Below are 115343 nucleotides of genomic sequence, written 5' to 3'. Positions count from 1 at the left end.
ATCACGAACCGCGAAGAGGAAATTCGCAAAGCGGTGCTCGTAAAGATCGACAGAGGCGTTACGAAGATCTCGGCGGTCGGAGGCTATACGGACGATGAACGCCCCATCCTGATGTGCGTCGTCGGGCAAACCGAATTCACAAAGCTGAAACAACTGGTGAAACATATTGATGAGTCCGCATTTGTCATTGCAATGGACGCTTCCGAGGTTCTCGGAGAGGGTTTTAAACGCGCGTAATCGAGGTTATAATAGGAATTGATTTCTAAAAGGAGCTGACCTCAGGATGAAAACGAAGCTGTTTACACTGTTTTTGGCTGTTTCTTTTGTACTCGCTGCCTGCGGGGGAAATAATGAAAGCAAAGACAAAAATACAAGCGGACAGACGACTGCAAATGATGGCGAGGAAATTTATCAGCAAAACTGCACAGGCTGCCACGGAAAGGATTTGGCCGGCGGTTCTGCTCCGAGCCTGAAAGAAGTCGGCGGCAAGCTTAAAGAGAGCGAAATTAAAGACATCGTTGTCAACGGCCGCGGCGGCATGCCTGGCGGACTCGTGAAGGAAGATCAGGCTGAAGCTGTAGCAAAATGGCTTTCAAAGAAAAAATAACAGTTTGCCGTGCACGACAAAAGAACCTTGTTCAACTTCGTTCGAACAAGGTTCTTTTTCATGTGTAAAGAGTCTTATTGCCTATTAATAAATGAAAATTGCAGATGATTTTGTCCTGAAAAAGGTCGAAAGTCCACATTTTTTGTCTGATATTGCGTTTTTCCTACAACTTATGTCTGGATTGAAACAAAACTGTAATATCATTTTGTCTAATCTTGACGTATAATGGGTGTTGTTGAAAAAGCGCAAAAATTTTCACGATGTACATAAGGACACAAAGCGACATGCTTTTTCGAAAAGTATGACCGTATAAACATAAAAGATTAGGTGATTACATGATCGAAATGAAAGATGTGTATAAGACTTATTCCAACGGGGTGTCGGCGCTGAACGGAATAAGCATCTCGATACATCCCGGGGAATTTGTTTATGTCGTCGGCCCGAGCGGCGCGGGAAAATCAACTTTTATCAAAATGATCTACCGCGAGGAAAAGCCGTCCAAAGGGAAGGTTGTCATAAGCAATAAAAACCTGGCACAGCTAAAAGAAAAAGAAATACCTTACATCAGAAGAAAAATCGGCGTCGTGTTCCAGGACTTCAAACTGCTGCCGAAGCTGACGGTGTTTGAAAACGTCGCCTTCGCTTTGGAAGTCATCGGCGAGCGTCCCGAAGTGATCAGAAAAAAAGTGCTTGAGGTGCTCGATCTTGTTCAGCTGAAGCATAAAGCGAGACAGTTTCCGGATCAGCTGTCAGGCGGGGAGCAGCAAAGGGTCTCAATCGCAAGATCGATTGTCAACGCGCCTGACGTTGTCATCGCTGACGAACCGACGGGAAACCTTGATCCAGAAACATCCTGGGAAATCATGAAGACGCTTGAAGAAATCAACAACCGCGGAACAACGGTTGTCATGGCGACTCATAACAAAGAAATCGTTAACACCATGAAGAAACGGGTCATCGCAATCGAAGACGGAGTCATTGTGCGTGATGAAGCTAGAGGGGAGTATGGTTCTTATGATTAGAACTCTCGGACGGCATTTGCGCGAGAGCTTAAAATCTCTCGGAAGAAACACGTGGATGACTTTCGCATCCATCAGTGCTGTAACAGTTACACTTATCCTGGTCGGCGTATTTTTGATGATCATGTTCAATTTGCTGCATATGACATCAAACATCGAAAAACAAGTAGAAATCAAAGTTTTAGTCGATTTAACCGCTAAACAGGATCAGAAAGATAAGCTGGAAAAAGAAATTAAACAAATTCCTGAAGTCAGCAGTATCAAATACTCTTCAAAAGATGAAGAGCTTAAAAACTTGAGAGACAGCTTTGGAGACGACGGGAAAGTCTTTTCAATGTTTGATCAGGAGAATCCGTTAAACGATGCGTTTGTCGTTAAAACATCCAACCCTCAAGATACTCCTAAAGTTGCCAAAAAAATAGCGAAACTGGACAATGCCTATAAGGTGAATTATGGACAGGAGAAAGTTGACCGCCTGTTTAAAATCAGCAATATTACGAAAGTAATAGGAGCTGCATTGGTCATCGGGCTGCTGTTTACGGCCATGTTCTTAATCTCGAATACGATTAAAATTACGATTTTTGCAAGACGCAAAGAAATTGAGATTATGAAACTGGTAGGCGCTACAAACTGGTTTATCCGCTGGCCATTCTTCATTGAGGGTCTGCTCTTGGGCATATTCGGTTCTGTGATTCCGATCGCATTACTGCTTGGAACCTATGACTATGTTGTTCAATGGATTGCTCCAAGAGTTCAAGGAACCTTTATCGAGATGCTGCCGTACAATCCGTTTGTGTTCCAGATTTCTCTTATTTTGCTGTTGATCGGCGCACTAATCGGTGTATGGGGAAGCTTGATGTCAATCCGTAAATTCCTGAAAGTATAGCCGGCACTTTTCCTGTCGGCCTGGTTTTCGCGCTGGGACCTGCAAAAAGCCGGCTCCCTTGATTCTGAAAGCAAGGAGGAACAAGGTTGAAAAGAAGATTGATGACGCTGAGCTTAACTGCTTTACTCGGAACATCGGCCGTTTTGATTCCTTTAAAAAGCAACGATGCGTTAGCATACGGGGACTTAGATAAAAAGAAGAGCGACGTTCGGAGCAAGCAGTCGAAAAACGAGACAAAGCGGGAAAAAAAGAAGCAGGAGCTTTCCGAGCTTGAATCAAAGGAGTCAAGCCTGAAAAGCGACATCGAGAAAATAGACCGTCAGATGACCGACACGAATGAAAAGCTGGAAAAGAAAAACGGAGAGATCGACCAGACAAAGGAAAGCATCGAAGAGTTAAAAGCGCAGATCAAAGAACTTAAAGAAAAAATTGAAAAGCGCAATGAAATTTTAAAGGACAGAGCTCGTACAATCCAGGAAAATGGCGGTTCAAACCGATACATAGACGTCCTTCTCGGGGCAAAAAGCTTCGGCGACTTCATCAGCCGGGCGGGAGCCGTTTCAACGATCGTTGAAGCGGACAAGGATTTGATAGAAGAGCAGGAAAAGGACCTTCAGCTTGTTGAGGACAAGGAAACGAAGCTGAACGAGAAGCTGCAAAGCCTCGAAAAAGCGCTGAAAGAGCTGGAAGAATTAAAAAAGGCGCTGGAAGGCCAGCAGAAGGAAAAGTCGAACGTCATGAAACAGGTGAAGCATGATAAAGATCATGTACACGCAGAACTTGGCGCACTTGAAAATGAAGCTGAGGTTTTGAAGCGCCAGGATGAGGCGATTAAAGCCGAAGAAGCTTACAGAAAAAAGCAGGAGGCAGAGGAGAAGCGCAAAGCTGAAGCTGCTAAACAGCAGGATACAGGCGACAGGACAGCCTCCTCGTCCAAACCGTCTGCACCGGGCAGTTCAGGCTTTATCCGTCCCGCTTCAGGCAAGTTTTCTTCCGGATTCGGAAATCGTTCTCTCGGAAATCATTTCGGAGTAGATATTGCCAACCGCGGTTCCGGCGTTCCGATTTATGCGGCTGCCGCCGGTACGGTTTACAATGCCCATTACTCGTCAAGTTATGGAAACGTCGTGTTTATTACCCATAATATCAATGGACAGACATACCAAACGGTTTACGCCCACATGTCTTCCATAAAGGTGCGCACAGGCCAGCGCGTCGAGCAGGGACAAGTCATCGGAACGATGGGTAATACAGGCCAGTCCTACGGCCAGCATTTGCATTTTGAAATTCATAAAGGCCTTTGGAACAACGCGAAGTCGAACGCTGTTGATCCGGCAAACTATATACCGCTTTAAAGGTTTCATGCCGGCCCGGTCACAACTGACCAGGCCGGCTTTTTGTATTGGCTGCAGGCTTTATCAAAAACACCTTGTCAGTTCAAGGCGCGGGGTATAGAATGAAATTATAGTCGACGGTCGACCGTCGACAATTGAAAAAGCGAGGGGATGATCTGATGAAGGCCTTCAGCATTGCGAGCATACCGGGAGACGGCGTTGGAAAGGAAGTGGTTCCTGCTGCACAGCGTGTTTTGAAAACGATTTCGGATATTCACGGCGGGCTGTCGTTTGAGTTTACGGAATTTCCTTATAGCTGCGAGTATTATTTGGAGCACGGGGAAATGATGCCTGACGACGGATTGGAGCGGCTGAAGGGGTTTGACGCTATTTTCTTGGGTGCAGTCGGAAATAGGAGTCTTGTTCCCGACCATATTTCGTTATGGGGGCTGTTAATTAAAATAAGACGCGAGTTTGAACAGGTGATCAACATTAGGCCCGCAAAGTTTTTGAAAGGGATCAGGTCTCCCTTGGCCAATCCAAAGGATTTTGATCTGCTTGTCGTACGGGAGAACAGTGAAGGCGAATACAGCACGATCGGCGGGAAAATCTACCGTGGCGAAGAGGAGATCGCGATTCAAAATAACGTGTTTTCCAGAAAGGGAACGGAGAGGGCGATGCGCTTCGCCTTTGAAATGGCGGCCAAGCGGAAAAAGCATGTTACAAGTGCGACAAAATCGAATGGCATCGTTCATTCTATGCCTTTCTGGGACGAAGTATTCGAGCTTACGGCAAAAGATTACCCGGAAATTACAACGGACTCGCAGCATATCGACGCGCTTGCCGCCTTTTTTGTCACACAGCCTGAGAGGTTTGACGTGATCGTTGCAAGCAATTTGTTCGGCGACATTTTGACTGATATCGGTGCTGCGATCATGGGTAGTGTGGGAATTGCGCCGGCAGCCAACATCAATGTCAACGGCAAATACCCTTCCATGTTTGAACCTGTTCACGGTTCGGCCCCGGATATTATCGGAAAAGGGATCGCCAATCCGATCGGCCAAATCTGGACAGCGAAGATGATGCTCGATCATTTTGGCGAAGAAGAGCTGGGAAATCGGCTGCTCGACGTGATCGAAGATGTCTTGAAAAGCGGCTGGCTGACGCCGGATATCGGCGGGACGTGCACCACGAAAGAAGTGACAGATGAAATCATCAACCGTTTGAAAAACGTATAAAAAACGTAGTGAAAACTGCCGGAATCATTGAGGCAGTTTTTTCGTTTATTGGAAAAACAATTTACATGAACTGAATCTTTTTGACGCATACTACATCAAGCAACAAAACATAGTGCAGCCAGAAGAGGAGGTATAGGATGTATCAGAAAATTGCGCGGATTATCGTTGCCGTCAGTCTGCTGTGCGGTTTATTAGCGGGAGCCGATCTGATGCCAAAAGCCGCAGCGACCGCTAAAGACGGAGGCGCAGCGAGAAACGAGGCGATGGAGAAGATCGAAAAGGCATACGATCTGATCTCAAATGAATACGTGGAGCAGGTGAACAGGGAAAAGCTGCTGGAAGGAGCCATACAGGGCATGCTTTCCACATTAAACGACCCGTACTCGGTTTATATGGATAAACAGACTGCAAAACGTTTTTCCGATTCTCTTGATTCCTCCTTTGAAGGAATCGGAGCAGAAATCGGAATGGAAGACAGAAAGATCATCATCGTCTCTCCTTTCAAACAATCGCCGGCTGAAAAAGCCGGATTAAAGCCGAACGATGAAATTATCAGCATTGACGGCGAATCGATGGCTGGAATCGATCTGAATGATGCCGTATTAAAGATCAGGGGAAGAAAAGGGTCGACGGTTACCCTGAAGGTTCACCGCCCCGGCATGAAGGATCAGCTTACATTTACGATCAAACGCGACGAAATACCGCTCGAGACCGTTTTTGCCTCGGTGAAAAGAGTAAAGGGCAAGCCTGTCGGCTATATTGCGATTTCTTCCTTTTCCGAACATACGGCTAAAGATTTTGCTGCTGAATTGAAAAAGCTCGAGAAAAAGGGAATTGATGGTCTTGTATTAGACGTCAGGGGCAATCCTGGCGGATATTTACAAAGTGTCGAAAACATTTTAAAACATTTTGTGACAAAAGATCAGCCGTATATTCAAATTGCTGAGAGAAACGGCAATAAAAAACAATACTTCTCAAAGCTGAAAGAGAAAAAGCCTTATCCTATAAGCGTCATTACGGATAAAGGAAGTGCATCCGCGTCGGAAATCCTCGCCGGGGCCTTAAAAGAAGCGGGCGGATACCCTGTGGTCGGAGATCCTTCCTTTGGAAAAGGCACCGTTCAGCAGGCCGTTCCGATGGGCGATGGAAGCAATATCAAATTGACGCTGTATAAATGGCTGACGCCAAAAGGAAATTGGATCCATAAAAAAGGCATTCAGCCGACGGTTCCCGTCACACAGCCGGCTTATTTTTCAGCAGGTCCGATTCAGCTTAAAGAACCTCTTAAACCGGATATGAACAACCGCGATATTAAGAGGGCGCAGCTTCTGCTCAAAAGTCTCGGCTTTGATTGCGGGCGATATGACGGATATTACAGCGAAGGCACTAAAAAAGCCGTGATGGCGTTTCAGGCGCAAAACAAACTGAAACGGTCCGGAGCAATTGACCAAAAAACGGCAAATACAATAAATCTCAGGATTGAGGAAAAAAAGCTGGATGAAAAGAATGATCTGCAGCTTCAGGCCGCATTAAACGTGTTGTTCTCAAAAAAGTGAGGAGGAAAGACACCCTCACTTTTTTTTATTCTCAGAAAGTAATTTCTCAATCTTTTTACCTAAAATTTTTGTTTTTTCATAAAAAAAACATTCAGAATGAATAGAAATGACCCGATAAGAAAGTATATGGGAGACTTTATTAGGATGTAAAGATGCAGTGAAAATGTAACTTTTGCAAGTTGTATAAATAATGAAAAGTTCTTAAAATAAGAAAGGAACCTATCATAAATTATAATGCGTGCATTTTTTTTGCGGAGAATGTCAGCGCTAATTTGCGTTCTTCGTCTCTGTTTGGTGGAGTCGTCTGACGCTTGCGCTTTTCTTATATATAAATAATAAATGGGGGTACACGATTGAAAAGGGCAAGTATTGTGAGAGAGAAAAAATACTATGAATTAGTGGAGCAATTAAAAGTTCGATCACAAGACGTTACGTTTTCCGCTACAAAGGCCGTAGGACTGCTTATGCTGTTCAGCAGATACCTCGTCAATTATACATCAGTGGAAAGTGTCGATGACATCACCGAGGATTGCGCAGAACTTTATTTTAATTATTTAATGGACAACCATAAGCGTCTAGGCATTAATTTAACAGATATCAAACGTTCCATGCAGCTGATTGGGGACATCCTGGATGTCGAGGTGAATCACTATTTAAAGGACTTTTCTTTGTCGAATGTGACGCTTTGGATGAGTCAGGAAAAATAAACCCGCGTTTACCATACCCAAGCATTTTATTATTTGTTAGAATAGTAATAAAATGCACCAGCTTGCCTAAAGATGCGCGCATTCGCTGCCGTGAACGCGCGCATGACAGGCGCCGGCGGTTTGCAATATACGAAATGCGCGGCGGCTCGGCCAATAGGCGCTGCCTAAAATGCCGCCCGCCGTCTTTTTCTGCAAAAGCTGGGGTTTCAAAATTATGCCAGCGTAAAAGGCTGCCGGTTAACAGGCGGTTTTAAAATGCTTGGATAGGCGGTGAACGTTTCCTTGTCAGCTGAAGATACTTTAATTGAACTTTTAAAAGGAGCAGGTATGTTCTTTTTGCATCCGCTCTTCTATTTAATGATGATCATGAGTCTTGCCTACGGCTATGCCCGTATCAAACGTGAAAGAAAGACATTTCAGACGCGCATTGAAGATATACATGATGAATTCAAGTTTACATATTCTAAAGGGCTTTTGGCGGGAATCCTCTTGTCCATTGCCACTTTTGGCTTAGGCATCTCGCTTCCGCTCGGAATGCTCATTTTGATAGCGGCTGCGACTGCGATCTTTGCTTTGACATTCAGACAGAGCCTGCTGTCTTCGGCTTATACGCTTGGGGTGAGCATCGTCATCGGCTGCTGTGTCGTTTATTTCTATCCGGAAGCGGCGGATGCCGTTCTTCCGCAGCTGTCCCTTGCAAATTGGTCAGCGGCGGCGGTATTGCTCGGTCTTCTTTTAATAACAGAAGGCATACTGGCATACAAAACGGCTCATGTCCGGACGTCTCCGTCGATCGTAATGAGCAAGAGGGGGCTGCCGATCGGACAGCAAATCGCCGGCCGGACATGGCTTCTGCCATTGTTTATTCTGATTCCGGGCGACGCGATCCAATCCTCTGTTCCCTGGTGGCCCGTTTTGACGTTCAACGGAGACGCCTTTCAGTTATTGTGGATTCCGTATATCATCGGTTTCGGCCAGCGGGTGCAGGGATCGCTTCCAAGCGAAAGCATCAAGATTACGGCGAAGCGCGTCAGCATTCTCGGGGTCATCACATTGCTGATTGCAGCCGGGAGTATATGGTGGCCGCCGCTTGCCGTCGCAGCAGCGGGAGCCGCTATAGCAGGAAGGGCTTTTTTAACATGGAAACAGCGGGTGAACGACAATTCCGCGCCTTTCTATTTTTCAAAAAGGGATCAGGGACTGATGGTCCTCGGCATCATTCCAAACACGCCGGCGGCCGATCTGGGCCTTCAGATTGGCGAGATTATTACGAAGGTCAACGGTGTAGAAGTGAAAAATGTGGCGGAGTTTTATGAAGCTTTGCAAAAAAACCGCGCCTTTTTCAAGCTTGAGGTGGTCGGTTTGAACAATGAAGTTCGTTTTGAGCAAAGGGCTTCATACGAAGGTGAGCATCATGAACTCGGGATTATCTTCGTGAAAGAGGAGGGGCTGCCTTCCGAACATTCCGAGGCTGCAGCATCTGCTGAAACCTTTTAGCATATTCTTTTGAAGAAAGCGTCATCGTCCGGCGCTTTTTCTTTTGTTTAAAGGATTTGTATATCGTGAGAAAAGGAGAATGAGAAAGATGAAGACGGCTTTTCTAACCGGTGTTGCTGTTTGCCTTGTTTCAATCGTGATTTCGTTTGCGGCGGAGGACTGGACATTGGTTTTCAAAATTTCGGGCACGGCCGGCCTCGGCGCGGGTCTTCTTTCCGCTTTATTTTCAGGCGCATTCGTCAGCGGGGACCGCTTCAGGGGAAATCACCACTCGGAAACAGAGGAGCACAGAAGGGCAAATCGCAAGATGACGAACGCCCTTGCGTTTTTCGCGATTCCGAATCTGCTGGCGGCCGGTGTTTCGTTCTTTTTTGCGTTTTAACGGGCTTTGTTTCGAATAGCGCCGCATGAAGGTGGGTATGATAATGAAGTGAGTGTCTTGGTTTGTCCGTTTCTTTGTTCTTTAATATAATCAAATAAGATCAAGAAACGTGAGGAGGGTTTTTGTGTTTACAAAAGCCGTTTTTGCACTAATTTTTCCTTTCTTGCTTGTCTTGTTTTTTACAAGGGTGACGTATAACCATTATGTAGGCATCGCCCTTACAGCCGCTTTATTGTTCGCCTCATATCTGAAAGGCTACACGGAAACCTTTTTTATCGTTGGACTCGATATTGTCTCCCTCGTGGCCGGAGCGCTGTATGCCGCCAAAAAAGCGGCCGAAAAGAAGGAAGAATCATAGAACCCGTTTGGATGATTGCCGTTTGAACCCTGCTTTTGAAGATAAAAGGAGGGGTTTTTTGATAGATGGGAAACGGCGGAAGACGCAGAAAAATACGAAAACCGAACTTTAGTTCGTATTTTTTTGTTGGATGTGTTAAAATAATATAACAGGAAGATTTCGTAAGGAAACGGAGGCTTTTTTGTGAAAGACCGCTTTGAATTAGTCTCAAATTATCAGCCCCAGGGAGATCAGCCGAAGGCGATCGAACAGCTTGTGGGAGGCATACGGGAAGGCAAAAAGCATCAGACGCTTCTGGGTGCGACAGGTACAGGGAAGACGTTCACCATTTCAAATGTGATTCAAGAGGTCAATAAACCGACCCTCGTCATCGCCCACAACAAAACGCTTGCCGGACAGCTGTACAGCGAGTTTAAGGAGTTTTTCCCCAACAACGCAGTCGAGTATTTTGTGAGCTATTACGATTACTATCAGCCTGAGGCGTATGTTCCGCAGACTGATACGTTTATAGAAAAAGACGCCAGCATTAATGATGAAATAGATAAATTAAGGCACTCGGCCACATCGGCGCTTTTCGAACGCAAAGATGTCATCATCGTGGCGAGTGTTTCTTGTATTTACGGTTTGGGTTCGCCTGAGGAATACAGAGAACTCGTGCTCTCGCTGAGAACGGAAATGGAAATCGAGCGAAACGAGCTTCTCAGAAAGCTCGTCGATATCCAGTATGCGCGCAATGACATCGATTTCCAGCGCGGAACGTTCAGGGTGCGCGGGGATGTCGTCGAAATCTTTCCGGCTTCAAGGGATGAGCACTGCATCCGGGTCGAATTTTTCGGCGACGAAATCGAGAGGATCAGGGAAGTTGACGCACTGACGGGCGAAATTTTGGGTGAGCGCGAACATATCGCAATTTTTCCGGCTTCCCACTTCGTCACCCGTGAAGAAAAAATGAAAAAAGCGATTTTGAACATTGAGGCGGAGCTTGAAGAGCGGCTCAAGGTTCTGCGCGGCGAAGGCAAGCTTCTCGAGGCTCAGCGCCTGGAGCAGCGCACAAAATACGATCTGGAAATGATGCGGGAAATGGGCTTCTGCTCGGGGATCGAGAACTATTCGCGGCATTTGACGCTCCGTCCGGCGGGCTCCACCCCGTATACGCTCCTCGATTATTTTCCGGATGACTTTCTGATGGTCATCGATGAGTCGCATGTCACCATTCCGCAGGTCAGGGGAATGTATAACGGCGACCAGGCGAGAAAACAGGTGCTCGTCGACCACGGGTTCCGGCTTCCGTCGGCTTTGGACAACAGGCCGCTGAAGTTTGAGGAGTTTGAAAAACACATTCATAACATCGTGTATGTATCAGCGACACCGGGCCCTTATGAGATTGAGCATACCCCTGAAATGGTCGAGCAGATCATCAGGCCGACCGGGCTGCTTGATCCGATCATCGATGTAAGGCCGATCGAAGGGCAGATCGATGATCTCATCGGCGAAATCAGACAGAGAATCGACCGGAACGAGCGCGTTCTCGTCACAACGCTGACGAAAAAAATGTCAGAGGATTTGACGGATTATCTGAAGGAGATCGGAATAAAGGTTACATACCTGCATTCCGAGATCAAAACGCTTGAACGGATCGAAATCATCCGCGATCTCCGTCTCGGCAAGCATGATGTCCTTGTCGGCATCAACCTGTTAAGGGAAGGTTTGGACATTCCGGAGGTTTCGCTCGTTGCGATACTGGATGCCGATAAAGAAGGCTTCCTCCGCTCTGAGCGCTCCCTGATCCAAACGATCGGCCGGGCGGCAAGGAACGCCGACGGGCGGGTCATTATGTACGCGGATAAAATCACGAATTCCATGGAGATCGCGATCAATGAGACGAAGCGCCGCCGCGAGCAGCAGGAAGCATTTAACCGGAAACACGGCATTACGCCGAAAACGATCAACAAAAAAATCCGCGACGTCATCCGCGCAACCTATGCGGCTGAGGAGCAGGAAGAATATAAAGTAAAAGAGGAACCGAAGCTTTCGAAATTGACGAAGAAAGAGCGGGAAAAAGTGATCGCGCAGATGGAGCACGATATGAAGGAAGCCGCAAAAGCGCTTGACTTCGAACGCGCCGCCGAGCTTCGGGACTTACTTCTAGAGCTAAAATCGGAAGGGTGAATAGAGTATGGCAATGGAACGAATAGAGGTGAAAGGAGCAAGGGCCCATAACCTGAAAAACATCGACGTCTCCATCCCCCGGGATAAGCTTGTCGTTCTGACGGGCCTGTCAGGGTCAGGGAAGTCCTCTCTTGCGTTTGACACGATTTATGCTGAGGGGCAAAGACGCTATGTCGAGTCTCTTTCCGCATATGCCCGCCAGTTTTTAGGGCAGATGGACAAACCGGATGTGGATGCGATCGAGGGCCTGTCACCGGCTATCAGCATCGACCAGAAAACGACGAGCCGCAACCCCCGCTCAACGGTCGGAACGGTAACGGAAATCTATGATTATCTGCGCCTCTTGTATGCCAGAATCGGAAAGCCGGTCTGTCCGGTCCACGGCATCGAAATTACGTCACAGACGATTGAACAGATGACAGACCGGATTTTGGAATATCCGGAGCGCACGAAGATTCAAGTGCTTGCACCGGTCGTATCAGGACGAAAGGGAGCGCACGTCAAAGTCCTCGATCAGATCAGAAAGCAGGGCTATGTGAGAGTCCGGATCGACGGGGAGATGAACGACCTTTCAGAAGATATCGAGCTTGAAAAAAACAAAAAGCATTCGATTGAAGTCGTTGTCGATCGTATCGTCGTCAAAGAAGGTGTGACAGCGCGTCTTTCTGATTCGCTTGAAACAGCGCTCCGCCTCGGCGAAGGACGGGTTATTATCGATGTCATCGGCCAGGAGGAGCTGCTTTTCAGCGAGCACCACGCCTGCCCGCACTGCGGATTTTCGATCGGTGAGCTTGAGCCGAGAATGTTTTCCTTTAACAGTCCGTTCGGCGCCTGCCCAAGCTGCGACGGTCTCGGGGCCAAGCTTGAGGTCGACGTCGATCTCGTCATTCCGAACCATGAGCTGACGCTTAAAGACCACGCGATCGCACCTTGGGAGCCGACGAGTTCGCAATACTATCCAAAGCTTTTGGAAGCGGTGTGCAGCCATTACGGAATCGATATGGACGTGCCGGTTAAAGAGCTGCCGAAGCACCATCTTGACAAAATCCTTTACGGCAGCGACGGCGAGCAGATATATTTCAGATATGAAAATGATTTCGGCCAGATTCGCGAAAATTACATTGAGTTTGAAGGCGTCATCCGCAATGTCGAAAGGCGCTATAAAGAAACGGGTTCCGACTACATCCGTGAACAGATGGAAAAATACATGGCCAATCAGCCTTGTCCTACATGCAAAGGATACCGCCTGAAAAAAGAAGCCCTGGCAGTGCTGATTGACGGCCTTCACATCGGAAAGATCACGGACATGTCCGTGGCAAACGGACTTGAGTTTTTCCGCAGTTTGCAGCTTTCCGAAAAAGATATGCAGATTGCCAATCTGATTTTGCGGGAAATTGAGGAAAGGCTCGGATTTTTAAATAATGTCGGCCTTGATTATTTGACGCTCAGCCGGGCGGCAGGCACGCTTTCCGGCGGAGAAGCGCAGCGGATCCGACTTGCCACGCAGATCGGCTCAAGGCTGACCGGTGTGCTTTATATCCTTGATGAACCGTCAATCGGCCTTCATCAACGGGACAACGACCGCCTGATTGACACGATGAAAAACATGAGGGATATCGGCAACACGCTGATTGTCGTCGAACACGATGAAGATACGATGCTTGCCGCCGACTATTTAATCGATATCGGGCCGGGAGCGGGCGTCCACGGAGGCGAAGTGATTTCAGCGGGAACCCCTGAAGAAGTCATGAATGATGACAAGTCATTGACAGGGCAGTACCTCTCAGGGAAAAAGTTCATTCCTCTGCCTGCTGAACGGAGAAAGCCGGACGGCCGTTTCATCGAAGTGAAAGGGGCAAAGGAAAACAACCTGAAAAACGTTTCCGTGAAGTTTCCGCTTGGCGTGTTCACCGCCGTCACGGGTGTTTCCGGATCGGGCAAAAGTACGCTCGTCAATGAAATTCTCCACAAAACGCTTGCCCAAAAGCTGCATCGTGCAAAGACAAAGCCTGGAGAAGTCAAGGAAATCAAAGGAGTCGAGCATCTTGATAAGGTGATTGACATCGATCAGTCGCCGATCGGCCGGACGCCCCGGTCAAACCCCGCCACATATACAGGCGTGTTTGACGATATACGAGATGTGTTTGCCCAGACGAACGAAGCCAAAGTCAGAGGGTACAAAAAAGGCCGCTTCAGCTTCAACGTGAAAGGCGGACGCTGTGAAGCATGCAAAGGCGACGGCATCATTAAAATTGAAATGCATTTTCTGCCGGATGTGTATGTGCCATGCGAAGTCTGCCACGGCAAACGGTACAACCGGGAGACGCTGCAGGTGACGTACAAAGGAAAAAATATCGCCGATGTGCTTGAAATGACGGTCGAAAATGCAGTTCAGTTTTTTGAAAACATACCGAAGATTAAGCGCAAGCTTCAAACCCTCTATGATGTCGGCCTCGGCTACATCACGCTGGGCCAGCCTGCGACGACGCTTTCCGGCGGAGAGGCGCAGCGCGTCAAGCTGGCATCTGAGCTGCACCGCCGGTCAACAGGAAGATCCCTTTACATTTTGGACGAGCCGACTACCGGTCTGCATGTCGATGATATCGCAAGGCTTTTGACCGTCCTTCAGCGCCTGGTTGATAACGGTGATACCGTGCTTGTCATCGAGCACAATCTCGATGTGATCAAGGCGGCCGATTACTTGATTGATTTAGGGCCTGAAGGAGGGGAAGGCGGCGGAAACATTGTTGCCTCCGGACCGCCTGAAGACGTGATCAAGGTCGAAGCTTCCTATACAGGACGTTATTTAAAGCCGGTGATTGAACGCGACAAAAACAGAATGAAAAAACGGCTTCAGGAAAAAGAAGCCGTCAGACCATAGCAATCGAGGCTGCCGACGCAACGTCGGCAGCTTTTTAGAATATAGAAAAAGCCGCGGCTTGGCGGGAAAACGGTCCGTCAGCCGGGATGACCTACTCTTTTTTCTGCCCGAGGATTTGTTTCACCGCTTCCATCAGACTGTTGGTGATATGTGTGCTGCTGCTGAGCAACACTTTCAGATAGCGGATATCATTCGAAAGCGGAGTCGCGAAGTTAACCGATTCCAAGTGATTAATGATACCTTGGTTGATCCTTTTTTGTTCCTGAATCAGTTCAAAAAGCTTCGGGGTGTATGGCCCATGTTCCTCCGGTCTTTGTTTCATGACGCCGCCTCCTTTTCTTTACTGGGCTTTCCCCATATTGTAAAGGGTTATAAAAAAAGAATCTATTCATAAAATCTAAAAAAATCATTTTGCGAAGATTGACGCATGCCCATCGAATGAAATTGAAACGAAACGGCCAAGATACACGTAGACTTGAGTATAATGACATTGTACATTGGACTTAAGAAGAGGATCTGTTTAGGTCAGGAGAGTGATGTGAGTGACACGAAACAACGCGCTGATTGCTGCAATTTGTTATTTTAGCGTTTTTTTTGCCCCGCTTATTTTGCCTATCGCCGCGTATTTTATAACAGATGATCAAGAAACGAAAAAGCATGCGATGCGCTCGCTTATTTCGCATATCATTCCGTTTATCAGCGTGGTGATATTGGCTGCAGGCGCAATAAGCGGAACGGTTATATTTAATGATGGCGGATTTTTAGCGTTTTTTTCTGTTTTTGGAGGCATCATTTTTTTCGTGGTCATCAGCTTGATAATTGCGATTTGGAACGTGGTCCAAGGGATTAAGATGCTGACGCGGGTTTAAAAAGAAGGAGAACGGGGGATTTTCATGAAAAATGAAAAAGAACGGATTTTACAATTGGTTGAAGAAGGGAAGCTTTCCGCAAAAGAAGCGCTGATCCTGATCGAAAAACTTGAGGAAGACTATAAGGAAAAAGAAAGCAAGATCACGGCATTATCCGAGAATGTCATCGATTCAGACCAATTTTTTAACGAAAAGAAAAAAGATCCGAAGCCTTCGATCGGTTCCAAGCTGTTTGAATGGATCGATACCGCCGTTAAGAAAGTAAAAGAAGTCGATCTTGATTTGAATTTTGGGCAATCATTCGAAGTCCAGCATATTTTTCAGTTTAAAGATACGGATTTTTCAACGCTGGACGTTCAGCTCGCCAACGGCAGCGTCAATCTCGTCCCGTGGACAGACCCTGACGTGCGCGTTGAGTGCCAGGCGAAAGTGTACCGTGCCGAAGATCAGGATGAAGCGAGACGGGCTTTTCTCGAGCATATAGAATGCGGCGTCGAAGGCGAGAGATTTTCGGTCCGTACGGAGAAAAAAACGATGAAGACCAATCTGACCGTCTATATTCCAGACAAGGAATACGGTAAAATCCGTTTCAAGCTGTTTAATGGTCCGATCAGGGGGGAACATTTAAACGTAAAAGAGCTTTCGGCGAAAACGACAAACGGTATTTTGTCGTTTTCCGGGCTGACTGCAGGCAAAGCTGCACTGGAAACAGCCAACGGGCAGATCAAACTGGCAGATCATGAATGCGGCGAGATTGAAGCGGAAACGATTAACGGGTTGATCGATGTGAAAGGATCGTGCGAGGCTCTTGATTTGCAGAGCTTTAACGGCAATATTGCCGCGACAGTCAGGAGTCCGCACTGCCGCTCGGTTTATGTGAAAACAACCACAGGCAGCATCGAATTGAATGTGCCCCGCGACTGCGCCGTGACAGCCGAGCTGAAAAGCAATCTCGGTTCCCTGTCAAACGCCCTGTCCGACGCGGAAATCCTTAAAGAAAAAAATGAAACGATACAGAAGGAAATGCATATTAAAGCCAATCAAAATCATGATCACAGCATGACGGTATTTTTAGAATCAAAAACTGGATCGATTCATCTAAATCATACACAGGAGTGATACAATGAAAAGGCTATTTCGATCCGAAAAAGACAGAAAGATTGCCGGAGTCGTCGGGGGTCTGGCTGAGTATTTTAACATGGACGCCGCACTGCTGCGAATCATCACGGTCTTATTGTTTATTTTTTCGACGGGAATTCCCGTGCTGCTGATTTATATCGTCTGGGTGTTTGTAGTTCCGAATGAAGGAGACGTTAAGTAGATGATAAGATGGATTATAAGCGTTCTTGTCAACGCTTTGCTGCTAATTGTAATTGCCGGTTATTTTGACTCGGTTCACGTTGGAAGCGTCGGCGCCGCCATTATGGCGAGTTTGGTTTTATCGATTTTGAATGTCATTGTGAAGCCGGTGCTGATTATTCTCACGCTGCCTGTCACGGTTGTTACGCTCGGTTTATTTTTATTTGTGATTAATGCCGTTACATTGTATATGACGGCAGCGATTATGGGGGACAGCTTTAACCTGGACGGCTTTGGAACAGCTATATTTGCATCGATTGTCCTGTCGGTTTTCCACCTGCTGATCCAAAAAGCGATCATCGAACCGATGATGACAAGAAAATAAAAACGAAGAGCCTGACATGTTCAGGCTTCTTTTTTTGCTTCATAAAAAAGGCGTGACAAGGCAAAATACGAAAGGGAGGTAGACGATGAAAAAGAACAGAAACCGCCAAACCCTTTTGTTGATTGTCACAGCGTGTCTTTTGGTTTTGCCGGTGTCAGCCGCTGATGCAGGTGAAGCACTGCCGGCAAATGCCTCAAACTCTCCTGTTATGCATACGCCCGTAGAAAAAGGGAAGAAGGGGGAGGATCTGCTTTTTACCGCAAAGGCGGCTGCCGACACCGTTATCCTTTATTACAAGCAAAATGAAGAATTGCCGTTTCGGGCGGTGCCGATGGAGATCATCCCGGGCAAAAAGGAAAGCTACATTGCTAAAATTAACAGCACCATGTTAACGTCCGACAAGGTCGTTTATTATATTGAAGCACAAGCTGGCGATCATTATGCCAGAACGGATTTGTACACGATCGATGTGAACGGGTTTCTGGCCGACATACAAAAGCTGCCTGAGCTTTTGATTACCGAAATGGTCGTCGATTCGGCCAATGTCGGCGGCAAGGACGGATACGAATTTATCGAGGTTTATAACAATACAACAAAGCCTATTCATTTGAACGGCTACAACATCAGATACAGACATCCTGAAAAGGGAAAGGAGTCTGATGCGCTCTGGCCTTTTGAACAGGAAGATATCAGGATTCCTTCCGGTAAAACGCATGTGTTTTGGTTGAAAAACGAAGCGAACGCACATCTAACCGCGGCCGATTTTAACCGCTATTACGGTGTTCATCTTCAAGAAGGCAGAACGCTTTCCGGATTGAAAGGCGGCATGGCCAACATGGCATCAAGGGATCTGGTTATCACAACGGACAGCGGGGATGAGATTGCTGCCGCACATTACCGCCATGAACCAGGCCGGACTGACGTGGTTAAAAACAAGGCGATTCTTTATAAGTACCCGATTGACGGATCGAAGCAAATGGCGAAAATATCGAGCGGGGAGACGAAACCCTCTCCAGGTTCGCTTTTAAGGGAGCAGACGCCGTCGGAAATGGTTACCGTCCTCCCAGATAGAGAAAAGCCCCGAATCAGGGATCTGACCGTCCATCAGCCTGTAAAGCCCGGGGAGGCAATACAGCTCCTCGCCGAGATAAAGGACAATAAACGGGTCAAAAAAGCGCAGTTTTTTTACAGAATGAACGATGATGAGCCTTTTACAGAAGTAAGCGTCGAAAAAAGCCAAACAGACGGCCTTTATCGGCATAACATTTTTTTTGCAGAATTTATCGGCAAGGAAAAGCTTGAGTATTATATAAAAGCCAGTGATGGGTCTAACGCGGTTACCGGGGAAAAGAAAACGATCTCTCTCGAGCAAAGCTTTTTAAAAGGGCTCAGGTTGAATGTAGAGGAGCGCGGCACGGTTTCAGGGAACGTGCTGCTGAAAGCTACATCAGAAAGGCCGCCTGAGGAGACGGTCATCCGGATTGACGGGAAAGAGCAGAAACCGGCGGGTACAGCCCTTGAAAAGACGGCTTACTTCGCCTTTGACGCTAACAAAACCAACCTTTATTTTAAAAATGCGGTGACGATCGGAAAGCGGGTTCACAAAATATTTGACGATACACACCAACGATATACGACGATCACCGTACCGATTGCGTCTGAGGAATTTTCAAAGGGCAAACCCTTTTCGATTAAAGTCCGTTCAGGTACTAAATCGTCTCCGTTTCAACAATCCTCCGCTGAAAACCGGGACGATTTTTTGTTGAAAAACCCGCGTCTGGTCTTGGGGGACGGTACGGTCATCCGCGATGAGCGCTATTGTGATCCGAAAACTGAGCTCCGTGTCGGAGACAATCGCGATGCACGGGAATGGTACGAATTTCGTTTTTCCCTTGAGGACGGCTGTTTTAAGGCACTTGCCTTTCAGTGGAATACAAAAGCCTGGAAAGAGGGCTGGCATACGGTTGAAGCGGAGAACAGGGAGGAAAAAGTAAAACGGAAGGTCATGGTCGACAACAGCGGCCCTCTCATAAAAGCTTCCGTGAAAGACGGCAAAACGTATAAAGGTGCTTTTACGCTTGACGCGGATATTCATGATAAGCGAAGCGGCATCAAAGAAATCAAAGCGTTTCTCGACGGTAAAGCGATTTCTTTGCCTCATGGTGCAACATCCGCAGAGCTTGCCCCAGGCAAGCATGTTTTTAAAATAAAGGCAGCCGATGGAGCGGGCAATGCGTCCGTTACAAAAAAGGTGTTTCACGTTAAAAAAGAACAGCCGGAAAAACCCGAAAAAGTAAAGGCTCCGACCGGCAGTACACAGGCTGACCTGGCCGTTCGCGTCAAAGATCCGACAAAAGACAGAATGAAGGTTTCTTTTTATCGTGGTTATCAATATACAGTAAAAGACGATGAACATGTAAACGTATCTACGTACGGTAGCGAGACGGAGCCGCCAAGGGGCTTTGCCCCCGGCGGGGAAAAACCGCTGTCAAAAAAGGAGAAAAGCAGCATGGCCGCAGTTGACGGACGAGGCTTTGAAACCGTCTCAACAACCCGGTTCCCGTATCACCGCTTCGATGTGAAAATCGATGAACAAGTCGATGAGAACGATCAAGCGGAAGTGACATGGCGTGGAAGCTCCCTCCCGGGGAGAAGGGTGTCCATGTTTGCCTGGAACTATAACAAACACCGATGGGATGCGCTTGTTTATCATATCGCAAAAGACAGCAGGAACTTTACGCTCAAAGGAAGCATAAAGATGGCCGACCATGTCCGCAAATCCAGGGCAAGCATCATCATCCAGGATCAGATCCAGCTTTCCCACGACGACTATACGTTTATCTGGATGTCTGACACTCAATATTACGCGGAAAGCTATCCGCACATTTTTGAAAAGCAGGTGAACTGGATCGCCGAGCAGAAGGACAGGCTGAACATTCAATATGTCTTTCATACAGGGGATATTGTCGATGAAGCGGACCAGCCCGCTCAATGGAAGCGGGCCGACCAATTTATGAAGGTGCTCGATGACCGCCGGGTGCCGTACGGAGTTCTCGCCGGCAATCACGATGTCAGCCATAAAAGCCGCTCCTATCTGCGGTACGGCAAATACTTCGGCGAACGGCGCTTTAAAAACAAGCCGTTTTACGGGGGCACCTATTTGAATAATAAAGGGCATTACGATTTAATTTCGTGCGGGGGCAATGACTATATCATGATCTTCATGGGCTGGGGAATCGGAGCGAAAGAACTGCGGTGGATGGATGAGGTGCTGAAAATGCATCCGGACCGAAAAGCGATCTTGTCGTTTCACGAATATTTGCTCGTCAGCGGCAATAGGAGCCCGATCGGCGACAGGATCTTTGAGCATGTCATCAAGCCGAACAAAAACGTAATCGCTGTATTAAGCGGCCATTATCACAGCTCGAATTTGAAAGTCGACAAGCTTGATGATGACGGTGACGGACACACTGACCGGAACGTATATCAAATGCTCGCGGATTATCAAGGCGGGCCGGAAGGCGGGCAAGGCTATTTAAGGATTTTTCATGTCGATCCGAAACGGGACACGATTCATGTCAAAACATATTCGCCATACCTTGATGATTATCATTTTTATAATCCGGAGCAATACGGAGCAAAAGACGAATTCAGCATTAAAACCGATCTAAAGCCGCGCCGGAAAAAAGTAAAAACCGACTACTTTGAGCTGAATGTTTTTTCTGATCAGCAAATCGGCCAGACGAAGAAGATCAGAAGCGGAAAAACGGCATCGGTAACATGGGATCAATTAAAGCCGAACACCAGCTATTTCTGGTATGCTGAGGCTTTTGACAAATACGGCGGAAAAAGCCGGTCTGACATTTGGAAATTCACGACGAAACAAGAAGATATGAAGCCGTTTTCAAGTGGTAAAGGGTCAGAGTGGCCTGCTTCCGCACACCATAGAAACATGTCGGACAGTTCTGCAACAAAACCACCACCGGGAGCCGCCCGCGCGGTATGCGAAGCGGGACTCCCTTCCTTGATCAATGTCTTAAAAAACCGGCTTCCGATTGCCGAAATTGGATTTTTGCTGGCTGTATACACGATTTTTGGCCGTAAAAAGCACTTGTTTTCCTAGCGGAAGGCAGGTGTTTTTTATTTTTTCATGCCGCGGATGGGGGCCTGTTTGTTTCTATAGACCGATAATATGGTGATCGCGCCAATTACAATAATGGAGATGATGGCAGCGGCTAAGTAAAGTTTTCCAAATCCCGTACCAATGCTCTCTTGAATCGCATCTGTAATGATTTGTTTTATATTAGGATCCGGAATTTGGCTGAGCTTTTCTTTCAGCTGCAGCGCATTTGTTTCGCCTCCTGCAAATGAATTCGCGGAAATGCCGCTGTCCTTTAGTTTTTCGGTGATACGGCCGGCGATATTTTCGTAGCCGGCCGTAATAAATCCGGCATAAATCGCGGGCGCCAGTGTCAGTCCCATTTGCCTGACGAGCGACAATGTTCCGAGCGCGGTTCCGTAATGCTGTCTTGCGGACTCTGATACGAGCATATTTAAAGGCGCGCCCAACAGAAAGCCAAAACCGATCCCGGCAATCACGCTCGCTAAAACAAATTCCCATTTTTCCGTCACCCAGACCGACAACAGCAAAAAGCCCAAAAATGAAACGGCTCCTGAGAGCAAAGTTGTTTTGACCGGCCCTTTTTTGTCAGCCATCATTCCGCCGAGTCCCGCTCCTGCGCCTGAAGCAAGCGCAAGCGGTGTCATCCAGTAGCCTGCTTTTTCCGGGGCGACATGCAAATACTGCTCCGCATATGAAGGAATAAAAATGACGGCAGCCAACAGCCCCCCGGATAAGAAACCGATAAAAAGCGTCCATTGAAACACTTTGTTTTTCAATAAGCTGCAGGCGAGGATCGGATCTCCGCCTTTTTGCTCGACCCGTTTTTCATAAAAAAACAGTCCCGCAAACAAAACGAGGCCGGCCGCGGCAAAAAAGAAAACGCTTGGATCGGCCAGGCCGGTCAATACATCTTGGCCATTAAGATTTGTTATGCCGTACATAACAGACAAAATGGCCAAAGATAAAATGACGGTTCCCGTCAGATCGAGAGGCTTGATTTGATCCGCTTTTGTTTCGCCGATAAACGGAAAGCTCAACAGGACGAGTCCGGCGGCAATCGGCAAATTAATCAAAAACAGCCAATGCCAGCTTCCGGCGATATCAAGAATGAAGCTGCCGATATTCGGACCGAGCACAGCGGCGATCCCGTTCATCGCACCTAACAGTCCAAGCGTAGTCCCCTGTTTTTCTTTCGGGAGCGCCGTGAGAACATGGGAGCTTCCGATGATGAAAATGCCGCCCCCGCCAAGCGATTGAATGAGACGCGCCGCTAAAAACACCGGAAAGTTTTGGCTGATGGCAACCAATAAAGACCCTATGCCAAAAAGCGTGACCTCTGCAATAAACAGTTTTTTTCTTCCGTAACGGTCTGACAGCTTTCCGACAATCGGAACACTGACGGACAAGCCTAGTGTATAAAGCGTAATTCCCCATGCTCCCCACGAAGGGGACACTTGAAAAGACTCATTGATGGTCGTAAGTGCTGCTGAAATAATCCCATTGTCCAAGGCTGCCATAAACACGCCGACCGTAAACAGAACAATTGCCCATTTCTGGTTCGGTTCGTCTACCGGAAGAGTGGCTGGCATCATGATTCCCCCCTTATATCATTAACTCCAAACTAATAATTCACTTTAAGTGAACTATTTTCATCATCCTTCAAAATCCTTGTTTTGTCAAAAGAAATTTTTCATCAAAAAAAGCCGCGCTTGTACCGGCCGCGGCTTTATTAGTCTGATTCATTTGATTTCAGCGCTTTTTCAAGGATGCTGAGCCCTTCATTCACTTTTTTCTTTTCTTCTTCATTCATCATTTCGAGGGCTTTCTTCAGATTCCCATGCCCTTTTTTATACAAGCCTCGGAAAATACCTTTTGCTCTCTCCGTCAATTCGACGACGATCGTTCTTCGATCTGTCTCAGAATGCGTTCTTTTTATAAAATCGGCCTGTTCAAGACGGCCGATAAGCCCGGTCATATTAGGCAGGGAGGCGCCCATTTTTTCGGCGATCTCCGAGACTTTCAGTTTTCCGTGGTTGTTCAAAAGCATTAATACTTTCATTTGCGGCATACTGATATCAAGCTTCATCCATTCAGAGACATCCCCGAGTCCAGCCGCTGTCAGCACTTTCATATAAAGAACCCATGTTTCCTTTTCCTCGGGAGAAAGGATGTCCTCGTTCAGCACGGTTGTATCGTGAATGTTGTATTCCACGCTCTGTTCACTTCCTTTAAACGTTCCTCTCTTCATACTACTGATTTTTCGGGATGAAAGAAAGTCTTTCGCCGGGTAGCTCTGGGGAATCGTCATGAAGCTTTATCAAAAATTGTTTTAGGTTTATTTTGAAAGTGATAGAATAAAGCTGAATGTCTAGTTTTTCTTCACCTGAGAAGAGGAGGGTGCATCAATCGTGCCGAAAGTTCGAACAAAAGATGTGATGGATAAATTTAAGCTGGAACTGATCAGCGGAGAAGAAGGAATCAACCGTCCGATTACGATGAGTGATTTGTCAAGGCCGGGTCTTGAAATGGCGGGATATTTTACATATTATCCGAAAGAACGGGTCCAGCTGCTTGGGAAAACGGAAATTACCTTTTTTGAGAAACTCCCTGAGGAAGAAAAAAAACAGCGGATGCTTTCTTTGTGTACTGAGATTACGCCGGCGATCATCCTTTCGCGGGATTTGCCGATTCCCCCGGAACTGATCGAAGCTTCTGAACAAAACGGCGTCCCTGTACTGCGTTCGCCGTTGAAGACGACGCGTCTGTCAAGCCGTCTGACGAATTTCCTCGAAAGCCAGCTCGCGCCGACGACGGCGATCCACGGCGTGCTCGTCGATGTGTACGGTGTAGGTGTGTTGATTATTGGAAAGAGCGGGGTCGGAAAAAGCGAAACTGCATTGGAGCTTGTCAAAAGAGGCCATCGTCTTGTAGCCGACGACTGCGTGGAAATCAGGCAGGAAGATCAGGACACGCTGATCGGGAGTGCGCCTGAATTAATTGAGCATCTCCTTGAGATCAGAGGCCTCGGCATCATCAACGTAATGACGCTTTTCGGCGCGGGAGCCGTCAGGAGTTTTAAACGGATTACCCTTGTGATGAGCCTTGAGCTTTGGGAGCAGGGAAAACAGTATGACCGTTTAGGGCTTGATGAAGAAAAAATGAGAATCATTGATACCGAAATTCCAAAGCTGACCATTCCGGTCCGTCCGGGGCGAAACCTCGCCGTTATTATCGAAGTGGCTGCCATGAACTTCAGGTTGAAGCGAATGGGCCTGAACGCTGCTGAGCAATTCACCAATAAGCTTGCGGACGTGATCGAAGACGGTGAGCTTGAAGAATAGGAGTTGACAATATGAATGAAACGATTGAACCTTTAAATCCGATTGCCTTTCACTTAGGCCCGATTGCCGTCCACTGGTACGGGATCATTATCGGCTGCGGAGCGCTGCTCGGATTGTGGCTGGCGGTCAGGGAAGGCGAACGAAGGGGGCTTCATAAAGACACTTTTGTGGACCTCGTTCTTTTTGCGATACCGATTGCGATTATTTGCGCGAGAACGTACTATGTCATTTTTCAATGGGACTATTACAGCAAACATCCCGATCAGATCGTTCAAATATGGAACGGCGGCCTGGCGATCCACGGCGGCCTTATCGGAGCCGTGCTGACGGGGATCGTCTATTCAAAGGTAAAGGGCATTTCCTTTTGGAAACTCGCCGATATTGCGGCGCCGAGCATCCTTTTAGGCCAGGCGGTCGGCCGCTGGGGAAACTTTATGAACCAGGAAGCGCACGGTGACGCCGTATCAAGGGCGTTTTTGGAAAATCTGCACTTGCCTGATTTCATCATCAACCAAATGTATATTAACGGGCAATATTATCAGCCTACTTTTTTATACGAATCATTATGGAGCTTTACGGGAGTCATCATTTTACTTCTTTTGAGAAAAGCGAATTTAAAAAGGGGCGAGCTGTTTTTACTCTATATCATCTGGTATTCGATCGGACGCTGCTATATCGAAGGCCTGCGCACGGACAGCCTGATGCTGACGCAATCGCTCAGAATCGCCCAAGTCATTTCGATTGTTCTGATCGTTTGCGCGGTCGCGCTCATTCTGTACAGACGGTTTAAAGGCGATCAAATTAAACGATATCAAGAGATGTAGACTGCATGTAAAGGGGAGACAGCAATGAAGGGAACCTTAAAGGCCGGGGCGAAAGCGGGGCTGAAAACGACGTGGACGCTCGGAAAAGTGATTTTTCCGGTTACGCTGATCGTCAGCCTGCTCCAGCATACCCCGGTGATGGGCTGGCTGATCAAGATCATCACGCCGGCGATGGGAGTTTTCGGTCTTTCGGGGGAAGCGGCGATACCGCTCGTGTTAGGCAACATGCTCAACCTGTATGCCGGGATTGCAGGAATATTAACGCTCGATTTGTCTGTTAAGGAAGTGTTTATTCTGGCGGTCATGCTGTCATTTTGCCATAACCTGATTATCGAGTCGACGGTCGCTTCAAGGGTCGGAATCAAAATATGGCTCATTTTGCTTGTCCGCATCGGCCTTGCCGCCTTTTCAGCCATCTTTATCAACCTCTTGTGGCACGGCGGAGGAGAGGCTGCAAAATACGGTTTGATTTCTGCAAAAGGCGCGGCTCCGACGGGCTGGTTTGACATTGCGCTTGAAGCCTTCACAAAAGCCGGTCTGGGAATCCTTCAGCTTGCCGCGATCGTCATCCCGCTGATGATCGTCATTCAATATATGAGAGACCTCGGCTGGCTGAACGTTTTCTCAAAGTGGTTTGCACCGGTAACGAGAATGCTCGGGATGAAAGAAAATACATCGATGACAATGGTTGCAGGACTCGTGATCGGGCTCGCATACGGAGCCGGGGTCATGATCAAAGCTGTCGAAGAAGACGGCGTCAGCAACAGTGATGTGACGCTCGCGTTCATTTTTCTCGTCGCCTGCCATGCCGTCGTTGAAGATACATTGGTATTTATCCCGCTCGGCATTCCGGTCTGGCCGCTTCTTGTGATCAGGCTTGCCACCGCGGTCCTCCTGACGATCGCGATTTCTCGCCTCTGGAGGAAGCCGGACTATTCCGTTCAAGAGAAAGGAAGCTTTATATGAAAATAAATACTGTTCTGTTTGATTTGGATGGAACGCTCATCAATACAAATGAGCTGATCATTGCATCTTTTTTGCATACGCTTGAACATTATGCCCCAGGGCGTTATCAAAGGGAGGATGTGCTTGCGTTCATCGGTCCGTCCCTTTACGAAACCTTCAGCGGCATACATAAAGATAAGGCGGAAGAAATGATCAGCATGTACCGAGAGTTCAATCATAAAATGCACGATCAGCTCGTAACGGAATATGATACGGTTTACGAAACGCTCGACCGCTTGGCCGAAGAAGGGTATAAGCTCGGAATCGTGACGACAAAACTGCGCGATACCGTCAACATGGGCCTCAAGCTGACAGGGCTTGACCGATTCTTCGAGACGGTTGTAACGCTTGACGACGTCACGCGCGCCAAACCTGATCCGGAGCCTGTTCTGCTTGCGCTTTCCAAGCTCGAAAGCCGCCCTGAAGAAGCGATCATGGTCGGCGACAATTACCACGATATTTTAGCCGGGAAACATGCGGGCACAAAAACGGCGGGCGTCGCCTGGACGATTAAAGGGGAAGCAAGCCTTGCCAAGCATCAGCCCGACTATATGCTCGGCAAAATGAGCGATCTCCTTGCGATCCTCGGAGTGGAACCGGCTTGAGAAACACGAAGCGCTATCCGGTGTCAGGAGCCAACTCCTTATGGCATGTCTATCAAACGGTTCCGTTTTTCAAAGTGGTCAAAAACTTCATCGTCATTCAGACGGCCCGCTATACACCGTTTCTCGGGATGAAAAACTGGATGTACAGAACGTTTTTGCGGATGAAGATCGGAGAGCAAAGCTCATTTGCCTTGATGGTTATGCTTGATGTGATGTTTCCCGAAAAAATTTCCGTCGGCCGCAATACCGTGATCGGCTACAATACAACGATTTTAGCCCATGAGTATTTAATTAAAGAATACCGTCTCGGCGAGGTCACAATCGGCGACGAAGTGATGATCGGGGCCAATTCGACGATCCTTCCCGGCGTGACCATCGGAGACGGCGCCGTCGTATCCGCCGGAACGCTCGTCCATAAGGACGTCCCGCCGGGCGCTTTTGTCGGCGGCAATCCGATGCGGCTCATTTATACAAAAGAAGAAATGGAGAAACGGATGGAACCCCCCGCTGAGTAAACAGAGGGGGTTTTTCATGGCTAGAATTCCTGATTGTTTTTTTCCGTAACATGTTTTACTCCGATCCATTTTTTGCCGACATTCGAGTATCTTGTGTTTGTCATCGTGACAGTGCTTGTTGAGCTGTCCGTTCTGAAAATGGCTTCCTTCATGTTGGTGATGGTGCAGTTGTCAATTATGACGGAAGTTTTAAAGGTTGAACCGCCGAGCTGACGGATGAACTTGCCGCCTTGATCAGCTGTGAAGTTTTTCACCGCAAAGGTGCCCGCTTTGTTGATTTGAAAAATCTTATCTGAGGCCAGACGCGCAGATCCTCCGTTGATGGTGACATTCCCTTCTTGTTTCACGGTCAGGGCGTCCTCACCGACATCCTCCCAAACGACATTGCTGATAGAAGCGTTTCCATAAGTGTGAACGCCATCAGCAGCCGGTGCGCCAAGCACGACATTTTTCAGCGTCGCCCCATTCTCCACCTTGAAAATCGGTTTTTGGCCTTCTTTCTGACTGCCGTCGCCAAGCTCCGGACCAGCCGTAAAACGCTGTCCTTTTCCATCATAAGTCTTCCCTTTTTCAACGACAATCGTTTGATGGACGATCTCTGCGGCAGAGGCTTTTTCAGGAAAAGCCTGTCCACTCAAACCGGCAACCAAGCCAGACAGCACGACCAAACCTGCTAATTTTTTCATAACCGAAACCCTCCTAAAGATTTAGTATTGGCTGATATAAAGCCATGTCTCCCGCCTTTGTCTCCGCCTGCCATTTTCGTTCTGGTTCTTTTGCAATGAAAGGGAGGTATTCAACTTCCGTATTATCATAAAAGGAGATTCAACGATTGTAAATAAATAAATTGGAAATTTAGAAAATACGGTAAATTAAAAACGGATTAAAAATCGGTATATTCATTTTTAATTATTTAGCCAGTGAAAATAGAGCTATTTTCGAACGTGATCAAAGAATCAATAGAAAAAGTTTTGGGGTATGACGATGAAAAAGAGTTTGTGGGTATGCATGGCAGCTGGAGCAAGCCGGGATCTGTTCCAAGCATGGGCTGGGTGAAAGGCTCCCTCAGGATTGCCGTTCAAGAAATAAGCGCTGATAAGGAAATCATGGGAATCCCTTCTTGCGGATACGATTGGGATGTAACAAATCCGGATCAAAATGCAATGAAGCAGCGGGATGAAATTCAATGAGGCAAAAGCAAGTCCGTCATACGATCAACAGACAGCTTCGATGACGTTTCCCTATACGGATCAGAATCATCAGCAGCATGTCGTCTTAGAAACATGAAGATCCCCGTCGGCGTTTCTGTATATTCTTTATTGTCATGAATCAGAGTTCATTTGGCAGGCTGTTCAAAAAGGAATCAAATAATATGAAAAAGAGGCCGGAATGATTCATTCCAGCCTCTTTGTTATGAAGCGATGACAACCGCCTGGCTGCCCATTTGTTTCCATGCCTTTTCAAAATTGCTTCTGTCGACTTTCCTGTTTTTGTAGCCGTAAGGATCGTTCAAATAAACGTATTTATCATTATAGCCGGTAATCGCGACGCTATGGACGCTGTAGGTGACATCAACCTTGCCTGACGGCGTATTCCACGTTTGCATATCATTGACCGGGGCAAATCTTACGGTGGTAATGACCCAGACCGGTCTTCCTTTGTTGAGCTGTTTATAGATGGCCGCCGGCTTTTTTCCCGTCAGGTCGATAGCTTTCGTGCCCGCATAAGAAGCGGCCAGCTTGTAAATCGGACCGTGGTAGACACTTAGGCCAGGGCCGTTTTCCATATCGCCGACAAATCCGTCGTTAGGGTTTCCTTTTAAGCCGTTTTGATAGGTGAGCGGCACTCTATTGATTTTTTGAGCCAGTTCATTTTTCGACACATCATATCCGCTGTAGTTTAAGATCATCGCCAGGCTGGCGACTTCGCATCCGTTATAAAGCTTCGGAGCATCCATTTGTTTGATTAACGGCACGTCCAGCGTATTGTCCGCTTCTTTGCTTTTGACTTCTTCTCCCCCCGTTTTCGCTTGGCTGTTTTCGTGAATTAACGGGCCGATCATATCTTTGGAAAACAGTATGAAAATGGCTAAGGCAAAAGCTGTTAAGAAAAAAATAGAAAATAGCGCTTTGATGAATTTCATATCAGTCTCCCGTCCTGTTTTAGAGAATAAAAATTTGTTCTTTATACGATTATATCATCAAGGCATTCTTAAAATAAAAGAAATCATTTTAACAAAAGTGGGACAGTCTGTTATTGATTTTGACTCTTTCATCTGTTAGCATATTATCATATTAGCGAACTAAAGGATTCGGAATTTTTCTTCAAACGTATACGGGGGTGCAAGTCAGATGTTTATGTTCGAAAAGCCTCACGGCATGAGAGACACGCTGCCCGGTCTCTATGAAACGAAGAAAAGGGTGCGTTCTGCACTTCTTGATGTGATCGGCCTGTGGGGATACCGATTTGTGGAAACTCCGACGCTCGAGTTTTATGAGACGGTCGGCGTGCAGTCAGCTATTTTAGAACAGCAGCTTTTTAAGCTGCTTGATCAGGAAGGGAAGACGCTTGTGCTGCGCCCTGATATGACAGGGCCCATTGCAAGGGTGGCGGCTTCACAGCTTTTGAAACAACATCATCCGATCCGCGTCGGGTATGCGGCGAACGTTTTCAGAGCGCAGGAACGCGAAGGCGGCCGTCCCGCAGAATTTGAACAGGTCGGGGTCGAGCTAATTGGAGACGGATCATCAAGCGCCGATGCCGAGGTGATTGCCCTTGTCGTTAGTGCGCTTAAAAACGCGGGGCTTACGTCTTTTAAAATTTCGATCGGCCATATCGGAATCGCAGATGCGTTATTTATGGACGTTTTGGGAAATGAAGAAAGGGCTCAAGTGCTGCGGCGCTTTTTATATGAAAAAAATTACGTCGGCTACCGCGAACACGTGAAATCGCTGAATTTATCGTCAATCGATAAAAACAGGCTGCTTGAGCTTCTGAAGCTGAGGGGCGGTATTGAAACGTGCGGCTCGGCTAAAGCGATCATCGATTGCGAACAAGGAAAGAGTGCGATTACACAGCTTGAAGCTCTTTGGCAGACACTCGGCGATTACGGATGCGCAGAAGACGTCAGGCTCGACTTAAGCATGGTCAGTCATATGAGCTACTATACCGGTATTTTATTTGAAATATACGCTGAAAACGTCGGCTTTCCGATCGGGAACGGAGGACGCTATGACCAGCTGCTCGGCCGCTTCGACTCCCCGGCTCCGGCGACGGGCTTCGGAATCCGTATCGACAGGCTGCTTGAAGCTTTGAACGCGGAAGATGCACAAGAAAAAATGGATATCGTCATTTTCAGCACGGAGCAAAGGATAGAGGCCATTCAATTCGCAGAGGAAGAACGGCGGAGGGGCAAAAAAGTCGTTCTCCAAGATTTAGCCGGGATCGAAAACATCGATCAAATGACGAAATCTTTTCAAAACGTGACCTATTTTATCGGTTCCGGAAAGGAAGAGCAGCATGGGTAAACGATTGACGATTGCAATGCCGAAAGGACGGATTTTTGATGAAGCCGCCGGACTGCTCCGAAAAGCCGGCTATCAGCTTCCCGAAGAATTCGAAGATTCAAGAAAATTGATTATCGATGTACCGGAAGAAAGCCTTCGATTTATCCTGGCTAAACCGATGGATGTCACAACATATGTGGAGCATGGAGTGGCGGATGCCGGAATCGCTGGCAAAGACGTCATGCTTGAAGAAGAGCGTGATGTCTACGAGGTTCTCGATTTGAAGATCAGCAAATGCCGCCTGGCAGTAGCCGGTCTGCCGCAGGCTGCTGCAGGCGGTGTTGCACCGAGAGTGGCGACGAAATATCCGAATGTCGCGTCAAGCTATTTCAGGGAACAGGGAGAGCAGGTCGAAATCATTAAGCTGAACGGGTCGATCGAGCTTGCCCCGCTCATCGGTCTCGCCGACCGGATCGTAGATATTGTGTCAACCGGACAAACGCTCTTGGAAAACGGCCTTGTGGAAACCGAGAAAATTTGCGACATTACGTCACGGTTTATCGTGAATCCCGTGAGCTACCGGATGAAAGACGATGTCATCGATGAAATGGCTTCAAGGCTTGCGCTTATCGTGGAAGGGGAATAGATAATATGAAGATCAAATCCATCGGCGGGAATACCGCTGTTTCGCTGAAAAGGTCGATCAGCGCCGGAACGGAAGAACAAAGAAAAGCTGTACGCACGATCATTGACGAGGTGATCAAACGCGGGGATGCGGCTGTTGCCGATTTTACGAAGCGGTTTGACGGAGCCGTTGTATCCGATCCGCGCGTTTCCGAACAGGAAATCAAGGAAGCCTACAGCATGCTGAAACAGGAAGATGTGGATACGCTGAAAGCGGCGATTTCCAATATAAAAGAATATCATGAACGGCAGCTGGCATCTTCCTGGTTTTACCACAGAGAAGACGGAACGATGCTCGGGCAAAAAATCACGCCGCTTGATTCGGCTGGCGTTTACGTTCCCGGAGGAACCGCGGCTTACCCGTCATCGGTTCTGATGAATGTCATTCCTGCAATTGTTGCGGGCGTCGGCCGGATTGTGCTTGCATCTCCGCCGGGAAAGGACGGGAAGCTGTCTCCGGGGGTTCTCGTCGCGGCGGCTGAGCTCGGCATAAAAGAAATGTACAAAATCGGAGGGGCTCAGGCGATAGCGGCTCTGGCCCACGGAACGGAAACGATATACCCTGTCGATAAAATCACGGGGCCCGGCAATATTTATGTCGCCTTGGCGAAACGCGAGGTATTCGGCCAGGTTGACATCGACATGATTGCAGGGCCGAGCGAAATCGCCGTTCTTGCCGATCAGACGGCAAACCCGCGTGAAATCGCCGCAGACCTGCTTTCGCAGGCTGAACATGATGCGATGGCGTCAAGCGTTCTGGTCACCGATTCCCATTCACTCGCTGAAGCCGTTCAGAAAGAAGTGAACCGCCAGCTTGAAGAGCTGCCGAGAAAAGACATTGCCCGGCAGTCCATTGAAGATCACGGCTGTATTTATGTAGCAGAAACCATTGATGACGCCGTCACTGCCGTTAACGAGCTTGCTCCGGAGCACCTTGAAATCGTAACGGAAAATCCTGAGGCGCTGCTTGGAAAAATCAAGCACGCCGGCGCGATTTTCTTGGGGCGCTACAGTTCTGAGCCTGTCGGGGATTATTTTGCAGGTCCGAATCACGTGCTGCCTACCAACGGAACGGCGAGATTTTCAAGCCCGCTCAGCGTCGAAGACTTTCAAAAACGATCTAGCATCATCTCATACAGCAAGGAAGCTTTCCGCGAAAACGCTGAAAGGATAGCCGCTTTTGCCAGAATGGAAGGGCTTGAAGCACATGCTAGAGCCATCGAATCAAGAAACGGGGAGGAAGACTGATGAGAAAAGCCGAACGGGCAAGAAAAACGAATGAAACGGATATTAAGCTGTCTTTCAATATTGACGGCCAAGGAGAAGCGGATATTCAAACAGCTGTGCCGTTTATGACGCACATGCTCGACTTATTTACAAAGCACGGCCAGTTCGACCTTTCCGTCAAGGCCGAAGGCGATGTGGACATCGATGACCATCATACGACAGAAGATATCGGCATTTGTCTCGGGCAGGCGCTTTTGGAAGCGCTCGGCGATAAAAAAGGCATTAAACGCTACGGATCAAGCCTTGTGCCGATGGACGAAGCGCTCGCCCAGGTAGCGGTCGATTTGAGCAACAGGCCGCATCTTGAGTTCAGGGCGCAGCTTCCGAGCCGGAAAGTCGGAACATTTGATACTGAGCTCGTCCACGAATTTTTATGGAAGCTCGCCCTGGAAGCGCGCATGAATCTTCACGTCATCGTCCACTACGGGACGAATACGCATCACATCATTGAGGCGATTTTTAAAGCGCTTGGCCGCGCGCTTGACGAAGCCACGATGATTGACCCTCGCGTGAAAGGAATTCCATCAACGAAAGGAATGCTGTAAATGATCGGTGTCATTGACTATGGAATGGGGAACCTGTACAGCGTATCAAAAGCATTGGAGCGGATCGGAGCGGATTATATTGTATCAGAGCGGATCAGCGAGCTGCAGAAAGCGGACAGCTACATCCTGCCGGGAGTCGGCGCGTTTCGCGATGCGATGGAGATTTTAAACAAAACGGATTTAAAGACCTTTATACGGGATGCGGTCGGTGAAGGGAAGCCTCTTCTCGGGATTTGCCTCGGCATGCAGCTGTTGTTCGAGGAAAGCGAAGAACGGGGCATTACCGGCGGACTCGGTCTTTTAAAAGGGAAGGCCGTCAAGCTTGAAGCCCGAGATGAAGCGGGAAACCGCTTAAAGGTACCGCACATGGGCTGGAACCGCCTCGCGATTCACCGCGATTCACCGCTTTTGACGAAGGCTGACGAAGGCTACGCTTATTTTGTCCATTCCTATTATGTCAGCGGGATGGATGAGGAAGCTCTCTTGGCAAGCGCTGATTACGGCGTGCGCGTACCGGCCGTCGTCGGGCTTGATCATGTATACGGGGCCCAGTTCCACCCTGAAAAAAGCAGCACCGTCGGAATGTCGATTTTAAAACGATTCAAACAATTGACAGAAGAACAGAAGGTGACAGCATGAGCGGGTTTACAATATATCCGGCCATCGATATGAGAAATGGAAAATGCGTCAGGCTTGTGCAGGGAGACTATGCAAGGGAAACGGTATACGGGGATTCCCCGCTTGAGATGGCGGCATTGTTTGCAGATCAGGGGGCCGAATGGATCCACCTCGTCGATTTGGATGGCGCGAGAGAAGGCAAAACAGTCAACGATGTTCATGTGAAAGCCATCGCGGATCGATTGAATGTCAAAGTGCAGGTCGGCGGGGGCATCAGGACCGAAAAAGACGTTGATGACTATCTCTCAAATGGCGTAGAAAGAGTGATTTTAGGTAGCTCGGCCGTGTCTGATCCGGCGTTTGTCAAAAAGATGCTGAAGACGTACCAGCATCATATTGCAATTGGACTTGACGCAAGAGACGGTTTTGTCTCGACGGAAGGCTGGCTCGAAACGTCATCCGTGACGGCGGTGGAGCTTGGCAGAAAGCTGGCCGCGGAAGGCGCGGAGGTTTTTATTTTCACCGATATTGCGACAGACGGAATGCTGTCCGGACCGAACATTGACAGTACGGTAGAGCTTGCCGGAGCTACCGGAAAACAGGTTATTGCCTCAGGCGGCGTCAGCTCTCTTAGCGATTTGGAAGCTTTGGCGGCTCATGGCTCTGAAGGCGTCAGCGGCGCAATCGTCGGCAAAGCTTTATACACGAATCAATTCACCGTGCCTGAAGCGCTTGAAAGGGTGGGGACCAGGTGATTACAAAACGCATTATACCGTGTTTGGATGTAAAGGACGGCCGTGTCGTCAAAGGGATCCAGTTTCTTGAACTGAAGGACGCCGGCGATCCGGTAGAACTTGCAGAGGTGTACGACAAAGAAGGCGCAGATGAACTCGTCTTTCTCGATATTTCCGCATCGCATGAAGGAAGAAAAACGATGGTCGACGTTGTGGAAAGAGTGGCGGCAAAGCTTGCGATTCCCTTCACCGTCGGCGGCGGTATCAACCGTCTGGAAGACATGAAGACGATTTTAAGAGCGGGTGCGGACAAAGTTTCCGTCAATACGGCCGCTGTCCTTCGCCCCGAGCTGATTGCCGAAGGCGCCGGCTTTTTCGGTTCCCAATGCATCGTCGTCGCCATTGACGCCAAATACGATGAAGCTGAAGACGAATATTTCGTTTACACACACGGCGGCCGGAAAAAGACGGATCGTGACGCAGTGTCATGGGCGAAGGAAGCCGTTCAGCGGGGAGCGGGCGAGATTTTGCTGACGAGCATGGACTCCGACGGGGAGAAGAACGGATTTGACCACAAGCTGACAAAGCTCGTGTCAGAAGCGGTCCCGGTTCCGGTGATTGCCTCAGGCGGCGCCGGAAACGCCGAGCATATGAGAGCCGTGTTTGAAGAAGGCAAAGCAGATGCAGCACTCGCCGCCTCCATCTTCCACTACAAAGAAACGTCGGTTAAAGAGGTAAAAGCTTATCTAAAAGAGCGCGGGGTGAATGTAAGATGATAAAGGCAGACGAATTGAAGTTTAATGAAGCGGGTTTAATCCCGGCGATCGTCCAGGATGCAGCAAGCAAAGAAGTGCTGACACTGGCCTATATGAACAAAGAATCGTTTGAAAAAACGATCGAGACAAAGGAAACGTGGTTTTTCAGCCGTTCCCGCGGAGAACTGTGGCATAAAGGCGAGACTTCAGGCAATATTCAGCATGTGAGAGACATCCGCCTCGATTGCGACCGCGACGCTCTGGTCGTGCTTGTCGAGCCGCAGGGCCCGGCCTGTCATACGGGAAGCTACAGCTGCTTCTCATCCTTGAATGACGGCAGGGAAGCAAGCGGCGGCCGTTTCTCTATTATCAATGAGCTCGAAGCCGTCATCGCCAGCCGGCAGGCTGAAATGCCCGAAGGCGCCTATACGACGTATTTATTTCGGGAAGGCATTGATAAAATCCTGAAAAAAGTCGGCGAAGAAGCCGCCGAGGTGATCATTGCTTCGAAAAACCGCGATCATGAAGAATTGAAATGGGAGGCAGCAGATCTCCTCTATCATTTGTTCGTCCTTTTAAGAGAGCAGGCCCTTCCGCTTGATGACGTATTGAGCGTGCTGAAAAAACGCCACGAAGGATCCAAATAACGCGCGATAAAAAAATCCAGACCTTTCATGTGATCTGCACCCTGTCAAGTAGACAGTGGAAATAACTAAAACACACTAGACGGCTTTAGCCCTGTATTCCACTGGGCTGAGGCCGTTTAGTTTTTCTTGTAGACGATCGTGGTTGTAAAAGTGGATATATTCATCAATTGCGCTTTGAAGTGCCTCAAATGTCTCGTACGAATTCCGTCTGTATTTCTCGCATTTTAATTTCCCCCAAAACGACTCAATGGGGCCGTTATCAATACAGCGGCCGACGCGGGACATACTCTGTGTCATATTTGCGTTTTCAATCATCCTTCTAAACTGGTGGGACGTGTATTGAAAACCTCTGTCGCTGTGAAGGAGAGGACGTGCGTTTGGGGCTGCCTCAAGCGCTTGGTTCAAGGTTTTAAACACAAGGGCGTTATTATTGGATTTCCCCAGCACATAAGACACGACCATTCCCTCATGAAGATCTAAAATGGCACTGAGGTACGCTTTCCGATGGCCGTATTTTAGCTCTGTCACATCAGTCACCCATTTTTGATTTGGTTTGTCCGCTTTAAACTCTCGATTCAGGATATTTTCGGACACATGTTGAGGCGTCGCTTTGCCGTAACGTTTTTTCTTCCGCCGAATGACACACTCCAGCTTGGCAATTTTCATCAGCCGATAGATGCGCTTATGATTGAGGCGCTCTTTAAAGCGGCGGTTCATGTTTAAGGTCATTCTGCGGTATCCGTAGATACCGCCAATTTGTTCGTGAAGTAGCGCCATTTTGGCGATAATCTTTTCATTCTGTTTTTCTCTCGCTGAAGGTACTCGGCTCCTCCATTTGTAATACCCCTGGCGCGAAACTTCGGCAATCTCACATAACATTTGGACAGAAAAGCCTTCTTTTCGATTCAGCTCTAAAATGGCGAGATATCGATCTTCGTACCGAACCTGACTTAGAACCGCCTCCTTTTGATCTCTTCCAACTTTTTTAAGAACGCATTCTCTGCGCGCAAACGCTCATTTTCCTGTTCCAGCCGTTTGTTTTCCCGTTGAATTTTTTCTTCAGGTGTCAGTTCTTCTTCGGTTTTGCGTTTCCCTCGGTTGTCTTTTAAGGCCTCTTCTCCGCCTTCTTGATACTTTTTCACCCATTGATACACCTGTTGGTAGGAGACTTGATGAATCTCCATTGATCTGGCGTAGTCCTTTCCATGAGCTAGACAATCCTTCGCAATCTCAATCCGTTCTTCCAATGAAACGTTCTTCCGTTTGGTCATCAAACGATTCCTTCCTCTCCCGCTGTCTTTTAACGTTTTATGACCATTATAAAGCTCAACCCACTTCATGAGTACGGATTTACTGGAAATCTTATATTTTCTCGAGATTTCTCTTTGAGAGTAGCGTCCGGATAAGAAGTCTTTCACGGCATTGTATTTTAATTCTGCGGGATAGAACTTATGGCGCTTTGAACGTTCCAAACTCTCCACACCCGCCATATCATGCGATGTTCTCCATTCACGAATCGTTTCGGCATGAATGCCATATTTTTCTGCGATCTCCTTCACCGAATTATTGCCCTGATCACATTCTGATAGAATATTCAATTTTTCTTCTTTTGAAAACCATTTTCCAGCCATGAAAAAACTCCCCCAAGGCAAACAGATTTTTTTATTTCATCTGTCTACCTTTAGGGGAGCATATCAATGAGTTTGGGTTTTTTTATTAAAAAATAAGCGATCAGCCAATATAAATGTAAGGAATGGATAAGCCAAAAGTGGAAAATGAAGAGAAAATTTTCGAAACCTTGTTTTTGCTCTGTTAAGCCTACGAGAAACTATGTTATACTACTCACGGTATACAGTTTGAAATGGAGGGTATCTGTGGGAAAGTACACTTCTGAAGATCATAAAAAAGCGAGAATTGTTCAGCTTTTTCAGGATGGGCAATATCTTTATCATAAAGGGCTCAAAGCTTACAGAGAGCGAAATTTATCCCGCGCGAGCAAGCTCATACAGAGGGCGATTTTTCTTGAACCTGAAAATACGGGCATGCTGAGTCAGCTTGCCGTCATTTATACAGAGATGGGCTATTACCAGCAATCAAATGAACTATTGGACTTCATTCTAAAAAATATAAACGAAAAAATGACCGAGTGCTACTATTTTAAAGCGAACAACTATGCTCATCTCGGACTTTTCCAGGAAGCCTACAAGGCGGCGGAAACTTATTTAAAGGAAGATCCGAACGGCGAGTTCAGCGCGGAAAATGCGGAGCTCCTTGATTTATTGGATATGGGAGAAGATGATTCAGGCTACTCGGAATACGACCAGGATGATTTAATCCTCAAGCAGGACAAGGCGAAATCGCTGTTGGAAAGCGGAGAGCTTCAGGAATCGATCAAGATACTTGAAGAAATCATTGCCGATTATCCGGAATTTTGGTCGGCTTACAATAACTTGGCGCTTGCCTATTTTTACGCCGGCGATATCCAAAAAGCGAAGACGACGATTTATGACATTTTGGAAAAGAGCCACGGCAATCTGCATGCGCTTTGCAATCTTCTTATTTTCTACCATTATGAAAGAAAAGACGAAAAGGTTAGAACGCTTTCTCAGCAGCTGTCCAATATTTATCCGATGCTGCTTGAGCAGAGGTATAAGCTCGGAGCGACGCTTTCGCTTGTCGGCAGGTACGACCTCGGGTTTAAGTGGCTCAAATCTCTTTATCGCATGGGATTTGAAGGAGACGAAACCTTTTACTACTGGCTTGCCTGTTCCGCATATTTTACCGGGCGCACTCAGTTTGCCCAGACCGTGTGGAAAAAAATGCAGGAAGAGCATCCTTCTGCCGGACGGATGGAGCCGTGGAAAGAACGGATCGAAAAAGTCCCTGTTCAGCGGCCGCTTGAGGAACGCCTTGCCGCATACTACCTAAGCGGGAGAAAAGGGGAAAAAGAACTGCTGAAAGCCGTGCTCGATTCCAAAATGGCCAAAACGTCGTTTGAAGATCAGTTTGTAAGGCTCGTGCTGTACGGCGAAAACGGGACGGCCGTCACCTCAAAAGACGCTCGTCTCGCATACAGAACAGCGAAAGCGATCGAAGAAGCCGACCGTTCCGCGATCGAACAGGAAGCGATGTGTTTTTGGATATTTCATGTCATTCAGCAAATCAGGGCTTACGGGCTTCAGCTGAAAAACGCCGACGGGTTGGCCGCGGCCATCTACTTCATTTGGAAAACAGAGCATCAGGAGCGTCTGACGAAAGCCGAAACGGCAAGGCTTTTCCGAATTTCGCCAGGAACGCTTTCAAAATACGAACGTACATTAAAAGAACATCTTTAACAACAGGCTGAACCTTGGTTCATCCTGTTTTGTTTTTTGAGCAAAAATATAGCGCTTATTCATGATATTTTATAGGATATGGGTAAGGAAGAATCAAGAAGGGAATCTTATAGAAATGGACTGCTTGCCGGCGTAAGCAGCAAGAAGATTCATGAAGGAGTGAACATTGTGTCAGAAGAAAAAATTTATGACTGCATCATCATCGGAGCGGGTCCTGCAGGAATGACAGCGGCCGTTTATACATCAAGAGCGAACCTGTCAACCTTGATGGTTGAAAGAGGGGTGCCCGGCGGACAGATGGCCAACACGGAGGATGTGGAAAACTATCCGGGATTTGAAAGCATTCTTGGACCCGAACTTTCCAATAAAATGTTTGAACACGCGAAGAAGTTCGGTGCGGAGTATGCGTACGGAGACATTAAAGAAATCGTAAACGGCGATGAGTATAAAATCGTTAAAGCGGGATCAAAAGAGTTCAAAGGGCGCTCCATTATCATTGCGGCCGGCGCTGAATACAAAAAACTCGGCGTTCCCGGCGAAAAAGAGCTCGGCGGCCGCGGGGTTTCATACTGCGCGGTATGTGACGGCGCATTCTTTAAAAACAAAGAGCTCGTCGTTGTCGGCGGCGGAGACTCCGCAGTGGAAGAAGGCGTCTACTTGACGCGCTTTGCTTCAAAAGTAACGATCGTACACCGCCGCGACAAACTGAGAGCGCAAAGCATTCTTCAAGCGCGGGCGTTTGACAATGAAAAAGTCGATTTCCTTTGGAACAAGACGGTCAAGGAAATTCATGAACAAGACGGAAAAGTCGGCAAAGTGACGCTCGTTGATACCGTTACCGGCGAAGAAGAAGAATTCCGTACGGACGGCGTCTTTATTTACATCGGCATGCTGCCGCTGTCAGAACCGTTCAAAAACCTCGGCATCACAAACGATGAAGGCTATATCGTAACGAATGAGCGCATGGAGACGAAAGCCGAAGGCATTTTTGCGGCAGGCGACATCCGCGAAAAATCGCTCCGCCAGATCGTTACTGCAACAGGTGACGGAAGCATCGCCGCACAGAGCGTTCAGCATTATATTGAAGAGCTGAAGGAAAAAGAAAAGGCTGTAAAATAACGGCCGTTAATCGTCATCGTGATTTAATCGGTCTGTAACACCAGTGAAACAATTTTTGGTTATGATTAAATCAGTAATTGACCCCCTTTTATAATGAATTTTTTGGCGCGGATTTTCGATCCGTGCCCTTTTTTTATGTAAGGGTAATTTTTACATATTTTCACAATTTGTTCATATTTACAACATGAATATCAGGATTTTGCTGTAAAATAGAAGAAAAGAAGTTTTTTCGCAAACGCTTCCATTCGCGTCCTGAAGGCATGAGAGGAACCAGGCAAAAGAATCGGCGGCCCGGAAAACCGATTTTTACAGTTGGACTGCATGTTCATTGTGAGCGGGATCAGGAAACGGTATAATAAGAAAAAGAATTGTTGGAATTAAAGGATGGGTGACAGACTTGCAAAGAGTGACGAATTGTGTGCTGATTTCAGATGATCAAGTCCTTTTGCTGAAAAAACCGCGCCGGGGCTGGTGGGTCGCCCCGGGCGGGAAAATGGAAAGCGGGGAAACGGTCAGGGATGCCGTCATCAGGGAATATCGCGAAGAGACAGGCTTATACGTATTAAACCCGCAATTAAAAGGAATATTCACCTTTATCATAAAAGAAAATGATCAGGTTGTATCAGAATGGATGATGTTCACGTTCGTCGCCGATCATTATACAGGAAGTCCTGTAGAGGAGTCTGAAGAAGGGATCATTCAGTGGCATCAGGCAGGAGAGATAGAGAATTTGCCGATGGCGCCGGGTGATGGTCATATCCTTGATTTTATGCTGAAGGGCAGCGGACTGCTTCACGGCACATTTACGTATACGCCGGATTTTGAACTGCTGTCCTACCGTCTGGACCCGCAGGGCGAATAAAAAACTAGGGGGGAGAAGCATGAGTGCGAATGGAAGCCACGAAATTCAGCTGGTCATTATAACTGGAATGTCAGGCGCAGGAAAAACGGTTGCGATTCAAAGCTTTGAGGATCTCGGTTTTTTCTGTGTGGACAATCTGCCGCCGTCTCTGCTCCCGAAATTTTTGGAGCTGATGAAGGAATCAAGTTCAAAAATGAGCAAGGTGGCCCTTGTCATGGATTTGCGCGGACGCGAATTTTTCGACAGGCTGATCGAGGCTCTCGATGAAATCGGGGAAACATCGTGGATCACGCCGCGTATTTTGTTTTTAGATGCAAAGGATTCGGTTCTTGTTTCGCGCTACAAAGAGACAAGGCGGTCACACCCTCTTGCCACGACGGGACTGCCGCTTGAAGGAATCGAAACGGAACGCGAGCTTTTGGAGGAGCTGAAAGGCCGCTCGCAAATCATATACGACACATCCGATATGAAGCCGAGGGATCTTCGGGAAAAGATCGTCCAGCATTTTGCGGACGATCACGGCCGCCACACTTTTACAGTCAATGTCATGTCGTTTGGATTTAAATACGGGATTCCGATTGACGCTGATCTTGTATTCGATGTGAGGTTTCTTCCGAATCCGTATTATATCGACAGCATGAGGCCGCTGACCGGAAGGGACGAGGAAGTGTCCTCCTATGTGATGAAGTGGAGCGAAACGCAGAAGTTCCTTGAGAAGCTGACAGATCTTTTGGGCTTTATGCTTCCTTCCTACAAACGCGAAGGAAAAAGCCAGCTTGTCATTGCGATCGGATGCACAGGGGGCCAGCATCGCTCTGTGACCCTTGCTGAATACATTGCCGATTATTTTAAAAAAGACTACTATACTCATGTTACTCACCGGGACATTGAGAAGAAAAGCAGAAAATAGCATGGCAGATCAGAAAAAAATTGCGATCTTTGGCGGCGGGACAGGTCTTTCCGTTTTGCTGAGGGGATTAAAGCATCAGCCTGTAGACATCACGGCGATCGTGACGGTCGCCGATGACGGGGGAAGCTCCGGACGCTTGAGAAACGAGTTGAAAATCCCCCCGCCCGGCGATGTCCGGAACGTGCTGGCTGCATTGTCGGACGTGGAGCCGCTCGTCGAAGACCTGTTTCAGCACCGCTTTAAAAAAGGCGGCGATTTAATCGGCCATTCGCTGGGGAACTTAATTTTGGCGGCGATGACGAATATAACCGGTGATTTTTTTCACGCCGTTACCGAAATGAGCAAAGTTTTAAATGTTCGCGGAAAAGTTCTCCCGGCTGCAAATACAAGCGTGGTGCTTCACGCGGAGATGGAAGACGGACGGATTATATCCGGCGAATCGACGATTCCTTCTTACGGACAGCGGATTAAAAGGGTGTTTTTAACCCCGGAAAAAATCGAGCCCTTGCCGGAAACGATCGAAGTGATCCGGGAGGCCGATCTGATCATTCTCGGGCCTGGCAGCCTCTATACGAGCATTTTGCCCAATCTGCTCGTCCCGAAGATCGGAGAGGAAATTTTAAACGCATCAGCGAAAAAGGTCTATATTTGCAATGTGATGACACAGCCTGGAGAAACGCTGTACTACAGCGCTGCCGATCACGTAAACGCCCTGAATCAGCACATGGGCGGACCTTTTATCGATACGATCCTCGTCAATTCAGAGGAAATCCCGGAAGATATTCGGGAAAGATACGCAAAAGAATCGGCCCAGCCTGTTCAGTTCAACATAGACGTTCTGTCTAGCATGGGACTTGAAGTGATCAAAGATCAAATCGTGACGTATGAAAACGGCGTGATCCGCCATGATACGCATAAAGTCGCTTCGCTTCTTGTTGATTTGTTAAAAGAATAGCAGGCCTTGGAATGGGGGTGTCTAAACATGTCATTTGCATCGGAAACGAAAAAAGAACTTACAAACCTGGAAGTCAAGGATTGCTGCGCGAAAGCGGAACTCTCCGCCCTCATTCGGATGAACGGTTCACTTTCTTTTTCAAACAGAAAGGTTGTTCTCGATGTCCAAACCGAGAACGCGGCCATCGCAAGAAGAATTTATACATTGATCAAAAAACAATATGAGGTTTCGGTCGAACTGTTGGTTCGAAAAAAGATGAGACTGAAAAAAAATAACGTCTACATCGTGCGTTTGATCGAAAACGCAAAGTTCATCCTTGAAGATTTAAAAATACTCGGAGAGAACTTTGTCATCGTGAGAAACATTTCAGAGGAACTGGTCAAAAAAAGGTGCTGCAAGCGATCTTATATGAGAGGGGCTTTTTTGGCCGGAGGGTCTGTCAACAATCCTGAGACCTCTTCGTACCATCTCGAAATTTTTTCGCTGTACAAAGAGCATAATGACTCATTATGCAGGCTCATGAACCAGTTTCGCTTAAACAGCAAAACGCTTGAGCGGAAAAAGGGATATATCACTTATCTGAAGGAAGCCGAGAAAATCACCGAATTTTTAAACGTGATCGGCGCACACAATTCTCTGCTTCGCTTTGAAGACGTCCGGATCGTGCGCGACATGAGGAACTCGGTGAACCGCCTCGTCAATTGCGAAACCGCAAATTTAAACAAAACGATCGGCGCTTCTCTCAGACAGGTGGAAAACATTAAATTCATCGATGAGAAAATCGGTCTTGAAGCTTTGCCCGAAAAGCTGCGGGAAATCGCACAGCTCCGCATCGATTACCAGGAAGTGACCTTAAAAGAGCTCGGGGAAATGGTCGCGAGCGGAAAAATCAGCAAGTCGGGCATCAATCACCGTCTTAGAAAATTGGACGAAATTGCCGAACAGCTGCGGCTGGGACAGCCGGTTTCTTTAAAATAATGCAGGGAGTGGGGGAGATCGCATGGTTCAACAAAAAGTGGAAGTCCGTTTGAAAACGGGACTGCAGGCGCGTCCTGCAGCATTGTTTGTTCAGGAAGCCAACCGCTTCCAATCAGACATTTTTCTAGAAAAGGGAGATAAGAAAGTGAATGCCAAAAGCATTATGGGACTGATGAGTCTGGCCGTCAGCACCGGATCGGAGGTCACCCTGATCGCCGACGGAACTGATGAGCAAGACGCCCTTAAGGTATTGACTGATTATGTCCAGGAAGAAAGCTAAACTCCCGTCGGGGTTTAGCTTTTTCATTCACAATGGGAAAGGAGATTCGCGATGACTGCTATGCTTGATGCATTATATAAAAGGATTGGATACCCGCCGGGTCAAGGCGTTTCTTTTGCCGATCTGCCGGAGTTTTTGTCTTTGATTGCTTTGCAGTTCCCTTTTGAAAACGGGGCGGTCTTGAATAAAGAACGGATTCCGATGACGAAAGAAGGCCTGACGGACGCCTTGCTGAACAACAAACGCGGCGGTTTGTGCTATGATTTGAACGCCTTTCTTTATTATGTGCTGAAGGAAATCGGCTTTTCCGTTCAGCTTGTTCAGGGAACCGTCTTCCATCCTCAGGAAGGAAAGTGGGCGCTGACGGGAACGCACGTCGCCGTCATCCTTCAGGAAGGAAATGAGACCTATCTTCTGGATACCGGTTTTGGGGCCAATCTTCCGCTGAAACCCGTTCCGTTCACAGGCGAGTCCGTTTCGTCGAAAACAGGCGTTTACCGCATCAGAAAAGCGAAGACGGAAAAAGGAGACTACCTTCTTGAAATGGATAAAGGAAAAGGATGGCAGACGGGCTATGCGTTCACGCTGGAGCCGATCGATGAAGCGGTGCTTGCCGATGTCCGCGATGCGATTTTTGACCATGAAGACTCGCCGTTCAACAAAAATCCGCTTGCGTCCAAGCTGACAAAAGACGGAAAATTAATTTTGTCGAAAGATCATTTCACAAAACACTCAGACGGCGGCATTTCAAAAGAAGCCATTCAACAAGAGGAATTCAGGAAGATTTTTGAAGACGCATTTTTTGACTGAAACATTCCGGAAGCAGACGGGACGCGGGCGTGGCCGTGTTCATTCGATCGGCAAAAGAAACAGCCCATCCAAAGCGCACCGTCTGTTTCTGGCGGCGTGAACACGCAGGGCCCTTCTTTCCCATCTCAGTAAATCATATTTTCCATGAAAGGTGACAAACATGTACAACATATTCATCGCGGAGGATGATGAACAGATCGCTTCCATACTGTGCAATCATTTGCAAAAATACGGCTATCATGTCAGCATGGCTCAAGAATTCGACCGGATAAAACAGGAAGTTATCGAAAAACAGGCCGATTTGGTGCTCTTGGATATTAACCTCCCGTATTTTGACGGGTTTTATTGGTGCCGGCAAATCCGCGCCGTTTCCAATGTGCCGATCATTTTCATTTCAGCCCGGACTGATGAATTGAATCAGGTAATGGCGATTGAGCATGGCGGCGATGATTATATGACAAAGCCGTTTCACCTTGAGGTTGTCCTCGCTAAAATGAAAAGCGTGCTGCGCCGGACATACGGCGAATACTCATCCGATCTCCATCAGGAGACACAGATGATGGAGCTCGGCGGTTTGTACATATATCCTGATCGGTTTGAAGCGGAATGCGGGAACAAGCGCATCTCTCTTTCCCAAAAGGAATTTCAGCTTTTATCGATCTTTGTGAAGGAGCACGGCCGCATCGTCTCGAGGGACGAGCTGCTCGAAGCGTTGTGGGACGAAATCGAGTTCGTTGATGACAATACGCTGACCGTCAATGTGAACCGGTTAAGAAAAAAACTCAGTGAACTGGGAATTGACGATGCCATCGCAACCGTCCGGGGGCAGGGGTATCGGTTTTCTATGGATCGGAAGGATGAATAGGATGTTCAAGACATATTTACGCGATCGGGCGTGGCTCATTCTGTTTTCGCTGCTGGGCATCGTTTTTGCCGTTGCCGCGGTATGGCTCGGCGCTTTTGAGAACGGCGGTATTTCCGGAGCGAACATCTGCTATGTATTCGTATTGATGACCGCTTTTCTTATCGCGGGGTTAGCCATCGATTACGGCAGGCAGCGATCTTTTCTTCTTCAATTAAAAAAACAGCATCTAGACGTCTCAGAGATGCAGACGGGGGAAGCGCTTAAAGCCTATCATCCGCAAACGGAAGAGCAGCGGATCTGGACTTCGCTGATTGCCAAAATCAATAAATCATACAGGGAAAAGCTTGCCCGCAACTCAAGGCAGCGCCAGCAGCACGTCGATTTTACCAATCAATGGATTCATCATATGAAAACACCCGTCTCCGTCATTTCGCTTCTTATACAGGAGGGGAGAAAACAGTCTGATCCAGCGTCACTCCGCACTGTACTCGGTGATATTGAAGAGGAAAATGAACGGTTTCGCCGCGGATTGGACATGATGCTTCATATGGCGAGGCTTGACCATTTTGCGATTGATGTGAAGCCTGAGAAAATAGACGTCGTCCGCTTGCTGAGGGATATCATCAATGAGGAGAAGCGGCAGTTTATCAAACGGCGCCTCTTTCCGAAATTAGAGACACCGGACGAGAGCGTGATCGTTTACAGCGACAAAAAATGGCTGACAGTCGTCTTTCAGCAGATCATATACAATGCGTTGAAATATTCGCCCCAGCAAAAGGGGGAAGAGATTATATTTGCAGTTGAACAAACGGGCGATCAGACGTCCGTTTCTGTTATAGACCGGGGGATCGGAATCCCGGCGCACGATCTTCCGCGCATTTTCGCTCCTTTTTTTACCGGGGAAAACGGGCGGACGCAAAAAGAAGCGACGGGAATGGGGCTCTATTTGTCAAAAGAGATTTGCGGCCATTTGGGACATGAGCTTAGCGCTCTTTCAAAGCCCGGAGAGGGAACGGCCGTGACGGTTTCCTTTACGAGCAGCACCCTTCACGGCAATGTGACAGAATTGTAAGGTTGGCCGCCCGGTTTGCAAGGTAATTCGATGGGAGTTGTTTTCGCTCCTTTTTATAATAAAAGAAAAAAAGGAGAAGGAAACAATGAACATATTGGAAACAAGGCATTTATCAAAAACGTATTTTTCGCAGAAAGGCGGCTTTTCGCATCAGGCGCTGGACGATTTTAATATATCGGTTGAGAAAGGTGAATTCGTAGGGGTGATGGGACCTTCCGGGAGCGGAAAAACGACGCTTCTCAACCTTCTGGCGACGATTGACGAGCCGACAAACGGCGATTTGATTATTAACGGTACAAATCCGGGCAAGCTGAAAGACCATAAGCTCGCTTTATTCCGCAGGCGCGAGCTCGGCTTCATTTTTCAAGACTTTAACCTCCTTGAAACATTGACGATCAGGGAAAATATTCTTTTGCCGCTTGCGTTGGATAAGGTGCGCTTAAAGGAAATGGAACAAAAACTGATGGATCTGGCGGGAACGCTGCAGATCGACCACATTCTCAATCACCGCACATACGAGGTATCCGGAGGACAGCAGCAAAGGGCGGCCTGCGCCAGAGCGATGATTCATGAGCCTGCTCTCATGTTGGCGGATGAACCGACGGGCAACCTTGATTCAAAGTCTGCCAAGCAAGTGATGGATTCATTGACGAAATTGAACCGCGAAAAACAAGCGACGATTTTAATGGTGACCCACGACCCGACCGCCGCAAGCTTTTGCGAACGGATCGTCTTTATTAAAGACGGCAGATTTTTCTCGGAAATCCGCAAAGGGACAAACCGGCAGGATTTTTATCAGAGCATTCTTGATACGTTAAGCGTCCTGGGAGGTGATTTTCATGAACATGAGAACCATCGCCCGTAAGAACGTTCAAGGCAATCTTCAGCGTTATTTGGCTTATTTTTTAAGCTGTGTGTTTACCGTTTCCGTGTTTTTTATTTTTTCTTCGTTTATTTATCATCCCGATGTAACGGAGGATAACATTTACGGAGGACAAACTGTAAAGGTTTGCCTTTATGCTGCTGAAGTGGTTATTATCGTATTTTCCGTCTTTTTTATCATGTATTCGAATTCCGCATTTTTGCAGGCGAGAAAAAAGGAATTTGGTTTATTAAGTTTGTTCGGTACATCAAAGCTTCAATTGCGCAAAATGATTTATTACGAACAGACGATCATTTCTTTCGTTTCGATCGCAGCCGGGATCGGCATCGGGCTTTTATTTTCAAAGCTGTTTTTCATGGCGATGACGGCCTTGATGGATGTAAAGGCTCCGATTTCGTTTATGGTCGTTCCGAAGGCTTTGATTATCACGGCAGCCGGCTTCGGCATCCTCTTTCAGACACTGACGATTCTGTCATTAACGCGGATTCGCAAGCTTCAAATCATCGACTTGTTAAAAGCGAAACAGCAGCCGAAAGGAATGCCCGCTTATTCCAAATGGCTCACCGTCCTTTCGGTGCTTTGCCTCACCGGCTGTTATACAATCGCGGCAACGGCCGGGTTGGTTGACATGGTCTTTCGGGTGTTTCCGATTTTGATCCTTGTCCTGATCGGGACATATTTCTTTTTTACGCAAAGCAGCGTGGCGATTTTTCGCAGCTTGTATAAGCATAAAACAAGCTTTTACAGCGGAACGAACATCATTACCCGCTCCAATATCATGTTTCGCCTGAAAGATTATGCGCGGATGCTGTTTTTGACGTCGATCATTACAGCCGTGATTTTAACGGCGACAGGTGTTATCTACATGTTCTACGCCGATCTGAAAAATCAGGGGGAAACCGGCTTTTCGCAGGCCGTGGCATGGGTTGAGCAAGACGCTTCGGCATACCATGTCATCAAACCGGAAATGGTGGAAGACACTCTTAAAGATGCGGGCGCCTCTGTTCAGTATCGAATCGAGGTGACGGGGATTCCTGTCACATTCAACACGAAACAGCGGAAAAATGAAGGCGTGATGATTTCTGAAAAAGACTATGATAAGGCTGCCGAAAAAAAGCATCTCCCGCCGGCACAATTGAAAAAGGGAGAGGCGTTTATCAATCTTCCGTTCCACTATGGGAATACGGGATATTTTGAAACAGGGAAACCCGTGAAGATCAAAACGGCAGCCGGGAAGAGCCTCGTGTTAAAAATGGAAAAAGAGCGGGATAAAGGAATTCTTTTCAATATGGGAAGAGCGAGTAAATTAATTGTCGTCGACCAGGAAGCGTATGAGAAAGCAGCTGAAGCGGTGCCCCTTAACAAACAGATGAGAATCATAGGCTATGAGCTTAACGATTGGGAACATCAAGTCAAAGCATCTGAAAAGCTTGAGCAAATGGTGCCGAAGGAGCAAAAAGATTCGTTTCAGGTCAGGGCGCCGGGCTATCAAGTGATGAAGCAGGCGACGGCGCTTACGCTGTTTATCGGGCTGTTTATCAGCATCGTGTTTTTCGTGGTCCAAGGGAGCATGATGTATTTGCGGCTTTTCACCGAAATCGAAGATACGCGGATTCAAGTGTTTGCGCTGCGGAGAATCGGCGTAACGAAAAAGGAAATCCGGGCAATTCTCGGAAAGCAAATGGGATTTCTCTTTTTCATTCCGTTTGTCGCAGGCTCCATCCACGCTGCGTTTGCGTATAAGGCTCTAAGCAATATGCTCAAGTCCAATCTGTTTTTCAGCGCCGTGACGGTCATAGGCATCTATTTTCTCTTTCAGGCGGCGTATTACATCATCACTCGAAAAGTCTATGAACGGGCCGTTATGAAGAATATGAATATATAAAAAAAGTGAACTGATTCAATATTGAATCAGTTCTTTTTTATAGAAATATGGAACACGCGTTCAAACTCTTTTTCTCCTTTAGTCGTGATGGAAACGGCTCTTGAGAGCGGACGGCGCTCGATCCAGCCCATGCGGATAAAGGCGTCGAGCAGCGCGGAGCCTAAAGCGCCGGCCAAGTGGTAGCGCCTTTCGCTCCAGTCAAGGCATCTATGGCAAAAAGAGCGGCGCTTTCTTTTGACCTCCCGTACATCGATGCCAAGTTCCTTGAAGCATGATTCGCCCTTTTCAGTGACGGTAAAAGCTTCTTCATTTTCTTTTAAAAAGTCCATGCTGACGAGCTGTTCGGCAAGTTTCACGCCAAGCGTTCCGGCCAGATGGTCGTAGCATGTCCGGGCTTTTCTGATCGCCCGGTCCTCTGCTGATTGGCGGAAGGACCTGATTTCCCCCGGCGGCGCCGCCAGAAGAAGAGTTTCCAGTATCCGGGCGGTTTCCGAATGTTTAAGCCGGTAGTAGCGGTGCCGTCCCTGCTTTTGGCTGACCACCATATCCGCGTCAGCCAGCTTGGCAAGGTGGAAGCTGGCGGTTTGCTGTTTAACGCCGGCAAAGCCGGCAAGCTCGGAGGCAGTATAAAAACGGTCATCAAGCAAAGCGGTTAACATCGCAGCGCGCGACGGATCAGTGATAAGCTTGGCTGCCTCTGCAATATTCGGGGTGACGTTCATATCGATCCCTCCAATATGTAATCCATATTTCGATGATAATCGATATATTAATGGATTACAATCAAAACAGATAAGGAGGAAAAAACATGAACAAACGAACCAAAGAAATCGAACCAAGCATATTGTACTATGGGATGCCGGTAATTTTGCTCAGTACGCAAAACGAAGACGGCTCTGTGAATCTCAGCCCGCTTTCGTCTTCATGGGCGCTCGGGGACTGTGTGGTCATCGGAGTATCAACGGAAGGTAAAGCGTTTGAAAATATCGAAAGACAGAATCAGTGCGTGATCAATGTGCCTGACCCGTCATTATGGAGAAACGTAGAGGAACTGGCGGCCTTTACAGGGAAAGATCCAGTGCCCGAAGCGAAAAAACGGCTCGGCTACACATATTGCAAAGAAAAGTTCGCAGCCAGCGGTTTGACGCCGTCTCCGTCTCAATTCGTCAAACCGGACAGAGTTGCCGATTGCCCGATTCAAATCGAAGCCGAGGTCAAAACGGTCCGCATTCCCGAACATACGCCGTTCTTTGCCGTGGTTGAAACTAAGGCTGTGCGCGTGCATGTTCATGAGAACATCATCAAAGGGACAAACCACATCGATCCTGAAAAGTGGAGTCCCCTGATTTATAATTTCCGGCACTATTTCGGATTGGGGATGGAGCTCGGCAAAACGTTCCGAGCCTAGCGCCCGTCCTCCTTTAATTCCTTCACGACATCGCGCGGCTGTTTGCCTTCTAGGCCGTCAATCAGGTTTTTGACGGCGCTTTTCAGCATGTTGACATGGGTAATGCGGGTTGATGATCCGATGTGGGGCACGAGCGTCGCATTTGGAAGGCTTAAGAGCGGATTGTCCGATTCAATCGGCTCTTTCTCAAATACATCTAGTCCGGCGCCTTTAATCCATCCATCTTTCAGCGCTTTGATCAGCGCCTTTTCGTCAACGGTCTGACCGCGGGAAATATTAATGAAAACAGCGGACTGTTTCATTTGCTTAAACTCGCGTTCCCCTATGAGATGGAACGTGTCTTTTGTCAGCGGTGTAATCAGGACGATGAAGTCTGACCGCTGTAACAGTTCGTTGAAATCGGTGTATACCGCTCCGGTTTTTTTCTCGGCTTCCGGTTTGCGGCTTCGGCTGTAATAGAGGACGTCCATGTCAAAGCCAAATGCGGCCCGCTTGGCAACCTTTTCGCCGATCCGCCCCATTCCGATGATTCCGAGTGTCTGGTGATGGACATCTGTGCCAAACAGACTTTCATCATCTTCGGACTTCGTCCATTTTCCCTCGCGCACATAGCGGTCAAGCTCTGCGATCCGGCGCGCTGTAGAAAGGATCAGCCCAAATGCGAGGTCTGCGACCGTATCATCAAGGACGTGCGGCGTATGCGTGCCGATCACAGATTTTTCTTTCATGGCTTCGATATCAAAATTATCGTACCCTACGGAGTTATTGCTGACGATTTTCAGTTTCGGCGCGCTGCATAATAATTCACGGTCGATTTTTGTTCCAGATGTTAAAAGGCCTTCAGCTTCCTTGATGTTCTCAAGCAGCACGCGTCTCGGAATGCGCTCCCTTGACGTCCAGATGTCATATGTGCAGTGTTCGGCAAGCATCTCTTCGACTTCTTTCGGAATCGGCTTTGTAACGTATACAAACGGCTTCATCTGCATCCTCCTTCAAAATATGCTGTACTGTCATTATAGAGGAAAAATCGATACTGCAAAAATCGAAGTTCGCTAAGAAATGCAGGACTATCAGATCATTTATGCGATTTTTCAATCTCGGAGACGATTAATGAAATTTTTTAATTTATTTTAATGCATTTTTTTGACTATAAATTCAGAAGTCCGCTCTGTCAGTCGTTTTTAATTGTGTTTTTATAGGCGGACAAAAGCGTAGATTTTATTATTTTAGAAAGATATAAAATGTGATGTATTAAATTTCAGTACATTTTTAGTGAATTTTCGCAATCGAACCAAAATTCAAAAACCGTGTGCTATAATTCATACGTGCAACAAATTCAAGGTCACATGACTATGAAAAGGAGTGAGAGAAATGGCTAACTTATCTTCCATTTTGAAGCACAATCAGTCTTTTGTAGAGGAAAAGAAATACGAGTTTTACGAAACGACGAAATTTCCCGAGAAAAAACTTGTGATTTTGACATTATGGATACCCGATTATTGGAATTGCTCCATCATGCCATGGGTTTGAAAAATGGAGACGCAAAAATCATTAAGAATGCAGGGGCCGTTGTTTCTCATCCTTTTGGCAGCGTGATGCGGAGCATCCTTGTAGCCGTATATGAGCTGCAAGCAGAAGAGGTCTGTATCATCGGGCATCACGAATGCGGCATGGCGAGTCTGAATGCTTCAGCGATCTTTGAAAAAGCCAGACAGCGCGGGGTGAAGGCAGAGTGCCTGGAGCTGCTTGCAAATGCTGGCATCGATTTGGATTCGTGGATGACAGGCTTTGACAGCGTTGAAGACAGTGTCAAGTACAGCGTGAAAATGGTGCGGAATCATCCGCTTATGCCGGAAGACGTTCCGGTACATGGATTGGTTATCGATCCTAAGACAGGCTGTTTGGAAGTTGTAGAAGATGGTCAGAAAAATGTTTCGCTTTCAGGAAATACGGGTTGATCATGAAGGGGAGGATGTCATTACATGCTACGTTTTTCCGGCAGATTTGGGTTATAACCTAAAGCGATTTCAAAAAGATATCGTAGCGGGGATGGTCGTAGGGATCGTCGCAATTCCGCTCGGAATGGCGTTTGCCATCGCCTCCGGCGTGAAGCCGGAGCACGGTCTTTACACTGTGATCGTGGCCGGTATATTAATATCGCTGCTCGGCGGCTCCAAATACCAGATCGGCGGGCCAACGGGCGCATTCGTGCCGATTTTATTCGGGATCGTTCTGCAATACGGCTTCGAAAATTTATTAATCGCCGGTTTTATGGCAGGAGCGATATTGGTCATTTTGGGGCTGCTGAAGCTTGGCAAGATCATTAAGTTTATTCCCCGACCGGTGATCATCGGCTTTACCGCCGGAATCGCGGTCATCATTTTTACCGGGGAAATCGCCAAGTTTTTGGGCTTGAGAGATGTTGAAAAGCACGAAAGCTTCTATATGAATATGAGAGAGGTTGTCATCAACTTAGATACGTTCAGCTTTTACAGCATTTTGACGGCCGTCGTATCGCTCTTCTTCGTGCTGTTCACTCCGAAGGTTCTGCCTAAAGTTCCCGGAGCGCTAGCCGGCTTATTGGTATCAACGCTGATGGCGGCGACGCTTTTTCCCGAACAAGTAGTGACAATCGGCTCTGCTTACGGGGAAATACCGCGCAATTTGCCGAGCTTCCAATTCCCCGAGCTATCGCTGGAAAAGATCATATATTTGCTGCCGCCGGCTTTGGCGATAGCAATGCTGGGGGGAATCGAATCGCTGCTGTCAGCGATGGTCGCCGATAACATGAAAGGGACAAGGCATGACAGCAACAAAGAGCTGGTCGGACAGGGAATCGCCAACATGGCTGCGCCGCTTTTCGGCGGCATACCGGCGACCGGAGCGATCGCCCGCACGGCGACAAACATCAGGACAGGCGCTGCTTCGCCGGTATCAGGCGTGGTCCACGGCGTATTCGTTCTGCTCGTGCTGCTGTTGTTTGCTCCGTATGCATCCCTTATCCCGCTTGCAAGCATGGCGCCGATTTTGATGGTAGTCGCCTGGAATATGAGCGAACGAAAAGAGTTTGCCAACATTTTGGGGCTCAAAAATTCTGATTCTGTCGTCCTCGTTGTTACGTTTCTGTTAACGGTGTGGCAGGATCTCGTTTTCGGGGTAGCCGGCGGCATTTTATTGGCGATCGTCACCTTTATCGCAAGGATGAGCCAATCGTTCCGCATTAAAAAAGATGCAGCCGAGTCACTCGTTCCGGCTGCGGCTTCTGCAGAGGAGAAAACGTTTCATCGGTCAGTCAGCATCTACACGGTTGAAGGCCCGCTGTTTTTCGGTTCTTCCAATTCCTTGGAGGATTCGATCTTAAATAAAAAGCATATGCCAAAACTGTTGATCCTGCTGATGAATAAAGTCGACTATATGGACTCATCTGCCGAAGGAAGCCTGATGACGATCGTCAACCGTGTGCACCAGCAACACGGGAAGGTCATGATCGTCGGACTCCAGCCACAGCCGCGGGAGCTTCTTCATAAAACGGGGCTGTTTCATAAAATCGGCAAGCAGCACTTTGTCGATCGCCCTGAGCAAATCTTTGACATCACATAGTAAAAACGAAGCCGCCTGTTCTGTGAACAGGCGGTTTTTCACAGGCTCACTTTCACATAAGCCCCTTTTTCCATTGCATCGGCAGCGGTTTCCGTCATCTGGCGCACATTCTCGGAAAGGGTGGAGGCGGGTGTTTTTCTGCCGTCTTGGATCACTTTCGGATCGATCAGCCTCTTTTTCAATGTTTGATGAAAGGTGAAATCGTTTGGTCCGCCTTGTTTGACGCGCTGTTTCGCCGTGCTCAGCTTTTTCAGTTCGCCTTTGAGGCCGGGGCTTTCATTTAAGACCGCAATCAGTTCATCATCTGTTTTGAGAATATCGTCTTTCGTGATCAAGCGCATCTCGAGCGCCTGCTTCAGCACTTTGCTCACCAATTTCAGTCCGTACAAATTTAACGGGTGCATAAAAAAATCGACGACTTCCCGATAATAAAGGCGCGTAAACCATTCGGCAGCGCTGGTGGAAGTGCAGCATATTTCCCCTTCAAAAACGATCAGTCCGGTTTCGATAAACTCCGCAATTTCGTCCTTCTTCGCAAAGCCGTAGGCAAGGGAGTCGCGCAGCGTATAATCGATGCGGTCTGCACACAAGGAGGGAGCGGGCTGTTCCAGAAGCGTCCATTTGCTGTCGTCGTATAGTAACTTCTCGTGGCTGAATCCGTATGTATGTAGAATATCCGGTATGTCGGAATGTCTGACCCATCCGGAAAAGATCTGTTCGTGGTAATCTTCATTTTCCATTTGAAATACATCATCAATCACATGGGAAAATGCCGTATGTGACACATCATGGAGCAAACCGGCTATTTGTTCCTCAAGGCTTCCGCCAAGCTTTCGGATCAGCAGCATGACACCGAGGCTGTGTTCGTAGCGGGTGACATTCCACCCGGGATGTACGAGAAAGCTCGCCCCGCCTTGATGGATTCCTTTAAGCCGCTGAACGCCTCCTGAGCGGATGAGCTCGTCCAGCACGGGCTCTACATCGGCTTCTCCGTACAGGCGGTCATTGATCTTCACGATGTTTCACCTTTAAACCGCTCTGTCAGCTTTTTCCGGTGTGCTGCCATCATGTCTTCAAGGGATATGTCATACATTCCTGCAAGCATAATCAGATTCCCCATCACATCACCCATCTCCTCGACGAGTTCCCGCTTTAATTCGCCGGCGGAGCGCTTCGTCTCATCGGGACGGTCCCTGCCGATTTCATAGGCTCTGACGGCTCTTGCCAGCTCGCCCGCCTCCTCCATTAAAAAACCGATTCTAATAAAAGGGCCGTACTCGCTCCAGCCTCTTTTTTGATAAAACTCTTTCGTCCATTGTTCTGCTTCTGTTATCATGACGATACACTCCCATTATAAAAAAATTCATTTATATTATCGCACACGGAACAAACAATATATAGTACAATGTTAGTTGTTTTAATCAATATCTTGAGTTGGAGTGAGCTGAATGAAAACGGTATGCGTCTATTCGGGGTCAAATATGGGTGAAAACCCGGAATACAAGAAAAAAGCAGCAGAGCTCGGGGCTTACATAGCCGAGAAAGGACTCCGTCTCGTATACGGCGGTTCAAGGATGGGATTGATGGGTGTGATCGCCGATACCGTGCTGGAAAACGGCGGTGAAGTGACCGGCGTCATGCCGAAGGGCCTTTTTCAAGGCGAGGTCGTCCATCAGCGTTTAACAGAGCTGGTGGAAGTCGGCGGAATGCATGAACGCAAAGCGAAAATGATGGAACTCTCTGACGGGTTTATCGCCATGCCCGGCGGATTCGGCACTTTTGAAGAATTATTTGAAGTGCTTTGCTGGGCGCAAATCGGCATACACCAAAAACCGATCGGGCTTTATAACATCAGCGGGTACTTTGAGCCGCTGCTCGAAATGCTGAAGCACAGCGTTCAAGAAGGCTTTTCAAACGAGTCGCACCTGAAGCTGATCTATGCATCATCAAACCATGAGCAATTGATCGACCAGATGAACGAATATCGTTATCCGGTGTTAGAGAAAAAGTGGAAAGAATTATAGAATACATAAGGCAAAGGGGGACGGGGATATGAAAAAGAAGCGGAATGTCGGTTTGCTGCTGTTTGATGAGGTGGAAGTGCTCGATTTCGCCGGACCGTTTGAAGTTTTTTCAGTAACTGCGGGCAGCGGAGAAGAGCGCCCGTTTGAGGTCAAAACGATCTCGGAAACAGGAGAAGCGGTGACGGCAAGAAACGGATTGACGGTCGTGCCTGATTTCTCAATCGGGAATGCCCCGCATTTTGACATATTGATCGTTCCCGGCGGCCCCGGCGCGCGAAACCGTGAAGTTTACAATGAACGGCTCACCGGCTGGATCAAAAAAGAAGCCGGACATACAGAGCTTTTGCTGTCCGTATGTACGGGAGCGCTCCTTCTGGCAAAAACCGGTTTATTAAACGGAAAAAGCGCGACTACGCATTGGGCGAGCTATGACAGGCTCGAGCAGGAGTTTCCGGAAGTGAACGTGGTTCGGGGCGTGAAATTCGTTGATGAAGGAAATATCGTCACCTCAGGGGGGATTTCCGCCGGAATCAATATGTCTTTCCATATCATCAAACGGCTGCTTGGGGAAGAAACGGCACGGCAAACGGCAAAGCGGATGGAGTATGACAGCCCGTTCGGAACATAAAAAAGAGCCTCCGGGGAAACCCCGGGAGCTCTTTTTGCCCTATACTTCAGCGCGTCGTTACCTGCGCGTCAGGATTTTATCGATTAAGCCGTATTCTTTTGCTTCTTCAGCCGATTTAAAGTTGTCGCGGTCAGTGTCGCGCTCAATGATTTCAAGCGGCTGTCCAGTGCGTTCCGCAAGAATTTTGTTCAGCTTGTCGCGCAATGAAAGAATGCGTTTTGCGGCAATTTCGATTTCAGTCGCCTGACCTTGAGCTCCGCCGAGCGGCTGGTGAATCATCACTTCACTGTTTGGAAGGGCATAGCGTTTCCCTTTCTCACCTGCAGCAAGAAGGAACGCACCCATGGATGCCGCCATTCCCGTACAAATCGTGGAGACTTGCGGCTTAATAAGCTGCATCGTATCATAGATCGCCATACCGGCCGTAATGGAGCCGCCCGGGCTGTTAATGTAGATGCTGATATCTTTTTCAGGATCTTCCGCTTCAAGGAACAAAAGCTGTGATACAATGGAGTTCGCAACATTGTCATCGATTGCCGACCCTAGCATAATGATGCGGTCTTTCAGCAGGCGTGAGTAGATGTCATATGCTCTTTCCCCGCGATTCGTCTGTTCAATGACTGTAGGTATTAAATTCATAATGCTCCTCCTTCACCTTAAAAGGTAAGTATGTAGTTTAATCATACATTTTTGGTCAATAAAGGTCAAACAAAAAGCGTTTCCCCAAACGTTATGATCTGTGTACCATTTTTCCCAAAATGACAAAGATTCAAACGGCATGCGGAAATCTAAATTTCTTCAGTACGTTTTGCATGATAAGAAAAAAGGTTGAAATTTGAAAGAAGATCGAGTATAATAATCATTGCTGACGCATAAAGAACATAACGTGCGCTCGTAGCTCAGCTGGATAGAGCGGTGGTTTCCGGTACCACGTCTGCCGGGGGTTCGAATCCCTCCGAGCGCGTCATATAAAGTCAGGGAAACAAGGGTTTGGCATGGTGCCGCCCTTGTTTTTTTATACATCAAACCAATCATTGTCTATCGCATTTTTAATTTCGTCCAACATAAATTCGTAGAAGTGATCTGCCATATGATAGATTCCTTCTTCGTACGCGCTCCAATTGACGACCGGACATTCTCCGTCCTTCATCTTTTCGGTATCAAGGCAATAGCAGTATTCATCAACATCCTGGATGATGACATACCCTTTTGGAATACGAAAAGACTTGAATGAATGATGGTACGCCAAGATGTCACGGCATCCGTTGATATCAAGTTCATGGCCGCCGCCGCCGAACTCTTTTAAAAACCATCTGAAGCTTTGAGGAAATGTCACTTGAAGCTCTTTTTCAGTTGCTTGAATGTCTTCTTCGCTTTGCTTTTCAAACGTATGTTCACGATGATGCTCTTTTAACAGTTGCCTAATTTTATTTTTGTATGTTTCCAATTGAATCCCCCCCGCAGGACCATTTTAACAGCTTTAATCATTTACATCCATTTGAAGCGTGATGCAATACATAAAAATACGCTCCACTCGGATCCCGCATCATCAGGGAGAGAAATTGAAACAGACTGGGCGCGGATTGAAGGAAAAAAGGGGAAAGACAAGGGTTTCATCATGCCCTTGTCTTTTTTCGCTGAGTGTCACTGAAAGTGTTTGATTTTCAAATGTTCAAAAACGGCTATCCCGTTTTCGGCAAACAGGGTGATGCCTTGATCGTGCAAGCCGGGAAAAGCCTGATTTGAATGAACAACCCGGCCGTCGTCAACGAACATTTCCACCGTTGTTTTATCGACGATGATCGTGACATGGACCTTTTTGTTGTTTGCATCAAACGGCGCTTTGCTTTCAATGTAAGTGCGGCTTTTGTCGGGCTGTTTCGTAAAGCCTCTGTTCACATAAGAGTATCCGTCTTCCGCGCATATTCCCGCATCAATGTGGCGCTTTCCGTCAGCCGATTCCCTGAGCCTCAATCCGATATTTTTAGCGTCAGACCAGGAGATATCTGCGTCAAGCATGTAGGTATCTCCTTTGACAGACAGCGTTTTTGACCCGTTGACTTCGATTTTTTCAAACTCATCGGTTGAAACGGTTAATTGGTCTAATTGGCTGATAGGCTGCGATGCGAGGCTGTATGTATTCCCGCCGTCGTGTTTTAAGCGAATCTCCCGGACGATCGAATCTGTCCCGTTGAAGCCGTCATTCTGCGTCGGCGTATCATTTGCATAATCCCAATTATTCATCCAGGCCATGGCATAGCGCTTGTCGTATTGATCGCTGGACTCGCCGTCTTCGAAGGTCACGCCGGCATACCAGTCAAAGCCGTAGTCGAGCCATTTCGGTTCTTCTTGATCGGCCTTGAATTCCTTTCCAGTGAAGGTGCCTGTCCAATATGCATACGTATTCGGTTTGCCTGAAGGCTTGCCGTTGGCGCTCGTGCCGAGCACCCACTTATACGTTCCGTCGTCTGCCCGCATCATGAAGAGATCTGGACATTCGACCGTGCCGATGTTTTGCGTGAGAAATCCTCCTGTATACCGCCATTTCTTCAAATTATGAGATTCGTAAAAACCGATTTTCGCTCCTTCCGCCAGCGCCATTACCCATTTTTGATCCTGCTCATCCCAGATTACTTTTGGATCTCTGAAATCCACCGTACCGGGATTTGACAAAACCGGGTCGTCCCCGTAAGGAGTAAACGTTTTTCCGCCGTTTTTGCTGTACCATAAAAACTGTTCTTCTTGGCCGCTGTCTGATGCCGGCTGGGTCATAATCGCAATGACCGCTCCTTTTCCAAAGCCCGCCGTGTTCTTTGAATCAACGACGACTGATCCGGACCATGGATCACCGTTTTTGTTTGTATATTTCGGAATGGCAACTCCTTCGTCCTTCCAGTGCACCAGATCGCTTGATACCGCATGGCGCCACTCCGTTCCGCCACCGTCCGGATAATCGCGGTTGTAAAGATAATAGTAGTGGTACTGTCCGTTCATATAGACGGGCCTTTGGGGATCGTTTTTCCATTTATCCGGCGCCGTCAAATGAAACGCGGCACGGTGTGATGCGACGGTTCGGATTTCTCCCTTTTGTTCCGTCTCGCGGGCCGGCAGCAGGATTGCCGTGAAAACCCCGAGACAAGAGATAAAAACGCTTATCCGTTGATATACTTTCATATTCAAGCAAATTCCTCACTTTATGTTATAAGATGACACACGAAAAGAAAATGCCGATTGCGACCGGCATTTTCTTTTTCGCTTTATTAATCGATTGTTAATTGTCCTTGCGCCAGAATGCTGTTTTGAACGACGGATGTTTTTGACCCTTCGATGTTCAGCAAAAAGCTTGGCGCAAATGTGGAGTGATGCTCGTTCGAAATACCTCTGTTTGTGATATAGCTTGTGATCACAACTTGATTGCCTTTCGCTTGCGGAACGGCAAAGTGTGAATAAGTAAATGTGATGTCATTGTAATCCTGATCCATATGAAGTACGAGTCCGGATTTATTTAATGGCTTGAATGGCCCGGTCAGAGAATTTGATACATAGCCGAGCATATAAATATCCTTTGAACCAATGCCGTCAATCGTCATTTTTGAGCCCCTTGAATCTGTGAGCAGATACCATTTGCCGTTCATTTTAAAGAGGTTGGCGCGTTCGATTTCGTCTGTCACCGTATTGGAAGCGATCAACGGTTTCATCACTTTTTTCAAGGTGTAATCATTGTTTAATTCAACTATTCCGAGCGCACCGTTTGCCAATTCAGCGTCTTTTTTCTTCGGTCCCTGAAGCAGTTTGGTGCTTTCTTCCTTGAAGAACGATTTGTTTCCGCCGTAGTAAGCTCTGTTGAATAGAGAATCTTCGCCTTGGTAGCCGGTTTTTGTGCCTGTGTTTGCTTCAAACACGAGGTATTTATGGCCGTGGTCTTCGACATAATGCGGATCTCTCATCGTATGATTGTCGCCTGAGCTGTAGTTTCCTTCGTCAATGAACTGCTGGACGTTTTGGTATACCGTTCCGTCGGCGCCGTCAAAGACCGATTTATGGTCTTCCACGCCTTCAATTTTGAGAGTGTCTGAATCCGGCTGAGAGAAATTGACTTGAGCCGTTGTCAGCGTTTGCTTGCCGTATTGCGAGCCGGAGAACGCCGTGTAAAACAGTCGGACTTTTCCGTCTTTTGTTAATGTGGCAGAACCTGACCATTCCTGTGTTTGATATTTAAGGTACGGATCGTTAGGAACGAATTTATCGCTGTCTTTAAACACTCTGCCGGCGTTTTTCCAGCTGTCGATCGATGTCTCGCCTTTCTTTTGATAGAACAGGTAGATCGATGTATCATCGACGTTTTTCGGGTCTCCCGCCAAGGCGAATACGAGATTGTAGCCGTGGTACGTTGCCACTGTGCCGTCAGGATTTTGCAGCGGCCAGCTGTCCCAAACGTCTAAGTCGATTAATTTTCCTGAGCTGTCATATCCTTTTGCCGAAGGAATGTTTTTGATGGATGCAGGATCGAATTGAGGGACTTTAAATTGTGCGCTTTTCTGCTGTTCAGGAATTTTCAGCATATCATTTCTTGTAATGTGCGAAATTCCGTAGCTCTTCCTGTAATCTTTCGTTTCGGTTTCTTTGGCAAAAGCCTGTGTTGCTCCTCCTGTCAGCAGTGCGGCTGCAAAGGTTAGGGCTGCTGTTTGTTTTGCGATTTTTTTGATGTTCATCAAAATTCCTTCCTTTCATGATCGTGATAGGTCAATCTTTCAAAAACGATCTTTTCGGTTGTCAGTCACCTCCAGATGTCGCCGGAACAGAAAAAAGACCTAAAATGTGTAAGGTCATAACGGCAAAAAGATAGACTTTGCCCTTCACACATTTTAGGTCTTGCCTGCTAAAGCACAGTAACAATCCCGACGTTATTGAATTATCATCATTCTAATATACCCAGAGGTGGGGCTCAACTGGTCTAAGTTCCTCTTTTCCTATACACTATTTTACAACTAGACTAATAAATAAGTCGAAAGGCTCTTATATATATCGTTCTATTGTAGGATGAGAGCGCTGCTGCGGGCGCCGTTCAAGCAAGCCCGAGCACGCAGTTTGCCGCAGCAAATGTTCCATTCCCTGAGGCTTAAATCGTCGGAAATGAGAAGGCCCTTGTCTTTTATTAATCGTCGAAATCGATAAACATCGTGATATTTTTCCAAAATGGATCGGGAATCCGAGTTTTTCCTGATCGTGTCTTGACAGCGTTGTGAAAATATCAGCTTCTCTTCCGGTTTTGACTTTTCCCAGCCAATCCGGGTCTTTCAGGATGGCGCGGCCGATTCCGATCAGATCGACGCCTGTTTGGAGGGCGCGCACCGCATCTTCCGGTTTGCGGATTTGCCCTGCACTGATGAGGGGAATGCGCTCACCGGCAAGCTCTTTGATCAGTTCGATTCGCGTTCGGACACTTGTTGCGCCTCTGCGGGGCTTAGACCAGAAATCGACGAGGGATACGTGCAGATAATCCAATGGCTGTTCTGCGAGGACATTGACGAAAGCCAATGTTTGATCCATCGTGATCCCTGGTGTTTCCGGTTCTTCAGGCGAGAACTTGTACCCGAGGAGAAACGATGGTTTTTGGTGGCTTTCCGCCACACGTTTGATTTCTTCTATAATGCGGAGCGGAAATGTCATCCGCTTTTCCAGCGTGCCGCCCCATTGATCGCTGCGCCGATTGTAATAAGGAGAGAAGAACTGATGGACGAGGTACCCGTTGGCACCATGGATTTCGACTCCGTCAAACCCCGCCTCTATCGCTCTTCTCGCCGCTTGGCCGAACGCAGCGATGATATCTTCGATTTCTTCGTCAGACAGCGGATGGGGGATGGGCGCATTCGGCTGATTCGGGGCGACGGTGCTCGCGCTGACCGTCCGTTCAGCGCCTCTTGCTTCGACATGGAAGAGCTGGAGGATCGCTTTTGCCCCATTTTTCTTTAATGCGGATGCAAGCCGGCTGAGCCCTGGTACTTGATCGTCTCGTTCGGCTCCCGGGAGTCCTGGATATCCGGTCCCCGGCAGGACAGTCGTTGCTGAAGTGATCACCATCCCGACATCTTTTACGCGGGCGTCATAATATGCCAGTTCGTCATCTGAAATCAATCCTCCCGGCTTCGAGGACATGTGCCCCATTGGAGGCATGATGACTCTGTTTTTCAGTTGAACGCCGTTTTGAAAGGTAAACGGTTCGAATAGTGAAGCGAATTGTTCTTTCATGTGTCTTTCTCCTTTTTTGATTTAACAATAGCAATGAGCCAGATTTCCGACAAGAACGCAATTTTTTTATATATGCTTTAGAAAAGTAAACCGTTAACCCGCTTTTCTTGATTGCCAGCCTGGCTTATGGTAGGATCTAGTCAACATTGACGAGCAATGCAAGGGGGTTTTGCTGTGGATTCAGCGGTACGGCATCATAAATGTTCCTCTGTTGTTCATGACGTATTGAATATTCTTTCCGGAAAGTGGTCGTTTGCCGTTCTGGCCGAGCTTACAAGGGGCAAGCGCAGGTTCAATGAGCTTAGAAGAAACCTGGGGAACGTCAACACAAAGGGATTAACGGACACATTAAGACATCTTGAAGAAACCGGAATGATCTCCAGGCACGTATACCCGACCGTTCCCGTCACAGTAGAGTATGCATTAACAGAAAAGGGAAAAGCATTCCGGAGCGTTTTTAAGGAGATGGCCAGCTGGGGAGAAAAATGGCTTCCGTAATGGAGCCTTTTTATTTTGCCTTCGTTTTGCAGTTCCAAATATTTCTGCCTTTTGGTATAGTGTTAATATGTTTAAATTTGCAACAAAAGGTGATCGAATATGAAAGTGATGGCAATTGCTCCTTATGAAGGATTGAAAGAGCTGATGATTCAATTGGCCGGCGGCGAGGATTTTGAATTCGAGGCGGCTTCCGGAGATTTAGAGAAGGGCGTGGAGCTGGCGAAACAAGCGGAAGCAAACGGGACTGATTTGATTATCAGCAGAGGTGGAACCGCTGAGCTGATCCAGCAAGAAGTTTCCATACCGGTTGTGGATATCGAAGTGTCGGGATACGATATGCTGCGTGTGCTTACGCTTGCCAAGGGCTATCCCGGCAAGGCGGCAATTGTCGGATTTCCGATGATTGCCGATGGCGCGTCGGCAGTGTGCGAAATTTTGGATATCCGGATCGATGCCTACACCGTATCAGACGAACGCGATGTTGAACCGGTGCTTCTTCAGCTCAAAGAACAGGGCTATCAGATCATTATCGGCGATGTGATCACAATTGAGAAAGCAGAGCGGCTCGGTTTAAACGGACTGCTTTTGACATCCGGAAAAGAAAGCATTGCCAAAGCTTTTGCATACGCTAAAAAACTGTATTCCTTTTTAGAGGGCATCAAGCAGAAGTACGCTGTGCCGTATCACATTTTACAAAAGGCCGAAACCGGTTATGCAGTATATAACAAGACATTGCGGCAGGTTTTTCAAAACGGCGTATTTGCCGAACATATCGGCTTGCTGGATAATCTGGAAGAGCTGATCGGGGAAGCGGAAAAGAAGGGAATCATCCATTTTAGACTCCGAAAGCATGGGCGGACATGGAATATCACGGGGCGCAGGTTTTTCGCATCAGACGAGGCATTGACCGTATTTACCGTGGAAAAAGCAAAAGATGTTCGCGTTTCTTCGTTGCCCGGTGCAGCGATTCTTTCTCCTTTGCGGACAAGCTATATGGAAACATCGAGGAATGAAACGATGCAGCAGGTGCTGAAAAAAGCGGAGTTGTTCGCGGCAAGGCGGGAACCCGTATGGATCAACGGAGCGCCCGGCTCAGGGAAAGAGAGCCTGGCCGGGCTGATCCATATGAAGGGTGAGGACAAGCATGAGCCGTTTCGAAAAATCGATGCCGGTTTGCTGTCTGAAGCAGAATGGGAGCAAGCGTGTGAAAGCGAAGAATTCTTTTCAGGGAGAGGAACGCTATACATCAAACAAGTCGATCGCATGCCGCTGTCCTCGCAACGGCTTTTGCTCAGGCGGATCAGCGAACCGTATGATGGGCCGAGGCTGATCGTTTCTTCTTCCCGCAGGCGCGCCGGGGAATTTTCAAATGAATTATATGATGCGCTTTGTCATTTGGAACTGGACGTTCCCCCTCTTTCTGAAAGAAAAGAGGATATTTTATATCTGGCTTATCAATTTATTGCAGAAAGCAATGAGGCATTCGGCAAACAAATCGTCGGCTTTCGAAGTGAAGCTGGTGTTCTGCTTGAAGAAGCGAAATGGCCGGGCAACCTCAGCCAATTGAGAAAAGCGGTCCAAAACTGTGTTCTCGAAGCGCAGGGCGTTTATATCGAGAAGGCTGACGCTGAACGGGTCCTGTGCCGCTTGAACGAAGAAGAAAGAGAAGACATCGATCTATCCGGAACGCTCGAAGAGATCGAAAAAAGGATCATTCAAAAAATCTATGCCGAAGAAGGGAACAATCAAACAAGAACAGCGGAGAGGCTCGGCATCAACAGAACGACGCTTTGGAGAAAATTGAAATCGCCGCATTGATAAACACCCGGTTTAGCCGGGTGTCAGCTTGTAGAGAAAAACATGTTTTTTCCTACAAGCTTTTTTATTTCATAAAATTTCTTGTTCATTTTTTAATCTTTATAAAAGGAAAAAGCCCTCCCACACACTTAGCCAAGCTTGGCTAAGTGTGTGGCAATCTTCTTCATATTCTGGCAAGCGGCGGTGAGGAGAACTTGTTCGCTCACATTTTGTTTTCCCCTCAACCGGCAGTAGCGAAGCCCATGCAGCTGTTTTGAATCTGCAAAGCTCCGCTCTATTTTTTCTTTTCTTTTTTTGTAGAGGATTTTTCCGGAGTCGGACAAACGATTTTGCCTGACCTTTTCTTTATGGTCCTCCCATATGTGTCTTGAGACGACCTTCTGGTGGTTTTTCGATCTTGTACAGTTTTCAAGCAGAGGGCATGAGACACACTTTTCAGGGTTGGACTTATAAAATCTGTTGCCTTTTCGATCTGTTGTTGAGTATAAGAGTGTTTGTCCGTTCGGACAAATGTACTGATTTTTTTCACGGTCATAATGAAACTTCCACTTCGGAAACAAACCTTTTGTAGGATGAAAGCGTCTATGAGCAATAACGCCAAAAATTCGACGGTCGGACAGTCCTTTACAGATTGGAGTTGTCAGATAGCCAGAATCAAGAGCGACGGCTTCAACTTGAAAACCAAATCGTGCGATTTGGTGGTCTAATCGATCGAGATAAGGCGCAGAATCATGGACATTACCGGGCGTTACATAGGCATCGGTGATGATATTGAATTTCATATCCGTTGTTCGGTGATCTAAATAGAAAAAACCTTCAGGTTTGTTTTCACGGTAAAGATAGCCGCTTTCGGGATCAGTTGTACTATGACGAATTTCCTTTTTAGTTTTCACCTCCTCTTTGGCTTTTAAAGGCTTTTTTCCGCGTGCTTCCCGATCTTCTTGGACGGCTTTATCCAAGTCCTTTATATAGTTTTGTGTATCCTGCTCAATCGTTTTTCGCGTATATTTATGCTTATTGGCATTGGCTTTGAGGTGAGTTGAATCTGTGAAAAGGACACGGCCTCCTACCATATCATGATTAATGGCCTGAAGAACGATCTCATCGAAAATGTCTTGAAAAATGGTCGTATCTTTAAAGCGTGTACGTCTATTCCAACTGATGGTTGAATGGTGAGGAACTGGATCGTTGATGTTTAACCCTAAAAACCATCGGTAAGCCATATTATAGTAAATTTCTTTTTCGAGCTGTCTTTCTGAACGGATACCGTAAAGGTATCCGATAAACATCATTTTGAATAAAATCAACGGATCAAGTGAGGGGCGGCCTTTATTTTCGCTGTAGTAAGGTTTAACCTTTTCAATGATAAAAGAGAAATCGATGTACTTGTCAATTTTACGAAGCAGGTGATCCTCTTCAACAAGCTGATCAAGCAATACAAATTCAGCTTCGTTCTGGGAAGAATTCCTTGTGTAGAACATGAACAGACACCGTCCTTTTAGAAGGCTTTTCTTTATTATAAAATGGTGAAATGGATAATTTAAGGGAAAAATGAAAAAGGCTGTCGATTTTCTCGACAGCCTGACACCCGGTTTAGCCGGGTGTTTTATTTTGTTTGTTTTAATATGCAACGATAAATAAAAATTATTTAGATAAATAACGTTGATTATTGAAACATTTATGTATATAATCGTTTTTGAAAACGCTTTACAGGAAGGGGAGGCAATCATGGGATTCGTACCAAAGGGGATTTATCCCGCCATGCTGACACCGCTCACAAAAGATCAAAGCATTGATGAATCGGCGTTGAAACAGTTGACGAACCATTTGATCGATGCTCATGTACACGGGCTTTTTGCGTTGGGTACCAACGGGGAATTTCATATGTTCAACATCGAAGACAAGCTGAAAGTTGCAGAAATCATCATTCAAGAGACAGCCGGACGCGTTTCCGTCATGGTAGGGAGCGGGGGAAACAGTACAGAAGAAACGATCTGGCTTTCTAAGGAAATGGAGAGGCTTGGCGCAGATGCGCTGTCGGTCATCACGCCGTTCTTTATCCCGCCGACACAGGAAGAAGCGGCGGCGCATTATAAAACAATCGCGGCATCCGTTTCACTTCCGGTCCTTTTGTACAATATCCCTTCAAAAACAGGTTTCCATTTAGAACCGGAAACGGTGGCAGAGCTTGCAAAAGTGGATAATATCGTCGGAATTAAGGACAGCAGCGGAAAATTTGAAAACATACAGAAGTATATCGAGCAGACGAAACAAGAAGACTTTGCCGTTTTTGCAGGCACCGATTCGCTCATATTGAAGACGCTTCAAGCGGGCGGAGCGGGAGCAGTCGCAGCAACGGCAAATATGCTCCCTGATATCGTGACGTCGATTTATCGCCATTGGACAGAGGGTGAGACTGAAAAGGCGGAGGCTGCCCAGAGGGAGCTTCAGCCGCTTCGCGATACGTTTCGGTTAGGAACGATCCCGGCGGCCCTGAAAAAAGCGGTGGAGCTTTATTCGATCCCTGTAGGCTCGCCGAAAGCGCCCGTCAAAGAGCTGACCGGTCCGGCGCTCTTGGAGGTCGAAAAAATGGTCGCTTACTATCAATCAAAATAGGGAGGTTTCAAAAATGCCAGCGAATTATCAATTTCGGACGGCCGCTCATATCGTCGCAGGCGAACATTCGATCCGCCGGCTGAAAGATCATGTAAAAACGATTGTGCCGAAGGCGGACAGAGCCCTGATTATTACCCAGCCGTCGATCGTCAAGCTCGGCACGATCGGCGAAGTACAGGCTCAGCTTACAGAGATCGGCATCCAGTCAGATGTTTGCACAGCCATATTGCCGGAACCGACCGCTCAAAATATTGAAGACGTATTTAGAGGCATCCGTGAGAAACGATACGACATTCTCATCGGAATCGGCGGAGGCAGCGTTTTGGACGGAACGAAAATATTGTCCGTGCTGCAAACGAATTCGAAAAGGGTCGAGGAGTTGCTCGGGACTGATTTGGTCGAAAAGCCGGGAATCCCGACCGTGCTGATTCCAAGTACTTCTGGGACGGGCGCAGAGGTGACGCCGAACGCAATCGTTACGCTTCCCGAAGAGGAATTGAAAGTCGGCATCGTCAGTCCGCTGCTGTTGCCGAAGCTGGTCATTCTTGACCCGGTCATCACCCTTGGATTGCCAAAACCGATTACGGCGGCTACCGGAATGGACGCGTTCACCCATTCGCTTGAATCGTTCATTTCGACGAAAGCAAACCCGATCAGCGATATGTTCGCTTTAGAATCCATTAGACTGATTTCGGCAAGCATTGTGGAAGCATATGAAAACGGTTCATCGATACAAGCGAGAGAAAACATGCTGCTCGGTTCGATGTATGGAGGCATGGCGCTGACGGCCGCCGGAACTGCTGCCGTTCACGCCCTTGCCTATCCGCTTGGGGGGAAATACCGAATTCCCCATGGTGTCGCCAATTCGATGCTCCTTCCGCATGTGATGGAGTTTAATATGGATGCCATTACAGAACGGCTGTCTCTTGCCGCTGAACCGATGGGAATCACCGCCTCTGATCTGACCGTTGAACAAGCGGCTGAGGCCGTTGTGCAGAAAATAAGAGAGTGGACGAAGCGGCTGAATATTCCTCAAGATTTAAAAGCATACGGCGTAACCGCAAGCGATGTGGACGATTTAGCCGACTCAGCTTCAAAAGTGACGCGCCTGCTTCATAACAATCCGAAACCGCTCAGTCTGGAAAATATAAAAGATATCTATCGAAAACTAATCAACTAAAGGATGAAGACATTGAAAATTGCAATCATCGCGGATGATTTGACAGGGGCGAACGACTGCGGCGGCCAGCTGGTTCATTACGGGATGGATGTTTCCGTCAAACATGACGCCGAATTCACCAGACGGGAAACGGACGGTGCCGTTATTTTCAATACGGACAGCAGATCGCTGTCAGCCGCAGAGGCGAAGGCGGCTGTGAAAAACATCAGTGAACACATCTCCCGGCAATCGTTTGATATCGTCTACAAAAAAATCGACAGCACGATGAGGGGAAATATCGGAGCCGAACTTCAAGCGATGTCTGAAGTGTTTCAGCCGGATTTCGTGCTGGTGGCTCCCGGATACCCCCAAAACGGACGCCAGGTCATCGGCGGCGTCCATTATGTGAACGGCGCAAAGCTGGAAGAAACCGAAGCGGCGAACGATCCGAAAACGCCTGTAGCAGAATCGAATATTCAAAGGTTAATAGAAAAGCAGACTCGAAAAAAGAGCGGGCATCTATCATATGAAGACATCCGCCGCGGAGACGGGCATGTCCGAAACAAGCTGGAACGCTTTCGGGCGAAGGGGATTTCGTATGTCACGGCTGATTCAGTTCATGAATCCGATCTGCAGGATCTGGCGTTTATCCTGCGGAGTTTGCCGTATTCTATCATTTTGGCCGGCTCGGCGGGCTTGATGAGCTGTCTGCCCAAAGCGTTCAATCTGAAAGAAAGGAAGCTCGGGCAAACCGTTCCCTCTTCCGGTTTACCGGTTATGTTTGTCGTCGGAAGCATGAGCCCGACGGGGAGGAAACAGCTTCAGGAGCTATTCGCCGCACGTTTGGCTGAAAAAGTAGAACTGAGATCAGAACGCGTGCTGTGCGGCGAAGCTGAGAAAAGAAACGAGTTCGAACGGCTGAAGGAAAGGGCGGCGGACGTCCGGCGCCGTTCGAAACACATCGTCCTCTGCACCTCGGATAATGCAGCAGAGACACAGAAGATCGGTGAAAGCCGCGGATTCACCCCGGTTCAAACGAGCAATGCGGTGTCCGGCGCACTTGGCGAATTGGCGGGCGAGCTGATTCAAGCTTTTCATGTGAATCGGCTGTTTTTAACCGGAGGTGACACGGCATACCAAGTGCTGCGTCAGCTTCGCGTCCATGAGATACGATTGCTGGACGAAGTAGAGCCAGGCGTTCCGCTGGGAGCAGCCGGAGAAGATTTGTACATTGTGACAAAGGCCGGAAATTTTGGCTCCCGGTCGGTGATGGCAAATGCGGCAATCAAGCTACAAGGAGGATAAACAATGGAGAAACCGGTTATCGGCATTACAATGGGCGACGCGGCAGGCGTCGGTCCGGAAATTATCGCAAAAGCTCTCAAATCCCGCAAAGTGTATGACATGTGCAAGCCGCTCGTCATCGGCGATATGAAAATGCTGAAAAAAGCCGCCGTCCAAATCGGATCAGAGGTTGTCATTAACAAGGTGATGCATCCGGACGAGTGCGGTTTTGTACATGGAAAGATCGATTGTCTCGATATCGATCTGCTGCCTGAAAACCTGCCAGTTGGAAAGGTATCGGCTGAAGCCGGAAACGCCGCTTTTCATTTCGTGAAAAAAGCGGTTGAACTCGCTCAAGAAAGCTGTATTCAAGCGATTTGCACAGCACCGTTAAATAAGGAGGCGCTGCATAAAGGCGGACACCGATACCCGGGGCATACGGAAATTCTCGCTCATTTAACAAATACAACCGACTACAGCATGATGCTAGCTTCGCCAAAACTGAAGGTGATTCATCTGACAACGCATCAAGGGCTGATTAAGGCGATTCAGTCGATTACGCCGGAGCGGACCTATAAAGTCATCCGTCTCGCACATGATACATTGACAAGAGCCGGATTCCAACGGCCGAAAATTGCGGTTTGCGGAATCAACCCTCATGCAGGGGAAAACGGGCTGTTCGGAAGCGGCGAAGAAGAACGGCAATTGCTTCCGGGGATTGAGCAGGCGGCAGCCGAGGGAATCGATGCCGGCGGCCCATACCCCGCAGACACGCTGTTTTACAAGGCTGTTCGGGGAGATGTTGACCTTGTCGTAGCCTGCTACCATGATCAGGGGCATATTCCGGTCAAAGTCCTCGGGCTGGAAGAGGGCGTCAACATTACGGTCGGATTAAACGGCGGGATCATTCGCACCTCTGTCGACCACGGAACCGCATTTGACATTGCGGGGCAGAACAAAGCCGATGAAAGAAGCATGCTCGCTGCTTTGCGGTCAGCCGCTGAGCTTGCGCCCAAATCGTAGAAAAATGAAAGAAGGTTGGTGCATCTCATGAAAGTCGTATGTACATCACCGTCATTTGCGAAATACTCTGATGATCCCGTCTTGTTTTTGGAAAAAAGGGGCATGTCGCTCGAACGCCTTCCTGCAGATATAACCGAGGAGCAGTTCATTGAAGCGGCAGGAGGAGCGGATGCCGCGATCGTGGCGTTTAACAAGGTTACGCCGTATGTCCTGGATCGTCTCCCTTCTTTAAAAATCGTCTGCAAACATGGCGTCGGCGTTGACAATATCGATCTGCACGCTGCGAAAGAGCGCAGCGTCTGGGTGACGAATGCCCCTAACGCCAACAAACATGCAGTCGCAGATTTTGTATTCGGCCTCATGCTATCGGCTGCAAGGCAGATTCCCGCGGCCGACAGGGAGACAAAGCTAGGAAATTGGCCGAGGATTTTTGGATCTGACGTTTACGGCAAAACGCTCGGCATCGTCGGACTTGGCATGATCGGAAAAGAAGTCGCCAAACGGGCGCGAGGCTTCAATATGAGTGTTTTAGCCTATGATGTATTTCCCGATCGTGCATTCGCAGCCGATCATCACATCCAATTTACAGAGCTTGATCAGCTCTTGAAAGAAAGCGATTTTATCACGCTTCATATGCCGCTGACAGCCGAAACGGAAAACATGATCGGCGAACAAGAATTAGCCGCCATGAAAGAAACGGCTTATCTGATCAATGCTTCAAGGGGAGGCATCGTGTCTGAGCGTGCGTTATATGACGCCTTGGCGAACGGGAGCATCGCAGGGGCTGCGCTTGACGTATATCAAACCGAACCGCTAAAGCAGCACCCTCTCTTTGAGCTGGACCGTTTTATCGCCATGCCGCATATCGCGGGGTACACCCGCGATGCCGTACAGAACCTTGGCATGATATGCGTCAAAAACATTGCCAGTGTACTGATCGACAAACAAAAACCGGAGTTTGTCGTCAACGGGCTGTGAATGTGTTTTCATTCATGCCCTGCATCAAGATTTGAAAGCGTTTTCTACAAAAGGGATGAGGTGGATAACATGTTGAATCACCCGGTTCAAAAAAAGTCGAATGTACGCTGGGTTGTCGCGTTTATGATGTGGGCTGCCATTGCCATCAATTATATTGACCGGACAGTGCTCTCGGCTGCTGCTCCCTATATTACAGAGGAGTTCAACTTGACAGCCGGCCAAATGGGAATCATCATGTCCGGTTTCTTCTGGTCGTACGCTCTGCTGCAGCTGCCTTCAGGCTGGGCGGCCGACAAGTACGGCCAGAAAAAAACGCTCGGTTTTGCGGTCGTCTGGTGGTCTGTTGCTACGGCGCTGACGGGGCTTGCGACAGGCTTCAAATCCCTGCTCGGGCTGCGGGTCGCACTAGGAGTCGGGGAGGCTGCTGCATATCCGAGCAATGCGGGGATCGCCGCCAAATGGTTTCCGAAGAAAGAAAGGGCGACAGTAGCCGGAATTTTTGACAGCGGGTCAAAGTTTGGCGGAGCTGTTGCAATGCCTTTGATCGCCTGGATGATTGCGGTCTTTGACTGCAAGCTGACATTTCTTTTGATCGGACTTGTCGGCATCGTGTGGGGAATTGTCTGGATGATTTTCTTTAAGGAGAATCCCGCCGATCATAAGCGCGTCAATGAGGCTGAACTTGCCCATATTAGGGAAGGGCAGGCTCACACGGAAGAAACGGGCGGCGGCCAGCCGCTGAAGTGGTATCAGCTATTTAAATATCGCAACATATGGGCGATGTGCATCGGATTTTTTATGATCAATTATAATTCTTACTTCTTTATCACATGGCTGCCGACTTACCTTGTCAAAGAAAGGGGCATGGATTTAATCGAAATGGGGATCATGGCGTCTCTCCCGCTTTTGACTGCAATGGTCGTCGAAGTCGGAGCCGGGTGGATGTCCGACCGGATATATGCAAAGGGAAAACTGTCGCTGACAGCTGTCCGGAAGCTGTTTTTAATTATCGGGCTTGCCATGGCTTCGTGCATCGGTTTTGCCGCTTTTGCAGATTCGGCTATCTTGGCCGTCATCCTTCTTTGTGTAGCGAAATCGGGAACGACCGTTGCCGCGTCCCAAGTCTGGGCGCTTCCGGGGGATGTGGCGCCGAAAAATATGACATCGATGGTTGCCGGTATTCAAAATACAGTCTCTAATATGGGCGGAGTCGTCGGACCAATCATCACCGGCTTCATCGTCGGCGCAACGGGTTCTTTCGTGCCGGCGCTCCTTTTTTCGGCTGCCTTGATCATCGTTGCCATTTTAAATTATCTATTCCTATTGGGAAAAGTGAAACAGATTCAAGTATAAGGAACAGCCCGGCTCATGAGCGGCCGGGCGTTCTCTCATTTAAAATGATTTCAGCACATGCTCCCTGTATTGTTTCGCACCTTCAGCAAGCTCGCTTTTTCCGGCCGTGCCCGCTTGATAGAAGACGTACGGCGGAAGGTATGTAGTGCCTATGAAGTTGCTTGTAGCCTGAAAAGGCCTTAACAGTTCGCTGATCGAATAGTGGTTTGAACCGCCGGCCTGATAGGCCTCTTCACCGGCCCCGGCAGAAACCGCAACCATGAATTCTTTCCCTTGGAGCGCCTTGCCGGTTGATCCGTAGGCCCATCCGTAGAGAAGGACGTGATCCAGCCATTTCTTCAAAAGCGACGGCGAGCTGTACCAATACAGCGGGAATTGAAACACAATCCGGTCGTGCTCCTCCAAAAGGCGCTGCTCTTTTTCCACGTCAATGACCTCATCCGGATACTCTTTATACAGCTCATGTACCGTGATATTCGGCTCGCCTTTCAATTCTTCGACAAATGCCTTGTTCACCGCGGATTGTTCCATATTCGGGTGAACCGCCAGCACCAACACTTTCATAATATTCATCACCTTCTTTTCCATTTTATTCATTTTAATCGATGTGGGATGAGCGATTCAACAAATATGCACAGCCGCCTCTTTCTAATCAAATCTACCGATGACAAAAGTCACTTTGTTTCAGCCGGCTGCCTGGTGTCCGGGGATCAAAAACCGAGTTTCTTCATTATATATAAAAGTCTTTAAAGACCTGTCATGAAATCAAAGGTTCGGTAAATAAAACAAATAGGTGAAAACGGAGCTAAAGACGCATGTCATTCGCTCGATTTAGTAACACGACTATTCCGAATGTTTGGCAATTTTGTATTGGATTGTTTTTGCGATCATTTGAAGATTCAGAATGATCAAAGTCAATGATCTCCGTTTTATGCAGGTAATATGGATGAGTGCTGTCCTAACTGTTTCGTGTCCTCATCAAGAATGCTTTCACTTCCTGAATCGTTAACCCCAGTTCCTTCGCCTCTGTCATGAGCGCTCTCCAGTCGTCGATGTTGGCTTGTGTAATCTGTCTGCTTCGGTAAAAGGTCCGTTCTTTCTTTTGCTGCCTGAGGCGGTGTGTAAATTGAAACAGTTCTTCCTGGTTCATCCCCGCCTGAACAGCCTCTACCAAATGGGTTCTCCATTCCTCATCATGTTCGGCCCGACGGTAAAGGATCACTTCTGTATCAAACAGCTCTTTCAGCTCCACTTTCAGCGCCTGGGAGATTTTTTTGAGAAATTCGACAGAAGGGTTTCTGTGAACTCCGCGTTCAATCTTGCTTAAATACGATTTTGAAACGCCGGCTATGTCTGCAAGCTGGTTGATGGAGTAGCCTTTTCTTTTTCGGTACATGCGGATGACCTTCCCGATCATACTAAATCCTCCCCTTCCCCTTCACCATTCGATTTAAACGCTTTCTTGTTCATTATAAGAAATAAATTGTTCTTTATAAAATTCAAAAATTTAAGATATCAACAGAAAATAGAAGAAAACGAACGAATTTGTTCTCTAAAGAGAACTATATAGCTAAATTCAGCATTTTTCAATTCAAATTTTTTCTTTTATAATCCAATCATTAACAAACGGCATTCCTGAGGAGGCAGTCAAGCATGAAGGAAAACATAGATTTTAGAGAATTGATTGCGATATTACGAAAACGAACTGTTCTAATCCTGGCTTTGACAATAGGTGTAACGATGATCAGCGGATTCATTCAGTTCTTTGTGCTGACACCTGTCTATCAGGCTTCGACGCAGATTTTGGTCCATCAGGTCGGTGAGAAAAAGGGGAGTGCCACATTCAGCGATATTCAAATCAACCTTCAATATACGCGGACGTTTCAAGCGCTGTTAAAGAATCCGGTTATTTTGGAGCAGGTAAAACAAGAGCTTGATTTACCGGAATCTGTCGGCGGATTGAAGGAGAAAATTACGACGAGCAGCGAAAGCGAATCAGAAATTATCAACATCTCGGTTCAAGATAAAAGCCAAAAAAGGGCGGCCGAAATCGCGAACACGTTAACGGCTGTTCTCAAAAAAGAAATTAAACAGATTATGAATACCGATCGTGTAACAGTTCTTTCAAAGGCTGACATTGTCAAATCGCCGACACCGGTCAGACCGAATTACAAAATGAATATTTTGCTGTCTTTTGGAGCTGCATTGATGGCTGGAATCGCCTTGGCGTTTTTTCTCGATTTTCTCGATGATACGGTGGCGCGTCCGTCGCAAGTCGAGAAGGAGGCGGGATTCGTTTATCTCGGAAGCATCGAACAGATGAAAGGCAAGAAAAGCAGTTTCCGAAAAGACTCTAATATGAATATTCGCGTAAAAACCGGAAGGAGTGAGCCGCTTGGCTATTAGAAAAAAACGCTCGCGAAAATACGAGTCAGCGCTTGTCGCTTTGCATCAGCCAAATACGCCGATTGTCGAACAGTACCGGACGATCAGGACGAACATCGAATTTTCCTCTTTTGAAAAGCCGTTCAGATCACTGCTGATTACATCCGGTCTTCCGGGAGAAGGGAAATCGTTCACCGCTGCAAACCTGGCGGTCGTTTTTTCACAGCAGGAAAAAAAGGTTCTTCTTATCGACGCGGATTTGAGAAAACCGTCTATACACAAGATCTTTCAGCTTGATAATCATTCAGGCGTCACAAATGTGCTGATGAAAAAAACGCACCTGGAAAACGTCGTTCAGCAAAGCCAGGCAGAGAGCCTCCATGTGCTGACAAGCGGGCCGATTCCGCCGAATCCGGCCGAACTGTTGTCATCACAGGCTATGGAGGATTTGCTTGCGGAAGCGTACAAGCAGTACGACCTTGTGCTTCTGGACTCTCCACCGCTCTTGCCAGTTGCCGATGCGCAGATTTTAGCGAATCAGGTGGACGGGAGCATCCTGATCATTTTAAGCGGAAAAACAAAGCTTGATAACGCCATTAAGGCAAGGGATGCGCTCAATTCCTCAAAAAGCGAGCTGCTTGGGGCGGTCTTAAACGGAAGGAAAGTCAAAAAAGCGCGTCAATACAACTATTAGCAATTCAAAGGCCGCATCAGGCCGAAAAAAGGTGATGTCTTCCTTACCTATATCAATGGAGGCACTCGGCTCTACTGTGGGCAGGCGTTTTCGGCTGCCTTAGATGCAAGTCGTCGATGGCGGGGCGTGAGGACGGGTTAAATGCCCATTTTACTCTCATCATTTTCGGATTCATCAATGTTTGTATCTTTTTAGCTGATGGTATTTTGCCTGAAAAAATTTCATCAGCTAGAAAGATACTTGAGGAGGTAGGAAATTGACATATCGGAGAAGGCTTTCCATTATCACCGCACTCGATTCGTACTTGGTTATGCTGTCTATTTTCATCGGGTACCAGCTGATTTTGCCATCATATGAATTATACCCTTCGGAAATGCTGCTGATGACCTCGCTGTTTCTGCTCGGCTCCCAGCACTTATTTGCCCATTTCTTTCATCTTTATAAAAAAGTGTGGGAATATGCGAGCATTGGGGAATTGTGCGTGTTATTAAAATCGATTACATTGTCCCATCTAATGACAATATTTATTGAACTGCTGTTCTTTCAAAATGTTCCGATCCGCCTGCTATGTTTAAGCTGGCTGTTCCAGCTGCTGCTGATCGGAGGATCGCGGATGATGTGGCGGATCATCAGGGAGCGCGTGAACAAAGGAAGCAAGGGATCTGCCAGAGCCCTCATCATCGGCGCAGGTTCAGCAGGCAACCTAATTGCAAAGCAGCTTTTGCAGAAGCACGAATTGAATATCGAGCCTGTCGCTTTTATCGATGACGACAAAACGAAGCACCGCCTCGAAATTATGGGACTTCCCGTATTGGGAGGGAAAGGACAGATCGTTCAGGCGGTCAGGCAAATGAATATCGACATGATCATCATCGCCATTCCGTCCCTGACCGTCACTCAAATGCAGGAGATGTACAAAGCGTGCGCACAAACGGGCGTCAAAACGCAGATCATGCCGAAAATCGACGAGATTTTGCTCGGCAGGCATCCCGTCGGCCAGCTTCGCGACGTCAAGGCAGAGGATCTTCTCGGCAGGGAGCCCGTTCAGCTTGATACGAGCGAAATCTCCAATACCGTAAAAGACCGCGTCGTTCTTGTCACAGGTGCAGGAGGCTCAATCGGCTCGGAAATCTGCCGGCAGATCAGCAAATTCAAGCCCAAATCAATCATTTTGGTCGGCCATGGAGAAAACAGCATTCATTCCATATTGCTTGAGCTGCAAGAGAAATTCGGAAGCAGTGTCAGCTACTATCCCGAAATCGCCGACATCCAGGACAGGGAGAAAATGTTCTTGCTGATGGAGCGCTATAAACCGAATGTCGTTTATCACGCAGCTGCGCACAAGCATGTTCCGCTCATGGAAAAGTGTCCGAAAGAAGCGGTCAAGAACAACATTCTCGGCACGAAAAACGTCGCCGAAGCCGCTGATGAATCAGGCGTCGAAACGTTTGTCCTCATTTCGTCGGACAAAGCGGTCAATCCGGCCAACATCATGGGCGCGACGAAGCGTTTTGCCGAAATGCTGATTATGAATCTTGGCAAAACGAGCAAAACAAAGTTCGTCGCTGTCCGCTTCGGAAATGTGCTCGGCAGCAGGGGAAGCGTCATTCCGATTTTCAAAAAGCAAATCGCCAAAGGCGGCCCCGTAACCGTGACACACCAGGATATGACCCGGTATTTTATGACGATTCCGGAAGCTTCAAGACTGGTCATTCAAGCGGGAGCCCTTGCAAAGGGAAGGCAGATTTTCGTGCTCGATATGGGAGAGCCTGTAAAAATCGTCGATCTTGCGAAAAATCTCATTCAGCTGTCAGGTTACACGACAGATCAGATCAAAATCGAATTTACGGGCATACGGCCGGGCGAAAAAATGTACGAAGAACTGCTCAACAAAAATGAAGTGCTGGCTGAACAGGTTTTTCCGAAAATTCATATCGGCAAGGCGGTCGATGTCGAATGGACAGTGCTCAAAACCTTTATGGAAGAGTTTATGTATCTGTCGGACCGCGAGCTGAGAGAGCGTTTGTTCAGCGCTATCGGACAGCGTGAGAAAAAGCTGGTGACAGCGCATTAGGAGGAAGAATCATGACGAGAACGGTTTTGTTTTGCGCGACGGTGGATTATCACTTTAAAGCATTTCACCTTCCGTATTTTAAGTGGTTCAAAGAGCAGGGCTGGACGGTTCACGCAGCGGCGAAAGGAAGCATGAAGCTGCCTTTTGCCGATCGGCAATTCGATATCGGGATCGAGCGTTCTCCCTTTCGTACAGGCAACCTGGCGGCATACCGAGAGCTTTCGCGCATCATCGATGAACATGAGTACAATATCATCCATTGCCATACTCCGATGGGCGGCGTATTAGCCAGACTGGCCGCCAGAAAGCAGAGAAAACGGGGAACGGCAGTGATGTATACCGCCCACGGTTTCCACTTTTGCCAGGGAGCACCCTTGAAAAATTGGCTGCTGTACTATCCGATCGAAAAAGGGCTCTCCTTTTTGACGGATTGCCTGATCACGATTAATCAAGAAGATTATGAGCTTGCAAAGGGCCTAAGCAGCAGGATGCGGACGGAAAAGATCCACGGCATCGGCGTTGACACCGGGCGGTTTCACCCTGTTGATGAGGAAGAAAAAAGACGGCTTAGAGCAAAATACCGTCTGAATGAAGACGATTTCGTTCTCATTTATCCGGCTGAGCTGAACATGAACAAAAATCAGGCGCTTTTAATCGAAACAGCGGCTTACTTAAAAGAAAGGATGCCAAACGTCAGGTTCGTCTTTGCCGGGAAGGGGCTGATGGAAGCCGAGTACCGCCGCCTGGCCGAGCAAAAAGGAGCTGCTGACCATGTTACGTTTGCGGGGTTTCAAAAGGACATTCACGAATGGATCAAGCTTGCCGACGTATCTGTCGCCTCAAGCATAAGGGAAGGCCTCGGCATGAATCTCCTTGAAGGAATGGCAGCCGGAAAACCCGCCGTTGCCACCGACAACCGCGGCCATCGCGAAGTCATCAAAGACGGAGCAAACGGCTTTCTCATTTCGCAGGGAGACGCCCGAACCTTCAGCGACCGTCTTTTCCAGCTTTACCATTCTCCCGAATTGCGAAAACGGATGGGTGAAGAGGGAAGAAAAACGGCTGCCGCTTATTCGCAGCAGCGCACGGTCAAAGAGATGGCGGACATATATTTTTCCTTTATGAAAAACGATGCAGCTGAAAGGAGGCTGAAAGGATGACAAACCGGCAAAAGCCGAAAGTATCGGTCATTATGGGAGTGTACAATTGCGAAGACACGCTAGCCGAAAGCATCGAGTCGATTTTGAGCCAAACCTATAAAAATTGGGAGATGATCATCTGCGACGACGCTTCGACAGATCGGACCTATGACATCGCCAGGCGGTATGCCGACCATTACAGCGATAAAATCAGGCTGGTCAGGAATGAGAAAAATAAGCGCCTTGCCGCTTCCCTGAATCATTGCCTCCAATATGCCGGCGGGACATATATCGCGCGCCAGGACGGCGATGATATCTCTTTGCCGCGCCGCTTTGAAAAACAGGTCGCGTTTTTGGAAAAGCAGCCCCATTACCATGTCGTCGGAAGCGGGATGATCGCTTTTGATGAAGAAGGCGTGAGAGGCGTCAGAATGCTGCCTCCTGCGCCGACTCCGCGAATCATGGCAAAAGGGACGCCGTTTTGCCATGCGACGATCATGATGCGTGCTGAAGCTTATCAGGCGCTGAAAGGCTACCGCGTCGGCAGGCGGACGAGAAGAATGGAAGACATCGATTTATGGCTCCGGTTTTTTGAAGCGGGATACAGAGGCTACAATCTTCAGGAGGCATTGTACAAAGTAAGGGAAGACGAATCGGCGTTTAAAAGGAGAAAGCTCAGTTATTCCATCGATAATGCGTTTATCGTCTATGACGCATGCAGACGGCTGAAGCTGCCGCTTTCCGACTATGCCTACATCATGAAACCGATCATCAGGGGGCTCATGCCTCCCTTTATCATGAACAAATATCATAAAAAAAGACTGATGAATGAAGGCGGAGGGGTCGTAAAACATGAATGACAGAAGCGCGAGACCAAAACGGGTGCTCCACATCGTAAGCGGAATGAACCGCGGCGGCGCGGAGACGATGATTATGAACATGTACCGCCATGCCGACAGGAGCCAGATCCAATTCGATTTCATTTCACACCGGGAGGAAACGTGCGACTACGACCCGGAAATCATATCGCTCGGCGGGCGCGTGTTTTATGTGCCGAGCATCGGCACGGCCGGTCTTCTTTCTTATATCAAAAGGATCAGGGACGTTTTGATCGAAAAAGGGCCGTTTTCAGCAGTTCACGCTCACACCGACTTTCAGACGGGCTTCGCCGCTTTGGCGGCAAAGCTTGCGGGCGTTCCGGTCCGCATCTGCCATTCGCATAATACGGCCTGGAAGCCGAATCCCCGTTTTATGGATGCGGTTCAGCTCCGGTTGTTCCGCCGGCTCATGTTCGCGTGCTCCACGGCGCTTTGCGCCTGCGGCCAAGATGCCGGCCGTTTTTTGTTCGGCGGAAAGAAGATGAGCAAAAACGCGGTTCACCTTTTGCAAAACGGGATTGACCTTGACCGTTTTCAAGAGGCGAACAGCCGCTCAAAAGCCGGTATGAGAAAAAGGTTCGGCATCAGCGAAAACGCGTTTGTGATCGGTCATGTCGGCCGCTTTTTCGAACAAAAAAACCACCCGTTTCTGCTTGAGCTCGCCGGCCGCCTCAAAAAAACGGGCACTCCCTTTCAGGCGGTGTTCGCAGGCGACGGACCGCTTCGCAAACAAATCGAAGAACAAGCGGCAAGGCTCGGGTTGGAAGACGAGGTCTTGTTTCTCGGCGTTGTTGAAGACGTTCCTTCCTTGATGCGGACGTTTGACGTATTCGTGATGCCGTCCTTGTTTGAAGGGCTGCCGCTCGTTCTTGTGGAGGCGCAGGCTTCAGGTCTTCCTTGCGTCGTCTCGGACACCATCACGAAGGAAACCGACCTGGGTCTCGGCTTATTGAAAAGGGTCAGCCTTGGAGCGGGGTTTGACCGATGGGCAGAGGAGATCGGCCGGGCACAGCAGGCGGAACAGCCGGCTTGGCCCGAAATCGAAAGCGCCCTGGCGGCGAGGGGATATGATGCGAAAGCGAATCTGACAAGGTTAATGGATCTCTATTCGATCTCCTTAGCAGAAGGACAATAAACATGGCCGTTTACATGCTGAATATGGGGATCGTTTTCGTATGGTCATGGTTTGCGAAAATGTACGGCAAAGAAGATCATTCTCTGCCGACGGGCTACCGTCCGAATGCGATTCTAGCTGCCGTGCCGCTCGCTTCCCTGATCATCGTCGCCGGATTGAGGTACAAGGTCGGAACAGACTTCCAAACCTATATGCTGCTTTACGAATTGGCCGGCAAATACGACAGCATTTGGGCGATCTTCGGATTCGGCGGGGCCAAAGCCTCGACAGATCCGGGATTCACTGCGCTCTTGTGGCTGTTGAATCATATCACAAGAGATCCGCAGATCATGTTTGTCACCGTCAGCGTCATCACCTATTTTTTTATCGTCAAGACGCTTTATGTATACGGACGGCCGTTTGAATTAAGCATGTTTTTATTTTTAGGTATGTTCTATTACTATGCGTCATTCAACGGGATTCGCCAGTACATGGTGGCGGCTGCCTTGTTTTGGGCTGTCAAATACGTGATCGGCGGAAACTGGGTGCGCTATACGATGACCGTGCTGATTTGCTCGCTGTTTCATTCATCTGCACTTATCATGATTCCCGTCTATTTCATTGTCAGAAGAAAAGCGTGGTCGCCTGTCATGGGTCTGCTCACTCTTCTATTTTTAGCCGGGACTTTCATGTATCAAAAGTTTCTTTCCGTCTTTATCGTCGTGCTTGAAAACAGTTCATACGGACATTATGAAGAGTGGCTTATGAAAAATTCAAACGGGATGAACTCGATTAAAATCATCGTCCTTCTCCTTCCGCTCGTGCTTGCGTTTTGCTTCAGAGAGCAGCTGAGGAAGCGCTGGCCCGAGATCGACTATATCGTCAACTTTTGCCTGATCGGTTTTTTATTCGGTGTTTTGGCGACAAAGGATGTCATCTTTGCAAGGTTTAACATCTATTTTGGACTTTATCAGCTGATTCTCGTTCCTTACTTTGTCCGGATTTTTGAACCGAAATCGAATGCGCTTTTATACGTTTTGTTTTTGATCTGTTATTTCTTATACAGCTTTATGCTCATGCCGTTCGATTCTTCGGTGCTGCCGTACAGAACGATTTTTGAACGTTAATCTATGAAACAGACAAGGCGGCGGATCATTCCGGTCTTGTGAAAAATGTCGACAAAGGAGTCAATCATATTGGAAAACCCAGCCGTTAGCTTACTGGTCGCAGTATACAATACAGAAGCTTTTTTGCCGAATTGTTTACAATCGCTGATCAGCCAGACCTTAAAAAATATCGAAATCATCATCGTCAATGACGGTTCGACGGATGGAAGCCAGAAAATCATTGATCATTTTGCCAGGAAGGACGGCCGGATCAAAACGATCCAGCAGGAAAATCAAGGTCTCGGGGCCGTGCGGAATAAAGGAATAGAAGCCGCAGAAGGAGAGTATCTGGCTTTCATCGATTCGGATGACTGGATTGAACCCGACTATTGCAGGGCCATGTATGAAAAAGCGAAGGCCGAGGAAGCCGATCTCGTCATCTGCGATTATGCCGTAGACATTCAGGATACGGGGAAAACGATCTTTCCCGAGATTGGGAAACGCTACGCCGGAAAGCCGAAAGACGCATACATCACTGATCTGCTCAAGGGCAAGGTGAGCGGTTTTTCCTGGAACAAGCTTTACAGGCGCAGCCTGATCGAAGAGCACCGGCTCGCCTTTCCGCTCAGGGATGAATTGGAGAATATCGAAGATCAATACTTCAGTTTCAGGTGCCTGTTTTTTGCAAATACAGCGGCGTTTGTGACAAAGCCTTTGTACCACTACAGGGTTCACCTGACATCGATTGTCCAAAAGTATCAGCCGGGGCTTTACGAAGACGGCCTTGCCCTATACGAGGCAAATCTTGAATGCCTGGCAAAGCACGGCGGGCTTCAAGCTTTGGAAGACGCGCTTCACGTCTTTCTCGTCAACCACGCGTTGGGCAGCATTTTGAATGAGTGCAAAAGCCTGAATAAAAACCCTTCGGCGGAAAAATACAAAAATATCAGGCGGATTTGCGCCTCTCCTGAGTTTAGAAGGAAAATTCCCGCTGTCGACCTGACGGCTTTTAATTCGAAGAAGAAGCTGCTGCTGTTGCTCGTACGCTGGCGTCTCGTGCCGGCCGTGTACGGATTCGCAGCGCTGTATCAGAAAACGATCGAGTACAGAATGAAGAAATAGGCGGTGAGGACATGACCTTTCAGGAATGGAAAGTCAATCTTGCGGAATGGCTTCTGCTGAAGGTGAAATATCCATCAGAATTCGTGATGGGAACACCTGGTTTAAAAAGATTTGACCAATATAACGGGAAGAAAAAGATCATTTTGACGCTAATTCCTTCCCACGATAATTTGGGGGATCACGCGATTGCCCTGGCAAGCAGAACATTTATAGAAAATGAGTTTCCCGATTTTGAAGTTATCGAGATCGGCATCAATGATATTTACAAACACGCAAAAGCGCTGCGGCGCGTCCGCCACCCCGAGGATATGGTGTTTATCATCGGCGGCGGCAATATGGGCGATTTATACAGAAATGAAGAATGGACGAGACGCTTTATCATCAAGACCTTTAAGCAGTATAAAATCGTGCAGCTTCCGGCCACTGCCCATTTTTCGAAGACGCCTTACGGACAAAAGGAATTAAAAAGGGCAAAAAAAATCTACAATGCCCATCCCCGCCTGTTGCTGATGGCGCGCGACGAGACAACCTATCAATTTATGAAACGGCATTTTGCGGGCAAAACGATTTTAAAGCAGCCGGACATGGTGCTGTATTTAAAGAAAGAGAAGCAGGAGGAAAGAGACGGCATTTTGGTGTGCTTGAGGGATGATAAAGAAAGCTTTCTAAAAAAAGAAGAGCGAAAAGCGCTGTTGAAAGCAGTTACTGACGAATACGGAGGGGTCAGAACGTTTACGACGACGATCGGCAAGAGAGTGAGCAGCGTCTCGCGCGAGATGGAGCTGAACAAGCTCTGGGATCAATTGAGAGGCGCTGAAGTTGTGGTGACGGACAGGCTGCACGGCATGATCTTTTGCGCGATTACCGGAACCCCGTGCGTCGTGATCCGTTCCTTCGACCATAAGGTGCTTGAAGGATTCAACTGGCTGAAAGACATCCCATCGATGAAGCTTGTCGAAAAGCCCGGAACGGCAGAGGTGCTCGGTGCGATCAAGGAATTGATCAAAAGCGATGCATCACACGAAAACGCTCCGACGAGGGATCATTATTTCACCGATCTGAAGCGGAAGATATTAGGTGATGCCCTATGAAGCCGTTCGTCAGCATCATCGTTCCGATGTACAATGTCGAAGCTTATATTGAAGAGTGCGTCAATTCTTTGCTCAGGCAGACGTTGAGAAATATCGAAATCATTCTCGTTGATGACGGGTCACCCGACAGATCGGGAGACATCGCAAGACGGTATTGCGATCAGGATGCAAGAGTCAAAGTGATCCATAAAAAGAACGGCGGGCTGAGCTCCGCCAGAAATGCCGGGCTCCATGCAGCAACAGGGGAGTATGTCGGCTTTGTCGACGGAGACGACTTTGTGTCGCCGGCGATGTTTGAAAATATGTACGCCGCTGCGAAGGAGGACGATCTTGATATCGTCATGTGCGGCTATCATAAGCATTCTGATAAAGGAAACGAGTATGTTCCTCCGTCTTTGCCGGCCGGACGCCTGCTGCTGGGCTGGGATATTAAGCATGAGCTGAGAAGGGCGCACGAAACCCGGTTCATCTGGTATGTATGGCGGAATTTGTACAGGCGCGACCTGCTGAAGCATAACGAGCTTTATTTTTATGAAGATATTCGCTTTGCGGAAGATTCGCCGTTTAACCTGTACGCTTTTTACGCCGCAAAGCGCGTAAAAGCGATCGATGAAGGCTATTACATGTACAGGTGTAATCCGGAGAGCCTGACAGAGCTTCCTTTTAAGCCGTACATGGATGACAGCCTGATCAGGCAATATCGTGCAAAAAAGAGATTTTACGAGACATTCCAGATGTTTGAGGAATGTTCCGAGGATCTGCAGACGTACATGTGCAAACACCAGATCCCGATGCTTCTGGCCAATGCATGCGCCGAACCGAAGCCTTCAAAACAAGTGAGGCGGCATATTAAGGATATTTTATCCTACCGGATGGTACAGTCATCGGTGGAAAAAACGTCATTGCGCAATAAAAAGCTTTTGCTCGGACAGCGGATTGTTTTACTGTTATGCAAATTGCATGTTCCGATCCTGCTCGAATTGTTTTTTAAACGAAATCTGCCCAGTAAGGGATGAGCCTTTTGAATAAGACATTTTTACTGAATCTGGGCGCCAATGTGGCGTCCTTTTTGCTATCCGTGCTGTTTTCGATGTGGCTGACTCCGTTTGTCATCAAAACGCTCGGAGTTGAAGCGTTCGGCTTCGTTCATTTAACGCAAAACATGATCAATTATTTTTCGATAATTACAGTCGCCTTGAGCGCGGTCGTCGTCAGATTTTTTTCCGTCTCGGCCCACAGGGGGGCGCTCGATGAGGCAAGAGGCTATATGAATACGTATATGATTTCGTCTTTTGCCCTTTCGCTCGTTTTGCTCTTGCCGCTTGGGGGAACGATCTATTTTGTCGACCGGATCATCCGCGTCCCTGCGGGTCTCTTGAGCGATGTGCAAATCGCGCTGTTCATCGGCGGCCTGCTCTTTCTGCTGACGTTTTTTATGTCAGGATTTGCGGCAGGTCCATTTTTCGCCAATAAAATCTATATCACGAGCACGATCCAGGCGGTGCAAATGCTGATTCGCGTGCTGTCGGTCGTCTGCATTTTTTCATTGTTCGCGCCGAAGATTTGGCACATTCAGCTTGCCGCTTTCATCGCTACCGTGTCAGCGTGCATGCTGTCTTTCGTTTTCTTTAAAAAACTGATTCCCTGGTATTCGTTTCGGATCAAGGATATGTCGCTCAAAAAATGCAGGAAGCTGCTGCAGTCCGGGGGATGGAGCTCGGTCAGCCAGGTCGGCGTGCTGCTGTTTCTGCAAATCGATTTAATGGTGGCCAACCTTATGCTTGGGGTCAGCGAATCCGGAATGTACGCGGCGATCATTCAGTTCCCGCTTTTATTGAGGACGCTGTCGTCAACGCTTGCGGCCGTATTTTCCCCGACGATTACGCTCTATTATTCAAAAGGTGACAAAGAAGGGCTTGTCCGCTATGCCAATCGGGCCGTCAGGTTCAACGGATTGATCCTTGCGCTGCCTGCGGCAATGCTCGGCGGGCTGGCCGGCCCGTTTTTGACGATTTGGCTCGGACCTTCTTTCGAGCATTTGAAATGGCTTTTATTGATACATGCCGGCTATTTGGTCGTATCTTTGAGCCCTGCGCCGCTTTTTTACATTTTTACAGCTTACAACAAACTGAGAACGCCGGCCTTGACGACGGTCGCCTTCGGCGCCGTCAACTTGATCCTTGCCGTCGTGCTGAGCGGTCCGGCGGGACTCGGCCTTTACGGAATCGCGCTTTCCGGGGCTGTTGCGTTAATGCTGAAAAACGTCGTCTTCACCCCGATGTACGCCTCAAAGATCACGGGTGAACGAAAACGGGTCTTTTATAAAGGCGTGTATGCCCCGCTTGCCGGCGCTTCATTCGCATTGGGCGTCTGCTTCGCAATCCAGTTCTTTTTTGCGGTCGACGGCCTGCCGTCCCTTATCATGACGGCGCTGGCAGCGTCTGGTGCGTACGTATTGTTTGCATATTTTGTGTTATGTACAAAAGAAGAACGGCTTTCAGTTCTAAGCTGGCTGCAAAAGTTTCGGACTTCTGCGTTGCTCCCTTTTCAGAAGGGATTTTTCAAATAGGAGAAAGGGTGCGGTATTCGTGAAAGCTAAACGGTTTTTTGATCTTGTGTCAGCGATTGTTTTGCTCCTTGTTCTCAGTCCGGCCATGCTGCTTGTGGCTTGCATCATCAGGTGGAAAATCGGCTCGCCCGTGTTGTTCCGCCAGACGCGTCCGGGGCTGAACGGGAAGCCTTTCACATTGTATAAGTTTCGAACGATGACAGATGAAAGGGATGAAGCAGGGAACCTGCTCAGCGACGAAAAACGGCTGACAAAGACGGGAAAGCTGATCAGAAAAACGAGCCTTGATGAACTGCCGCAGCTGATCAACGTCATCAAGGGCGATCTCAGCCTCGTCGGTCCGCGGCCGCTGTTGATGGAATATGTTCCCTTATATACAAAGCGGCAGTGGAGGAGGCACGAAGTCAGACCCGGCATTACGGGCTGGGCGCAAATCAACGGCAGAAATAAAGTGACATGGGAAGAAAAGTTCGAACTCGATGTTTGGTATGTCGATCACTGGTCTTTCTTTCTCGACCTGAAAATCATTATGTTGACGATCGGCAAGGTGATGAAGTCAGAGGGCGTCAGCCAGGACCATCATGTCACCGCCGAAAAATTCACGGGGAGAAGGAATGCATGATGCAAAACGTGGTAATCATCGGCGCGGGGGGCCACGGCAAGGTCATCCGGGAGATCGTCGAAGAGCTGCCGGATACAGTGCTGGCCGGAATTCTTGATGACCGGTTTCAGAAGCTTCAGCTAGTAAACGGCCTTTATAAAGGACCTTCCCATGCGGCGAGAGAGCTGATTCAGGAGCTTTCGGACGCGAAGTTTATGCTTGGGGTCGGAAGCAATGAAACGAGGGAAAAGCTGTTTCAAAACCTCGGCCTCCCGCTTGAACGGTATGCGGTGCTTATTCATCCGTCCGCCGTCATCAGCAAATCGGCGCAGATTCAAAACGGGACGGTCGTCATGGCGGCGAGCGTCATTCAGGCTGATGCCTTTATCGGTGCACACAGCATCGTCAACACCGGCGTGATCGTTGAACACGATAATGTGATCGGCGACTATGTCCACCTGTCGCCGGGAACGATTTTGACCGGAAGCGTGACCGTTAAAGACGGAGCGCACGTCGGCGCAGGAACCGTTGTCATTCCCGGAAAAACGATCGGAGAGAGAAGCGTGACGGGCGCGGGCGCGGTGGTGATCACCAATATTCCGGACGATTCGACCGCAGTCGGAACACCGGCGCGAACGATTAAATAACTGCGTAAAAAGGGTGAAAACAATGGATCAGAAAAAGCGAATTTATTTATCGCCTCCGCACATGAGCGGTGAGGAGGAACGCTATATAGCGGAAGCTTTTCGGACAAACTGGATCGCGCCTCTCGGTCCGCTCGTCGATGCGTTTGAAGAAAAGCTGGCATCATATGCCGGAACGGCCGGAGCGGCAGCCGTCAGCTCGGGGACGGCTGCGATTCATCTCGCCCTCAAATTATTGGGGGCCGGAAAAGGCGACAAAGTATTTTGTTCCTCTTTTACGTTTGTCGCCAGTGCCAATCCTGTACTGTATGAACAGGCCGAACCTGTGTTTATCGATTCTGAACCGGATACGTGGAACATGTCTCCCGAAGCGCTCGAACGGGCGCTGGACGAAGCGGAGCGCGAAAGGAGCCTTCCAAAGGCCGTCATCGTTGTCAATTTATACGGGCAAAGCGCCAAAATGGACGAGATCATCGCGATCTGTGACAAATATGCCGTACCGGTCATCGAAGATGCAGCCGAATCGCTCGGATCAGAATATAAAGGAAGAAAGAGCGGAACGTTCGGCCGGTTTGGCATCTATTCATTCAACGGCAATAAAATCATCACGACTTCCGGCGGGGGAATGCTTGTCAGCGATGATGAGGAAGCCCTGCAAAAAGCGCGGTTTTTGGCGACCCAGGCGAGAGAGCCGGCCGTTCATTACCAGCATGAGAAAGCCGGCTTCAACTACCGGATGAGCAATATCCTGGCCGGGATCGGCATCGCCCAGCTCGGCGTTTTGGATGACAGGGTAAAAGCGCGGCGCGCGGTTTTTAAACGGTATCAGGAGGCGCTCTCTGACATCGACGGCATCGACTTCATGCCTGAAATCGGCATGTCAAACAGATGGCTGACGACCTTGACGTTTGATGCAGAAAAGATCAAATCGTCACCGGCGGACATCATCGAACAGCTTGCACGCGAAAATATTGAAGCGCGTCCGTTATGGAAGCCGCTTCACAGGCAGCCGCTTTTTAAAGGCGCCGCCTTTTATGCACATGATGAAACCTGCCCGGTTGCCGACGACCTTTTTGAACGGGGGCTCTGCCTGCCGTCAGGCTCAAGCTTGACGCGCGAAGAACAAGACCGGATCATTCAGGTGCTCTGTGACCGGATCATATATAAATGAGGTGTAAAACAATGACCACAATCTATTCCATGGACAGCTTGAAGGAAAAGCTGGCGAAATTGCTGGATGTCATTCCAAAGCATTCGTCAGCCGTTTACTTGGATTATCCCCTCTACGGGAATGTAGGCGATTTATTGATTATGAAAGGAACGGAAGCCTTTTTTAAAGCATACGGCATTCGCGTCTGCGAAAGGTGGAACGCGGAAAACTTTAATCTGGGACGGAAAATTCCCGAAGAAGCGATTATCGTTTGCCAGGGAGGCGGCAATTTCGGAGATTTGTACCCTCATTTTCAACAGTTCAGGGAGCGCGTCATCGAGCATTACCCGAACAATCGGATCGTGATCCTCCCGCAGTCGATTTACTATGAAAATGAAGAAAACATCAGGCGGACAAGAGATATATTGACGGCACACCCGGATCTTCATTTATATACGAGGGAAAAAGCGTCATTTCAATTTGCAAACGAACACTTTGAAGGGCTCAACAACATCAGGATGATGCCTGACATGGCCCATCAGCTCTGGCCGATTGAGCCGACGGAGAAGCCGTCGGAATCCGTGCTGCGCTTAATCAGAACGGATAAAGAAGCAAACGGAAGCCTGCAAAAAGCGCAGGAGCCTGATACATACGACTGGCCTGTGATTTTGTCAGACCGCGACAAACGCGGCATCAGGCGGCTGCAAACGTTGAACGCCCTTAATAAAAAAGCGGGGAACCCGTTGCCGATCGCTCATTATTGGGAGCGTTATTCAGACATGCTCGTCAACAAATCGATCCGATTTTTCAGCTGCTACGAATCAGTCGTCACCTCACGGCTTCACGGGCACATTTTATCTTGCCTGCTTCAAAAGGAAAACATCGTGATCGACAACTCCTACGGGAAAAATGCAAACTATTACAACACATGGATGAAAGATATCCCCAATACGAAGCTCATCCAGGAAAAAACAGAAGAGCCGCCTGTTCCCGTGTAACAGACGGCTTTTTTCTTTCCCTTATTTTCCTCGCTTTACTTTGTTGTAAGCCTCATCCAAATGCTGAATCCGTTTTAGGACAACTGCGTTCTTTGTCAGCTGGTCCTGCACAAGCGTCGAAACGACGGAACGGTAATAGCTGTTCATGGCATGAATCTTATCCTCGTCTGGATTCATTTCAATATGGGCTTTAAAATTTTCTATGAAATAAGGCACTGAAAATAGTTGTGTCATTACGGAAAACACTCCTTTTTATGTCTATACGGTAAAGATTCGATCGTGTAAACTAATAATGGGAGGGGAGAAATGATGAAACTGCATGTGCAGCAGCAGCAAACGGTAAAACTTCACTTGACCCAGGGGCTTACACAAGCAATTACCATGCTTCAGTACACCTCGGCCGAACTCAACAGCAAGATAGATGAGCTCTCAATGGAAAACCCTCTTATCGAACGGAAGGACTCCGACGTTCCCCGATCATTTTACCATAAAACAAGGCAGCATTTGCAGCGGGAGCAGACGATTGTTCCAGAGGCGGCGTATCACCGCGAGACGCTAAAAAACGCCCTGAAACGGCAGGCGCTTGACCTGCATTTGTCAAACCGGGAAAAACGGATTTTCGCCTACTTGGTTGAATCGCTTGATTCAAACGGCTATGTGACGGAAAAGCTGTCATTTATCGCGTCCGAGCTGTCCGTACCAGCCGGGGAGGCAGAAGCGGTTCTGGCCAAACTGCAGTCTCTGGAGCCTGCAGGCGTCGGTGCGCGTTCGCTTCAGGAATGCATTCTCATCCAGCTAAGACGGCTGCCGAAAGATACCTATCAGGCGGAAACCGTCATTTCAAGCTATTTTGAGCTTTTCGCAAAAAAAGCGTGGAAGGAGCTTTCTGTTAAAACAGGCCTGTCTCTGGCTGAACTTCAGAATATTCAAGATATTGTCGCCAACTTGTCGCCAAGGCCGGGGCTGGCGTATGATGCTGATGAACGGGACGTCTATATCGAGCCTGATGTCGTCGTCTCCGCCGAGGACGGAAAATTGACGCTAGAGCTCAGCCGCCGCTCGTTTCCGGATATCCAGCTCAATTCGTTTTACGAAGCGTTTCTCGAAAGGCGGGCAAAGGATGAAACTGCCTCGTTTTTATCTGAGAAATACAGGCAGTGGAAATGGCTTGACCAGGCGCTCAGGCAGCGAAGGGAAACGATGACAAGGGTCATGAAGGAAATCATGGTTCGCCAAAAGGGGTATTTTCTTAACGGACAGCATGATATTCAGCCCCTGACCTTAAAAGAGGTGGCAGATGCCCTCGGCATCCACGAATCGACAGTGAGCCGGGCGGTAAAGGGGAAAACGGTGCAAACGCCTTATGAACTTTGCGAGCTGAAGCGGTTTTTTTCGGCAAAAGTAAAGGATTCAGGCGACGGCCATACGTCAAGCCATACAGTGAAAGCGCATCTGTGCCGCCTGATCGAAGAGGAAAACAAAATGAAACCGCTTTCAGACCAAAAGCTGGCCGATTTATTAAAGGAAGCTCACGGGATCGTCATTTCGAGGCGAACCGTCGCCAAATATCGAGACCAGCTCAACATTTTGCCGTCATCCGTCAGGAAACGGTACGAATAAAGGCCGACGTGCGAACCGCCGGCCTTTTTTTTACGGAATCATCCATGAGAACGCATGATGCTGCAAAAACGTGATGATGCATACGAGCAGCAAGAGAAATAAACTGTGTTTCACCGTAAAGCGGAGCAGATCGGATTCTTTTCCGGCCAGACCGACGGCGGCGCAGGCTACTGCGATCGATTGCGGGGATATCATTTTCCCCGTAACGCCGCCCGATGAATTGGCGGCAACCGCAAGCACCGGCTCCATTCCGACCGATGACGCCGTCACTTTTTGCAGGCTGCCGAACAACAGGTTTGCCGAGGTATCGGAGCCTGTAATAAAGACGCCGAGCCAGCCGAGCACAGGAGAGAAAAATGAAAACATCGCACCCGTCATGGCAAGCGACATACCGAGCGTTGTGCTCATTCCCGAAGAGTTGGTGACATAGGCAAAGCCGACGACGGAAGCGATCGTCAACACGGGCTTTCTCAGTTCCTTCAGCGTGTCGATAAAAACGGCGCCCCACTCTTTCCATGAAACAGCCGTGACAAACTTGGTCAGCACAGCGGCAAGCAAAATCGCAGTTCCTGCTGAGCCGAGCAGATCGAGTTTATAAAGGGCTTCAAGCGGCTTGCCTGACCCATCGAGGATCTCGTTGTTCAAAAAAGGCACACCAGGAGCAAATGACAGACGGCTGCCGATTTCATTGATGAAAAGCAGGAACGGATTTGCCCCTTGATAATGACCTGTCAGCGCTTCTTTCACAGCGGGAATGCCCCATATAGAGACCATTGCAGTCAGCAATAAAAACGGTGTCCATGCTTTTAAAATGCGGCCTGCCGAATACGTGCGCTCTTGTTTTTCCTCTCTCGCTTCCGCGGCGGCGGCCGCCTCTTTTTCTCCCGGAAATCTGAAAATCGTCTTGGGCTTCCAGAACTTTAAAAATACGGCGAGCGCAACAAGCGAAACGATGGCCGACAGGATATCCGGAAGCTCAGGCCCCAGGAAATTCGAGCTTACATATTGCGTGGCGGCAAAAGAAACGCCCGACACCAAAATGGCCGGCAGCACTTCCAAAGACCTCCTGAAGCCGCTCATGATCACGATCAAATAAAACGGAATAAAAACGGATAAAAACGGGAGCTGACGGCCGACCATTTTTGAAATATCCATCGCCGGTATTCCGGTCGGCCCTTCGACTGCGATAATCGGTATCCCGATCGCCCCGAAGGCGACAGGCGCCGTGTTGGCGATTAAACAGATGCCTGCCGCGTATAAAGGATTGAATCCGAGCCCGACAAGCAGTGCGGCCGATATCGCAACCGGGGCCCCAAACCCGGCTGCTCCCTCTAAAAACGCGCCGAATGAAAACGCTATCAAAAGTGCCTGCAGGCGCCGGTCATCGGTGATCGACAACACGGAGCTCCGAATCACGTCAAATTGCCCCGTTTTTACCGTCAGCTTGTATAAAAAGACCGATGTGACGATAATCCAGCCGATTGGCAAAAGTCCGTACACCGCGCCCTGCGATGCGGACATAACGGCTTTTTCGGCGGGCATGCCGTAGACGAAAACGGCCAAAACAAGCGCAATCAATAAGGTCGTCAACCCGGCTGTATGCCCTTTCATTCTTTTGATGGCCAAAGCCCAGAAAAAATATAAGATCGGTATAAGCGCTGCAATTGAAGAGAGCAGCAAATTGTTCCCCAGCGGAGTGTAACTTTGAGTCCATCCCATCTCCTCATTCCCCCTTTGTTGTTAAAACGGCCTGTCCAAAATCAGACATCTGATGACATGATGACAGGACCAATCACATTAAGCATTATATTTCTGAATGTTCAAAATTACAATCTTTTTTTGCATGACGCTCCGGCTATATATTCAAACTGGAAAGAGCGGTATAATAAAAAAATGAAGCATCACGTGCAGTCTGTCGATGAGGTGAAAAAATTGAAATATAAGCAAATCAAGACGAAAAAAATATACGAGGAAGTAGCTGAAGCGCTGCTTGATACGATCAAAAAAGGCGAGCTTCAGCCTGGGGATAAACTCGATTCCGTCCAATCGCTCGCCGACAGCTTTCAAGTCAGCCGCTCAGCCGTCAGAGAAGCCCTCTCCGCTTTAAAAGCAATGGGGATGGTCGAAATGAAGCAAGGGGAAGGCACCTATGTGAAAACGTTCGAGCCTGAACAAATCTCAATCCCGCTTTCCGCCGCCCTGCTGATGAAAAAGAAAGATGTCGCTGAGCTGCTCGAAGTGAGAAAAGTTCTAGAAATCGGCGCCGTCTCGGCTGCGGCGGAAAAGCGGACGGAAGAAGACCTGGAACGCATGCATGCGGCGCTTGTCGATATGAATCTGGCCGACGGGAACGATGAACTCGGCGAAAAAGCCGATCTTGCGTTTCATTTGGCGCTGGCCGGCGCATCGCAAAACGGCTTGTTAAAAGGCCTGATGAACCATGTCTCATCCCTCCTGATCGAAACGATGAGAGAAACGCGGAAAATCTGGCTGTTTTCCAAAAAGACGACCGTAAAGCGGCTGTACGAAGAACATGAAGCGATCTACAGGGCCGTGAAAGAGCAGGACGGACAAAAAGCGGAACAGGCGATGCTTGAGCACCTGACAAACGTCGAAAAAGTGCTGGCATCGTACTTTGAAGAAACAGAGCAGCCTCATTGAAAAGCAGACGATCGTCTGCTTTTTTTATCGAGCCGGTCCCAAAACTCGAAAGAAACCCCTTTCAAAAAAAGTTCACAAGGTGTAAGATGAAAAAAGAGGTTTTTACATCCAAGTCATCAGATGACCTGACTAATTCAGGTCAGGGGAGAGGGGATCAAGATGAAAGTTTCACTGTTTATCACGTGTTTGGTCGACATGTTCCAGACGAATGTCGGAAAAGCAACCGTTGAGCTGCTGGAACGGCTGGGATGTGAAGTCGATTTTCCCGAAGGCCAGATCTGCTGCGGCCAGCCTGCATACAACAGCGGGTATGTCAAAGACTCCAAAAAGGCGATGAGACGGATGATTGAAACGTTTGAAGGGGCAGAATACGTCGTCAGTCCTTCCGGTTCATGCGCTTTTATGTTCAAGGAATATCCGCACCTTTTTCAGGATGAGCCTGCCTGGGCGGAAAAAGCGCAGCGGCTTGCCGACAAAACGTATGAGCTGACCGACTTTATCGTCAATGTACTGAAAGTGGAGGACGTGGGGGCAAGGCTTGAGAAAAAGGCGACCTATCATACGTCATGCCACATGACCAGGCTTCTCGGAGTAACAGACGCGCCGATGAAGCTATTGCAGCATGTGAAGGGGCTCGAGTTCACACCGCTGCCCCGAAAGCATGACTGCTGCGGATTCGGGGGAACATTTTCGGTGAAAATGTCGCAAATTTCGGAGCAGATGGTCGATGAGAAAGTGGCGTGTGTCGAAGAAACGGCCGCAGATGTGCTCATCGGGGCGGACTGCGGCTGTCTGATGAATATCGGCGGGCGGATCGCAAGGAAGGAAAAACCGATTCAAGTGATGCACATCGCTGAGGTCTTAAACAGCAGATAACACATCCGGTCATTTCACAGATAGAGGGGGACGATGGTCATGGCAATGAAGATCGGAACACAACATTTCAAAGACCGCGTATCAGAGGGGCTTGAAAATCACTTCATGAGAGGCGCCGTTTCAAGCGCCCAGGAACGGTTGAGGGCCCGTCGGCTTGAGGCGGCAGAAGAGCTCGGCAACTGGGAAGAATGGCGGTCTCTCGCAGAAGAAATCAGACAGCACGTACTGGCGAATCTCGACTATTATCTTGAGCAGCTCGCCGAAAATGTCGCCGAAAAAGGCGGACACGTTTTCTTTGCGGAGACGGCAGAAGAAGCGACAGGCTACATACGCGACGTCGTCAAAAAGAAAAACGGCAAAAAAATCGTTAAATCAAAATCGATGGTCACGGAAGAAATCAATATGAACGAAGCGCTTGAAAGAGAAGGATGCGAGCTGGTCGAAACCGATTTGGGTGAATACATCCTTCAGATCGATGACCACGATCCGCCGTCGCATATCGTGGCGCCCGCGCTTCATAAAAACAAAGAGCAAATCCGCGACGTTTTCAAAGAGCGGCTCGACTACCGCAAAACGGAAAAGCCCGAGGAGCTCGTCATGCACGCGAGAACCGTGCTCAGGAAGAAATTTTTGGAGGCGGACATCGGAATTACGGGCTGCAACTTCGCAATTGCCGATACGGGCTCCGTCAGCCTCGTCACAAATGAAGGTAACGGACGCCTCGTCACGACGATTCCGAAAACGCAGATTACCGTCATGGGGATGGAAAGGATCGTCCCGTCTTTCGACGAATTCGAGGTGCTTGTCGGAATGCTGACGAGAAGCGCCGTCGGTCAGCGGCTGACAAGCTATATCACCGCGCTGACAGGACCGAAGCTGCCCGGTGAAGCGGACGGCCCGGAAGAGTTTCATCTCGTGATCGTCGATAACGGCCGCTCGAAGATTCTCGGAACCGAATTTCAATCGGTTCTTCAATGTATCCGCTGTGCGGCCTGCATCAACGTCTGTCCGGTCTACCGCCATGTCGGCGGACATTCCTACGGCTCGATTTATCCAGGACCGATAGGCGCGGTATTGTCTCCGCTGCTCGGCGGGTATGACGACTACAAAGAGCTTCCTTACGCATCGTCGTTGTGTGCGGCCTGTACGGAAGCCTGTCCGGTGAAAATTCCTCTTCACGAGCTGCTCTTAAAACACCGCCAGCGCATCGTAGAACAGGAAGGACGCGCCCCGATTGCCGAAAAGCTGGCGATGAAAGCCTTCGGTCTCGGAACGTCTGCGCCGTCGCTCTATAAAATGGGATCAAAATGGGCTCCGGCTGCCATGAAGCCGTTTAAAGAAGGCGAAAAGATTACGAAGGGACCGGGGCCATTGAAGCAATGGACGCAAATCCGCGACTTTCCTGCACCGAACCGGTCCAGATTCCGCGACTGGTTCCAGGACAGACAGAAGGGGGAGGACAGATGACAAACGGAACGATCCAAAACAAGGAAAGCTTCTTAAACAGGGTTGCCGAAAGACTCGGCCGCGAAAGGAGATCATCAGGCGTCACAACACCCGATTACGAATATCAGCCGCAGCACAAAGTGTATCAAGGATATACGCCCGATGAGCTCTTAGGCGTATTAAAGGAGCACTGCCTGAAGATTCATACCGAACTGATTGAAACGGACGCCGTCAGCTTGTACGATGCGCTCTATAATCAAGTATCGCGATTCGGCGGAGGGCCTGTGATCGTTCCGAAAGACGATCGCTTTAAAGAATTCGGACTGTCCGGGCTGCTTGCCGATACATGGCCGCAAGAAGGCACACAAGTGTGGGAATGGGATGCGGCCGCTGGAGACGAAAATATTAAGCGCGCCGAACAGGCGAACGTCGGCATCACATTCAGCGAAATCACCCTTGCGGAATCAGGCACCGTCGTCCTTTTCAGCTCAAAAGATAAAGGGCGCTCCGTGAGCCTTTTGCCGACGACATACATCGCCATCGTGCCGAAAAGCACGATCGTCCCGAGAATGACGCAGGCAAGCCGGATCATTAAACAGAGGATTGCAGAAGGCAGCGTCATCCCCTCCTGCATCAACTATGTGACAGGACCGAGCAATTCCGCCGATATCGAAATGGATCTCGTTGTAGGCGTCCACGGACCTGTAAAAGCGGCTTATATTGTGGTGACAGACCGCTAAAAAAACTTCAGCGCTATCATGCGCTGAAGTTTTTTTTAGAGAGTCACTTTCCCGGTATGACAGGGAGAATGATTGCAGAAGGATGATCTCTGTCATGAAGGATGGTTTGCCTTGCTGTCCTGGCATCTTCCTTGCGTCCGCTTCCGATATCAAGCCCGTTGTTGAGATTCCGGTCCCAGCGGGGAAAACTGCTGCTTGTGATATCCAAGCGGATGCGGTGCCCTTTTTTGAATACGTTGCTCGTTGCCCAGAGGTCGATTTCATAAAGATACGCTTTTCCCGGCTCGATCAGGCTTGGTTTTTCGCCTTTTGAGCTGTTTCGGAAACGGGCCCGGATGATGCCGTCGGTCAAATTGTATGCCGAGCCGTCGGGGTGTACGTCAATCAAGCGGGCGACAAAATCGGTGTCAGCCGCACTAGAAACCGCCCACAGCCTGATCGTTACAGGCCCCGTCACTTCCGTGTCTTCTTCGAGAACGGGGGAAGTATACACCAATACATCTTCCCGCTTTTCAACTTCCCTTTGATCATGGGCGCCGCTTGTAAAATCAGGCGGCATCATGATGGCTCCGCCTTTTGTCGGAACGGGATGCAGCGGATCGTAGACGAAATGATCGGGTGCTTCCGCATCAGGGGGCACCGTGCTGAGAGTTCCGTCGCCATGCAATGTATTCGCCTGACCGCCGCTGTGCAAATAATACGGCGTAAACCTGGTGCGGGCGAGCGGCCATTCGTATTCATCGCGCCACACGTTTTCTCCCATCACGAACAATTTGATCGGCGCTTCATTCGTTATCCCGGTATCGATTCCTTTTACGAAATGATCAAACCACCGCAAATGGATGCCGTTCAAATCAATGGAAGCGGAATGGGCGGATAATCCGAAATTCTTTTCGCCCGACTGATGGCTATGATCCAAATGCTGCCACGGGCCGATGATCAGCCGGCTTTGCCGGGCTTCGGGAGTGGCGCCGTTTTCTCGTATTTGCAGAAAGTTCTCAATCGTTCCCGACAGGAATATATCGTACCAGCCGGCGATATTCAGCACAGGCGTCGTGAATGTATGATATTTCCCTTTTACAGATAAATGGGCCGTATATTCCCGATCCATCCCCCTCTTGATCAGTTCAAGAATAGAAGGAGCGACGCCGTTTCGCTGAAACGGCGCAAAATCCTTGAGCGGGAGCGCTTCGATCTCTGTTTTGAGCTGATCGATGTCTGAGATCAATCGTTTTCTCGCAGCCGCGAGTTCGCGTTCGTCTGAATAGAGCGCCGGCAATGTATCAAGATACATGCCCATTTGCCAATAAGATAAAAAACCTAACTCCAATGCACCGCCCCGGAATATCAGGCCGTCAAAAGGATCGCTCCAGGAAAATGCCGGAGCCGCCGCTTTCAGCGCCTTTGCTTTACGCTCTATTCCGCCCCATTGCGTAAATGCGTAATAAGACGAACCGAACATTCCGACCCGCCCGCTGCTGTAGGGGAGCTTTGCCGCCCAATCGACCGTTTCCTCTGTATCCCCGGCTTCATGGGTGCTCGTCACAAGCGGATCCCATTTCCCGTCTGATGAAAAGCGTCCTCTCGTATCTTGAAGAATTACGACATATCCTTTGTGAACCGCCCGAATCACGTCGTGAAAACCTAACAGCACATGGGGAACGTCCTTCCCGTAGGGGAGGCGGGTCAAAAGAACAGGCCACGAGCCTTCGCCTGCCGGCCGGTAAATATTCGCGCGAAGCACTGTTCCGTCTTTCATTGCCACCGGAACATTCAATTCAGTTATGATTTGATCAGTCATGCTCCAAACTCCTTTCTGATGCCGGCCTTTTCAATCGGGATTTGAACCTCTGCGATATAATCGTTTGAATGTTCATGTTCAGGGTGCAGAAATACTTCGCGGCGCGGCTCATTTTCCTTTATGCGATACCCGTTTTGTTCAATCCAAACCCCGAGATGCGCGCTTGCTTTGCAGGGGCTTGCCGGATTGCAGCGGTGCAGAAGCGTCGCCATTACCGGGATCTCCGGCAGCCGGCGCACGCTGCCATTCTGAAGAGACGGCAGCGGCCGGCTGATGAGATAGCCTGCTTCTAAATCAATTGCATCTTCACACTCTTCACAGCCATGCCAAAGAATGATCTTGGGAAGCGAAGACGTGAACCGCTTATCGAACCGCCCATCCAGCTCTTGAAAAAGAGCGGGGATTCGATTGATCGAAGTCCGCCTCCGTACGGATATGAGCTGCCTGCTTTCCGCTGTTTTCAGCACGATCTCGTGCTCGGCGTCTCCATATCCTTCATTTTCTACCTGCTCAAGCCGTTCTTCAATTCGTTTCAGGCGCGCCTGTTCTTCTTCAATGAGCGTCAAAATCTCTGCCTTTTTCAGCCGGAACATCCCCCTGATCTGTTCTGTCGGCATAAGCTCTGCAATCTGCTGAAGCGTGAATCCGAGCTCCTTGAAAGCGAGAATGCGATTCAATAGAAAGAGCTGGTTTGCCGCATAATAGCGGTAGCCTGTTTCCTGATCTGTACAGGCCGGCTTTAACAGACCGATCTGATCATAATACCGCAGGGCTTTTACGGAAACCTGGCTCAGTTTGGAAAATTCGCTGATTTTAAACAAAACTATAATCTCCTCCTTTCTAAAAGCGAGTATAAACCCTCCAGCAGAGGGGAAAGTCAAGAAAGCTGCGCACTTTTCGATTTAAGGTAATGTTAAGGATAAAATTATTTCCGGATAATCTCCAGTCTCTATAATAAAGGGATGAAGGAGTGACTTGTGATGCGGGCAATCTGTCTGAATGAATTTAAAAGTCTTTTTAAAAGTATTAAATCGATTATAGTGATCGCCATCATTTTTTTCGTGAGCTTTAAGGTGGCCGATGTCATCGAAAACTTGCCGGCCGATATGGTCGGCGAATTGGATTTGGGAAGCGACGCCAATGCAGCCGGAACTGCTATGATCGTATTCCTGCTCGGTTTCCTGATCATCACCGGACTGTCCCATGACATCGTCAACCGCGAGGTCTATACGCGGACGATAAGATTTCTAGTGACGAAAACGTCGCGTCCAAAAATTATCATAGGCAAATTTTTAGGAGTCTGGCTGTTTTGGTTCACGTGTATTCTGGCATCATACATATTGGTCATGGTCGTATCTAAAACGTTTTTATGGCAGAGCGCTGCTGACAGCATGGCATTTCTGACAGCGGCAATCGCGTTAAATCTCTTATTCTCGGTTATCTTTCCAAAGCCTGCTATGTCAATGTTTTTCGGCATCGTGTTTGCCCTGTTCTTTCCCGCACTCAGCATATGGGCCATCTTCTCGGACAATATGATGATCAGCTGGTTTAAATATTTGTCGCCCTATTATTATTCAAATCTAGGACATTATTTTACCCTGATCAACATCGTTTACGCGATTGCGGTGCTTGGCGGGGCCATCGCTTTATTTAAAAGGAGAGATTTATAATGGGTGTTGTGATCGAGGCAAAGGGATTGACGAAGACATTCGGATCGAGGACGGTCGTAAACAATGTCGATCTTCAGGTGGAAAAAGGGGAGATTTACGGATTCCTCGGCCGCAATGGCGCCGGGAAATCGACGTTCATCAACATGATCACCGGAATTATTGAACCGTCAGCCGGCAGTTTTCAACTATTAAACGAATCTTCTATTGATCATATAAAGCACCGCATCGGCGTTTTGCCGGACTATTCGACCTTTTACGATTCAATGACGGCGGCCTGTCATTTAAAATACTTCGCCAAGCTGACCGGACAAAACGTGTCAAGACAGCAGTGCGAGTCCGTTTTGGCAAGGGTCGGTCTGCTTGAACACGCCGACAAAAAGGCGGGGACTTTTTCCTTCGGCATGAAAAAAAAGCTTGGGATCGCCCAAGCCATTATCCACGACCCGGAGTTGATCTTCTTGGATGAGCCGACTTCCGGAGTCGATGCAGAATCAGCCTTGAATATACAAAAGCTGATCATCGATCTGCAAAAAGAAGGAAAAACGGTATTTATGACGTCCCACAATCTATATGAAATCGAAAAGATTTGTACCAGAATTGCGATCATGAAGGATGGCGGTATTTTACGCGAAGGGACGCTCGATGAATTAAGAAAGCATTTCATGTCTTCTATTACGGTTTATATCAGGCATTCGCAAATTCCCGAACAGCATTTCGGCTTGATCAGCAGTTTCCTCGAGTCAGCAGGCGAGGAAGTCAACTTCCGTGACACTGAGCTTTCGCTCGTCGTCAATTCAGAAGAAAAAATCCCCGCCATTATCCGCGTCTTAACCAATTGCAAAGTAAACATTTACAGGGTCCATGTCGACGAACCGTCTCTGGAAGACATTTTTTTGGACCGTGAACAAGAAAACAGCGGATATTAGGCAGCCTCCGGAAAGGCACGGTACTGGAAAAATACGCCCGCACATAGAAGAGGAAGTGCTTGAATGTTTATCAAGTATAATGAATATGACCTTTTAGAACTTTTTGAGAATGAACCGGTAATTATCACACATCAAGATGCTGGTGAATTTAATTATACATATGAAGATAATCAAAATTTTAAATTGATTTTAACCCTGGAAGTCTATCAAAAAACGTGCGGCCTTAGCATAACATATAACGATTGCATCGTTTTTGCAGGTGATTTTATAAATGTTACCAGAATAAAAAAAGCTGACAAACATTCAATGGTGATATTCGTTGAGAATGAAGAGAAAGTAAGGGTAAAGTTCTCTAAACAGGTTGGGATAGAACTGCTGTAACTGTTGCTGCGAATATGAAATATAAAAAAGACCCCGCGGCTGAAGTGACCCCCAAAAGTTAGACAGCTTATTTTCTCAAGTAACATGACTGGCATGAATCCGGTATTGTACTGGGCTCATGCCTTTTAATTTTGCCTTGATCCGTTTGTGATTATAGTAATCGATATATGTTACGAGCTCTTGTTTAAAATGCTCGATGCTTTGAAATTCGTTGAAATGGATAAACTCTGATTTTAAAATACCAAAGAAACTTTCAATGACCGCGTTATCGTAACAGTTTCCCTTACGAGACATACTTTGAATAATATTTCGTTCCTTTAGGGCGTGGCGATACTGTTTCATTTGATAGTGCCAGCCCTGATCGGAGTGAATCAACAGATTTTCTTTATCTGTCAGCTGTTCAAATGATTTTTCCAACATCTCGGATACCAATGAATACGTTGGCCTGGATCCAATTGTATAAGCAATGATTTCGCCATTAAATAAATCAAGCATTGGCGATAAATAGAGCTTCTCCCCAAATAATTTAAATTCCGTGATATCTGTTACCCATTTCATCTTCGGCTTTTCCGCCTTGAAATTCCGCTCTAGCCTGTTTGGTGCCACCGTGCCGGTTTCTCCTTTATACGAACGGTATTTTTTCATCCGTACGAGACATTTCAACCCCAGTTCCTTCATGAGGCGATATATTTTTTTATGATTCATTTGATATCCCCGGTTTTTAAGCTCGTCGCGTATCCGGCGGTACCCGTAACGGCCTTTATGTTCATGATAAATCGATTGAATCAGTGTTTTTAATTTGGCATCTTTGTCTGGAAGACCGAAGGTTTTGACCCAGTAATAATACGTACTGCGCGGAATTCCAGCCAGTTTAAGCAGGGCTTTTACCGGAAATTCAGTCCTTAGTTCAAATACTACTTGGGCCTTTTCTTGTTTTGTAATTTTTCCTTGTTTTGAACTAAGGTATTCAACTTTTTTAAGTAGGCATTCTCCATTCGCAGACGTTCAATTTCAGCCTGCATGGCTTCCACTGATCCTTCTTGCGGTGTTTGTTTCTTCGTTCTTTTTTGATTTTTCTTTGTCATTGACGGCCGCCCCTTTTTCATCGGTTTTAGGGCATCGATTCCTCCGGTTTCGAACAGTTTCTGCCATTGAGCCACCGTAGAAGGTGCTTGAATATTGAAGATGGCGGCTGTTTCACGGATCGACGTCCCATTTTCGATCATATAGTGAAGTACCTTCAGTTTATCTTCTACAGAATAGGTTGTATAGAGTTTTTGAAACGCACTTTCTCCATGGTAATGGTATTTGCGAATCCATACCTGAAACACACCTGACGAAACACCGATCTCTCTGGCGATTGTTTTATGCCCTTCCCTACCCGCAAGATACCTTTTGACCGCTTGTATTTTTTCCTCAGCTGTAAATTTAGCCATAAAAAACTGCACCTCCGATTGTTAGATGGTGTCTAACAATTGGGGTGCAGTTCAGGCAGGATAACCTTTTGCACAACAATCGGGTGTGAAAGGTTGTCCTGCCGCTTTGCTTTACAATCAACACAGCGGAGCCTTTCCGTTCAACAAACTATTCAACGATCCCGTTCCGTATCGCAAAAACGACGGCCTGCGTCCTGTCCTGGGCGCTGCATTTTTGCAGGATGCGGTGGACGTGCGTCTTGACGGTGCTTTCGCTGACGAAAAGCTTGTCTGCGATGTCTTCGTTTCTTAAGCCATAGGCCATTTGCTGGAGCACCTCCAGCTCTCTTTTTGTAAACGGCTCAAGCAGGTCTCCGTCCTGCGGTTGATATTGTTGTTTTGTCCGGAACGTTTCGCTGATGATTCTGGCGGCTGTGGCGGTCCGGAAGATGGCTTCTCCTCTGGCTGCGGCGCGAATGGCGTCAATCAGTTCTTCGGGAAGGGTATCTTTCAGCAGATAGCCGACTGCACCCGCGCGGATGCCTTCAAATACATATTCTTCAGTGTCAAAGGTCGTTAAAATGACGATTTTCGTATCCGGATATGCAGACATGATCTGTTTCGTCGCTTCAATGCCCGAGCAAGACGGCATTTGGACATCCATGAGGATGACATCGGGTTTTGTTTGTTTTGCGAGTGATGTGATTTCGTCTCCGTCGCCTGCTTCGCATGATACGGTCATATCGTGTTGTGCATTGATGACATAGCGGAAGCCTTCGCGTACAAGCGGCTGGTCGTCGGCGAGCGCGACGCGGATTTTATGATCGTTCATCTGCTTCCTCCTTATTGATTTGTTGCGAAAGCGGCAACTGTAATTCGACTTGCATGCCGCTCGGCTGGAGTGCCTTGATAGAGAAGGAGCCGCCTGCTTGCTCGGCGCGCTCTTTCATGCCTGTCAATCCGAACCCGAATGTGAGATCTCCGCTGAATTTGCCGTCGTCTGAAACAGTCATATTCAGACGGCCTTCATCGTTTGACAGGACGATGTCCGCACGGGAAGCGCCTGCATGGCGCAGAATATTTGTCAGCGATTCCTGCAAAACGCGGTATACCGTCTCGCTGATGTTTTGCGGCCATGATTCTTCTTGCAGGCCGGACGTATCCAAAGAAATGGCCAAATCGCTGCGTTCACCGGTTTGGTGAATAAGGCCCCGGATCGCGGCGAGTCCCACCATGGCTTCGCTTTTGCCCATTTGATGTACGACCGATCGGACTTCCTGAAGGCATCCCCTTGCGACGGTGAGCACGTTTTGGATGACTTTTTCCGGATCTTCGGCGCTTCCTTTCAATACATACGGAAGCGATTGGAGCTGGACGATGACAGACGTCAGTTCATGGCCGATGCTGTCGTGTATGTCGCGGGCGATCCTCGTCCGTTCTTCAAGGACGGCATACCGCAAGGAAAGGACTGATGCTTCCTTGAGTTCAAGGTGTGCCTGTTGAAGCTCTGCGTGTGCTTTCTCTAATTCCTTGTGCATGTGCGCCAGCTTGGCGTGATTTCGCTCCGTCTCTTGCCGGGCTTCTTTTCTGATGCGGAAAGAGGTAAAGAGAATATACAGCCCGGTGATCACCGCTGCGTTATCGACGAGCACACCCAAGCCGCTATGATAAACGCTAAAGACCAGCAAGCTGTTGAATATGACCAAAAACGCAACGAATATCGCTGATAGCCTTCCCGGAAGCTTTGAAGAGACATAGACGGTTAAAAAGGCCATTAAAAATAACGCAGACCCTTGTTCATGCCCGGACACGATCCATAACAAGCCTGCCGAAAGCCAAAGGACTGCAAATATACTTAAAAGGGCAGCAACCGGCGTTAGGCGGGGAATGATCCAGACTGCCGCCACAAAGAGCGCGAATACCGCCGCAGTAAAGAGCGGATCGGCATTGGCAGGAGAAGAAAGAGATTGTATGAGATTTGCAATAAGAATGGAGCTCGGCAAAAGCGGTCGATAATGCCGAGCTGAAAATTGTCTGACCATGCAGATCCTTCTTTCAGTTAGTGAATCTGTGCTTTGACCTTTGTGAGCCTGCTGTATTCCTTGAACAGCATGAAATTGCGGGCGGCAATGGTGCCGAGCGGGACGAACAGCATGGAATGGACAATCGCTGAAAACCATTCGTTATCCTCTGGCAGCCATGTTCTTAAAGCCATCCGAAGCAGCAGTACGGCTATGATGAGGATGACACTACCGAGAGAACCGCGTGATGTAATATTTCCGCTTTCCTCATCAATTCGAACGGTCACCATTTTTCCGATGGCACATCCGATTCCCAAGCCGATGACCAGTAAAATGCCGCTTATTATGATGTGCAGTGTAGAATTGAAATATCCCGGCTGAACGGAAGAAGACACCCCCCAAAAAAGCAGAATGGGAAAGAATAGCAGCTTCCAGGGCCGCACTGTCCGTTCACGGTACATATTTAAAATCATAAGGGCAAAAACCACTAAAATGTATGGACCCATTGTCATTGTCATGTTGATCAAATCCTTTCTGCAACGAGTATAACGAACGCTGGAAAGGAATGCGTCAACCGACAGATTGATTTTTGATCACTACATCTGTTCCTGCCTCAAAAATTCGCATAACATGGCGTGGAATTGTTTAATATGCTCACTGTTTCTTTTCCATATCATATAAGTCTGTGAAGCCGGCAGCTCCAAATGCGGCGTCTCGATCGGCATCAGTCCGTCTTGATCATGCTTGATTTTGAAGGCAAAAAACTTCAATATCTAAAACTAAATGTAGAAAAATTTATAAAGCGTGCTTTGCGTTCTTGAACCAAAAATAATAAAAAAGAGCAGGTGACCCCGACCAAAGAATCACTGCTCCAAACAATAAAGTAAATTTAATTATAGCATAATTGATAGAAGCATTGGTGCACACACAGATTTTGATCATACAGATGTATGATCAAATTACATGAACTTGAAAGCCAAAGTGAGAATATTGTTGTAGGAGACAACATTACCGCATTTTTGCAACAGGAATAGCTATCTTATTTGTCGCATTTCCCCATGTTGTAAAAAGAAAAGGGGAACGTCATGAAAAAGAACAAGAACCTTATTATATACCGAAAACTGCAACTTCTTCACAGCTCACTTTTTGACACGTTTGATCGGGCGCTCAATATTTACGATGGCAAAGGTACGATTAATCCTGTATATGTAAGAATCGATAATGCTAAACAGCTGCTAACAAAATCATTAGAAGCTGCCCCATGTTATATCGAGTCATCTATGGACGATATAGATTATGAAAAGACTCAAGCGCAAAATGATGAGAAGTTGTTTTCCTAGGCTTATACAATCAATTTCGTACCCGAAAAAAAGCCAAAAGAGATCATAAGACTCTCGTCTTTCATTTGCGAGCGAATGCCCTTCCGAAGAAGGACATTATGGCCATTGAAAATGGATATAACACCTTGGAATATACAATCAACCAACCAAATCATCTTTACAAAGTCAAAACAAATCCCGGGGCACAACCTTGTCATTGAATTTTTTAGACGGAACAACCGGTGCTGCAAGCTTTATAAAAACTATAGATGTATATCTGATTAAAAAAAAGATATTATCATAATGTTTACCAATTAGAAAACCGTAGCAATTCTTTGGCACACAGTTTTTCTGTCATCATTATTATGTGGTTACCAGGTTCTCAAGCATAAAGTATCTACATCTGCTGCACCTGAGGGCTTGATGATAGAATAAAAACATCGGTGCAATTCACGAAACACCTTTGTTGTTGTTGTAGATGGAAGAAGAAAAGATCCGTCTGATTTCAGTGGATATACAACCTCCCCTCGTACTTAGCTGCTGGGGAAATGATCATTTAAAATAAGGAGTTTAAACAATGAAAACATGTCCATACTGCGGCAGCAAAGCCGAGAAAATAGACCTTTCACGATATTATTGCGAATTCTGTACCATGAACATTCCTTCAGACCTTGTTAAAGAGGCCGGAGTAAGAATTAGCGTAATTTACAAAGAAGGTGCATCAAAAAAAGACCTAGAAAAAAGCACCCCTGAGTTGATGACACTTCCTACCGTCGATCTTCTATTCTTATTGAAGAAAGCAAGAAAGGTAAGAAACGACATCACAGGTGAGATACGTAAATTAAAGAAGGAAATTCAACAGGCAGGAAGTGCTTCTTCTTTTAAAGAAGCTTATGTGGTACTCAATGAAGATTATATATTCGTCTCTAAAAAAATGTACGTAGTTGAAAACATTATGAAGACCCGATTAGGCTATATACCGCCGAGGTTGGATAAACCCTTTTTTGAAAAATACCTTAAAAACGTGAAGAACAAAAAAAAGAATTTCGAACCAATGATTGATTTCAGCCAATACGATAGTCAAGACATAGATGACATTTTGAATTCTAAATGAAGGGATAACTACATCCTTTGTCGTTCTGCATGCGGGATCCGTTGTAGATTGAGCTCGCCGGTTTTCTTCCTGGAACAACGGCCTTTATCAGGTGATATTACCCTTCTACTGTATTAAAGCCGATTGCGTTATTTGAGGTTTTTTGTAGATTGATTCTAAAAAATACATAAAAGTAAATATATTGTTTATATGTGTCATAGAACAAATTTTTAACTAGTGGTTTGTACGTTATAGAACAAGGGAGTCCGAAGGCATTCAAAACAAAAAAACGCCCTGATAAAAAGGGCGTTATAAAAGGGGGGGCGGGCAAGAATTCAGTATCTCCACAAAATCGACATATCACCGGTCGTTTTCTCATAGACGACATTGCCTTTTTTGTCATGTTTGACGACGTATTTGCCGCCGTTCGTGACATTTTTGTATTCGGTTGTTGATGTACCGTCATCGTTTTGTTTCAATGTAAACCGGATGTCTGCAATGAGCGTGTCGCTGTTCAGATCAGCGTAGTATGAATGGAACCTGACATGGCTCCAGTCGTCTTTTTTGTCGGGGATGTCCGAAATGATGCCGACTTTTTCGTGAGGTTCATTCACGATTACTCCGTTATCCTTTTTCAGGCTGCCGGTCTTAATATCAGCATTCTCCAAGACTTGTTGAATCTGGCTAAATTCGGCTTTTGTCGGCACGGTATACTTATCTTCCGGCACGTCTTTCGCAAAGCTGGCAGGCGTACTGAATACGATCGTCAATACGGAAAGGATCACCATCAACGACAGTTTTTTTATGCATCTTCCTCCTTTAGCTGATCAATTGATTCGGGTCCCACTCTATCATCGTTAAAATATTTTGTAAAGTTTGAATGTTATATCGATTTAACCATTTTTTTCGGGGAGTTACAGCCGGTTTTTTCCTGTCGATCTGTTCATCCAACGGCCGATCAACTGAAAACTCATGCTCAAATCCTCTTGCATTCTGCAAAAGAAAAGGCGATTTTCCCTGGAAATAGAGAAATATTCTGTTTTTTTAATTTTATCACTCTATTTGTTATTGACAAAGTGAAGTTTAGGTCGTATATTAAATGAATAAATTTTCAGGCAAAAAGAAACGCGATGAATGGGAGCAGTAGAAGACAATCATTAGCCAAGAGAGCTGCGGGTCGGTGTGACGCAGCCTAATGAATCTTTGAACTCGCCCGGGAGTGGACTTGCTAAAAGGGAAAGACATCAATTCCTGAAGGCTTTACGATTAACCCCCGTTACCGGGTTTACAAGCGGATTCTATTAGTGGAATCAAAAAGAGTGGTACCGCGGTAGGCTTTAATAGCTCATCGTCTCTTAATCTTCAATGATGAAGAAAAGAGACGGTGAGCTTTTTTATTTTCAGCAGAGGAAGTGGCAAAGAATGGAGAAAAAGACGCAGAAACTGGAGAGAACGATGACATCGCGGCACATTATGATGATGGCTTTGGGAGGAGCCATCGGTGCCGGATTGTTTAAAGGAAGCAGCAATGCGATAGATTTAGCGGGGCCGTCGGTTCTGATCGCTTATCTAATCGGCGGAATCATCCTGCTGTTCATCATGCAGGGTCTCGCCGAAATGGCGGTCAAAAACAGCGAAGCGAGAACGTTCAGGGACCTCGTTCAATCGGTTTTAGGACCTTATGCAGCGTATTTTTTGGACTGGATTTATTGGAAAATGTGGGTGTTGAATATTGCGGCAGAGGCTGTCGTGGCGGCGACTTTTTTGCAATATTGGCTTCCGGGCATGCCGGTGTGGGTGCTGGCGCTGTTTGTCGCCCTCGTCATTACAAGCGTCAATTTGCTTTCTGTTAAAAGCTTTGCCGAGACGGAATATTGGCTCGCCTTGATTAAAATCACAGTGATTGTCGTCTTTATTATTGCCGGATTTATTTTATTATTTTTCTCATTTGGCAGTCATACAGCTGTAGGTTTTTCTCATTTGACCGATCACGGCGGGTTCTTTCCGAACGGAGCCGGAGGGCTGGTCACGGCGATGCTTGTTGTCATTTACTCTTACGGAGGAACCGAAATCATCGGCGTGACATTGGCGGAGACAAAAAATCCTGAGCAGGTTGTGCCGAAAGCCGTCCGCGGGACGCTGACGCGGATTATTGCTTTTTATATCCTTCCGTTTTACATCATCGTCAGCCTGATACCGTGGAATCAAGTGAATCAGGTGTCCGAAAGCCCGTTTGTCATGGTGTTTAAATTGATCGGAATTCCAGGGGCGGACCATGTCATGAACGCCGTCATTTTATTGGCGGTCATCTCTTCGATGAACTCCGGACTCTACGGTTCTTCGCGGATATTATATACACAGGCTGCAGACGGCCGGGTGCCGAAAATCTTTTCAAAGCTGTCCGGCAGAAAGGTTCCGGTATATGCGATTTTGCTATGTACTTCTTTCTTATATTTAGGCGTATTGTTTTCAATCTTTGCGGGCAGCCAGGCATTCGAGTATTTGATGGGGTCTTTAGGCTATACGGTGCTGATGATTTGGCTCGTCATCGCCTTCGCCCACTTGAAGTCAAGAAAACGGACTCAGACGGCGCCAGTCGGCTACTATGTCAAATGGTTTCCTTATACGACCTGGCTGGCGATACTGGCCCTTTTGGCAATTTTAATCGGCGTTATTTGGACAACTTCGATTGCTATCACGTTGGTGACGGCAGGAATATACTTGCTCATTACCATCGCTTATCTTGTCAAAGGACGAAAATTGGCGTAAAAATGACTGCCTCCGCATTAAGGAGGCGGTTTTTTTGAATAACGGTTCGAATTTGATCGAACTAATTTCTTTAATTATCATCTTCTGTTGTGGTATCGTCTAAGTACGATATCGAATAGGAAGAAGGAGAAAACATGCCTGGACAGCATTTCAAAAACACCAAATACTCCGTATTGAATTTGTCTCCCGTCGTCCAAGGCGGGACTGTTGAAGAATCCTTTCAGAATTCCATGGATTTGGCCCGTCACGCCGAAAAATGGGGCTATCACCGGTTCTGGCTGGCCGAGCATCACAGCATGGAGGGCGTGGCGAGTTCAGCCACGGCTGTTTTGATCGGCCATATCGCCGGAGGAACAAAAACGATCCGCGTCGGATCGGGAGGCATTATGCTGCCGAACCACTCTTCGCTCGTCATTGCGGAACAATTCGGAACGCTTGAATCCCTCTATCCGGGAAGAATCGATCTGGGGCTTGGCCGGGCGCCGGGCACCGATCAATTAACAGCAAGGGCATTGAGAAGAAACATTAACAACGGCGAGGATTTTCCCGAGCAGCTTGCCGAGTTGCGCAATTATTTTCAGCCGTCCGGTAATGTCCGGAACCATGTGCGCGCCATCCCCGGCGAAGGGCTGAATGTACCGATATGGCTTCTCGGTTCGAGCGGATTCAGCGCCCGTCTCGCGGGGGAGCTCGGTTTGCCGTTTGCATTTGCGGCTCATTTTTCGCCGGCTAATACGATTCCCGCTTTAGAGCTGTACCGGAGTTCATTTACACCCGGCGTGCTGGATGAACCGTATGCGATGGTCGGAGTGACGGTAATCGCGGCTGATTCTGATGAAAAAGCGCAGCATCTTGCGACATCACACTATCAGAAATTTTTGGACCTCGTCCGCGGGAATTCGACAAAGCTCAAGCCGCCTGTTGACGATATGGACCAGATCTGGTCCCCGCGCGAGAAAGCGATGGTCAATGAACAGCTCAGCTCAACGATCATCGGCGGACCGAAAGAAGTGAAAGCAAAGCTTGAAGACTTTATTCAAACGACACAGGCAAACGAAATCATCGTGAACTCAGAAACCTTTGATCATGCAGACAGGCTGCGGTCCTTCGAAATCATCGCAGACGTCTGGAAAAGCTGACAAAAGCCGAAAAAAAGCAATGGAATGGGAAGCCAATCCATTGCTTTTTTATGTCTATTCAAGTTGAAAGCCGGGAAACATCTAAACGCCGAAGATAATCGTATTTTAATAAAATATTTGCACATTCAGTCTATTAAAATATTGAAAGAGAAACAAAGAATAAGTCGCTGGAAGAGATAGAAAAGCTTTGGGTAAAATGAAAGCGCTTTAAGGACCTTTCGAGAAAAGGGCTTTTTTTCGTCTGCACCTTTTGATCAGTTGCTGTATAAGCTGGAGAATAATAGGAAACAATTGATGATGACAAAAAAACGTTTTGTCGAAACGGTGCGAATATTGTCAAGGAATTGGTTTCTTAACAGTTGAATAAACATTTTAACCCTGTTACAATAAGACATGTAAGCAGGAGTAATTTTTTTTGGCTGAGGCGGGACGTTTTCAGTCACAGTGGGACATTTTTTGTCCAGGACGAGATGAAAGGAACGTTTTGGCATGAATCAATTAATACAGGCTCAAAAAAAATTATTGCCGGACCTTCTCGATGTCATGCAAAAAAGGTACGAAATCTTGCAGTACATAAGGCTGACTGAACCGATCGGCAGAAGAAGCCTCGCCGCCAGCCTCGGCATAAGCGAACGCGTATTAAGGGCGGAGGTTCAGTTTTTAAAAGAACAAAATCTTCTCGAGATCAAAACGAGCGGCATGACATTGACACCTGAAGGCTCTGACCTGCTGTACATCCTCGAAGATACGATGAAAGACGTTTTAGGGTTGACTCTTTTGGAAAATACATTAAAAGAGAGGCTGAATCTTGAACAGGTTATCATCGTATCCGGAGACAGCGACCATTCCCCATGGGTCAAAAAAGAGATGGGGAGAGCGGCCGTCGCATGCATGAAAAACAGGTTTCAAGGGGAAAATATCGTCGCCGTAACC

Annotated in this window: 110 protein-coding genes, 1 tRNA gene, 3 pseudogenes and 1 other annotated feature (2 of these 115 only partly in view); of the genes and pseudogenes, 86 read left to right on the top strand and 28 right to left on the bottom strand. The window is 47.9% G+C overall.

All coding sequences use genetic code 11. The annotated features are described in order from the left end of the window. From MHB78_RS21325 to uvrA, 13 genes are all read left to right on the top strand, one after another. A protein-coding gene (locus MHB78_RS21325) for a YitT family protein (protein ID WP_046129463.1) crosses the window boundary here: on the top strand, positions 1 to 237 show its end. The gene continues 618 nt to the left of window position 1, outside the view; only the last 237 of its 855 coding nucleotides appear in the window; its start codon lies off the left edge, out of view; it ends in the stop codon at positions 235 to 237. Between the two features lie 46 nt (positions 238 to 283). Next, positions 284 to 607, top strand: coding sequence for a cytochrome c551 (cccB, locus tag MHB78_RS21320; RefSeq protein ID WP_046129464.1), 324 nt, complete (start codon positions 284 to 286; stop codon positions 605 to 607). A gap of 335 nt (positions 608 to 942) precedes the next feature. Further along, on the top strand, positions 943 to 1629 hold the full coding sequence (gene ftsE / locus MHB78_RS21315) for a cell division ATP-binding protein FtsE (protein ID WP_046129465.1): 687 nt from the start codon (positions 943 to 945) through the stop codon (positions 1627 to 1629). Next, the gene (gene ftsX, locus MHB78_RS21310) at positions 1622 to 2512 is read left to right on the top strand and encodes a permease-like cell division protein FtsX (protein ID WP_046129466.1); all 891 of its coding nucleotides are present in this window, start codon (positions 1622 to 1624) and stop codon (positions 2510 to 2512) included. Before ftsE ends, ftsX begins: the two co-directional genes overlap by 8 nt. Before the next feature lie 86 nt (positions 2513 to 2598). Further along, a complete protein-coding gene (locus MHB78_RS21305; RefSeq protein WP_046129467.1) occupies positions 2599 to 3867 on the top strand; it encodes a peptidoglycan DD-metalloendopeptidase family protein in 1269 nt (422 codons plus the stop codon). 158 nt (positions 3868 to 4025) lie between these two features. Continuing rightward, complete coding sequence (locus MHB78_RS21300; protein ID WP_046129468.1) at positions 4026 to 5084, top strand: tartrate dehydrogenase; 1059 nt, start codon at positions 4026 to 4028, stop codon at positions 5082 to 5084. 137 nt (positions 5085 to 5221) lie between these two features. Continuing rightward, positions 5222 to 6640: a S41 family peptidase gene (locus MHB78_RS21295; RefSeq protein ID WP_046129469.1), complete on the top strand. Its 1419-nt coding sequence runs from the start codon at positions 5222 to 5224 to the stop codon at positions 6638 to 6640. 353 nt (positions 6641 to 6993) lie between these two features. Next, positions 6994 to 7347, top strand: coding sequence for a swarming motility protein SwrAA (locus tag MHB78_RS21290; protein WP_046129470.1), 354 nt, complete (start codon positions 6994 to 6996; stop codon positions 7345 to 7347). A 327-nt stretch (positions 7348 to 7674) separates the two neighbouring features. Continuing rightward, complete coding sequence (locus MHB78_RS21285; RefSeq protein ID WP_046129499.1) at positions 7675 to 8844, top strand: PDZ domain-containing protein; 1170 nt, start codon at positions 7675 to 7677, stop codon at positions 8842 to 8844. A gap of 88 nt (positions 8845 to 8932) precedes the next feature. Further along, positions 8933 to 9226, top strand: coding sequence for a DUF5316 domain-containing protein (locus tag MHB78_RS21280; protein WP_046129471.1), 294 nt, complete (start codon positions 8933 to 8935; stop codon positions 9224 to 9226). 124 nt (positions 9227 to 9350) lie between these two features. Continuing rightward, complete coding sequence (locus MHB78_RS21275; RefSeq protein ID WP_046129472.1) at positions 9351 to 9584, top strand: CsbA family protein; 234 nt, start codon at positions 9351 to 9353, stop codon at positions 9582 to 9584. Positions 9585 to 9767: 183 nt separating this feature from the next. After that, entirely contained in the window at positions 9768 to 11753 is a 1986-nt protein-coding gene (gene uvrB / locus MHB78_RS21270) for an excinuclease ABC subunit UvrB (protein WP_046129473.1), read from the top strand. 7 nt (positions 11754 to 11760) lie between these two features. Next, entirely contained in the window at positions 11761 to 14634 is a 2874-nt protein-coding gene (uvrA, locus tag MHB78_RS21265; protein WP_046129474.1) for an excinuclease ABC subunit UvrA, read from the top strand. A 91-nt stretch (positions 14635 to 14725) separates the two neighbouring features. Here uvrA and MHB78_RS21260 read toward each other — a convergent pair whose 3' ends face one another. Beyond that, positions 14726 to 14956 carry a hypothetical protein gene (locus tag MHB78_RS21260; protein WP_046129475.1) on the bottom strand — a complete coding sequence of 77 codons (231 nt, stop codon included), beginning with the start codon at positions 14954 to 14956 and terminating at the stop codon, positions 14726 to 14728. Between the two features lie 220 nt (positions 14957 to 15176). Here MHB78_RS21260 and MHB78_RS21255 point away from each other — a divergent pair, with 220 nt between their 5' ends. From MHB78_RS21255 to MHB78_RS21235, 5 genes are all read left to right on the top strand, one after another. Beyond that, complete coding sequence (locus tag MHB78_RS21255; protein ID WP_046129476.1) at positions 15177 to 15503, top strand: membrane protein; 327 nt, start codon at positions 15177 to 15179, stop codon at positions 15501 to 15503. Positions 15504 to 15527: 24 nt separating this feature from the next. Further along, positions 15528 to 16622: a DUF4097 domain-containing protein gene (locus MHB78_RS21250; RefSeq protein WP_046129477.1), complete on the top strand. Its 1095-nt coding sequence runs from the start codon at positions 15528 to 15530 to the stop codon at positions 16620 to 16622. A 4-nt stretch (positions 16623 to 16626) separates the two neighbouring features. After that, complete coding sequence (locus MHB78_RS21245; protein ID WP_046129478.1) at positions 16627 to 16824, top strand: PspC domain-containing protein; 198 nt, start codon at positions 16627 to 16629, stop codon at positions 16822 to 16824. Continuing rightward, positions 16825 to 17187, top strand: coding sequence for a phage holin family protein (locus tag MHB78_RS21240; protein WP_046129479.1), 363 nt, complete (start codon positions 16825 to 16827; stop codon positions 17185 to 17187). It begins immediately after the preceding gene. Between the two features lie 85 nt (positions 17188 to 17272). Further along, positions 17273 to 21310, top strand: coding sequence for a metallophosphoesterase (locus MHB78_RS21235; RefSeq protein ID WP_046129480.1), 4038 nt, complete (start codon positions 17273 to 17275; stop codon positions 21308 to 21310). Positions 21311 to 21327: 17 nt separating this feature from the next. Here the strand turns inward: MHB78_RS21235 and MHB78_RS21230 are convergent, their stop codons facing one another. Both MHB78_RS21230 and MHB78_RS21225 read right to left on the bottom strand, forming a co-directional pair. After that, positions 21328 to 22899: an MFS transporter gene (locus MHB78_RS21230; RefSeq protein WP_046129481.1), complete on the bottom strand. Its 1572-nt coding sequence runs from the start codon at positions 22897 to 22899 to the stop codon at positions 21328 to 21330. A gap of 140 nt (positions 22900 to 23039) precedes the next feature. Next, positions 23040 to 23522: a MarR family transcriptional regulator gene (locus tag MHB78_RS21225; protein WP_046129482.1), complete on the bottom strand. Its 483-nt coding sequence runs from the start codon at positions 23520 to 23522 to the stop codon at positions 23040 to 23042. A gap of 196 nt (positions 23523 to 23718) precedes the next feature. On the opposite strand from MHB78_RS21225, the gene hprK reads away from it, so the two are divergent. From hprK to MHB78_RS21200, 5 genes are read left to right on the top strand one after another with little or no spacing between them, the layout of a single operon-like run. Beyond that, positions 23719 to 24651, top strand: a complete 933-nt coding sequence (gene hprK / locus MHB78_RS21220; protein ID WP_046129483.1) for an HPr(Ser) kinase/phosphatase — start codon at positions 23719 to 23721, stop codon at positions 24649 to 24651. Positions 24652 to 24662: 11 nt separating this feature from the next. After that, positions 24663 to 25475, top strand: a complete 813-nt coding sequence (lgt, locus tag MHB78_RS21215; protein WP_046129484.1) for a prolipoprotein diacylglyceryl transferase — start codon at positions 24663 to 24665, stop codon at positions 25473 to 25475. 24 nt (positions 25476 to 25499) lie between these two features. Beyond that, the gene (locus tag MHB78_RS21210) at positions 25500 to 26441 is read left to right on the top strand and encodes a nucleoside recognition domain-containing protein (RefSeq protein WP_046129485.1); all 942 of its coding nucleotides are present in this window, start codon (positions 25500 to 25502) and stop codon (positions 26439 to 26441) included. Then, a complete protein-coding gene (gene ppaX, locus MHB78_RS21205) occupies positions 26438 to 27085 on the top strand; it encodes a pyrophosphatase PpaX (protein ID WP_046129486.1) in 648 nt (215 codons plus the stop codon). Before MHB78_RS21210 ends, ppaX begins: the two co-directional genes overlap by 4 nt. Beyond that, positions 27082 to 27600: an acyltransferase gene (locus tag MHB78_RS21200; RefSeq protein WP_046129487.1), complete on the top strand. Its 519-nt coding sequence runs from the start codon at positions 27082 to 27084 to the stop codon at positions 27598 to 27600. Before ppaX ends, MHB78_RS21200 begins: the two co-directional genes overlap by 4 nt. A gap of 20 nt (positions 27601 to 27620) precedes the next feature. Here the strand turns inward: MHB78_RS21200 and MHB78_RS21195 are convergent, their stop codons facing one another. After that, on the bottom strand, positions 27621 to 28286 hold the full coding sequence (locus MHB78_RS21195) for a pectate lyase (protein ID WP_046129488.1): 666 nt from the start codon (positions 28284 to 28286) through the stop codon (positions 27621 to 27623). A gap of 258 nt (positions 28287 to 28544) precedes the next feature. Between MHB78_RS21195 and MHB78_RS21190 the strand changes: the two genes are divergently transcribed. Then, complete coding sequence (locus tag MHB78_RS21190) at positions 28545 to 28790, top strand: hypothetical protein (protein WP_046129489.1); 246 nt, start codon at positions 28545 to 28547, stop codon at positions 28788 to 28790. Positions 28791 to 29011: 221 nt separating this feature from the next. On the opposite strand, the gene MHB78_RS21185 is transcribed toward MHB78_RS21190, so the two are convergent. Next, complete coding sequence (locus tag MHB78_RS21185) at positions 29012 to 29743, bottom strand: C39 family peptidase (protein ID WP_046129490.1); 732 nt, start codon at positions 29741 to 29743, stop codon at positions 29012 to 29014. 208 nt (positions 29744 to 29951) lie between these two features. On the opposite strand from MHB78_RS21185, the gene MHB78_RS21180 reads away from it, so the two are divergent. The 8 genes from MHB78_RS21180 to hisIE are packed head-to-tail and all read left to right on the top strand — an operon-like array spanning position 29952 to position 36376. Beyond that, the gene (locus tag MHB78_RS21180; protein ID WP_046129491.1) at positions 29952 to 31127 is read left to right on the top strand and encodes an ATP phosphoribosyltransferase regulatory subunit; all 1176 of its coding nucleotides are present in this window, start codon (positions 29952 to 29954) and stop codon (positions 31125 to 31127) included. Beyond that, on the top strand, positions 31120 to 31752 hold the full coding sequence (gene hisG, locus MHB78_RS21175; protein WP_046129492.1) for an ATP phosphoribosyltransferase: 633 nt from the start codon (positions 31120 to 31122) through the stop codon (positions 31750 to 31752). Before MHB78_RS21180 ends, hisG begins: the two co-directional genes overlap by 8 nt. Positions 31753 to 31757: 5 nt before the next feature. Next, positions 31758 to 33038 (top strand): histidinol dehydrogenase, encoded by a 1281-nt coding sequence (gene hisD / locus MHB78_RS21170; RefSeq protein ID WP_046129493.1) that lies wholly within the window; start codon positions 31758 to 31760, stop codon positions 33036 to 33038. Next, positions 33038 to 33622, top strand: coding sequence for an imidazoleglycerol-phosphate dehydratase HisB (gene hisB / locus MHB78_RS21165; protein ID WP_046129494.1), 585 nt, complete (start codon positions 33038 to 33040; stop codon positions 33620 to 33622). Before hisD ends, hisB begins: the two co-directional genes overlap by 1 nt. Then, on the top strand, positions 33623 to 34261 hold the full coding sequence (gene hisH / locus MHB78_RS21160) for an imidazole glycerol phosphate synthase subunit HisH (RefSeq protein ID WP_046129495.1): 639 nt from the start codon (positions 33623 to 33625) through the stop codon (positions 34259 to 34261). Then, a complete protein-coding gene (gene hisA, locus MHB78_RS21155; RefSeq protein WP_046129496.1) occupies positions 34258 to 34995 on the top strand; it encodes a 1-(5-phosphoribosyl)-5-[(5-phosphoribosylamino)methylideneamino]imidazole-4-carboxamide isomerase in 738 nt (245 codons plus the stop codon). The genes hisH and hisA overlap by 4 nt, the downstream gene beginning before the upstream one ends. Beyond that, a complete protein-coding gene (hisF, locus tag MHB78_RS21150; RefSeq protein WP_046129497.1) occupies positions 34992 to 35750 on the top strand; it encodes an imidazole glycerol phosphate synthase subunit HisF in 759 nt (252 codons plus the stop codon). The genes hisA and hisF overlap by 4 nt, the downstream gene beginning before the upstream one ends. Further along, positions 35747 to 36376, top strand: coding sequence for a bifunctional phosphoribosyl-AMP cyclohydrolase/phosphoribosyl-ATP diphosphatase HisIE (hisIE, locus tag MHB78_RS21145; RefSeq protein ID WP_046129498.1), 630 nt, complete (start codon positions 35747 to 35749; stop codon positions 36374 to 36376). Before hisF ends, hisIE begins: the two co-directional genes overlap by 4 nt. A gap of 75 nt (positions 36377 to 36451) precedes the next feature. Here hisIE and MHB78_RS21140 read toward each other — a convergent pair. After that, a protein-coding gene (locus MHB78_RS21140; RefSeq protein WP_231947364.1) for an IS3 family transposase occupies positions 36452 to 38007 on the bottom strand; the annotation gives its coding sequence in 2 pieces (ribosomal slippage) (positions 36452 to 37350 and positions 37350 to 38007; 1557 coding nt in all). Positions 38008 to 38250: 243 nt separating this feature from the next. Here MHB78_RS21140 and MHB78_RS21135 point away from each other — a divergent pair. The 12 genes from MHB78_RS21135 (at position 38251) to MHB78_RS21080 (ending at position 50330) form a co-directional block, all read left to right on the top strand. Further along, positions 38251 to 39711, top strand: a complete 1461-nt coding sequence (locus MHB78_RS21135; protein ID WP_046131822.1) for a tetratricopeptide repeat protein — start codon at positions 38251 to 38253, stop codon at positions 39709 to 39711. 168 nt (positions 39712 to 39879) lie between these two features. Beyond that, entirely contained in the window at positions 39880 to 40830 is a 951-nt protein-coding gene (gene trxB / locus MHB78_RS21130; RefSeq protein ID WP_046131823.1) for a thioredoxin-disulfide reductase, read from the top strand. Between the two features lie 388 nt (positions 40831 to 41218). Further along, positions 41219 to 41692, top strand: coding sequence for an 8-oxo-dGTP diphosphatase (locus MHB78_RS21125; protein ID WP_096891935.1), 474 nt, complete (start codon positions 41219 to 41221; stop codon positions 41690 to 41692). Between the two features lie 19 nt (positions 41693 to 41711). Then, a complete protein-coding gene (gene rapZ / locus MHB78_RS21120) occupies positions 41712 to 42602 on the top strand; it encodes an RNase adapter RapZ (RefSeq protein WP_046131825.1) in 891 nt (296 codons plus the stop codon). A 1-nt stretch (position 42603) separates the two neighbouring features. Further along, a complete protein-coding gene (locus tag MHB78_RS21115) occupies positions 42604 to 43557 on the top strand; it encodes a YvcK family protein (RefSeq protein ID WP_046131826.1) in 954 nt (317 codons plus the stop codon). A 27-nt stretch (positions 43558 to 43584) separates the two neighbouring features. Next, complete coding sequence (gene whiA / locus MHB78_RS21110; RefSeq protein WP_046131827.1) at positions 43585 to 44535, top strand: DNA-binding protein WhiA; 951 nt, start codon at positions 43585 to 43587, stop codon at positions 44533 to 44535. A gap of 22 nt (positions 44536 to 44557) precedes the next feature. Further along, positions 44558 to 44815 (top strand): HPr family phosphocarrier protein, encoded by a 258-nt coding sequence (locus tag MHB78_RS21105; RefSeq protein ID WP_046131828.1) that lies wholly within the window; start codon positions 44558 to 44560, stop codon positions 44813 to 44815. Between the two features lie 51 nt (positions 44816 to 44866). Then, entirely contained in the window at positions 44867 to 45625 is a 759-nt protein-coding gene (locus MHB78_RS21100; RefSeq protein ID WP_046131829.1) for an arylamine N-acetyltransferase, read from the top strand. 160 nt (positions 45626 to 45785) lie between these two features. Beyond that, positions 45786 to 46490, top strand: a complete 705-nt coding sequence (locus MHB78_RS21095; RefSeq protein ID WP_046131830.1) for a response regulator transcription factor — start codon at positions 45786 to 45788, stop codon at positions 46488 to 46490. A 1-nt stretch (position 46491) separates the two neighbouring features. Then, complete coding sequence (locus MHB78_RS21090; protein WP_046131831.1) at positions 46492 to 47562, top strand: sensor histidine kinase; 1071 nt, start codon at positions 46492 to 46494, stop codon at positions 47560 to 47562. A gap of 85 nt (positions 47563 to 47647) precedes the next feature. Beyond that, positions 47648 to 48427, top strand: a complete 780-nt coding sequence (locus MHB78_RS21085) for an ABC transporter ATP-binding protein (protein WP_046131832.1) — start codon at positions 47648 to 47650, stop codon at positions 48425 to 48427. After that, on the top strand, positions 48402 to 50330 hold the full coding sequence (locus tag MHB78_RS21080) for an ABC transporter permease (protein WP_046131833.1): 1929 nt from the start codon (positions 48402 to 48404) through the stop codon (positions 50328 to 50330). The genes MHB78_RS21085 and MHB78_RS21080 overlap by 26 nt, the downstream gene beginning before the upstream one ends. A gap of 26 nt (positions 50331 to 50356) precedes the next feature. On the opposite strand, the gene MHB78_RS21075 is transcribed toward MHB78_RS21080, so the two are convergent. Beyond that, the gene (locus MHB78_RS21075; protein ID WP_046131834.1) at positions 50357 to 51052 is read right to left on the bottom strand and encodes a winged helix-turn-helix domain-containing protein; all 696 of its coding nucleotides are present in this window, start codon (positions 51050 to 51052) and stop codon (positions 50357 to 50359) included. A gap of 86 nt (positions 51053 to 51138) precedes the next feature. On the opposite strand from MHB78_RS21075, the gene MHB78_RS21070 reads away from it, so the two are divergent. Continuing rightward, positions 51139 to 51738, top strand: a complete 600-nt coding sequence (locus tag MHB78_RS21070; protein ID WP_046131835.1) for a flavin reductase family protein — start codon at positions 51139 to 51141, stop codon at positions 51736 to 51738. On the opposite strand, the gene MHB78_RS21065 is transcribed toward MHB78_RS21070, so the two are convergent. Next, complete coding sequence (locus MHB78_RS21065) at positions 51735 to 52718, bottom strand: D-glycerate dehydrogenase (RefSeq protein WP_046131836.1); 984 nt, start codon at positions 52716 to 52718, stop codon at positions 51735 to 51737. The two genes, MHB78_RS21070 and MHB78_RS21065, sit on opposite strands and share 4 nt — an antisense overlap. Positions 52719 to 53109: 391 nt before the next feature. Between MHB78_RS21065 and MHB78_RS21060 the strand changes: the two are divergent. Beyond that, positions 53110 to 53696 (top strand): annotated as a pseudogene (locus tag MHB78_RS21060) (carbonic anhydrase). Between the two features lie 24 nt (positions 53697 to 53720). Next, a pseudogene (locus MHB78_RS21055) lies at positions 53721 to 55338 on the top strand (solute carrier family 23 protein). 38 nt (positions 55339 to 55376) lie between these two features. On the opposite strand, the gene MHB78_RS21050 reads toward MHB78_RS21055, so the two are convergent. Beyond that, positions 55377 to 56354 (bottom strand): HD domain-containing protein, encoded by a 978-nt coding sequence (locus MHB78_RS21050; RefSeq protein WP_046131837.1) that lies wholly within the window; start codon positions 56352 to 56354, stop codon positions 55377 to 55379. After that, entirely contained in the window at positions 56351 to 56674 is a 324-nt protein-coding gene (locus tag MHB78_RS21045; RefSeq protein ID WP_046131838.1) for a MazG-like family protein, read from the bottom strand. Before MHB78_RS21045 ends, MHB78_RS21050 begins: the two co-directional genes overlap by 4 nt. Positions 56675 to 56786: 112 nt before the next feature. Here MHB78_RS21045 and MHB78_RS21040 point away from each other — a divergent pair, with 112 nt between their 5' ends. Continuing rightward, complete coding sequence (locus tag MHB78_RS21040; RefSeq protein WP_046131839.1) at positions 56787 to 57362, top strand: TIGR00730 family Rossman fold protein; 576 nt, start codon at positions 56787 to 56789, stop codon at positions 57360 to 57362. A 28-nt stretch (positions 57363 to 57390) separates the two neighbouring features. After that, on the top strand, positions 57391 to 57990 hold the full coding sequence (locus tag MHB78_RS21035; RefSeq protein ID WP_046131840.1) for a DJ-1/PfpI family protein: 600 nt from the start codon (positions 57391 to 57393) through the stop codon (positions 57988 to 57990). Positions 57991 to 58047: 57 nt separating this feature from the next. Here MHB78_RS21035 and clpP read toward each other — a convergent pair whose 3' ends face one another. Next, entirely contained in the window at positions 58048 to 58629 is a 582-nt protein-coding gene (clpP, locus tag MHB78_RS21030) for an ATP-dependent Clp endopeptidase proteolytic subunit ClpP (RefSeq protein ID WP_046131841.1), read from the bottom strand. Positions 58630 to 58878: 249 nt separating this feature from the next. Here clpP and MHB78_RS21025 point away from each other — a divergent pair. After that, a tRNA-Arg gene (locus MHB78_RS21025) sits at positions 58879 to 58954 on the top strand. Between the two features lie 51 nt (positions 58955 to 59005). Here the strand turns inward: MHB78_RS21025 and MHB78_RS21020 are convergent. From MHB78_RS21020 to MHB78_RS21005, 4 genes are all read right to left on the bottom strand, one after another. Then, positions 59006 to 59437: an SMI1/KNR4 family protein gene (locus MHB78_RS21020; protein WP_046131842.1), complete on the bottom strand. Its 432-nt coding sequence runs from the start codon at positions 59435 to 59437 to the stop codon at positions 59006 to 59008. A 197-nt stretch (positions 59438 to 59634) separates the two neighbouring features. Beyond that, entirely contained in the window at positions 59635 to 61170 is a 1536-nt protein-coding gene (locus MHB78_RS21015) for a glycoside hydrolase family 32 protein (protein WP_099047077.1), read from the bottom strand. A gap of 80 nt (positions 61171 to 61250) precedes the next feature. Beyond that, positions 61251 to 62702, bottom strand: a complete 1452-nt coding sequence (locus MHB78_RS21010) for a glycoside hydrolase family 68 protein (protein WP_046131844.1) — start codon at positions 62700 to 62702, stop codon at positions 61251 to 61253. Between the two features lie 304 nt (positions 62703 to 63006). Beyond that, positions 63007 to 64239 (bottom strand): NADH-dependent flavin oxidoreductase, encoded by a 1233-nt coding sequence (locus MHB78_RS21005; RefSeq protein ID WP_231947399.1) that lies wholly within the window; start codon positions 64237 to 64239, stop codon positions 63007 to 63009. A 174-nt stretch (positions 64240 to 64413) separates the two neighbouring features. Here MHB78_RS21005 and MHB78_RS21000 point away from each other — a divergent pair, with 174 nt between their 5' ends. Both MHB78_RS21000 and MHB78_RS20995 read left to right on the top strand, forming a co-directional pair. Next, a complete protein-coding gene (locus MHB78_RS21000) occupies positions 64414 to 64737 on the top strand; it encodes a helix-turn-helix domain-containing protein (RefSeq protein ID WP_046131845.1) in 324 nt (107 codons plus the stop codon). Between the two features lie 99 nt (positions 64738 to 64836). Next, positions 64837 to 66555 (top strand): sigma-54-dependent transcriptional regulator, encoded by a 1719-nt coding sequence (locus MHB78_RS20995; RefSeq protein ID WP_046131846.1) that lies wholly within the window; start codon positions 64837 to 64839, stop codon positions 66553 to 66555. A 128-nt stretch (positions 66556 to 66683) separates the two neighbouring features. Here MHB78_RS20995 and MHB78_RS20990 read toward each other — a convergent pair whose 3' ends face one another. Further along, entirely contained in the window at positions 66684 to 68036 is a 1353-nt protein-coding gene (locus MHB78_RS20990) for an IS1182 family transposase (RefSeq protein ID WP_046131917.1), read from the bottom strand. A 247-nt stretch (positions 68037 to 68283) separates the two neighbouring features. Between MHB78_RS20990 and dapA the strand changes: the two genes are divergently transcribed. The 6 genes from dapA (at position 68284) to MHB78_RS20960 (ending at position 74968) form a co-directional block, all read left to right on the top strand. Beyond that, entirely contained in the window at positions 68284 to 69171 is an 888-nt protein-coding gene (gene dapA / locus MHB78_RS20985; RefSeq protein ID WP_046131066.1) for a 4-hydroxy-tetrahydrodipicolinate synthase, read from the top strand. 13 nt (positions 69172 to 69184) lie between these two features. Beyond that, positions 69185 to 70351: an iron-containing alcohol dehydrogenase gene (locus tag MHB78_RS20980; RefSeq protein WP_046131063.1), complete on the top strand. Its 1167-nt coding sequence runs from the start codon at positions 69185 to 69187 to the stop codon at positions 70349 to 70351. Positions 70352 to 70354: 3 nt separating this feature from the next. Next, positions 70355 to 71635 carry a four-carbon acid sugar kinase family protein gene (locus MHB78_RS20975; RefSeq protein WP_046131062.1) on the top strand — a complete coding sequence of 427 codons (1281 nt, stop codon included), beginning with the start codon at positions 70355 to 70357 and terminating at the stop codon, positions 71633 to 71635. A 3-nt stretch (positions 71636 to 71638) separates the two neighbouring features. Further along, a complete protein-coding gene (gene pdxA / locus MHB78_RS20970; protein ID WP_046131061.1) occupies positions 71639 to 72637 on the top strand; it encodes a 4-hydroxythreonine-4-phosphate dehydrogenase PdxA in 999 nt (332 codons plus the stop codon). A gap of 27 nt (positions 72638 to 72664) precedes the next feature. After that, on the top strand, positions 72665 to 73615 hold the full coding sequence (locus MHB78_RS20965) for a phosphoglycerate dehydrogenase (protein WP_046131060.1): 951 nt from the start codon (positions 72665 to 72667) through the stop codon (positions 73613 to 73615). 69 nt (positions 73616 to 73684) lie between these two features. Then, a complete protein-coding gene (locus tag MHB78_RS20960) occupies positions 73685 to 74968 on the top strand; it encodes an MFS transporter (protein ID WP_046131059.1) in 1284 nt (427 codons plus the stop codon). 39 nt (positions 74969 to 75007) lie between these two features. Here the strand turns inward: MHB78_RS20960 and MHB78_RS20955 are convergent, their stop codons facing one another. Together MHB78_RS20955 and MHB78_RS20950 are read right to left on the bottom strand one after the other, a co-directional pair. Further along, complete coding sequence (locus MHB78_RS20955; RefSeq protein WP_046131058.1) at positions 75008 to 75532, bottom strand: NAD(P)H-dependent oxidoreductase; 525 nt, start codon at positions 75530 to 75532, stop codon at positions 75008 to 75010. Positions 75533 to 75926: 394 nt separating this feature from the next. Continuing rightward, a complete protein-coding gene (locus MHB78_RS20950) occupies positions 75927 to 76385 on the bottom strand; it encodes a helix-turn-helix domain-containing protein (protein ID WP_046131057.1) in 459 nt (152 codons plus the stop codon). 236 nt (positions 76386 to 76621) lie between these two features. Here MHB78_RS20950 and MHB78_RS20945 point away from each other — a divergent pair, with 236 nt between their 5' ends. The 15 genes from MHB78_RS20945 to MHB78_RS20875 all read left to right on the top strand — a co-directional run bounded on the left by MHB78_RS20945 (position 76622) and on the right by MHB78_RS20875 (position 92533). Then, a complete protein-coding gene (locus MHB78_RS20945; protein WP_046131056.1) occupies positions 76622 to 77374 on the top strand; it encodes a Wzz/FepE/Etk N-terminal domain-containing protein in 753 nt (250 codons plus the stop codon). Next, positions 77364 to 78047: a CpsD/CapB family tyrosine-protein kinase gene (locus tag MHB78_RS20940; RefSeq protein WP_173427496.1), complete on the top strand. Its 684-nt coding sequence runs from the start codon at positions 77364 to 77366 to the stop codon at positions 78045 to 78047. The genes MHB78_RS20945 and MHB78_RS20940 overlap by 11 nt, the downstream gene beginning before the upstream one ends. 256 nt (positions 78048 to 78303) lie before the next feature. Next, positions 78304 to 80121 (top strand): nucleoside-diphosphate sugar epimerase/dehydratase, encoded by a 1818-nt coding sequence (locus MHB78_RS20935; protein ID WP_046131054.1) that lies wholly within the window; start codon positions 78304 to 78306, stop codon positions 80119 to 80121. A gap of 11 nt (positions 80122 to 80132) precedes the next feature. After that, positions 80133 to 81281 carry a glycosyltransferase family 4 protein gene (locus MHB78_RS20930; protein WP_046131053.1) on the top strand — a complete coding sequence of 383 codons (1149 nt, stop codon included), beginning with the start codon at positions 80133 to 80135 and terminating at the stop codon, positions 81279 to 81281. After that, positions 81278 to 82120, top strand: a complete 843-nt coding sequence (locus MHB78_RS20925; protein ID WP_046131052.1) for a glycosyltransferase — start codon at positions 81278 to 81280, stop codon at positions 82118 to 82120. The genes MHB78_RS20930 and MHB78_RS20925 overlap by 4 nt, the downstream gene beginning before the upstream one ends. Further along, on the top strand, positions 82113 to 83273 hold the full coding sequence (locus MHB78_RS20920; RefSeq protein ID WP_046131051.1) for a glycosyltransferase family 1 protein: 1161 nt from the start codon (positions 82113 to 82115) through the stop codon (positions 83271 to 83273). The genes MHB78_RS20925 and MHB78_RS20920 overlap by 8 nt, the downstream gene beginning before the upstream one ends. 2 nt (positions 83274 to 83275) lie before the next feature. Then, positions 83276 to 84379, top strand: a complete 1104-nt coding sequence (locus tag MHB78_RS20915) for an EpsG family protein (protein WP_046131050.1) — start codon at positions 83276 to 83278, stop codon at positions 84377 to 84379. 69 nt (positions 84380 to 84448) lie between these two features. Further along, positions 84449 to 85480, top strand: a complete 1032-nt coding sequence (locus tag MHB78_RS20910) for a glycosyltransferase (protein WP_046131049.1) — start codon at positions 84449 to 84451, stop codon at positions 85478 to 85480. 11 nt (positions 85481 to 85491) lie between these two features. After that, positions 85492 to 86571 carry a polysaccharide pyruvyl transferase family protein gene (locus MHB78_RS20905; protein ID WP_046131048.1) on the top strand — a complete coding sequence of 360 codons (1080 nt, stop codon included), beginning with the start codon at positions 85492 to 85494 and terminating at the stop codon, positions 86569 to 86571. After that, entirely contained in the window at positions 86568 to 87587 is a 1020-nt protein-coding gene (locus MHB78_RS20900; RefSeq protein WP_046131047.1) for a glycosyltransferase, read from the top strand. The genes MHB78_RS20905 and MHB78_RS20900 overlap by 4 nt, the downstream gene beginning before the upstream one ends. Next, positions 87584 to 89140 (top strand): MATE family efflux transporter, encoded by a 1557-nt coding sequence (locus MHB78_RS20895; protein WP_231947398.1) that lies wholly within the window; start codon positions 87584 to 87586, stop codon positions 89138 to 89140. The genes MHB78_RS20900 and MHB78_RS20895 overlap by 4 nt, the downstream gene beginning before the upstream one ends. Before the next feature lie 19 nt (positions 89141 to 89159). Next, entirely contained in the window at positions 89160 to 89762 is a 603-nt protein-coding gene (locus tag MHB78_RS20890) for a sugar transferase (protein WP_046131045.1), read from the top strand. Beyond that, the gene (locus tag MHB78_RS20885) at positions 89762 to 90388 is read left to right on the top strand and encodes an acetyltransferase (RefSeq protein ID WP_046131065.1); all 627 of its coding nucleotides are present in this window, start codon (positions 89762 to 89764) and stop codon (positions 90386 to 90388) included. Before MHB78_RS20890 ends, MHB78_RS20885 begins: the two co-directional genes overlap by 1 nt. Positions 90389 to 90410: 22 nt before the next feature. Then, positions 90411 to 91556 (top strand): aminotransferase class I/II-fold pyridoxal phosphate-dependent enzyme, encoded by a 1146-nt coding sequence (locus MHB78_RS20880; RefSeq protein ID WP_046131044.1) that lies wholly within the window; start codon positions 90411 to 90413, stop codon positions 91554 to 91556. 11 nt (positions 91557 to 91567) lie between these two features. Continuing rightward, positions 91568 to 92533, top strand: coding sequence for a polysaccharide pyruvyl transferase family protein (locus tag MHB78_RS20875; protein WP_046131043.1), 966 nt, complete (start codon positions 91568 to 91570; stop codon positions 92531 to 92533). Between the two features lie 21 nt (positions 92534 to 92554). Here the strand turns inward: MHB78_RS20875 and yvfG are convergent, their stop codons facing one another. Then, entirely contained in the window at positions 92555 to 92767 is a 213-nt protein-coding gene (gene yvfG, locus MHB78_RS20870) for a protein YvfG (protein ID WP_046131042.1), read from the bottom strand. A 75-nt stretch (positions 92768 to 92842) separates the two neighbouring features. Between yvfG and rpoN the strand changes: the two genes are divergently transcribed. Then, a complete protein-coding gene (gene rpoN, locus MHB78_RS20865; RefSeq protein WP_231947515.1) occupies positions 92843 to 94153 on the top strand; it encodes an RNA polymerase factor sigma-54 in 1311 nt (436 codons plus the stop codon). A 30-nt stretch (positions 94154 to 94183) separates the two neighbouring features. Here the strand turns inward: rpoN and lutP are convergent, their stop codons facing one another. Then, on the bottom strand, positions 94184 to 95872 hold the full coding sequence (lutP, locus tag MHB78_RS20860; RefSeq protein ID WP_046131040.1) for an L-lactate permease LutP: 1689 nt from the start codon (positions 95870 to 95872) through the stop codon (positions 94184 to 94186). A 213-nt stretch (positions 95873 to 96085) separates the two neighbouring features. Here lutP and MHB78_RS20855 point away from each other — a divergent pair, with 213 nt between their 5' ends. The 4 genes from MHB78_RS20855 to MHB78_RS20840 all read left to right on the top strand — a co-directional run bounded on the left by MHB78_RS20855 (position 96086) and on the right by MHB78_RS20840 (position 99876). Then, the gene (locus tag MHB78_RS20855; protein WP_046131064.1) at positions 96086 to 96814 is read left to right on the top strand and encodes a FadR/GntR family transcriptional regulator; all 729 of its coding nucleotides are present in this window, start codon (positions 96086 to 96088) and stop codon (positions 96812 to 96814) included. Positions 96815 to 96973: 159 nt separating this feature from the next. Next, complete coding sequence (locus MHB78_RS20850; RefSeq protein ID WP_046131039.1) at positions 96974 to 97690, top strand: (Fe-S)-binding protein; 717 nt, start codon at positions 96974 to 96976, stop codon at positions 97688 to 97690. 39 nt (positions 97691 to 97729) lie between these two features. Further along, complete coding sequence (locus MHB78_RS20845) at positions 97730 to 99157, top strand: LutB/LldF family L-lactate oxidation iron-sulfur protein (protein WP_046131038.1); 1428 nt, start codon at positions 97730 to 97732, stop codon at positions 99155 to 99157. Then, positions 99154 to 99876 (top strand): lactate utilization protein C, encoded by a 723-nt coding sequence (locus MHB78_RS20840; RefSeq protein ID WP_046131037.1) that lies wholly within the window; start codon positions 99154 to 99156, stop codon positions 99874 to 99876. Before MHB78_RS20845 ends, MHB78_RS20840 begins: the two co-directional genes overlap by 4 nt. Positions 99877 to 99919: 43 nt before the next feature. On the opposite strand, the gene MHB78_RS20835 is transcribed toward MHB78_RS20840, so the two are convergent. Then, entirely contained in the window at positions 99920 to 101677 is a 1758-nt protein-coding gene (locus tag MHB78_RS20835) for a CocE/NonD family hydrolase (RefSeq protein ID WP_046131036.1), read from the bottom strand. Then, positions 101674 to 102498 (bottom strand): MerR family transcriptional regulator, encoded by an 825-nt coding sequence (locus MHB78_RS20830; RefSeq protein ID WP_046131035.1) that lies wholly within the window; start codon positions 102496 to 102498, stop codon positions 101674 to 101676. The genes MHB78_RS20835 and MHB78_RS20830 overlap by 4 nt, the downstream gene beginning before the upstream one ends. A 159-nt stretch (positions 102499 to 102657) precedes the next feature. Between MHB78_RS20830 and MHB78_RS20825 the strand changes: the two genes are divergently transcribed. The 3 genes from MHB78_RS20825 to MHB78_RS20815 all read left to right on the top strand — a co-directional run bounded on the left by MHB78_RS20825 (position 102658) and on the right by MHB78_RS20815 (position 104654). After that, positions 102658 to 103347, top strand: coding sequence for an ABC transporter permease subunit (locus MHB78_RS20825; protein WP_046131034.1), 690 nt, complete (start codon positions 102658 to 102660; stop codon positions 103345 to 103347). Further along, positions 103347 to 104273, top strand: a complete 927-nt coding sequence (locus MHB78_RS20820; RefSeq protein WP_046131033.1) for an ABC transporter ATP-binding protein — start codon at positions 103347 to 103349, stop codon at positions 104271 to 104273. Before MHB78_RS20825 ends, MHB78_RS20820 begins: the two co-directional genes overlap by 1 nt. 63 nt (positions 104274 to 104336) lie before the next feature. Then, the gene (locus MHB78_RS20815) at positions 104337 to 104654 is read left to right on the top strand and encodes a hypothetical protein (RefSeq protein ID WP_046131032.1); all 318 of its coding nucleotides are present in this window, start codon (positions 104337 to 104339) and stop codon (positions 104652 to 104654) included. 75 nt (positions 104655 to 104729) lie between these two features. Here MHB78_RS20815 and MHB78_RS20810 read toward each other — a convergent pair. From MHB78_RS20810 to MHB78_RS20790, 5 genes and pseudogenes are all read right to left on the bottom strand, one after another. Continuing rightward, positions 104730 to 106090 (bottom strand): IS3 family transposase gene (locus MHB78_RS20810; protein WP_099047013.1). Its coding sequence is split into 2 segments (ribosomal slippage): positions 104730 to 105619 and positions 105619 to 106090, totalling 1362 coding nucleotides; the frame shifts between segments, so codons are not numbered across the junction. Positions 106091 to 106238: 148 nt separating this feature from the next. Beyond that, positions 106239 to 106901, bottom strand: a complete 663-nt coding sequence (locus MHB78_RS20805; RefSeq protein WP_046131094.1) for a response regulator transcription factor — start codon at positions 106899 to 106901, stop codon at positions 106239 to 106241. Continuing rightward, complete coding sequence (locus MHB78_RS20800; protein ID WP_046131095.1) at positions 106888 to 108111, bottom strand: sensor histidine kinase; 1224 nt, start codon at positions 108109 to 108111, stop codon at positions 106888 to 106890. Before MHB78_RS20800 ends, MHB78_RS20805 begins: the two co-directional genes overlap by 14 nt. A 17-nt stretch (positions 108112 to 108128) precedes the next feature. Beyond that, a complete protein-coding gene (locus tag MHB78_RS20795) occupies positions 108129 to 108602 on the bottom strand; it encodes a DUF1453 family protein (RefSeq protein WP_046131109.1) in 474 nt (157 codons plus the stop codon). An 84-nt stretch (positions 108603 to 108686) separates the two neighbouring features. Continuing rightward, positions 108687 to 108818, bottom strand: a pseudogene (locus MHB78_RS20790) (LysR family transcriptional regulator); the annotation flags it as partial. A 357-nt stretch (positions 108819 to 109175) separates the two neighbouring features. Between MHB78_RS20790 and MHB78_RS20785 the strand changes: the two are divergent. Continuing rightward, on the top strand, positions 109176 to 109430 hold the full coding sequence (locus tag MHB78_RS20785) for a hypothetical protein (RefSeq protein WP_046131096.1): 255 nt from the start codon (positions 109176 to 109178) through the stop codon (positions 109428 to 109430). 556 nt (positions 109431 to 109986) lie between these two features. Beyond that, the gene (locus tag MHB78_RS20780) at positions 109987 to 110523 is read left to right on the top strand and encodes a hypothetical protein (protein ID WP_046131097.1); all 537 of its coding nucleotides are present in this window, start codon (positions 109987 to 109989) and stop codon (positions 110521 to 110523) included. 314 nt (positions 110524 to 110837) lie between these two features. Here MHB78_RS20780 and MHB78_RS20775 read toward each other — a convergent pair whose 3' ends face one another. Next, positions 110838 to 111272, bottom strand: coding sequence for a hypothetical protein (locus MHB78_RS20775; RefSeq protein WP_231947397.1), 435 nt, complete (start codon positions 111270 to 111272; stop codon positions 110838 to 110840). A gap of 351 nt (positions 111273 to 111623) precedes the next feature. Then, positions 111624 to 111861, top strand: a binding site (T-box leader). Between the two features lie 63 nt (positions 111862 to 111924). Here MHB78_RS20775 and MHB78_RS20770 point away from each other — a divergent pair. The 3 genes from MHB78_RS20770 to MHB78_RS20760 all read left to right on the top strand — a co-directional run. Continuing rightward, entirely contained in the window at positions 111925 to 113271 is a 1347-nt protein-coding gene (locus tag MHB78_RS20770) for an amino acid permease (RefSeq protein WP_046131099.1), read from the top strand. Between the two features lie 134 nt (positions 113272 to 113405). Then, positions 113406 to 114410, top strand: a complete 1005-nt coding sequence (locus MHB78_RS20765; protein ID WP_046131100.1) for an LLM class flavin-dependent oxidoreductase — start codon at positions 113406 to 113408, stop codon at positions 114408 to 114410. A gap of 489 nt (positions 114411 to 114899) precedes the next feature. Beyond that, positions 114900 to 115343 carry the beginning of a sugar-binding transcriptional regulator gene (locus MHB78_RS20760; protein ID WP_046131101.1) on the top strand. It continues 597 nt past the right edge of the window, so the window shows 444 of its 1041 coding nt (coding positions 1–444); its start codon is at positions 114900 to 114902; its stop codon lies beyond the right edge, outside the window.

Origin of the sequence: Bacillus sp. FSL K6-0138 (genome assembly GCF_037982765.1) — a bacterium.
Classification (GTDB): Bacteria; Bacillota; Bacilli; order Bacillales; family Bacillaceae; genus Bacillus; species Bacillus glycinifermentans.
The sequence above is the reverse complement of the archived record's forward strand: the minus strand, read 5'-3'. Positions and strand labels throughout refer to the sequence as shown.

Bases quoted from the DNA above. Each gene is read 5' to 3' on its own strand.
- cccB (WP_046129464.1), top strand. From the start codon at position 284: ATGAAAACGAAGCTGTTTACACTGTTTTTGGCTGTTTCTTTTGTACTC.
- ftsE (WP_046129465.1), top strand. From the start codon at position 943: ATGATCGAAATGAAAGATGTGTATAAGACTTATTCCAACGGGGTGTCG.
- ftsX (WP_046129466.1), top strand. From the start codon at position 1,622: ATGATTAGAACTCTCGGACGGCATTTGCGCGAGAGCTTAAAATCTCTC.
- MHB78_RS21300 (WP_046129468.1), top strand. From the start codon at position 4,026: ATGAAGGCCTTCAGCATTGCGAGCATACCGGGAGACGGCGTTGGAAAG.
- MHB78_RS21295 (WP_046129469.1), top strand. From the start codon at position 5,222: ATGTATCAGAAAATTGCGCGGATTATCGTTGCCGTCAGTCTGCTGTGC.
- MHB78_RS21285 (WP_046129499.1), top strand. From the start codon at position 7,675: ATGTTCTTTTTGCATCCGCTCTTCTATTTAATGATGATCATGAGTCTT.
- MHB78_RS21280 (WP_046129471.1), top strand. From the start codon at position 8,933: ATGAAGACGGCTTTTCTAACCGGTGTTGCTGTTTGCCTTGTTTCAATC.
- uvrA (WP_046129474.1), top strand. From the start codon at position 11,761: ATGGCAATGGAACGAATAGAGGTGAAAGGAGCAAGGGCCCATAACCTG.
- MHB78_RS21260 (WP_046129475.1), bottom strand. From the start codon at position 14,956: ATGAAACAAAGACCGGAGGAACATGGGCCATACACCCCGAAGCTTTTT.
- MHB78_RS21250 (WP_046129477.1), top strand. From the start codon at position 15,528: ATGAAAAATGAAAAAGAACGGATTTTACAATTGGTTGAAGAAGGGAAG.
- MHB78_RS21245 (WP_046129478.1), top strand. From the start codon at position 16,627: ATGAAAAGGCTATTTCGATCCGAAAAAGACAGAAAGATTGCCGGAGTC.
- MHB78_RS21240 (WP_046129479.1), top strand. From the start codon at position 16,825: ATGATAAGATGGATTATAAGCGTTCTTGTCAACGCTTTGCTGCTAATT.
- MHB78_RS21235 (WP_046129480.1), top strand. From the start codon at position 17,273: ATGAAAAAGAACAGAAACCGCCAAACCCTTTTGTTGATTGTCACAGCG.
- MHB78_RS21230 (WP_046129481.1), bottom strand. From the start codon at position 22,899: ATGCCAGCCACTCTTCCGGTAGACGAACCGAACCAGAAATGGGCAATT.
- lgt (WP_046129484.1), top strand. From the start codon at position 24,663: ATGAATGAAACGATTGAACCTTTAAATCCGATTGCCTTTCACTTAGGC.
- MHB78_RS21210 (WP_046129485.1), top strand. From the start codon at position 25,500: ATGAAGGGAACCTTAAAGGCCGGGGCGAAAGCGGGGCTGAAAACGACG.
- ppaX (WP_046129486.1), top strand. From the start codon at position 26,438: ATGAAAATAAATACTGTTCTGTTTGATTTGGATGGAACGCTCATCAAT.
- MHB78_RS21195 (WP_046129488.1), bottom strand. From the start codon at position 28,286: ATGAAAAAATTAGCAGGTTTGGTCGTGCTGTCTGGCTTGGTTGCCGGT.
- MHB78_RS21185 (WP_046129490.1), bottom strand. From the start codon at position 29,743: ATGAAATTCATCAAAGCGCTATTTTCTATTTTTTTCTTAACAGCTTTT.
- MHB78_RS21180 (WP_046129491.1), top strand. From the start codon at position 29,952: ATGTTTATGTTCGAAAAGCCTCACGGCATGAGAGACACGCTGCCCGGT.
- hisG (WP_046129492.1), top strand. From the start codon at position 31,120: ATGGGTAAACGATTGACGATTGCAATGCCGAAAGGACGGATTTTTGAT.
- hisD (WP_046129493.1), top strand. From the start codon at position 31,758: ATGAAGATCAAATCCATCGGCGGGAATACCGCTGTTTCGCTGAAAAGG.
- hisB (WP_046129494.1), top strand. From the start codon at position 33,038: ATGAGAAAAGCCGAACGGGCAAGAAAAACGAATGAAACGGATATTAAG.
- hisH (WP_046129495.1), top strand. From the start codon at position 33,623: ATGATCGGTGTCATTGACTATGGAATGGGGAACCTGTACAGCGTATCA.
- hisA (WP_046129496.1), top strand. From the start codon at position 34,258: ATGAGCGGGTTTACAATATATCCGGCCATCGATATGAGAAATGGAAAA.
- hisIE (WP_046129498.1), top strand. From the start codon at position 35,747: ATGATAAAGGCAGACGAATTGAAGTTTAATGAAGCGGGTTTAATCCCG.
- rapZ (WP_046131825.1), top strand. From the start codon at position 41,712: ATGAGTGCGAATGGAAGCCACGAAATTCAGCTGGTCATTATAACTGGA.
- MHB78_RS21115 (WP_046131826.1), top strand. From the start codon at position 42,604: ATGGCAGATCAGAAAAAAATTGCGATCTTTGGCGGCGGGACAGGTCTT.
- whiA (WP_046131827.1), top strand. From the start codon at position 43,585: ATGTCATTTGCATCGGAAACGAAAAAAGAACTTACAAACCTGGAAGTC.
- MHB78_RS21105 (WP_046131828.1), top strand. From the start codon at position 44,558: ATGGTTCAACAAAAAGTGGAAGTCCGTTTGAAAACGGGACTGCAGGCG.
- MHB78_RS21100 (WP_046131829.1), top strand. From the start codon at position 44,867: ATGACTGCTATGCTTGATGCATTATATAAAAGGATTGGATACCCGCCG.
- MHB78_RS21095 (WP_046131830.1), top strand. From the start codon at position 45,786: ATGTACAACATATTCATCGCGGAGGATGATGAACAGATCGCTTCCATA.
- MHB78_RS21090 (WP_046131831.1), top strand. From the start codon at position 46,492: ATGTTCAAGACATATTTACGCGATCGGGCGTGGCTCATTCTGTTTTCG.
- MHB78_RS21085 (WP_046131832.1), top strand. From the start codon at position 47,648: ATGAACATATTGGAAACAAGGCATTTATCAAAAACGTATTTTTCGCAG.
- MHB78_RS21080 (WP_046131833.1), top strand. From the start codon at position 48,402: ATGAACATGAGAACCATCGCCCGTAAGAACGTTCAAGGCAATCTTCAG.
- MHB78_RS21075 (WP_046131834.1), bottom strand. From the start codon at position 51,052: ATGAACGTCACCCCGAATATTGCAGAGGCAGCCAAGCTTATCACTGAT.
- MHB78_RS21070 (WP_046131835.1), top strand. From the start codon at position 51,139: ATGAACAAACGAACCAAAGAAATCGAACCAAGCATATTGTACTATGGG.
- MHB78_RS21065 (WP_046131836.1), bottom strand. From the start codon at position 52,718: ATGAAGCCGTTTGTATACGTTACAAAGCCGATTCCGAAAGAAGTCGAA.
- MHB78_RS21045 (WP_046131838.1), bottom strand. From the start codon at position 56,674: ATGATAACAGAAGCAGAACAATGGACGAAAGAGTTTTATCAAAAAAGA.
- MHB78_RS21040 (WP_046131839.1), top strand. From the start codon at position 56,787: ATGAAAACGGTATGCGTCTATTCGGGGTCAAATATGGGTGAAAACCCG.
- MHB78_RS21035 (WP_046131840.1), top strand. From the start codon at position 57,391: ATGAAAAAGAAGCGGAATGTCGGTTTGCTGCTGTTTGATGAGGTGGAA.
- clpP (WP_046131841.1), bottom strand. From the start codon at position 58,629: ATGAATTTAATACCTACAGTCATTGAACAGACGAATCGCGGGGAAAGA.
- MHB78_RS21010 (WP_046131844.1), bottom strand. From the start codon at position 62,702: ATGAACATCAAAAAAATCGCAAAACAAACAGCAGCCCTAACCTTTGCA.
- MHB78_RS21005 (WP_231947399.1), bottom strand. From the start codon at position 64,239: ATGAAAGAACAATTCGCTTCACTATTCGAACCGTTTACCTTTCAAAAC.
- MHB78_RS20995 (WP_046131846.1), top strand. From the start codon at position 64,837: ATGAAAGTGATGGCAATTGCTCCTTATGAAGGATTGAAAGAGCTGATG.
- MHB78_RS20990 (WP_046131917.1), bottom strand. From the start codon at position 68,036: ATGTTCTACACAAGGAATTCTTCCCAGAACGAAGCTGAATTTGTATTG.
- dapA (WP_046131066.1), top strand. From the start codon at position 68,284: ATGGGATTCGTACCAAAGGGGATTTATCCCGCCATGCTGACACCGCTC.
- MHB78_RS20980 (WP_046131063.1), top strand. From the start codon at position 69,185: ATGCCAGCGAATTATCAATTTCGGACGGCCGCTCATATCGTCGCAGGC.
- MHB78_RS20975 (WP_046131062.1), top strand. From the start codon at position 70,355: ATGAAGACATTGAAAATTGCAATCATCGCGGATGATTTGACAGGGGCG.
- pdxA (WP_046131061.1), top strand. From the start codon at position 71,639: ATGGAGAAACCGGTTATCGGCATTACAATGGGCGACGCGGCAGGCGTC.
- MHB78_RS20965 (WP_046131060.1), top strand. From the start codon at position 72,665: ATGAAAGTCGTATGTACATCACCGTCATTTGCGAAATACTCTGATGAT.
- MHB78_RS20960 (WP_046131059.1), top strand. From the start codon at position 73,685: ATGTTGAATCACCCGGTTCAAAAAAAGTCGAATGTACGCTGGGTTGTC.
- MHB78_RS20955 (WP_046131058.1), bottom strand. From the start codon at position 75,532: ATGAAAGTGTTGGTGCTGGCGGTTCACCCGAATATGGAACAATCCGCG.
- MHB78_RS20950 (WP_046131057.1), bottom strand. From the start codon at position 76,385: ATGATCGGGAAGGTCATCCGCATGTACCGAAAAAGAAAAGGCTACTCC.
- MHB78_RS20945 (WP_046131056.1), top strand. From the start codon at position 76,622: ATGAAGGAAAACATAGATTTTAGAGAATTGATTGCGATATTACGAAAA.
- MHB78_RS20930 (WP_046131053.1), top strand. From the start codon at position 80,133: ATGACGAGAACGGTTTTGTTTTGCGCGACGGTGGATTATCACTTTAAA.
- MHB78_RS20925 (WP_046131052.1), top strand. From the start codon at position 81,278: ATGACAAACCGGCAAAAGCCGAAAGTATCGGTCATTATGGGAGTGTAC.
- MHB78_RS20920 (WP_046131051.1), top strand. From the start codon at position 82,113: ATGAATGACAGAAGCGCGAGACCAAAACGGGTGCTCCACATCGTAAGC.
- MHB78_RS20915 (WP_046131050.1), top strand. From the start codon at position 83,276: ATGGCCGTTTACATGCTGAATATGGGGATCGTTTTCGTATGGTCATGG.
- MHB78_RS20905 (WP_046131048.1), top strand. From the start codon at position 85,492: ATGACCTTTCAGGAATGGAAAGTCAATCTTGCGGAATGGCTTCTGCTG.
- MHB78_RS20900 (WP_046131047.1), top strand. From the start codon at position 86,568: ATGAAGCCGTTCGTCAGCATCATCGTTCCGATGTACAATGTCGAAGCT.
- MHB78_RS20895 (WP_231947398.1), top strand. From the start codon at position 87,584: ATGAGCCTTTTGAATAAGACATTTTTACTGAATCTGGGCGCCAATGTG.
- MHB78_RS20885 (WP_046131065.1), top strand. From the start codon at position 89,762: ATGCAAAACGTGGTAATCATCGGCGCGGGGGGCCACGGCAAGGTCATC.
- MHB78_RS20880 (WP_046131044.1), top strand. From the start codon at position 90,411: ATGGATCAGAAAAAGCGAATTTATTTATCGCCTCCGCACATGAGCGGT.
- MHB78_RS20875 (WP_046131043.1), top strand. From the start codon at position 91,568: ATGACCACAATCTATTCCATGGACAGCTTGAAGGAAAAGCTGGCGAAA.
- yvfG (WP_046131042.1), bottom strand. From the start codon at position 92,767: ATGACACAACTATTTTCAGTGCCTTATTTCATAGAAAATTTTAAAGCC.
- rpoN (WP_231947515.1), top strand. From the start codon at position 92,843: ATGAAACTGCATGTGCAGCAGCAGCAAACGGTAAAACTTCACTTGACC.
- lutP (WP_046131040.1), bottom strand. From the start codon at position 95,872: ATGGGATGGACTCAAAGTTACACTCCGCTGGGGAACAATTTGCTGCTC.
- MHB78_RS20850 (WP_046131039.1), top strand. From the start codon at position 96,974: ATGAAAGTTTCACTGTTTATCACGTGTTTGGTCGACATGTTCCAGACG.
- MHB78_RS20845 (WP_046131038.1), top strand. From the start codon at position 97,730: ATGGCAATGAAGATCGGAACACAACATTTCAAAGACCGCGTATCAGAG.
- MHB78_RS20840 (WP_046131037.1), top strand. From the start codon at position 99,154: ATGACAAACGGAACGATCCAAAACAAGGAAAGCTTCTTAAACAGGGTT.
- MHB78_RS20835 (WP_046131036.1), bottom strand. From the start codon at position 101,677: ATGACTGATCAAATCATAACTGAATTGAATGTTCCGGTGGCAATGAAA.
- MHB78_RS20825 (WP_046131034.1), top strand. From the start codon at position 102,658: ATGCGGGCAATCTGTCTGAATGAATTTAAAAGTCTTTTTAAAAGTATT.
- MHB78_RS20820 (WP_046131033.1), top strand. From the start codon at position 103,347: ATGGGTGTTGTGATCGAGGCAAAGGGATTGACGAAGACATTCGGATCG.
- MHB78_RS20815 (WP_046131032.1), top strand. From the start codon at position 104,337: ATGTTTATCAAGTATAATGAATATGACCTTTTAGAACTTTTTGAGAAT.
- MHB78_RS20805 (WP_046131094.1), bottom strand. From the start codon at position 106,901: ATGAACGATCATAAAATCCGCGTCGCGCTCGCCGACGACCAGCCGCTT.
- MHB78_RS20800 (WP_046131095.1), bottom strand. From the start codon at position 108,111: ATGGTCAGACAATTTTCAGCTCGGCATTATCGACCGCTTTTGCCGAGC.
- MHB78_RS20795 (WP_046131109.1), bottom strand. From the start codon at position 108,602: ATGACAATGGGTCCATACATTTTAGTGGTTTTTGCCCTTATGATTTTA.
- MHB78_RS20785 (WP_046131096.1), top strand. From the start codon at position 109,176: ATGAAAAAGAACAAGAACCTTATTATATACCGAAAACTGCAACTTCTT.
- MHB78_RS20780 (WP_046131097.1), top strand. From the start codon at position 109,987: ATGAAAACATGTCCATACTGCGGCAGCAAAGCCGAGAAAATAGACCTT.
- MHB78_RS20770 (WP_046131099.1), top strand. From the start codon at position 111,925: ATGGAGAAAAAGACGCAGAAACTGGAGAGAACGATGACATCGCGGCAC.
- MHB78_RS20765 (WP_046131100.1), top strand. From the start codon at position 113,406: ATGCCTGGACAGCATTTCAAAAACACCAAATACTCCGTATTGAATTTG.